General features: G+C 66.8%; 107 protein-coding genes (2 of these 107 only partly in view). 60 read left to right on the plus strand and 47 right to left on the minus strand.

All coding sequences use genetic code 11. The features are described 5' to 3' along the window. The 5 genes in view from dnaK to HB677_RS08830 are tightly spaced (at most 59 nt apart) and all read left to right on the plus strand, a layout consistent with a single transcriptional unit that may run on beyond the window. Positions 1–612, plus strand: the end of a protein-coding gene (gene dnaK / locus HB677_RS08810; RefSeq protein WP_213815328.1) for a molecular chaperone DnaK. It extends 1257 nt beyond the left edge of the window; 612 of the gene's 1869 nt are visible here — the last part of the coding sequence; its start codon lies off the left edge, out of view; its stop codon occupies positions 610–612. Between the two features lie 3 nt (positions 613–615). Continuing rightward, a complete protein-coding gene (locus tag HB677_RS08815) occupies positions 616–1269 on the plus strand; it encodes a nucleotide exchange factor GrpE (protein ID WP_307852541.1) in 654 nt (217 codons plus the stop codon). 59 nt (positions 1270–1328) lie between these two features. Further along, on the plus strand, positions 1329–2318 hold the full coding sequence (locus HB677_RS08820) for a DnaJ C-terminal domain-containing protein (protein WP_213815329.1): 990 nt from the start codon (positions 1329–1331) through the stop codon (positions 2316–2318). A 14-nt stretch (positions 2319–2332) separates the two neighbouring features. Next, positions 2333–2785 carry a heat shock protein transcriptional repressor HspR gene (locus tag HB677_RS08825; protein ID WP_213815468.1) on the plus strand — a complete coding sequence of 151 codons (453 nt, stop codon included), beginning with the start codon at positions 2333–2335 and terminating at the stop codon, positions 2783–2785. Between the two features lie 39 nt (positions 2786–2824). Then, on the plus strand, positions 2825–3973 hold the full coding sequence (locus HB677_RS08830; RefSeq protein ID WP_213815330.1) for a class I SAM-dependent methyltransferase: 1149 nt from the start codon (positions 2825–2827) through the stop codon (positions 3971–3973). 20 nt (positions 3974–3993) lie between these two features. On the opposite strand, the gene HB677_RS08835 is transcribed toward HB677_RS08830, so the two are convergent. Together HB677_RS08835 and HB677_RS08840 are read right to left on the minus strand one after the other, a co-directional pair. Further along, the gene (locus HB677_RS08835) at positions 3994–4965 is read right to left on the minus strand and encodes a bacteriorhodopsin (RefSeq protein WP_213815331.1); all 972 of its coding nucleotides are present in this window, start codon (positions 4963–4965) and stop codon (positions 3994–3996) included. Positions 4966–5020: 55 nt separating this feature from the next. Beyond that, positions 5021–5350, minus strand: coding sequence for an ATP-dependent DNA ligase (locus HB677_RS08840; protein WP_213815332.1), 330 nt, complete (start codon positions 5348–5350; stop codon positions 5021–5023). Between the two features lie 193 nt (positions 5351–5543). Here HB677_RS08840 and HB677_RS08845 point away from each other — a divergent pair, with 193 nt between their 5' ends. Further along, positions 5544–7709 (plus strand): ATP-dependent Clp protease ATP-binding subunit, encoded by a 2166-nt coding sequence (locus HB677_RS08845; RefSeq protein WP_213815333.1) that lies wholly within the window; start codon positions 5544–5546, stop codon positions 7707–7709. A gap of 233 nt (positions 7710–7942) precedes the next feature. Here HB677_RS08845 and HB677_RS08850 read toward each other — a convergent pair whose 3' ends face one another. The 3 genes from HB677_RS08850 to HB677_RS08860 all read right to left on the minus strand — a co-directional run bounded on the left by HB677_RS08850 (position 7943) and on the right by HB677_RS08860 (position 10761). Further along, positions 7943–8794 (minus strand): SDR family oxidoreductase, encoded by an 852-nt coding sequence (locus HB677_RS08850; protein ID WP_213815334.1) that lies wholly within the window; start codon positions 8792–8794, stop codon positions 7943–7945. A 113-nt stretch (positions 8795–8907) separates the two neighbouring features. Beyond that, positions 8908–9369 (minus strand): nucleoside deaminase, encoded by a 462-nt coding sequence (locus HB677_RS08855; RefSeq protein WP_213815335.1) that lies wholly within the window; start codon positions 9367–9369, stop codon positions 8908–8910. Next, on the minus strand, positions 9370–10761 hold the full coding sequence (locus HB677_RS08860) for a cytosine permease (RefSeq protein ID WP_213815336.1): 1392 nt from the start codon (positions 10759–10761) through the stop codon (positions 9370–9372). 140 nt (positions 10762–10901) lie between these two features. On the opposite strand from HB677_RS08860, the gene HB677_RS08865 reads away from it, so the two are divergent. The 12 genes from HB677_RS08865 to HB677_RS08920 all read left to right on the plus strand — a co-directional run bounded on the left by HB677_RS08865 (position 10902) and on the right by HB677_RS08920 (position 24517). After that, positions 10902–11951: a zinc-dependent alcohol dehydrogenase family protein gene (locus tag HB677_RS08865; RefSeq protein WP_213815337.1), complete on the plus strand. Its 1050-nt coding sequence runs from the start codon at positions 10902–10904 to the stop codon at positions 11949–11951. A gap of 40 nt (positions 11952–11991) precedes the next feature. Continuing rightward, positions 11992–13014 (plus strand): LacI family DNA-binding transcriptional regulator, encoded by a 1023-nt coding sequence (locus tag HB677_RS08870; protein WP_213815338.1) that lies wholly within the window; start codon positions 11992–11994, stop codon positions 13012–13014. A gap of 477 nt (positions 13015–13491) precedes the next feature. Further along, positions 13492–14655 carry a sugar ABC transporter substrate-binding protein gene (locus HB677_RS08875; protein ID WP_255546433.1) on the plus strand — a complete coding sequence of 388 codons (1164 nt, stop codon included), beginning with the start codon at positions 13492–13494 and terminating at the stop codon, positions 14653–14655. Further along, positions 14655–16250, plus strand: coding sequence for a sugar ABC transporter ATP-binding protein (locus HB677_RS08880; RefSeq protein WP_307852542.1), 1596 nt, complete (start codon positions 14655–14657; stop codon positions 16248–16250). The genes HB677_RS08875 and HB677_RS08880 overlap by 1 nt, the downstream gene beginning before the upstream one ends. Further along, positions 16247–17263 carry an ABC transporter permease gene (locus tag HB677_RS08885; RefSeq protein ID WP_213815340.1) on the plus strand — a complete coding sequence of 339 codons (1017 nt, stop codon included), beginning with the start codon at positions 16247–16249 and terminating at the stop codon, positions 17261–17263. The genes HB677_RS08880 and HB677_RS08885 overlap by 4 nt, the downstream gene beginning before the upstream one ends. Before the next feature lie 83 nt (positions 17264–17346). Further along, complete coding sequence (gene rutA / locus HB677_RS08890; RefSeq protein WP_213815341.1) at positions 17347–18432, plus strand: pyrimidine utilization protein A; 1086 nt, start codon at positions 17347–17349, stop codon at positions 18430–18432. Then, complete coding sequence (locus HB677_RS08895; protein ID WP_213815342.1) at positions 18429–19328, plus strand: carbon-nitrogen hydrolase family protein; 900 nt, start codon at positions 18429–18431, stop codon at positions 19326–19328. The genes rutA and HB677_RS08895 overlap by 4 nt, the downstream gene beginning before the upstream one ends. Continuing rightward, positions 19325–20950, plus strand: coding sequence for an amidase (locus HB677_RS08900; RefSeq protein ID WP_213815343.1), 1626 nt, complete (start codon positions 19325–19327; stop codon positions 20948–20950). The genes HB677_RS08895 and HB677_RS08900 overlap by 4 nt, the downstream gene beginning before the upstream one ends. 4 nt (positions 20951–20954) lie before the next feature. Then, positions 20955–22424: an MFS transporter gene (locus HB677_RS08905; protein ID WP_213815344.1), complete on the plus strand. Its 1470-nt coding sequence runs from the start codon at positions 20955–20957 to the stop codon at positions 22422–22424. Between the two features lie 47 nt (positions 22425–22471). Further along, on the plus strand, positions 22472–23158 hold the full coding sequence (locus tag HB677_RS08910; protein ID WP_213815345.1) for an isochorismatase family protein: 687 nt from the start codon (positions 22472–22474) through the stop codon (positions 23156–23158). Positions 23159–23388: 230 nt separating this feature from the next. After that, entirely contained in the window at positions 23389–23958 is a 570-nt protein-coding gene (locus tag HB677_RS08915) for an NADPH-dependent FMN reductase (RefSeq protein WP_213815346.1), read from the plus strand. A 1-nt stretch (position 23959) separates the two neighbouring features. Further along, entirely contained in the window at positions 23960–24517 is a 558-nt protein-coding gene (locus HB677_RS08920) for a flavin reductase family protein (protein ID WP_213815470.1), read from the plus strand. Between the two features lie 90 nt (positions 24518–24607). Here the strand turns inward: HB677_RS08920 and HB677_RS08925 are convergent, their stop codons facing one another. The 3 genes from HB677_RS08925 to HB677_RS08935 all read right to left on the minus strand — a co-directional run bounded on the left by HB677_RS08925 (position 24608) and on the right by HB677_RS08935 (position 27862). Next, on the minus strand, positions 24608–25678 hold the full coding sequence (locus tag HB677_RS08925; protein ID WP_307852543.1) for a low specificity L-threonine aldolase: 1071 nt from the start codon (positions 25676–25678) through the stop codon (positions 24608–24610). 85 nt (positions 25679–25763) lie between these two features. Beyond that, positions 25764–26411 (minus strand): SDR family NAD(P)-dependent oxidoreductase, encoded by a 648-nt coding sequence (locus HB677_RS08930; protein ID WP_213815348.1) that lies wholly within the window; start codon positions 26409–26411, stop codon positions 25764–25766. 56 nt (positions 26412–26467) lie between these two features. Then, positions 26468–27862: a DUF6421 family protein gene (locus HB677_RS08935; RefSeq protein ID WP_213815349.1), complete on the minus strand. Its 1395-nt coding sequence runs from the start codon at positions 27860–27862 to the stop codon at positions 26468–26470. Between the two features lie 277 nt (positions 27863–28139). On the opposite strand from HB677_RS08935, the gene HB677_RS08940 reads away from it, so the two are divergent. After that, positions 28140–28601 (plus strand): hypothetical protein, encoded by a 462-nt coding sequence (locus tag HB677_RS08940; RefSeq protein WP_213815350.1) that lies wholly within the window; start codon positions 28140–28142, stop codon positions 28599–28601. An 8-nt stretch (positions 28602–28609) separates the two neighbouring features. Here HB677_RS08940 and HB677_RS08945 read toward each other — a convergent pair whose 3' ends face one another. Then, positions 28610–29425, minus strand: coding sequence for an alpha/beta fold hydrolase (locus HB677_RS08945; RefSeq protein WP_213815351.1), 816 nt, complete (start codon positions 29423–29425; stop codon positions 28610–28612). Between the two features lie 151 nt (positions 29426–29576). On the opposite strand from HB677_RS08945, the gene HB677_RS08950 reads away from it, so the two are divergent. From HB677_RS08950 to HB677_RS08985, 8 genes are all read left to right on the plus strand, one after another. Beyond that, positions 29577–30602, plus strand: a complete 1026-nt coding sequence (locus HB677_RS08950; RefSeq protein WP_213815352.1) for a LacI family DNA-binding transcriptional regulator — start codon at positions 29577–29579, stop codon at positions 30600–30602. Between the two features lie 124 nt (positions 30603–30726). Beyond that, positions 30727–31965: an extracellular solute-binding protein gene (locus HB677_RS08955; protein WP_213815471.1), complete on the plus strand. Its 1239-nt coding sequence runs from the start codon at positions 30727–30729 to the stop codon at positions 31963–31965. Between the two features lie 8 nt (positions 31966–31973). Beyond that, positions 31974–32948, plus strand: a complete 975-nt coding sequence (locus HB677_RS08960; protein WP_213815353.1) for a carbohydrate ABC transporter permease — start codon at positions 31974–31976, stop codon at positions 32946–32948. Further along, positions 32948–33781 carry a carbohydrate ABC transporter permease gene (locus tag HB677_RS08965; RefSeq protein WP_213815354.1) on the plus strand — a complete coding sequence of 278 codons (834 nt, stop codon included), beginning with the start codon at positions 32948–32950 and terminating at the stop codon, positions 33779–33781. The genes HB677_RS08960 and HB677_RS08965 overlap by 1 nt, the downstream gene beginning before the upstream one ends. 8 nt (positions 33782–33789) lie before the next feature. Then, positions 33790–34860 carry a glycosidase gene (locus tag HB677_RS08970; RefSeq protein ID WP_213815355.1) on the plus strand — a complete coding sequence of 357 codons (1071 nt, stop codon included), beginning with the start codon at positions 33790–33792 and terminating at the stop codon, positions 34858–34860. A 102-nt stretch (positions 34861–34962) separates the two neighbouring features. Beyond that, positions 34963–37050: a hypothetical protein gene (locus HB677_RS08975; RefSeq protein WP_213815356.1), complete on the plus strand. Its 2088-nt coding sequence runs from the start codon at positions 34963–34965 to the stop codon at positions 37048–37050. A gap of 132 nt (positions 37051–37182) precedes the next feature. After that, entirely contained in the window at positions 37183–38103 is a 921-nt protein-coding gene (locus HB677_RS08980) for an AEC family transporter (protein ID WP_213815357.1), read from the plus strand. Positions 38104–38207: 104 nt separating this feature from the next. Further along, a complete protein-coding gene (locus tag HB677_RS08985) occupies positions 38208–38645 on the plus strand; it encodes a BLUF domain-containing protein (protein ID WP_213815358.1) in 438 nt (145 codons plus the stop codon). Here HB677_RS08985 and HB677_RS08990 read toward each other — a convergent pair. Then, positions 38642–39481, minus strand: a complete 840-nt coding sequence (locus HB677_RS08990) for an exodeoxyribonuclease III (RefSeq protein ID WP_213815359.1) — start codon at positions 39479–39481, stop codon at positions 38642–38644. The genes HB677_RS08985 and HB677_RS08990 overlap by 4 nt on opposite strands. A gap of 98 nt (positions 39482–39579) precedes the next feature. On the opposite strand from HB677_RS08990, the gene pyrE reads away from it, so the two are divergent. From pyrE to HB677_RS09005, 3 genes are all read left to right on the plus strand, one after another. After that, entirely contained in the window at positions 39580–40131 is a 552-nt protein-coding gene (gene pyrE, locus HB677_RS08995; protein ID WP_213815360.1) for an orotate phosphoribosyltransferase, read from the plus strand. Further along, a complete protein-coding gene (locus tag HB677_RS09000; RefSeq protein ID WP_213815361.1) occupies positions 40128–41252 on the plus strand; it encodes a septum formation family protein in 1125 nt (374 codons plus the stop codon). The genes pyrE and HB677_RS09000 overlap by 4 nt, the downstream gene beginning before the upstream one ends. 64 nt (positions 41253–41316) lie before the next feature. Beyond that, positions 41317–42603, plus strand: a complete 1287-nt coding sequence (locus tag HB677_RS09005) for a hypothetical protein (RefSeq protein ID WP_213815362.1) — start codon at positions 41317–41319, stop codon at positions 42601–42603. On the opposite strand, the gene HB677_RS09010 is transcribed toward HB677_RS09005, so the two are convergent. The 5 genes from HB677_RS09010 to HB677_RS09030 are packed head-to-tail and all read right to left on the minus strand — an operon-like array spanning position 42587 to position 46129. Continuing rightward, positions 42587–43213: a hypothetical protein gene (locus HB677_RS09010; RefSeq protein ID WP_213815363.1), complete on the minus strand. Its 627-nt coding sequence runs from the start codon at positions 43211–43213 to the stop codon at positions 42587–42589. The genes HB677_RS09005 and HB677_RS09010 overlap by 17 nt on opposite strands. Continuing rightward, complete coding sequence (locus HB677_RS09015; protein WP_213815364.1) at positions 43210–43812, minus strand: hypothetical protein; 603 nt, start codon at positions 43810–43812, stop codon at positions 43210–43212. The genes HB677_RS09010 and HB677_RS09015 overlap by 4 nt, the downstream gene beginning before the upstream one ends. Further along, the gene (locus HB677_RS09020) at positions 43805–44461 is read right to left on the minus strand and encodes a hypothetical protein (protein WP_213815365.1); all 657 of its coding nucleotides are present in this window, start codon (positions 44459–44461) and stop codon (positions 43805–43807) included. The genes HB677_RS09015 and HB677_RS09020 overlap by 8 nt, the downstream gene beginning before the upstream one ends. Positions 44462–44472: 11 nt before the next feature. After that, entirely contained in the window at positions 44473–45270 is a 798-nt protein-coding gene (locus HB677_RS09025) for an HAD-IIA family hydrolase (RefSeq protein ID WP_213815366.1), read from the minus strand. Continuing rightward, positions 45263–46129 (minus strand): site-specific DNA-methyltransferase, encoded by an 867-nt coding sequence (locus HB677_RS09030; protein ID WP_213815367.1) that lies wholly within the window; start codon positions 46127–46129, stop codon positions 45263–45265. Before HB677_RS09030 ends, HB677_RS09025 begins: the two co-directional genes overlap by 8 nt. Before the next feature lie 73 nt (positions 46130–46202). Between HB677_RS09030 and HB677_RS09035 the strand changes: the two genes are divergently transcribed. The 3 genes from HB677_RS09035 (at position 46203) to HB677_RS09045 (ending at position 48781) form a co-directional block, all read left to right on the plus strand. Then, a complete protein-coding gene (locus tag HB677_RS09035) occupies positions 46203–46913 on the plus strand; it encodes a TrmH family RNA methyltransferase (RefSeq protein ID WP_213815368.1) in 711 nt (236 codons plus the stop codon). Positions 46914–46940: 27 nt separating this feature from the next. Continuing rightward, positions 46941–47366: a DUF3151 domain-containing protein gene (locus HB677_RS09040; protein WP_213815369.1), complete on the plus strand. Its 426-nt coding sequence runs from the start codon at positions 46941–46943 to the stop codon at positions 47364–47366. Positions 47367–47494: 128 nt separating this feature from the next. Next, positions 47495–48781, plus strand: coding sequence for an adenylosuccinate synthase (locus HB677_RS09045; protein ID WP_213815370.1), 1287 nt, complete (start codon positions 47495–47497; stop codon positions 48779–48781). On the opposite strand, the gene HB677_RS09050 is transcribed toward HB677_RS09045, so the two are convergent. After that, the gene (locus tag HB677_RS09050) at positions 48778–49431 is read right to left on the minus strand and encodes a maleylpyruvate isomerase N-terminal domain-containing protein (protein ID WP_213815371.1); all 654 of its coding nucleotides are present in this window, start codon (positions 49429–49431) and stop codon (positions 48778–48780) included. The two genes, HB677_RS09045 and HB677_RS09050, sit on opposite strands and share 4 nt — an antisense overlap. Before the next feature lie 168 nt (positions 49432–49599). Between HB677_RS09050 and HB677_RS09055 the strand changes: the two genes are divergently transcribed. The 3 genes from HB677_RS09055 (at position 49600) to HB677_RS09065 (ending at position 55922) form a co-directional block, all read left to right on the plus strand. Then, a complete protein-coding gene (locus HB677_RS09055) occupies positions 49600–54852 on the plus strand; it encodes an ExeM/NucH family extracellular endonuclease (protein ID WP_213815372.1) in 5253 nt (1750 codons plus the stop codon). 71 nt (positions 54853–54923) lie between these two features. After that, the gene (locus tag HB677_RS09060) at positions 54924–55562 is read left to right on the plus strand and encodes a GNAT family N-acetyltransferase (protein WP_213815373.1); all 639 of its coding nucleotides are present in this window, start codon (positions 54924–54926) and stop codon (positions 55560–55562) included. A gap of 9 nt (positions 55563–55571) precedes the next feature. Beyond that, complete coding sequence (locus tag HB677_RS09065; RefSeq protein ID WP_213815374.1) at positions 55572–55922, plus strand: chorismate mutase; 351 nt, start codon at positions 55572–55574, stop codon at positions 55920–55922. 185 nt (positions 55923–56107) lie between these two features. Here HB677_RS09065 and HB677_RS09070 read toward each other — a convergent pair whose 3' ends face one another. Further along, positions 56108–57025: a LysR family transcriptional regulator gene (locus tag HB677_RS09070; RefSeq protein ID WP_213815375.1), complete on the minus strand. Its 918-nt coding sequence runs from the start codon at positions 57023–57025 to the stop codon at positions 56108–56110. Between the two features lie 72 nt (positions 57026–57097). Between HB677_RS09070 and HB677_RS09075 the strand changes: the two genes are divergently transcribed. Further along, positions 57098–58072: a DMT family transporter gene (locus HB677_RS09075; RefSeq protein WP_213815376.1), complete on the plus strand. Its 975-nt coding sequence runs from the start codon at positions 57098–57100 to the stop codon at positions 58070–58072. Positions 58073–58112: 40 nt separating this feature from the next. On the opposite strand, the gene HB677_RS09080 is transcribed toward HB677_RS09075, so the two are convergent. The 4 genes from HB677_RS09080 to HB677_RS09095 form a co-directional block, all read right to left on the minus strand. Beyond that, a complete protein-coding gene (locus tag HB677_RS09080) occupies positions 58113–59576 on the minus strand; it encodes an MFS transporter (protein WP_213815377.1) in 1464 nt (487 codons plus the stop codon). Positions 59577–59809: 233 nt separating this feature from the next. Continuing rightward, positions 59810–62134 (minus strand): phosphoribosylformylglycinamidine synthase subunit PurL, encoded by a 2325-nt coding sequence (gene purL, locus HB677_RS09085; RefSeq protein ID WP_213815378.1) that lies wholly within the window; start codon positions 62132–62134, stop codon positions 59810–59812. Between the two features lie 216 nt (positions 62135–62350). Next, positions 62351–62902 (minus strand): hypothetical protein, encoded by a 552-nt coding sequence (locus HB677_RS09090; RefSeq protein WP_213815379.1) that lies wholly within the window; start codon positions 62900–62902, stop codon positions 62351–62353. A 567-nt stretch (positions 62903–63469) separates the two neighbouring features. Further along, positions 63470–64189, minus strand: a complete 720-nt coding sequence (locus HB677_RS09095; RefSeq protein ID WP_213815380.1) for an SDR family oxidoreductase — start codon at positions 64187–64189, stop codon at positions 63470–63472. A 132-nt stretch (positions 64190–64321) separates the two neighbouring features. Here HB677_RS09095 and HB677_RS09100 point away from each other — a divergent pair, with 132 nt between their 5' ends. The 3 genes from HB677_RS09100 (at position 64322) to HB677_RS09110 (ending at position 67496) form a co-directional block, all read left to right on the plus strand. Continuing rightward, positions 64322–64753, plus strand: a complete 432-nt coding sequence (locus HB677_RS09100; protein WP_213815381.1) for a MerR family transcriptional regulator — start codon at positions 64322–64324, stop codon at positions 64751–64753. Positions 64754–64857: 104 nt separating this feature from the next. Continuing rightward, positions 64858–66066: a mechanosensitive ion channel family protein gene (locus tag HB677_RS09105; protein WP_213815382.1), complete on the plus strand. Its 1209-nt coding sequence runs from the start codon at positions 64858–64860 to the stop codon at positions 66064–66066. A 257-nt stretch (positions 66067–66323) separates the two neighbouring features. Then, positions 66324–67496: an alcohol dehydrogenase catalytic domain-containing protein gene (locus tag HB677_RS09110; RefSeq protein WP_213815472.1), complete on the plus strand. Its 1173-nt coding sequence runs from the start codon at positions 66324–66326 to the stop codon at positions 67494–67496. Positions 67497–67761: 265 nt separating this feature from the next. Here HB677_RS09110 and purQ read toward each other — a convergent pair whose 3' ends face one another. From purQ to HB677_RS09130, 4 genes are all read right to left on the minus strand, one after another. Next, on the minus strand, positions 67762–68457 hold the full coding sequence (gene purQ, locus HB677_RS09115) for a phosphoribosylformylglycinamidine synthase subunit PurQ (protein WP_213815383.1): 696 nt from the start codon (positions 68455–68457) through the stop codon (positions 67762–67764). Continuing rightward, positions 68457–68729 carry a phosphoribosylformylglycinamidine synthase subunit PurS gene (gene purS / locus HB677_RS09120; RefSeq protein WP_213815384.1) on the minus strand — a complete coding sequence of 91 codons (273 nt, stop codon included), beginning with the start codon at positions 68727–68729 and terminating at the stop codon, positions 68457–68459. The genes purQ and purS overlap by 1 nt, the downstream gene beginning before the upstream one ends. 128 nt (positions 68730–68857) lie before the next feature. Then, positions 68858–69529: a nucleoside/nucleotide kinase family protein gene (locus HB677_RS09125; RefSeq protein WP_213815385.1), complete on the minus strand. Its 672-nt coding sequence runs from the start codon at positions 69527–69529 to the stop codon at positions 68858–68860. Continuing rightward, the gene (locus HB677_RS09130) at positions 69529–70425 is read right to left on the minus strand and encodes an SGNH/GDSL hydrolase family protein (RefSeq protein WP_213815386.1); all 897 of its coding nucleotides are present in this window, start codon (positions 70423–70425) and stop codon (positions 69529–69531) included. The genes HB677_RS09125 and HB677_RS09130 overlap by 1 nt, the downstream gene beginning before the upstream one ends. Positions 70426–70544: 119 nt before the next feature. Here HB677_RS09130 and HB677_RS09135 point away from each other — a divergent pair, with 119 nt between their 5' ends. After that, positions 70545–71177: a hypothetical protein gene (locus tag HB677_RS09135; protein WP_213815387.1), complete on the plus strand. Its 633-nt coding sequence runs from the start codon at positions 70545–70547 to the stop codon at positions 71175–71177. Positions 71178–71188: 11 nt separating this feature from the next. On the opposite strand, the gene HB677_RS09140 is transcribed toward HB677_RS09135, so the two are convergent. The 5 genes from HB677_RS09140 to purD all read right to left on the minus strand — a co-directional run bounded on the left by HB677_RS09140 (position 71189) and on the right by purD (position 77205). Next, on the minus strand, positions 71189–72061 hold the full coding sequence (locus HB677_RS09140) for a VOC family protein (protein ID WP_213815388.1): 873 nt from the start codon (positions 72059–72061) through the stop codon (positions 71189–71191). Positions 72062–72121: 60 nt separating this feature from the next. Then, positions 72122–73984 (minus strand): DUF4012 domain-containing protein, encoded by a 1863-nt coding sequence (locus HB677_RS09145; RefSeq protein ID WP_213815389.1) that lies wholly within the window; start codon positions 73982–73984, stop codon positions 72122–72124. A gap of 3 nt (positions 73985–73987) precedes the next feature. Next, entirely contained in the window at positions 73988–74629 is a 642-nt protein-coding gene (locus HB677_RS09150; protein ID WP_213815390.1) for a hypothetical protein, read from the minus strand. 477 nt (positions 74630–75106) lie between these two features. Further along, entirely contained in the window at positions 75107–75967 is an 861-nt protein-coding gene (locus tag HB677_RS09155) for a phosphoribosylaminoimidazolesuccinocarboxamide synthase (protein ID WP_213815391.1), read from the minus strand. Then, positions 75967–77205 (minus strand): phosphoribosylamine--glycine ligase, encoded by a 1239-nt coding sequence (gene purD / locus HB677_RS09160; RefSeq protein ID WP_213815392.1) that lies wholly within the window; start codon positions 77203–77205, stop codon positions 75967–75969. Before purD ends, HB677_RS09155 begins: the two co-directional genes overlap by 1 nt. A 144-nt stretch (positions 77206–77349) precedes the next feature. On the opposite strand from purD, the gene HB677_RS09165 reads away from it, so the two are divergent. Together HB677_RS09165 and HB677_RS09170 are read left to right on the plus strand one after the other, a co-directional pair. After that, the gene (locus HB677_RS09165) at positions 77350–77712 is read left to right on the plus strand and encodes a sterol carrier family protein (RefSeq protein ID WP_213815393.1); all 363 of its coding nucleotides are present in this window, start codon (positions 77350–77352) and stop codon (positions 77710–77712) included. Positions 77713–77750: 38 nt separating this feature from the next. Continuing rightward, the gene (locus tag HB677_RS09170; RefSeq protein ID WP_213815394.1) at positions 77751–78152 is read left to right on the plus strand and encodes a hypothetical protein; all 402 of its coding nucleotides are present in this window, start codon (positions 77751–77753) and stop codon (positions 78150–78152) included. A 56-nt stretch (positions 78153–78208) separates the two neighbouring features. Here the strand turns inward: HB677_RS09170 and purF are convergent, their stop codons facing one another. Then, positions 78209–79669 carry an amidophosphoribosyltransferase gene (purF, locus tag HB677_RS09175; protein ID WP_213815395.1) on the minus strand — a complete coding sequence of 487 codons (1461 nt, stop codon included), beginning with the start codon at positions 79667–79669 and terminating at the stop codon, positions 78209–78211. A 121-nt stretch (positions 79670–79790) separates the two neighbouring features. Here purF and purM point away from each other — a divergent pair, with 121 nt between their 5' ends. Then, positions 79791–80885: a phosphoribosylformylglycinamidine cyclo-ligase gene (purM, locus tag HB677_RS09180; RefSeq protein WP_213815396.1), complete on the plus strand. Its 1095-nt coding sequence runs from the start codon at positions 79791–79793 to the stop codon at positions 80883–80885. Positions 80886–80981: 96 nt separating this feature from the next. Here purM and HB677_RS09185 read toward each other — a convergent pair whose 3' ends face one another. Next, positions 80982–81236, minus strand: coding sequence for a DUF3073 domain-containing protein (locus tag HB677_RS09185; protein WP_213815397.1), 255 nt, complete (start codon positions 81234–81236; stop codon positions 80982–80984). Between the two features lie 244 nt (positions 81237–81480). On the opposite strand from HB677_RS09185, the gene HB677_RS09190 reads away from it, so the two are divergent. After that, on the plus strand, positions 81481–82575 hold the full coding sequence (locus HB677_RS09190; protein WP_213815398.1) for an NAD(P)-binding domain-containing protein: 1095 nt from the start codon (positions 81481–81483) through the stop codon (positions 82573–82575). A 4-nt stretch (positions 82576–82579) separates the two neighbouring features. Here HB677_RS09190 and HB677_RS09195 read toward each other — a convergent pair whose 3' ends face one another. Beyond that, on the minus strand, positions 82580–83296 hold the full coding sequence (locus tag HB677_RS09195) for an SDR family oxidoreductase (RefSeq protein WP_213815399.1): 717 nt from the start codon (positions 83294–83296) through the stop codon (positions 82580–82582). Positions 83297–83390: 94 nt separating this feature from the next. On the opposite strand from HB677_RS09195, the gene HB677_RS09200 reads away from it, so the two are divergent. Further along, entirely contained in the window at positions 83391–84005 is a 615-nt protein-coding gene (locus HB677_RS09200; RefSeq protein ID WP_213815400.1) for a TetR/AcrR family transcriptional regulator, read from the plus strand. A gap of 36 nt (positions 84006–84041) precedes the next feature. After that, positions 84042–85757 (plus strand): AarF/ABC1/UbiB kinase family protein, encoded by a 1716-nt coding sequence (locus HB677_RS09205; RefSeq protein ID WP_213815401.1) that lies wholly within the window; start codon positions 84042–84044, stop codon positions 85755–85757. A 26-nt stretch (positions 85758–85783) separates the two neighbouring features. On the opposite strand, the gene HB677_RS09210 is transcribed toward HB677_RS09205, so the two are convergent. The 5 genes from HB677_RS09210 to HB677_RS09230 all read right to left on the minus strand — a co-directional run bounded on the left by HB677_RS09210 (position 85784) and on the right by HB677_RS09230 (position 90112). Then, on the minus strand, positions 85784–86152 hold the full coding sequence (locus HB677_RS09210) for a CrcB family protein (protein ID WP_213815402.1): 369 nt from the start codon (positions 86150–86152) through the stop codon (positions 85784–85786). Further along, the gene (locus HB677_RS09215; protein ID WP_213815403.1) at positions 86149–86568 is read right to left on the minus strand and encodes a CrcB family protein; all 420 of its coding nucleotides are present in this window, start codon (positions 86566–86568) and stop codon (positions 86149–86151) included. The genes HB677_RS09210 and HB677_RS09215 overlap by 4 nt, the downstream gene beginning before the upstream one ends. A gap of 9 nt (positions 86569–86577) precedes the next feature. Further along, positions 86578–88623, minus strand: coding sequence for an APC family permease (locus HB677_RS09220; protein WP_213815404.1), 2046 nt, complete (start codon positions 88621–88623; stop codon positions 86578–86580). A 65-nt stretch (positions 88624–88688) separates the two neighbouring features. Then, the gene (locus HB677_RS09225) at positions 88689–89315 is read right to left on the minus strand and encodes a PadR family transcriptional regulator (protein WP_213815405.1); all 627 of its coding nucleotides are present in this window, start codon (positions 89313–89315) and stop codon (positions 88689–88691) included. Continuing rightward, positions 89312–90112, minus strand: coding sequence for a DUF4097 family beta strand repeat-containing protein (locus tag HB677_RS09230; protein WP_213815406.1), 801 nt, complete (start codon positions 90110–90112; stop codon positions 89312–89314). Before HB677_RS09230 ends, HB677_RS09225 begins: the two co-directional genes overlap by 4 nt. 255 nt (positions 90113–90367) lie before the next feature. On the opposite strand from HB677_RS09230, the gene HB677_RS09235 reads away from it, so the two are divergent. Continuing rightward, a complete protein-coding gene (locus tag HB677_RS09235) occupies positions 90368–91201 on the plus strand; it encodes a DUF1266 domain-containing protein (RefSeq protein ID WP_213815407.1) in 834 nt (277 codons plus the stop codon). Positions 91202–91300: 99 nt separating this feature from the next. On the opposite strand, the gene HB677_RS09240 is transcribed toward HB677_RS09235, so the two are convergent. Further along, complete coding sequence (locus HB677_RS09240; RefSeq protein ID WP_213815408.1) at positions 91301–91792, minus strand: CarD family transcriptional regulator; 492 nt, start codon at positions 91790–91792, stop codon at positions 91301–91303. Between the two features lie 377 nt (positions 91793–92169). Between HB677_RS09240 and HB677_RS09245 the strand changes: the two genes are divergently transcribed. After that, the gene (locus HB677_RS09245) at positions 92170–92913 is read left to right on the plus strand and encodes a MerR family transcriptional regulator (protein ID WP_213815409.1); all 744 of its coding nucleotides are present in this window, start codon (positions 92170–92172) and stop codon (positions 92911–92913) included. Between the two features lie 520 nt (positions 92914–93433). On the opposite strand, the gene HB677_RS09250 is transcribed toward HB677_RS09245, so the two are convergent. After that, positions 93434–94144 (minus strand): YitT family protein, encoded by a 711-nt coding sequence (locus HB677_RS09250; protein ID WP_213815410.1) that lies wholly within the window; start codon positions 94142–94144, stop codon positions 93434–93436. Between the two features lie 62 nt (positions 94145–94206). Between HB677_RS09250 and HB677_RS09255 the strand changes: the two genes are divergently transcribed. The 4 genes from HB677_RS09255 to HB677_RS09270 all read left to right on the plus strand — a co-directional run bounded on the left by HB677_RS09255 (position 94207) and on the right by HB677_RS09270 (position 102216). Further along, a complete protein-coding gene (locus HB677_RS09255) occupies positions 94207–95637 on the plus strand; it encodes a PLP-dependent aminotransferase family protein (protein ID WP_213815411.1) in 1431 nt (476 codons plus the stop codon). Positions 95638–95817: 180 nt separating this feature from the next. Continuing rightward, positions 95818–99042 (plus strand): efflux RND transporter permease subunit, encoded by a 3225-nt coding sequence (locus HB677_RS09260; RefSeq protein ID WP_213815412.1) that lies wholly within the window; start codon positions 95818–95820, stop codon positions 99040–99042. A gap of 458 nt (positions 99043–99500) precedes the next feature. Beyond that, on the plus strand, positions 99501–101690 hold the full coding sequence (locus HB677_RS09265) for a DEAD/DEAH box helicase (protein ID WP_213815413.1): 2190 nt from the start codon (positions 99501–99503) through the stop codon (positions 101688–101690). Positions 101691–101796: 106 nt separating this feature from the next. After that, on the plus strand, positions 101797–102216 hold the full coding sequence (locus tag HB677_RS09270; RefSeq protein WP_213815414.1) for a GNAT family acetyltransferase: 420 nt from the start codon (positions 101797–101799) through the stop codon (positions 102214–102216). Here HB677_RS09270 and phoA read toward each other — a convergent pair. Next, positions 102213–103886, minus strand: a complete 1674-nt coding sequence (gene phoA / locus HB677_RS09275) for an alkaline phosphatase (protein WP_213815415.1) — start codon at positions 103884–103886, stop codon at positions 102213–102215. The genes HB677_RS09270 and phoA overlap by 4 nt on opposite strands. A gap of 276 nt (positions 103887–104162) precedes the next feature. On the opposite strand from phoA, the gene cysK reads away from it, so the two are divergent. From cysK to HB677_RS09300, 5 genes are read left to right on the plus strand one after another with little or no spacing between them, the layout of a single operon-like run. Continuing rightward, positions 104163–105101 (plus strand): cysteine synthase A, encoded by a 939-nt coding sequence (gene cysK, locus HB677_RS09280; protein ID WP_213815416.1) that lies wholly within the window; start codon positions 104163–104165, stop codon positions 105099–105101. Positions 105102–105121: 20 nt separating this feature from the next. Then, positions 105122–105721 carry a serine O-acetyltransferase EpsC gene (gene epsC, locus HB677_RS09285; RefSeq protein ID WP_213815417.1) on the plus strand — a complete coding sequence of 200 codons (600 nt, stop codon included), beginning with the start codon at positions 105122–105124 and terminating at the stop codon, positions 105719–105721. A 59-nt stretch (positions 105722–105780) separates the two neighbouring features. Beyond that, complete coding sequence (locus tag HB677_RS09290) at positions 105781–106008, plus strand: hypothetical protein (RefSeq protein WP_213815418.1); 228 nt, start codon at positions 105781–105783, stop codon at positions 106006–106008. 56 nt (positions 106009–106064) lie between these two features. Further along, the gene (gene recQ / locus HB677_RS09295; RefSeq protein ID WP_213815419.1) at positions 106065–107867 is read left to right on the plus strand and encodes a DNA helicase RecQ; all 1803 of its coding nucleotides are present in this window, start codon (positions 106065–106067) and stop codon (positions 107865–107867) included. Further along, a complete protein-coding gene (locus tag HB677_RS09300) occupies positions 107864–108439 on the plus strand; it encodes a GNAT family N-acetyltransferase (protein WP_213815420.1) in 576 nt (191 codons plus the stop codon). The genes recQ and HB677_RS09300 overlap by 4 nt, the downstream gene beginning before the upstream one ends. On the opposite strand, the gene HB677_RS09305 is transcribed toward HB677_RS09300, so the two are convergent. After that, on the minus strand, positions 108436–109416 hold the full coding sequence (locus tag HB677_RS09305; protein WP_213815421.1) for a YafY family protein: 981 nt from the start codon (positions 109414–109416) through the stop codon (positions 108436–108438). The two genes, HB677_RS09300 and HB677_RS09305, sit on opposite strands and share 4 nt — an antisense overlap. 98 nt (positions 109417–109514) lie before the next feature. Here HB677_RS09305 and HB677_RS09310 point away from each other — a divergent pair, with 98 nt between their 5' ends. Then, the gene (locus HB677_RS09310) at positions 109515–109979 is read left to right on the plus strand and encodes a VOC family protein (RefSeq protein ID WP_213815422.1); all 465 of its coding nucleotides are present in this window, start codon (positions 109515–109517) and stop codon (positions 109977–109979) included. 29 nt (positions 109980–110008) lie between these two features. Here HB677_RS09310 and HB677_RS09315 read toward each other — a convergent pair whose 3' ends face one another. Next, entirely contained in the window at positions 110009–111145 is a 1137-nt protein-coding gene (locus HB677_RS09315) for a glutamate--cysteine ligase (RefSeq protein WP_213815423.1), read from the minus strand. Between the two features lie 64 nt (positions 111146–111209). Here HB677_RS09315 and HB677_RS09320 point away from each other — a divergent pair, with 64 nt between their 5' ends. Next, on the plus strand, positions 111210–111920 hold the full coding sequence (locus tag HB677_RS09320; RefSeq protein ID WP_213815424.1) for an NUDIX domain-containing protein: 711 nt from the start codon (positions 111210–111212) through the stop codon (positions 111918–111920). A gap of 24 nt (positions 111921–111944) precedes the next feature. Here HB677_RS09320 and trxA read toward each other — a convergent pair whose 3' ends face one another. The 4 genes from trxA to HB677_RS09340 all read right to left on the minus strand — a co-directional run. Then, positions 111945–112331, minus strand: coding sequence for a thioredoxin (gene trxA, locus HB677_RS09325; RefSeq protein WP_213815425.1), 387 nt, complete (start codon positions 112329–112331; stop codon positions 111945–111947). 135 nt (positions 112332–112466) lie between these two features. Next, the gene (locus tag HB677_RS09330) at positions 112467–112859 is read right to left on the minus strand and encodes a DUF4190 domain-containing protein (protein ID WP_213815426.1); all 393 of its coding nucleotides are present in this window, start codon (positions 112857–112859) and stop codon (positions 112467–112469) included. 65 nt (positions 112860–112924) lie between these two features. After that, positions 112925–114577 carry a DHA2 family efflux MFS transporter permease subunit gene (locus tag HB677_RS09335; protein WP_307852545.1) on the minus strand — a complete coding sequence of 551 codons (1653 nt, stop codon included), beginning with the start codon at positions 114575–114577 and terminating at the stop codon, positions 112925–112927. Further along, a protein-coding gene (locus tag HB677_RS09340; RefSeq protein WP_213815427.1) for a tryptophan-rich sensory protein crosses the window boundary here: on the minus strand, positions 114574–115343 show its 3' portion. It continues 70 nt past the right edge of the window; only the last 770 of its 840 coding nucleotides appear in the window; its start codon lies off the right edge, out of view; its stop codon occupies positions 114574–114576. The genes HB677_RS09335 and HB677_RS09340 overlap by 4 nt, the downstream gene beginning before the upstream one ends.

The raw sequence follows: 115343 nt of genomic DNA on the forward strand, positions 1-115343 counted from the left end.
GGCGAGCGCGAGTTCACCCGCGACAACAAGCCGCTCGGAACGTTCGAGCTGCAGGGCATCGCACCGGCTCCCCGTGGCGTGCCGCAGGTCGAGGTCACCTTCGACATCGATGCCAACGGCATCGTGCAGGTGCACGCCCGTGACAAGGGCACCGGCAAGGAGCAGTCGATCACCATCACCGGTGGCTCGTCGCTCTCGAAGGACGACATCGAGCGCATGGTTCGTGAGGGCGAAGAGCACGCGGCCGAGGACAAGGCACGCCGCGAGGCAGCCGAGGTCCACAACAACGCCGAGCAGCTCGCGTACTCGATCGACAAGCTCATCAAGGACAACGAGGACAAGCTCCCCGAGGACGTCAAGACCGAGGTCCAGGCCGACGTCGACTCCCTCAAGAGTGCCCTTGCCGGCGATGACGCTGCCGCGGTCAAGACCGCCTTCGACAAGCTCACCGAGAGCCAGTCGAAGCTCGGCGAAGCGATCTACGCCAACCAGCAGGCATCCGACGCTGCCGCGTCCGAGGAGGCTCCCGCCGAGGAGACCCCCGCTTCGGACGAGGACATCGTTGACGCCGAGGTTGTTGACGACGAGACCACAGACGACGCGAAGAAGTAACCCGTGGCCAAGGACAAGGACAACAACAACGGTTCCGACGAGCCAGTAGTCCCGACCGAGGCAGGTGAAGGAGCGGAGGCGACGGCCTCCGCTCCCCGACCTTCCCAGGCCGAACCGCACTCGGAAGACGGTGATACTGCATCCGTGGAAACCGCCGACGACCTGATCCAGGCCGAAGGCCCCGACGTGGAAATGCTGTCGGACGAGGAGGTGGCATTCATCGAACAGGGTGAAAAAGACCTCGTCGCCGAAATGCGCAACGACATGCTGCGCGCGCAGGCGGAGCTCGTCAACTTCCGTACACGAGTGGAGCGTGATCGCGTCGCCAACCGTGAAGCGGTCATCGCCGAGGTCATCCGTTCCCTCCTGCCGGCTATCGACGACCTCGCCCGTGCCGAGAAGCACGGCGACCTCGAGGGAAGCCCCCTCGAGGTGGTTGCGAAGAAGATCCGCACCGCGTTCGACCGCTTCGGACTGCGCATCGTGGGAGAAAAGGGCGAGGCATTCGACCCCAACTTCCATGAGGCACTGGTTCAGGTTCCGTCGCCCGACGTGAAGGTGAACACCGTTGCCGACGTCATCGAGCCCGGGTATGCACTGGGTGACCGTCTGCTTCGCGCAGCCAAGGTCGCCGTGTCGGTTCCGAGCGACAGCTAAGGCGCCAGCGGTGTCAGTGAATTCAGGGCGCAGCGCCCGTGTGAGTAAGGGAGGTGCCCGTGGCTAGCCAGGATTGGTTCGATAAGGACTTTTACGCGGTTCTCGGCGTCTCCAAGAACGTCACGGACGCGGAACTGAAGAAGACCTACCGCAAGCTTGCGCGGCAGTACCACCCGGACTCCAACCCGGGAGACGCGAAGGCGGAAGCGAAGTTCAAGGAGATCAGCGAGGCCCACTCGGTGCTCGCTGATCCCGAAACGCGCAAGGAATACGACCAGATTCGCGCAATGGGCTCCGGCGCTCGCTTCACGGCGGGCGGCGGAGGCCAGCAGGGCGGATTCGAGGACGTCTTCGGCGGCATGTTCGGCGGACCCGGACAGCAGCGCAGGGGCGCACCGCCTCAGGGCAGCAGCTTCGAGGACCTCCTCGGTGGCATGTTCGGCGGCGGTGGTGGCTTCGGCCAGAGCACCGGCGGCTTCCGCGGCGCATCCGGCCCGACCAAGGGTCGCGATCTCGTCGCGACCACGGCGCTGGACTTCGTCACCGCGATCAACGGCGACACCATCACCCTGCAGCCCTCCGGCGGCAAGCCCATCAAGGTGAAGATTCCGGCCGGCGTCAGCGACGGCCAGAAGATCCGCCTCAAGGGCAAGGGTGAAGCCAGCATCGACGGCGGCGAATCCGGCGACCTCGTGCTGACGGTGACGGTGCGCAAGCACCCGGTCTTCGAGCGCGACGGACTCAACCTCCGCGTTGATGTTCCTGTGACGTTTGTCGAGGCGACGCTCGGCGCGACCATCGAGGTTCCGACCCTCGGCGGCGAGCCCGTCCGTCTGCGCGTTGCCGCTGGTACCCCCAGTGGACGCGTGCTGCGGGTCAAGGGACGCGGCGTCACGACGACAAAGGGCACCGGTGACCTTTTGGCCATGGTGCAGGTCGCCGTGCCGAGTCACCTGCCCGCGGCTGCTCAGGAAGCTCTCGAGGCATTCGCCAAGGCGATGCCGGCGGAGAACCCGCGGACAGAACTGCTCGCCAAGGCACGGGACTAATCACTATGGATGACATGGACGTCAACTTCCCCGCGTTCGCTATTGCGGTCGCGGCGGAGTTGGCGGGCATGCACCCGCAGACTCTGCGCCAGTACGACAGGCTCGGCATCGTGAGCCCCACGCGCACGGCGGGTAAGTCCCGCCGCTACTCGATGCGCAACGTCATGCAATTGCGCGAGGTGGCTCGCCTGAGCGCCGAGGGACTCAACCTCGAGGGCATCCGCCGCATTCTCGAACTGGAGAACCAGGTCGCGAATTTGTCGACCCGCGTGCGCGAACTCGAGTCGGCGCTCGCCGATGAACTCCTGACCCGGCCGGGTCGTCGCGTCTTCGCCGCCGGTACAGAAGGTGACGTGATCTCGCTGCGTGCGGGTACCCGTGCCCAGCGCAATACCGCGGTCGTCGTGTGGCGCCCGCTCTCCCGCGTGCAGTCCGGTGCGACCGCCCGGGAAATCACACGCGACTGATCTGGTGCGCACCGCGGCATACACCTGCGAAGGTTGACTGTGCCTGACTACGACCAGCCCTCCGAATCCGACCACCCGCTCGATCTGCGGCGGTGGCCCGACATCGAGGCGGATAACCTCTTCGCCGTCGACGCGGCCGACCGTCTCATCCTCGATGAGGCGGCCCCGTTCCTCGCCGGCACCGCGCCCGGCCAGGTCGTCGTCATCGGCGACAACTACGGGGCGTTGACCCTCGGGGCCATCGATCGCTTCGGCCTCGCCGACATCCGCGTCCATCAGGACCGCGCCCTCGGCGAACAGGCGCTCGACGCCAACGCCGACGCACTCGGCATCTCCGGCTACCGTCACCTCTCGCTGGACGCCGAGCTGCTCTCCGACGCGACCGTCGTGCTGCTGCGTCTTCCCCGCAGCCTCGACGCGCTCGACGAAATCGCTTCGCTCATTGCCGGGTTTGCGGATGCCTCGACCGTCGTCATCGCCGGCGGCCGCATCAAGCACCTCACGCCGGCCATGAACGACGTGCTTCTGCGCCACTTCGGACGGCTCGACGTCACCCACGCCCGGCAGAAGGCACGGGTGCTCATTGCCCGCGAGTCACGCGGCGCCGGGGCATCCATTTCGTCCTATCCGCACCGGGAGTTCCATGCCGACCTCGGCATCTGGATCTGCGCGCACGGAGGCGCCTTCGCCGGCACCAAGGTGGATATCGGCACGCGGTTCCTGCTCGAGGTGACAGACCAGATGAAGGTGGATGCCACGTCCGCGATCGACCTCGGATCGGGCACCGGTCTCATCGCCGCCGCCCTCGCGCTGCGGCGCCCGGAGATCACCGTGATCGCGACCGACCAGTCCGCCGTCGCGGTGGCGTCGACCCGCGCAACCGCGGAAGCCAACGGCGTGAGCGACCGGGTGACGGCGGTGCGCGACATCGGCCTGTCGAACCAGCCCGATGCGAGCGCTGACCTGATCCTGCTGAACCCGCCGTTCCACATCGAGGGAACCGTGCACCTGGGGGAGGCCCTGCGTCTCTTCGAGGACGCCGGTCGCGTGCTGCGCCCGGGCGGCGAACTGTGGACGGTGTTCAACTCGAACCTGGGCTACCGCAGCACGCTCTCCCGCGTTGTCGGTCCCACGCGGCAGGTCGCCCGCAACACCAAGTTCAGCGTGATGGTGTCGACGCGCGAGTAGCGCCGGGTGCGGCCCGCGGGCTATTCGGGGTCGACGCTGTTCGTCGCGCTGTCGTCCACGGCGGCGGGCGACGCCACCGAGTGGAACGTCTGCGGTTCGCGACGCTGGTGAATGGCGGCACCCTCGGCGAGGAACACCTCGCTCGGCTTGCCCGCGTCGGAAACCTTCTCCGACGAGATCCAGATGCTCTCGGCGTGGATATCGACGCCGGCCCGCACGTCTTCTGCCGTGCGCAGCTTCGCGATGCGGTGCACGAGTCCGCCAAAGCCAAGCTTGACGATGACGTCGGCGAGGCTGAGGGCCACCTGCATCGTTGTCGTCCACTGGCCGCCGAACGCGAAGATCTGCACCGTGTAGACCGCCGGGTAGATGATCCAGCCCGACAGCAGCAGGATCGTCGCGGTGCGCAGCAACTGTGCCGCGGCGGGCGTCAGCTGCGGCAGCGAGGCCCGCACGGCACGGATGAGCACGACGTTGGTGAGGATCCAGAAGACACAGCTGACGGCGCCCCAGATGATGAGCTGTCCCTGGTCTTCGCCCTCGCCGATGACCAGGCCGAGGAACCCGGCAAAAATCATGAGCAGTGCGCCCGTTGCGGCGATCACCCGGGTACGTCGCAGCCGCTCGCCGACCAGGGCGCACACGGCGAGCAGTTCGATGGTGAGCAGGGGCACGGAGACCGTCCACTCCATGTAGCGGGGGAGGAAGGTGGTGATGGATGTCGCGGTGGGAACGTAGCCCGCGTCCGTCAGCTCATATCCGAACTGAAAGTTGATGACCAGCAGCAGGTACGACAGGAAGGCGACGGTGAGCACGCCAAGGCGGGCTATCGCCGCCGTGCGGTACCGGGGCCCGACTTCGCCCATGGTCATTGTGGTGCGCACGATGCCCACGGACAGGGCGAGTGCGGCGATCACGAGGAAATACGACGTGAGGGTGTGCTGCGCCGGGGTCAGCGTTGCGGTCCATGGTGCGGAGATGGCGGAAATCACGATGCTCCTTCATTGGGGATGCCGGAGATCGCGGATGTCGCGGACGGCTGGCGCTCTAGGATCGCGGCCGAACGCCGTGCGACCCGGTTCCGGGCTCTTCGGTGAAGAGCAGCCCGGTACCACTGTTGGCGGTGAGCATGAGCGCGTCGATCCACTCACGGTTGACGGACGGTACCCGGCTGCCGAAGAACCGGTAAAACAGCGTGCTGCTCGGATCGAGCCACATGGAGCTGCGACCGCTGCCGATCTCGACGGAGTCCGTCCAGGAGAACAGGAAGCTCTCACCACGGCGGAGCTTTGCGGTGATCACGATCTGGAGGTGCAGCAGCGCCCGGTCATCAAAGCTCACGACGATGCCCGGGTTGCCGTATTGAAGAGTGCCCATGCGACCGACCCCCAGACTGATAGAACCTCACACTACGACGGAAATGGTGTGGTTGGGGCCACGGAGGCGGGCGCCTATACTCCCAGACCGAGACATCCGCCCCGCAAAAAATCCCAGCGCACGCCATGCGCGCAACTTGCGTGTGTTGTAAAATTGAGTCACACCAACTCAACTTTGCCTCAGGGAGCTCACAATGGCCAATATGCAAGGTGCACCCTCGTCTGACGAAGAGCAGAAGACGGCCCTGCAGCAGTACGGCGTCAACCTCACCGAGATCGCGCGGAGCGGAAAGCTCGACCCGGTCATCGGGCGGGACGCCGAAATTCGTCGCATCAGCCAGGTGCTGACGCGGCGCACCAAGAACAACCCGGTACTCATCGGTGAGCCCGGCGTCGGCAAGACCGCCGTCGTGGAGGGTCTCGCGCAGCGCATCGTCGCCGGTGACGTGGCCGACTCGCTGAAGAACAAGCAGCTCATCTCGCTCGACCTCGCCGCGCTAGTCGCCGGCGCCAAGTACCGCGGTGAGTTTGAAGAGCGGCTGAAGGCCGTGCTCAAGGAGATCACCGACTCCGACGGCGAGATCATCACCTTCATCGATGAGCTGCACACCCTGATGGGCGCTGGCGGCGGGGAGGGCTCCGTCGCGGCCTCCAACATGTTGAAGCCGATGCTCGCCCGCGGTGAGCTGCGGCTTATCGGTGCGACGACGCTCGACGAGTACCGCCAGTACATCGAGAAGGATGCCGCACTCGAGCGCCGGTTCCAGCAGGTGTACGTGGGGGAGCCGACCGTCGAGGACACCATCGCCATCCTGCGTGGGCTCAAGGGTCGCTACGAGGCCCACCACCAGATCACCATCGAGGACGGCGCACTGGTCGCGGCCGCTGCCCTGTCCAACCGCTACATCACCGGCCGCAAGCTGCCGGACAAGGCCATCGACCTGATCGACGAGGCCGCATCCCGCCTGCGCATGGAAATCGACTCCTCCCCGGTGGAGATCGACGAGCTGCGCCGGGCGGTCGACCGCCTCAAGCTCGAGGAGCTTGCGCTCAAGCGGGAGAAGGATGACGCGTCGAAGGCGCGTCTCCAGGCCCTGCGCGATGACCTTGCCGTGCGCAGCGCGACGCTTGCCGAGCTCCAGGGCCGGTGGGAGCAGGAGCGCGCCTCGATCAACAAGGTCGGTGAGCTGAAGAAGCGCCTCGACAACCTCGAGATGGAGTCGGAGCGCGCCCAGCGCGAGGGCAACCTCGAGAAGGCATCACGCCTGCTCTACGGGCAGATCCCCGAGGTGAAGCGTGCGCTGGCGGAGGCCGAGCAGGCGGAGCCGTTCGAGGGAACGCGCATGGTGAGCGAGCAGGTCACCTCCGAGGACATCGCCGAGGTCATCGCCGCCTGGACCGGAATCCCCGTGGGCAAGCTGCTCGCCGGTGAGACCGAGAAGCTGCTGAACCTCGAGGCCGAGCTGGGGCGTCGCCTCATCGGGCAGAAGGACGCCGTGCGCGCGGTCAGCGAGGCGGTGCGGCGCACGCGTGCAGGCATCTCCGACCCCGACCGTCCGACCGGATCGTTCATGTTCCTCGGGCCGACGGGTGTGGGTAAGACCGAGCTCGCGAAGGCGCTCGCCGAGTACCTCTTTGACGACGAGAAGGCTCTCGTGCGCATCGACATGAGTGAGTACGGCGAGAAGTTCAGCGTCTCGCGCCTCGTCGGTGCCCCTCCCGGATACATCGGCTACGAGCAGGGCGGACAGCTCACCGAAGCGGTGCGTCGTCGCCCCTACTCGGTGATCCTGCTCGACGAGGTCGAGAAGGCGCACCCCGAGGTCTTCGACGTGCTGCTGCAGGTGCTTGACGACGGGCGGCTCACGGACGGCCAGGGTCGCACCGTGGATTTCCGCAACACGATCCTCGTGCTGACGTCGAACCTCGGCAGCCAGTACCTCGTCGATCCCGAGCTCACCTGGGATCAGAAGAACGACGCCGTGCAGCAGCTCGTGCGCCAGGCGTTCAAGCCCGAGTTCCTCAACCGGCTCGATGACATCGTCATCTTCTCGCCGCTGTCGACCGGGGATCTCGCGCAGATCGTCTCGCTGTACGTCGACCGGCTCGCGAAGCGTCTCGGTGATCGCCGCCTCGAGCTCGCGGTCACGCCCGACGCCCGGGGCTGGCTCGCCGAGCGCGGCTACGACCCGATCTACGGTGCACGTCCGTTGCGGCGTCTCATGCAGCACGAGATCGACGACCGCCTCGCGCGGGCGCTGCTCGCGGGCGAGATCCGTGACGGCGACGTAGTGCGCGTGGACATCGCGCCCGACGGCAACGGCCTCACGGTGGACCGCGCCGAGATCGCCGTCGTCTAGGGTCATCCGCGCCGCATCCCGCCATCGGGAACCCGCGCGAAGCCGCAGGATCCGGTTGGATTTCCGGTTGGCGGGAGAACGCGCGGGTTTCGGCGGGAGAAGCTGGCGCGCGGCGGGAGCTATAGCTCCCGCCGCGTGCTTTTTTCTCCCGCCGGGTCGCAACGGGGTGGTTGTTTCTCCCGCCGGGCTGCGCCAGGCCGGGCCGGAACGGGGTGGAGTTTGCGGGGGTTCCGCTACTCCGGGGAGCCCTGCGCCTGGATCGAGACGGGCTGCCACTCTTCCCACAGCGCGATGCGAGCCGCGTAGTCCGCCTTCGCGGTGGCGAGCGGGGTCTCGCCGAAGAAGATGCGCAGGGGCGGGGCATCCGCATCGACGACCTGCAGGATCGCGGCACCCGTCGCCGTCGGGTCGCCCTGCACCGACTGGCGGGTGGCGCGCAGCTTGTTGGCCTTCTCGCGCAGTGCGTCGTAGGCCGGGTTGGTCTCGGATCGGAGAGCGGATGCTCCGCCCCAGTCGGTCGAGAATCCGCCGGGCTCCACGAGCGTGACGAAGATGCCGAAGTCCGCGACCTCCGCCGCGAGGGCCTGCGAGAAGCCTTCCAGCGCCCACTTGGAGGAGTTGTAGATCCCGATGTTCGGGAACGCACTGATGCCGCCGATGGACGAGACCTGGATGATGTGGCCGCTGCCCTGCGCGCGCAGGAACGGGAGTGCCGCCTGGGTCACCCACAGGGCGCCGAACACGTTCGTGTCGAACTGCGCGCGGGCCTCGGCCTCGGTGATCTCTTCGATGACGCCGAAGTGACCGTAGCCCGCGTTGTTAACGATGACGTCGAGGCGACCGAACTTCTCGTGGGCGGCGGCGACCGCGGCGAAAGATGCCTCGCGGTCGGTGACGTCCAACTGCAGGGGAAGAATCGCGTCCCCGTAGGTGGCGACGAGGTCGTCGAGGCTATCGGTGGAGCGGGCGGTCGCGGCGACCTTGTCCCCGCGGTCGAGGGCGGCGATCGCCCACTCGCGACCGAAGCCACGGGACGTGCCGGTAATGAACCAGACCTTGGAGGCGGCAGAATTCTCTGAAGACATGGGGTGGGCCTTTCTCGCTCGGGAGGGGACTCGCGAGTCGAGACATACGTCTGGCCCGGGTCATCCGGAACTGTCTAAAACCGTGCCCGGTGCCGCCCCATTCCCGTTCCGGGTTATTCCTCGCCGATGTCTTCGTTCCACAGCACGGGGTTGGCCTCGATGAAGTCGCCCATGACGCGGATCATCTCCGGGTCGTTGATGGTGATGACCTCGGTGCCGTTCTCGGCGAGCCAGTCCTGCCCGCCGAAGAAGTTCTCGGTGTCGCCGACGATCAGGCGGCCGATTCCGAACTGGCGGATGAGCCCCGAGCAGTACCAGCACGGCGACAGGGTCGTTACCATGGTGGTCTTGCGGTAGCTGCGCTGGCGCCCGGCGTTGATGAACGCGGCCGTCTCGCCGTGCACGGCGGGGTTGTCCTCCTGCACGCGCAAGTTGTGGCCGCTGCCGAGCAGCTTTCCGTGCTCGTCGAAGAGGGCTGCGCCGATCGGGATGCCTCCCTCCTCGAGTCCGAGGAGGGCTTCGTGCATCGCGACCCGGAACTTGGCGGCATCCGTGGGGTAAGACTTCTCGCTCATTTACGAGATCTTAGCCAGCGGCGCTCCCAGCGCGGGCTTGAGGATCTTGAACAGGACGAAGTACAGCACGGCCGAGATCACGAGTCCGACGACGGCGGTGAGGTCGCCGACCTCGGGCACTGCCTTCGGCACGACGCCCACGTAGAACGTCTGGTTCGAGAACAGCCACACCGAGACAACGATGCCCACGAAGAGCGAGATTGCGCCGGCGGCGTTACGGTACTTGCGCTCCTCGGTCACAAGGGCGGAGATGTCGGTGCCGCGGCGCAGGTAGCGGTCGACGAAGACGACGCCGAGCCACGGGGTGATCCAGTACGCGATGACGAGCAGGAAGTTCTCGTACTTGTGCCCGGCGTCGGCCAGGGCGCTCCAGGCGAGGAAGAACCCGATGACGCCGAAGCCGACGGCGACGATCGCGCGGCGCAGGCGGAACGGGATCTTGATGCCGACGGCGAGGAACGACATCGAGCCCGAGTAGATGTTGAGCGCGTTGGCCGCGATCGCGCCGATGGCGATGGCCAGCAGCGTGATGTCGCGGATGAAGACCGGCATGCTCGCGGTAAACGAGTTCGTCGGGTCGCTCGCGTCGAAACCGGCGATCGTTGCGGCGGCGGCACCGGCGGCCATCAGGATCGTGCAGGAGACGAAGTTGCCGAGACCCGCGGCCAGACCGATGCTGCGTTTGCTCGTGGCCTTCGGCAGGTAGCGGGTGTAGTCGGACGCGTACGGGTTCCATCCGGCGGCGTACCCGAACGCGGCACCCGCGGTGAGGGTGAACCCGGCGAAGCTGTACCCGCCACCGGCAACCGGGGCGGCGATGTTCGAGTGGATGAACACCGTGATCGTCGCGATGAGGAAGATGACGCCGAGGATGTAGCTCGCGTAGCGCTCGAAGAGCTGCACGAAGTCGTGGCCGATGTAGGCGACGGCAACCTCGAGCACCACGATGATGAGCAGCGACGGCACCAGCGGGATGCCGGTCAGGGTCTCCAGCGCGAAGGCGCCGCTGACCGAGTTGACGGCGAACCAGCCGATGCCCGCCATGACGGTGTTGAGGGCTGCCGGCAGGATGTTGCCGCGGTAGCCGAACGCGCTGCGCCCGATGACCATCTGCGCCAGTCCCTCGCGGGGACCCCAGGTGGACAGAATGCCCTGGGTCAGTCCGCCGAGCAGGTTGCCGAGGACCAGCGCGGCCATCGCCTGCCAGAAGCCGAGCCCGAAGAAGGCCACGGCGATGACGCCGACGAAGATCGTGGCGAACTCGAGGTTCGGGGATGTCCACGTATTGAAAAGGGTCCACGGCTTGCCGTGGCGCCTGTCCGCGTGAATCGGTTCGATTCCTCCGGGCTCGACCTGGGTGGGCTGCACGAGCGGGGTGTCAATGATCGCCATCTGCACAGCGTAGAACTGTGGGACGGCTGCCCCAACAGCGCGGCACGCAGGAATGTGAGCTTTTACCCAGTGTTTACATGGGCACAGCGACATCCGCCCTACCCAGAAAAGTCCGGAATACCCGCCTGTACCCTGTACGGATGCGCGCGACAGTGATCCACGGTGAACGAGATATTCGAGTCGAAGATGTTGCGGAGCCGCAGCTCTCCAGCGGTATCGACGCCATCGTGCGGGTCGTCGCGGCGTGCGTGTGCGGGTCGGATCTCTGGCCGTACCGCGGCATCACCGCCACCGCAAAGCCCCGTCGAATCGGGCACGAGTTCGTGGGAATCGTCGAGTCCGTCGGCGACGATGTCGCGCGCATCAAGGTGGGCGACTTCGTGATCGCCCCGTTCTACGACTGCGACATGACCTGCGCGAACTGCCTGAACGGCGTCAGCACGTCGTGCCTGCACGGTGGATGGTGGGGAGCGGATGACCGTGACGGCGGTTTCGCCGATGGCGGCCAGGGTGAGCGCGTGCGGGTGCCCCACGCCGATGGTTCCCTCGTGGCGACCCCGGGCATGCCCGATGATTCCCTCGTCCCCAGCCTGCTCACCCTCTCCGACGTCATGGGGACCGGGCACCACGCCGCGGTCTCGGCCGGTGTCACCGTCGGAAGCACGGTCGTGGTGGTCGGCGATGGTGCTGTTGGCCTCTGCGCGGTGCTGGCCGCGAAGCGCCTCGGGGCATCCCGTGTCGTCGCCATGTCACGGCACGCGGACCGCCAGGCCATCGCCATCCAGTTCGGTGCGACCGACATCGTCGAGGAGCGCGGGGACGCGGGAGTCGCGCGCATCAAGGAGATGTTTGACGGCATCGGCGCGGACTGCGTGCTCGAGTGCGTCGGCACCGCCGAGTCGATGGACCAGGCGATCCGCTCGACCCGTCCCGGCGGAACCGTCGGCTACGTGGGTGTGCCCAACGGCGGGTCCGAGCTGCCGATTCGCACCCTGTTCGACAACAACGTCGGCGTGAACGGCGGTGTCGCCCCGGTGCGCAACTACATCGACGAGCTGCTGCCCGAGGTGCTGTCGGGCGCGATCAACCCGGGCATCGTGTTCGACCTGCAGGTTCCCCTCGAGGAGGCCGCCGAGGCGTACGCGGCCATGGACGAGCGCCGCGCGACAAAAGTGCTGCTGCGCCCGTAAATCGCCGTTCTTCGCAGGGTGTTGCCATAGGGTGAGACCCATGGGTCCCAGTCACGCGACAAGCTACGACGTGGCTCGCGAAGCAGGGGTGTCCCAGTCGACGGTGTCCCGTGCTCTGCGCAACGATCCGCGAGTTTCCCTCGCAACCCGTGAGCGCATCCGTGAGATCGCGGACACCATTCACTATGTTCCCAACCTGGCCGCGCAGAGCCTCATCACCGGACACAGCAGGTCGATCGCCGTGTTCGTCGCCGACCTGCAAAACCCCGTCTATCCGCAGCTCGTCGACGCGGTGCAGAGCACGCTCAGCGAGCGGGGATACCGGATGCTCCTGCTGAGCGACAGCACGGAGGGCAGCCGCGAGGGCGACCTCGACGCACTGCGCGGAGGTCTCGTCGCCGGAACCCTGTTCATGCAGGCACGCGTCAACTCCACCCTCGCCGAGGATCTGCTGCAGCAGGGGCTTCCCCTCGTGGTGGTCAGCCGCGACGTGACGTCGTCGAAGGCCGAGGGGATCGACCGCTTCGTCGCCGACAGCTCCAACGGCGGCGTCATCATCGCCGACTACCTGCACGCCCTCGGCCACCGCAGGATCGCCGCCATCAGCGGTCCCGAATACATCCCCAGCATCCTGCGTCGCGACACCTCCTTTCGCACGCGTCTCGCGGAGCTGGGAAACCCGCTCGACGAGTCGCTCGTGCGCAGGGGCCCGATCGAGCACGCCACCGGCCTGACGTTCGGTACCGAACTGCTCTCCCTGCCCGATCGACCCACTGTCATCTACTGCGGAACCGACTACATCGCCTTCGGCGCGATCGACGCGGCAAACCGACTGGGGGTGCGCATCCCCGAGGACGTGCAGGTCATCGGCTACGACGACCTGGCGATGGCATCGTGGTCGATGTTCAACCTCACGACCGTGCGCCAGCCGCTGACCGAGATGGCGGTCGCGGGTACCCACCGGCTCATCGACCGCATCGAGGGCACCTACGTCGAGACGCCCGAGCGCGTCATGTTCCCGGTGAACCTCGTCGAGCGCGGAACGACGGCGCAGCTCTCCTAGCCAGCTTTTTCTCCCGCCGTGGGGTGGGCAGACGGGGCCGGCGGGAGAACCAAGCAATTGGAGGGAGCTATAGCTCCCGCCATCCGCCAGCTTCTCCCTCCGCAGCCTGGTTTTTCTCCCGCCGCGGGGGAACGGGAGGGCGGATGTCCCGGTGCGGGGCGTCGATCGTGGAGCCGGCGGTGCCGCTGCGGCGCCTTAACGCGGACGAAACAATAACGACCCAAGACCGTTACAGGGGCGCCCGTTTTCCGCCTATTCACTGCTGTACATTCGAATGCATTCGGGAAGTGCATTCGAATGCACAACGACATTCCCGGCGGTTCTCGCCGGCTCTTCCGTCGTCTTTTTGCCGTGCCCTGGGTAAGACCCGCGGGTGGCCGCAGATTTTCCGAAACGCTCGTCACCACCGCTGATCTATCGCGCTACCTGCTTCATCCCCCGCCCTGCACACCACAGCACCGCAATGAGGAGAGACACATGCACCAGAGATTCCGTCCGGTCCTGACAATGGCAGCGGTTGGCATCGCCAGCGCCCTGCTGCTGTCCGGCTGTTCCACCGAGACCACCGCGTCCGTGTCGTCGTCGACGACCGATGAGGGCGTGGCATACGCCACCGCCCAGATCGAAAAGTTCAGCGTCGACCCGGCCTTCACGCTCGACGCTCCGGCGTTCCCGCTGAAAGACATCGCCGGTAAGACAATCTTCAACATCCCCAACACGAGCGGCATCCCGTTCATCGTGACCGTGGACGAAGAGGCCAAGAAGGTCGCGGAGACGTACGGCGCCAAGTGGGTGGAGTACACCAACCAGGGAAGCCCAACCGAGCACACCGCCGGCATCGACCAGGCGATCAGCCAGAAGGCCGACGTCATCATGCTGTCGCAGGGCATCAACGGTGAGCTGCTGATCCCGGCGCTCCAGCGCGCGAAGGCCGCGGGAATCCCCGTGGTCATCACCCACACCTACGAGGACGGCGACCCCATCCCGGACACGCTCAAGGACCTCGTCGCGGCGCAGATCACCGCACCGTTCAACGAGTCGGGTCGACTCAGCGCCGACTGGGCGATCAAGCAGACCAAGGGCAAGGGAAACATCCTCCTCATCAACACCGCCGAGGTCCCCGTCGCTCAGGGCATCATCGACGCGATGAAGGACGAGATCGCCACGCACTGCCCCGACTGCACGGTCAAGGACGTCAACGTTCCGATCGCCGACTGGGCAACCAAGATCTCCACGACAGTCCAGTCCGAGATCCAGATCAACCCCGAGCTTGACTACGTGCTCCCGGTGTTCGACTCGATGTCCCTCTTCGTTGAGGCCGGCGTCACGGCTGCCGGAAAGGTCGGATCCGTCTTCACCGCGTCGTTCAACGGAACTCCCGCCGTGCTGAAGATCATGCAGGACGGCGAAGTGCTCACGATGGACGCGGGTGAGTCGATGACGTGGCTCGCCTGGGCCTCCATCGACCAGGTCGGCCGCGTGCTGACCGGATCGCCCATCATCGAGGACGGAGCAGCCCACACGCCGCTCAAGGTCATCACGAAGGACAACGTCGACGAGACCGGCACCCCGCCCGAAGCGGGCAAGGGTTACGGCGACGCGTTCGAGACCGGCTACAAGGCACTGTGGGGCCAGCCGTAGTGAATTCCCTCCTGTCGAGCGGCACTGAGGACATCGTGGATGCCACGTCCACGCCCCTGCTGCGCATTGAAAATCTGACGAAGACCTTCGGTGGCCTCGCAGCGCTCTCCAGTGTCGATCTCGACATTCTCCCCGGGCAGATCCATGGTCTGCTCGGGGAGAACGGGTCGGGAAAATCGACCCTCATCAAAGTTCTCGCCGGCTTCTACACCCCGGACCCCGGCGCCCGCGCCTGGCTGCGCGGGGAGGTGCTGGAGCTGCCCATCGCTCCCGGCTACTTCCGCCAGCTCGGCATCAGCTTTGTGCACCAGGACCTCGGCCTCGTTCCCGAGCTGAGCGTGGTGGAGAACCTCCGCCTCAGCACGATCGTCGCCGGGCATCGTCCGCTCATCAACTGGGCGAAGGAACGGGCGCTCGCGGCCGAGACGTTCGCCCGCTTCGGGCTCGACATCGACCCGCGCGAAACCGTCGACCGGCTCAACAACACGCAGCGCGCGCTCATCGCGATCTTGCGGGCTGTCAACGACCTCGGCGACACGCGCGGACTGCTCGTGCTCGACGAACCGACGGTGTTCCTGCCAAAGGAAGACACCGAGCTGCTCTTCCGTGTCGTCAAGGAACTGGTGAGCGACGGCGGCATGAGTGCGCTCCTCGTCTCCCACGACATGACCGAGGTGCTCGAGCACACCGACCGCGTGACGGTCTTGCGCGCCGGGGAGGTGCAGGCGAGCCTCGCCACCGAGGACGTGACCGCCGACCAGCTCGTGCAGTTGATCGTCGGACGCAAGCTGCGACCGAGCAAGACCGCCGCGACCGCCGCCGCCCGTGGTGCCATCGCGGCCAGCGTCGACGGACTCTCGACCGGGCAGGTCGAGAACTTCAGCTTCGACGTGTCACAGGGCGAGATCGTCGGTATCACCGGCCTCGCAGGCTCCGGATTCGAGGACGTGCTCGCCGGCATCTACGGCGCGACCCCGGTGCGGGCAGGTAGCCTGGCGCTGGACGGCACGGCCCGCGCGATCGCCGATGCAACACCCCGCACGTCCATCGCCTCCGGCATCGTCTACGTGCCCGCCGACCGCAAGGCACAGGGCGGCGTCGCCGAACTCACGGTCGAACAGAACGTCACCCTCCCGGTGCTCACGCAGTTCCGCTCCTGGTTCGGCCTCTCACCCGCCGGTCTGCACGCCCGCGGCACCGAGATCGCCGAGACCTACGACATCCGCCCCCGCAACACCGATGCGCTCTTCGGGACGCTGAGCGGCGGCAACCAGCAGAAGGCAGTCTTGGGCAAGTGGTTGCAGGATGACCCGAAACTGATCCTTCTGCAGGAACCCACACAGGGCGTGGACATCGGCGCCCGCAGCAACATCTTCGACATGCTCCGGTCGACTGCGGCCGGCGGAGTCCCCATCGTGTGCGCGTCGTCGGACTACGACCAGCTGGCCGCCGTGTGCGACCGCGTGATCGTGCTTGCCCACGGTCAGATCCACGCGGAACTCACCGGGGACGACCTCACCCACGAACTCATCGCCGCATCCGTCATCCGGAGCCTCACCGAGGTTCCCGCCGAAACCAAGGAGACGCTCTCATGACCAGCGCAACCGACACGGTCGCTCCCGCGGCCCGGCCCGTGCGGCCCGCCCGCAACCTTTGGCTGCACACCGAACGCTTCGCCCTGCTGTTCGCGTGGCTGATCGTCATCATCGGTTTCAGCATCGCCCTTCCCCACACCTTCTTCACCGTCGGCAACCTGCAGAACGTGCTGGGTTCGCAGGCCGTGCTGCTGGTGCTCGCGCTTGGCCTGCTCTTTCCGCTGACGGCGGGCGAGTTTGACCTGTCCGCCGCATCGACCCTGTCCGTGTCATCCATGACCGTGGCCGTTCTCAACGCGAAGATGGGCGTGCCCATCATTCCGAGCATCATTGCGGCGCTCGTCGTGGGAATCCTCATCGGACTGATCAACGGCATCTTCGTCGTGGTCTTCAAGATTGACTCGTTCATCGTGACGCTCGGATCGGCGACGGTGCTGCTCGGCATCGTGCAGTGGATGAGCAACTCCTCCTCGGTCACCGGGGTCGACAGCGCGCTGGTGCAGGCCACCGTCGGGTACCGCGGCATTCTGGGCATGCCCATGCAGTTCTTCTACGGGCTGATCGCCACGGCCGTCATCCTCGTGGTGCTGACCCTCACGCCCATCGGCCGCCGCCTGCTCTTCGTCGGGCGCGGGCGCCAGGTTGCCGAGCTCAGCGGCCTGAACGTCGGTCGCCTGCGCATCGGCGCGTTCACCGCGTCGGGTCTCATCGCCAGCGTCGCCGGAATCATCTACGCGGGAAGCCTGGGAGGTGCCGACCCGTCGTCCGGGCAGTCGTTCCTGCTGCCGGCCTTTGCCGCCTGCTACCTCGGGGCCACGGCCATTGTGCCCGGTCGCTTCAATGCGATTGGCACCTTCATCGCGGTGTTCTTCCTGTTCTCCGGCGTCGTCGGGCTGCAGATGCTCGGCGCCCAGAACTACGTGCAGCAGCTGTTCTACGGCGGCGCCCTGATCGTCGCCGTGGCGCTGTCGCAGGCGATCCGCCGGCAGTCCGCCCGCTCCAAGATCAGCTGACCGTCTCACCTCACCTCGCCTCACCTCCCGCACCCCTCATAACTCGCACGATCCCCACCACAACCCTCGACAAGGAGAACCCCATGGACATCGGTGTATTCATTCCGATCGGAAACAACGGCTGGCTCATTTCGAAGACCTCGCCCCAGTACAAGCCGTCCTATGACCTCAACCTCGAGGTCGTGCAGAAGGCGGAGTCCTACGGCTTCGAGTTCGCGCTGTCGATGATCAAGCTGCGCGGATTCGGTGGGGAGTCCGAATTCTGGGATTACAACCTCGAGTCGTTCACGCTGATGGCGGGTTTGGCCGCGGCCACCTCGAAGATCAAGCTCTACGCGTCCGCCGCGGTGCTTACCATGCCGCCGGCCTTCGCTGCCCGCATGGCAACGACCGTGGACTCCATCTCCCACGGCCGCTTCGGCGTCAACCTCGTCTCCGGCTGGGCCAAGGATGAGTACGCCCAGATGGACATCTGGCCCGGGGACATCCACTTCTCCCGCCGCTACCGGTACTCGGAAGAGTACGTGCGCGTCATGCAGGAGCTGTGGACCTCGGGCCAGTCCGACTTCAAGGGTGAGTTCTTCACCATGAACGACTGCCGCCTGCTGCCGATGCCGTCGACGCACATCCCGATCGTGACCGCCGGGCAGAGCCACACCGGCATCGAGTTTGCGGCAAAGTTCGCCGACTACAACTTCGTGCTGGGATCGGGTGTCAACACACCCACCGCGCACGCGGACGGCGTCTACGAACTGGTCGAGGCCGCGAAGGCGACCGGCCGCGACGTCGGCAGCTACGTGCTGTTCATGGTGATCGCGGACGAGACCGACGAGATCGCCCAGGCGAAGTGGAAGGACTACAACGACGGCATCGACATGGATGCCATCGCGTGGATGGGCTTCCAGGCGTCGAGCGACACCGGCGACGAGAAGTCGACCGCCAAGTCGATCGTTGCCCCCGAGGGTGCCGTCAACATGAACATGGGAACCATCGTCGGCTCCTACGAGACCTGCGCGCGCCTGCTCGATGAGGCGGCCGGTGTCGAGGGCACCAAGGGAATCATGCTCGTGTTCGATGACTTCATCATCGGCATGGACGACTTCGGAACGCGTATCCAGCCGCTCATGAAGTCGCGCGAGGGCGTGGTCACGGACCTGGCAGCAGTATGACCCGCGTTCCCCGCGAGCTGACGGTGGCAGTGGTGCAGTCGGGCAGCACATCGCCCGACCGTGCCACGGCGATCGCCGACCTTCTCGACCTGTTCGAGACGGCGGCAACACCGGGCGTCGACGTGGTGGTGTTTCCCGAACTGTGCACGACCCCGTACTTCGGCTCGACCAACGATGACCGGTACAAGGCGTGGGCGCAGACGATTCCCGGCCCCGACACGGACGCGTTCGCCGCGACCGCCAAGCGGCTGGGCGTCGGCGTCATCTTCGGGATGTTCGAGCTCGGCGAGGACGGCGTCGGATACAACTCCGCCGTAGTGATCGACGGAACAGGCACCATCGTGTCCGGCACCACGCTCGCGGGGGACCGCGTCTCCAGCTACCGCAAGATGTCGATCCCGAAGGGGCAGGTCGGCGTCACCGCCGTCAACGAGAAGTACTTCTTCACGCCGGGTGGCGGAACCGTCATCTTCGAGGCGTTCGGCGCGAGATTCGCCTGCCTCATCTGCTACGACAGGACCTTCCCCGAGTACTGGCTCGCGGCACGTGCCGCCGGTGCCGAGGTCGTCGTCGCCCTCGTGAGTTCCATGGGCAGCCGCGAAGCGCTCTTCGTGCAGGAGCTGCAGGTGCGTGCCATGGAAACCCAGGTCTACGTCATCGCTCCTAACCGGGGCGGTGCGGAAACCCTCGGAGAGACCACCACCGACTACTTCGGGCTCTCCTGCATCGCGACCCCCGAGGGAGAGATCGTGGCGCTCGCCGCGGCACACACCAATCCCGAGATCCTCAGCGCGACCCTCGACCTGAACCGGGTCGCCGACGTGCGCGAGTACTTCGACATCGCCCGTGACCGCCGGGGTGACGTGTTCCAGTATCTGGCGACGGCCACCGCGTGAGCGCGGCTGACGAGCAGGTGCGGCAGACCATCACCCCGCAGCTCGACCTTGCCCTCGCGGCCAGCCGCCGGCGGCCGCTACCGGCATCCCCGTCGTCGGCCGCCGACGAACCCGCCGACGCGGACCTGCTGTTTCGTGCGCTCCTCGCCGACGCCCCGGCCGCCGCTCACGACAGCGCCCCGGCGGCAACCACCACGTCAATCGCCAACCCCGCGATCGCGTCGGTCACTGAGCTTCTCGCCGCCTTCGCCGCGGGGCTGCTCACGCCCTCGGCGCTGATCGCGACCCTGCGTCCCCGCTGGTCTGCCGCTGGACCCGCGCCCGCCGCCGTGCTCGCGTCCATCCCCGGGATCGATGCCGCGGCAGCCGAGAGCGACCGACGCTGGGCCGCCGGCACGCCCCGCCCGCTCGAGGGCGTTCCGTTTGCCGTTAAGGACATCATCGATGTCGGCGGGGCGATGGTCACCTCCGGTTCCTGGCAGACCGGTGACCGCATTGCGCCGGTGGATGCCACGGTCGTCGACAGATTGCGTCAGGCGGGGGCCATCCCGGTGTTCATGTCCGCGACCACCGAATTCGCCTGCGGCGCCCCGGTCAACGGGCGCTACGGCGCTGTGCCGAACCCCTGGAACGAAGAGATGTGGACGGGTGGGTCATCCACCGGATCCGCCTCGGCTCTCGCCGCCGGTCTCGTGCCCTTCGCCCTCGGCAGCGACACCGGTGGCTCGATCCGTGTGCCCTCGGCCCTCTGCGGATTGACCGGCATCAAACCCACCTACGGTCTCGTTCCGCGCACCGGCGTCTCGTCCCTCTCGTGGACCATGGACCACATCGGTCCCATGGCCCGCTCCGCCGCCGACCTCGCGCTGCTGCTGCCGGTCATGGCCGGCCCCGACGGGGTCGACGCCACCGCGGGCGCCACCGTGCCCGATCTCGCGCCCGACCCCGCGTCCGTGGCGGGACTGCGCATCGGCGTGCCGCGCGGCTGGTTCACCGAGCGCTGTGACGCCGAGGTGCTCGCCGCCCTCGAGTCCGCGATCGCCAGCTTCACCGCCCTCGGCGCCCAGATCGTGCCCATCGAGTTCGACGACCTCGACGCGATTCACGACGAATCCTGGAACGTCTTTTACGGCGAGCTCGCCTCCAACCAGGAGGCCAACGCCGATCGCCGCGACCTCTTCGACGACGGTACAAACGCGCGGCTCGACTGCGGCTTCGTTCCGCTCGCCGTCGACTACCTGCGCGCCCTTCGCCGCCGACCGGTGGTGCAACGGGACATGCTGGAGCGAATGGATGCCTCGGGCGTCGACCTCCTCCTGACCCCGGCCGTGGGCGCCACCGCCCCGAGCCTCGCCACCCTCACCATGGACGTGGACGGCGTCAGCTACAACCTGCACGACGTCATTCCCCGCAACATGCGGATCTTCGACTACACCGGATTTCCCGCACTCGTGGCTCCCGCAGGACTCTCGTCGGACGGCATGCCCATCGGCATCCAGCTCGTCGCGCGCCCCTGGCAGGACCGCCTGTGCCTCGCGGCCGCGATGGCCTTCCAGTCCGCGACCGACCACCACCACGCGCTCCCGCCCGTGACCTCGGCATGGAGTGACTCAGATCGTTAGCGTTATGGAAAATTCACAGCAGTCCGCGCGAGTGGCGTGGAACATTCTCTTTGCCACGAGCCTCAGCGTCGTGCTCGTTTTCATCAACTCGAGCGGTCTGGCCATCGCGCTCCCGAACCTCTCCCGGGACCTCGACTCGACCGCGAGTCAGACCACGTGGGTGCTGCTCAGCTACATGCTCTCCACCACCACCCTGATCCTCGTCTTCGGTCGCGTCACCGATATCGTCGGGCGCCGCCGGTTGTACATCCTCGGCATCGTGCTCTTTATGCTGGCGACCCTCGCCTGTGGTCTGGCGACGGATGCCACGTTCCTCATCGTCATGCGGTTCGTGCAGGGCATCGGCGCCGCCGCGATCATCACGAACACCACGGCCCTGCTCACCGACGTCTTTCCCAAGCACATCCTCAGCAGCGCCCTTGGTATCAACGCCTCGATCGCCGCCGTCGGGCAGGTGCTGGGCCCGCTGCTGGGAGGCGTCGTCACCGAGCTGTTCGGCTGGCGGTGGATCTTTCTCGCCGGAATCCCGATCAGCCTGCTCGGCCTCATCTGGTCGCTGAAGCTCATCCCGCACCAGGGTCCCCAGGTGCGCGGTGAGCGCATGGACTACCCGGGGAGCGTGCTGTCCGTCCTCAGCATCGCGCTCCTGGTGATGGGGGTGTCGTGGGGCGGAAGCCTCGGCTGGGGAAGCCCGCTCGTCGTGGGAACGCTGGTCGCTGCGGTGGTGGCGCTCACCGCGTTCATCGTGCTGCAGCGGCACAAGACGCATCCGCTCATCGACATCGCCCTGTTCAAGGACCGCGTCGTCTCCTCCCTCTACATCGCGGCGTTCTTCAACTCGATCAGCAACTACGCGATCGTGCTGCTCGCGTCGCTCTACCTGCAGGGGGTGCAGGGGCTCAGCGCCATCGACGCCGGCCTGATGATTTTGCCCTCGCCGATTGGCACGATGGTGGCGGCCGCGATCGCCGGGCGCCTGGCGCGCACCGTCAACCCGCGCTGGCTTACCGCGAGCGGCATGGTGCTGATCAGCGCCGGAGCCCTGCTGTTCGCCGCGAATCTTGGCGTACACACGCCCTATATCTTCCTAGCGATCGCGCTGTTCCTCGTCGGCATCGGGGTGGGGGTCTTCATGACGCCCAACACGACGGCGCTCATGGGGCGGGTCCCGTCCACCCGGCGGGGCATCGCCAACGCGATCCGCTCGACGCTGCAGAACGCCGGCTACCTGTTCAGCACGGCCCTCGCGCTGGCCATCGCCACCGGCGGGCTGACCGCGACGCAGCAGCTCGCCGCCTACAAGGGCACCCTGTTCGGCATGAAGCCACAGGACCTCGCCGCGTTCGTGGGCGGCGTCCACTCCGCGCTCGTGCTGTTCGGGGTGCTCGCCCTCGTCGGCGCCATCGTTAGCATTGTCGGCACCCGTCCGAGCTCGCCGGGCCGTGCCGACTCGGTCGTGATGACCGACCTGTGACAGTCACCTCCGCCCCGTGACATCCGCCCCTCCCCAAAGGACCTGACATGACGACCACCGACGGAACCCCCGCCACCAGCGCCGATACGACCGACACGGGTGCCGCCGATGCCGACTACGCCGCGGCCGGGTACACCGGTGCGCTCGAACCCGGGGCCCGCCCGGCACTCATCATCGTCGACCCCGTGCGTGCCTACATCGACAAGGACTGCGGCCTGTACGCCGGGGTTGAGGAACCCGTCGAGCAGATGAAGGTCGTTGCCGACGCGGCGCGCGCGGCCGGCATCCCCGTCTTCATCACGTCGGTGACGTACGAAGCGGATGGCTCGGACGGCGGCGTCTTCTTCCGCAAGGTGGCAGCCCTGAAGGCGTACCTGCCGGGCAGCCCGTTCGGCGCGTTCATCGATGGGCTCGAGCCGCAGCCGGGCGACACCCACCTCACCAAGCAGTACCCGAGCGCCTTCTTCGGCACGTCGCTGGCGGCCAACCTCGTCTCCCGCGGCATCGATACCCTGGTGATCACCGGACTCAGCACCAGCGGCTGCGTGCGGGCCACGACGCTCGACGCGATGCAGAGCGGGTTCATCCCGATCGTGGTTTCCGACGCCGTGGGCGACCGGCTCGAATCGGTGCACAACGCCAACCTCTTCGACATCGGCATGAAGATGGGCGAGGTGTGGTCGTCGCAGCGGGTCTTCGACTACTGGAACGGCCTTGCGAAATCCCCAGAGTGATTAAACACACTCGTAATAAACGGGACTCCCACACGCAATGCATCGGGCGCATACTTTTATCAGCAACGTAAGCCGTTGCTCACCCATCTGAGACACAAAACCTCGGTGGCTAACTCATCGATTCTGGTGACGCGGCTTCGTTATGTCTGCACCGAACCTGGTGTCTCTCGTGTGGAACGCAGTGCCAGATCGTTTTGACCTAGCCGATTGGCTTTAAAGTTGGGAAAACGATGCTGAAAGTAACAATTCTCGTGGGGAATCCAAAACCCCAGTCGCGCACGCTGAAGATCGCCGAAACCCTCGTCGACAAGCTGCTTGAGCCGGGTACCTACGCCACGCAGGTCATCGACCTTGCGGAGCACTCCAGCCACATCTTCGAGTGGCCGTCTCCCGAGATGGCAGAGCTCAACCAGACCGTTGCCGACAGTGACCTGGTCGTTGTCGCGTCCCCCACCTACAAGGCGACCTACACCGGTCTGCTTAAGGGTTTCCTCGACCGTTACCCGGCCAACGGCCTGCGCGGCGTCACCGCGATCCCGCTGATGACCGGTGCCGACCTCGGGCACTCGATGGCTCCCGACGTCAACCTTCGCCCGCTCCTCGTCGAGCTCGGCGCGAGCGTTCCCAGCAAGGGCCTCTTCTTCGTCACCGGTCAGATGGACCGCATGGAAGAAATCGTCGGCGAATGGGCCGCCGAGAACGTTGCGGTGCTGCGGATGACCCAGCCGCTGACCGAGGGCATGTTTGCGCGTCATCCCGAATCCGACAGTGTCGACAGCTCGACGAAGGTCGGTGCCTGAGATGACCCTCATCGACATCAACACCGGACTCGCTTCCGCCGCTGCCGCCGGCATCACCCGACCCCTGGATCCGATCGCCTCCGACCCGGCCGAAATTCGTGCCGCGTTCGGTCGCTTCCCGTCGGGTATCGCGGCCTTGTGTGCGGACATTGACGGCGTCCCGACCGGCCTCGTCGCGACATCCTTCTCCGTCGGCGTCTCCTACGACCCGCCGCTGGTGCTCTTCTCCGTGCAGAACAGCTCGACCACGTGGCCCGTTCTGCGTGAGGCCGGACGCATCGGCGTCTCGATCCTCGGCAGCGAGCACGCGGCGATCGCCATGCAGCTCGCCTCCCGCAAGGGTGACCGGTTCGCGGGCATCGAGACCATGGGATCCGACGACGGCGCGATCTTCATCCACGGCTCGCCGCTGTGGATGGAGTGCGAGATCGTCTCGGAGACCCCCGCGGGCGACCACAAGATCGTGCTGCTCGAGGTCAAGGCGCTTCGCGTCGAAGACCAGACCGAGCCGCTGATCTACCACTCGGCAGCCTTCCGCAACCTGGCTGCCGCGAGCTAACCCTCACCCCAGTCAGCCGAACGCCCCGCCCGCACGGAGATCCGAAATATCTCCGGGCAGGCGGGGCGTTTCGCTGCGGTCTGCGGGCGGTTACGCCGGGTTCGCCAGCTCGGCGGAGATCGCCGCGACGAACCCGTCGATGTCGGACTCGGTGGTGTCGAACGCGGTCATCCAGCGCACCTCGCCCGCGGCCCGGTCCCAGTCGTAGAAGCGGAACTGTTGCTTCAGCCGGTCCGCCGACTCGTTCGCCAGCGCCGCGAACACCGCGTTGGCCTGCGTCGGTCGCGTGAAGCTCAGCCCGTGGATGCGCCCGGCCGCGATGGCCTCCTCGAGCGATCCCCGCAGGCGTGCCGCCATTGCGTTCGAGTGTGCCGCCGACCGCAGGTACAGGTCATCCTCGAGCAGCGCGAGCAGCTGCGCGCTGACGAACCGCATCTTGGAGGCGAGCTGCATGTTCAGCTTGCGCAAGAAGATCAGACCATCGGATGCCTCGGGGTTGAGCACCACGACGGCCTCGCCATACAACAGGCCGTTCTTGGTTCCGCCGAAGCTCAGTACGTCCACGCCGGCGTCCGAGGTGAAGTCGCGCAGCGGTACGCCCAGGGCCGCCGCGGCGTTGGAGATCCGGGCACCGTCCATGTGGAGGGTCATCCCGAGCTTGTGAACGTGGTCGGCAATCGCGCGCACCTCGTCGACCGTGTACAGCGTGCCGAGTTCCGTGGTCTGGGTGATGCTGACCGCGAGCGGCTGCGCGCGGTGCTCGTCGCCCCAGCCCCACGCCTCGACGTCGATGAGCTCGGGGGTGAGCTTGCCGTCGGGGGTGTCGACCGTGAGCAGCTTGAGTCCGCTGATGCGCTCGGGTGCGCCGTTCTCGTCCGTGTGGATGTGCGCGGTGCTCGTGGCGACGACAGCTCCCCAGCGCGGGAGCATGCTGGTCAGCGCCGTGACGTTCGCGCCGGTGCCGTTGAACACCGGGAAGACCTCGGTGCGGTCACCGAACAGCCCGCGCATGACCTCGCCGAGCCTGGCGGTGTAGACGTCCTCGCCGTAGGCGATCTGGTGGCCGCCGTTGGCCTCGGCAATGGCCGCGATCACTTCTGGATGCGCGCCGGCGTAGTTGTCGCTGGCGAATCCGCGGTACTGGTCGTCATGAAGTTTCACGGGAGGCGTCTTTCGTTCGGAGGTTCGGCGGTGCGTGGGCGCACAGCCCTGCTGCGGTGAGGCGCTGCGGTGCGGATGACCCGCGCTACAGCGACCGGGTGGTGAGGCGGATCCTGGCGCCGTTGAGCTCGACCACCGGGGCATCCCAGAGACCGGCGACGCGGGTCGCGAGGGTGTCGACGGAGGTGTCGTTCTCGCCGGTGCCGAGGGCACGCACCACGAAGGTGACGGCGGCTGCCGTTCCGGCCTTCGCCCATCCGGATGCCACGGAGCCGACCCACGCCTCTGCGGCGGCCTTCGCGGTGGCGTAGTTGGCGCTGCTCCAGGTGGGGGAGTCGACGCTCGTGGAGCTCACGACGGCCAGGCGACCGGCGGGAGAGGCGACGAGATCGTCACGGAAGGCGAGGGTGGTGTTGCGCAGGGTGGTGATGAGGCGTTCCTCGAGCCAGGCCCAGGTTGCGTCGTCATTTCCGGGCTTCCAGCCACCGACGAGGTGCACGAGTCCATCGATCGGGCCGACCTCGGTGCGCACCGTTTCGGCAAGGGCGAGGACCGCGGCGGGGTCGGAGAGGTCGCACACGTAGGAGGCGTCGGCCGGGACATCCGCCAGCCTGCCCGCATCGGATCCGACGGCGATGACCCGCACTCCCGTTGCCTGCAGGGCGGCGGCACACGCGTGCCCCGCCGCGCTCGACGCGCCGGCAATGAGGACGGTACGGGACGGCTCAGTCATGGCTTCTCATACTTCCAGTGTCCTCCATAGTGCGCGCCGGCGCGTCGGCAGCCCGATTACGCCGTAATCCCGCTGGTCGATTCGATGACGGTCGCCATCTTTTTCGAGAGGGCTTCGTAGAACATCGAGAGGGGGAACTCGTCGTCCATGACCGCGTCGGTGAGTCCCTTCGGCGGTCCGTCCAGCGGGAGGTCGCGCACCGCCCAGCGGGAGGCGGGGTGGGGGGTGAGCGTGGCGGACACGAGGTCGTAGGCCGCGAGCCAGTGGGCGGCCTTGGGGCGGTCGATCGACGCCCAGTAGAGGTCGTCGATCTCCTTGCCGAGAGCGATGACGACGTCCGGGATCTCGTCCCAGTCGATGGTCAGCGCGGTGTCGGTCCAGTGCAGCACGTGGTGCTGGTGCAGCCAGGCGAACAGCAGCTGTCCGCCGAGGCCGTCGTAGTTACGCACGCGACTGCCGGTGATCGCGAAGCGGAAGTTCCTGTCGAAGATCACGGCGTATTGCACGAGCTTCGCGCGATCGCGGGTGACGTCGTCTGTGTCATCCGCCCGCTCCAGGCGCACCGCCTCGCGGAACGCCGTCAGGTCACAGCGCAGTTCCTCGAGCGAGTAGAGGAAGAACGGCATGCGCTGCTTGATCATGAACGGGTCGAAGGGCAGGTCACCACGCATGTGGGTGCGGTCGTGGATGAGGTCCCACATCACGAAGGTCTCTTCGGCCAGGCGCTGGTCGTCGAGCAGGCGTGCGGCGTCCGCGGGCAGTTCTAGCCGGGTGATCTCGGCGGCGGCGCCCAGCACGCGGCGGAAGCGTGCGGCCTCGCGGTCGGCGAAGATCGCTCCCCAGGTGAAGGTGGGGATGGCGCGCATGGCGACAGATTCAGGGAACAGCACCGCGGCGTTGGTGTCGTAGCCGTCCGTGAAATCGATGAAGCGGATCGGCACGAACAGCGCGTTCGAATAGTCGCCCGCCTGCAGTTCGTCGATGAATTCGGGCCACAGCACCTCGATCAGCACGGCCTCGACGAGGCGATCGGTGCTGCCGTTCTGCGTGTACATCGGGAAGACGACCAGGTGGCGCAGGCCGTCAACGCGATCGAGCTGGGGCTGGAACGCCAGCAGGGAGTCGAGAAAGTCGGGAACGCCGAACCCTTCCGCTGCCCAGCGCCGGAAGTCGGTGGCGACTGCCTCGAGGTACGCGTCGTCGTGCGGGAACACCTCGCGGAAGTTCAGCGCCGCCGTCGCGATGGCCTCGACGTACCTGGCCGCATCGGCGTGGTGGGCAGGGTCGGGGATGCTTCCGTCTTTGATCTGCAGGGGGCGGATGTCCCGGGCCGCGTCTTTCAGCGACTGCCAGTCGTCACTCGCGGCAAGGTCGGCATTCACGGCGGAACGGTCCTCGACAACCTCGGGTTCTCCGACGATGGTGCTGGTGAATTCTGCACTGCGTGACATGGGACCTCCGATCCTTGCGATGAGTGGGGCGTACCGGGCGAGACGCGGGACGTGATGGTGCGTCGGAGCACCACCGCTGAGGGGTGATGCAACGAATCCGCGCTTGCATCGAGCCTAATGATGGATCTTCGGCGTTTGGTTGCACTGGGCGCCGGAAAGCTGCGCTACCCGACCCGTGCGCGCAGCTTCTCCTCCACCGGAGACGATACGGCCGAGTTGTCCACAGAGGGCGGCCCTCGGCACCCGCGCTGTCGGCGGCGAGGAAGAGGGTCGTCCCATGACAACGACACGGAACTCAGAACTCACCATTGCCCGACTGCTCGATGACTTCTTCGCGGAGGTTGCCGAGGGCGCACGACCGACCACGGTGCGGCGTCTTGCCACCGTGCGAATGCACCTGGAGGCGTATCTCGACGAGCACGCCTGGCACGTGCTCACCTCGCGGCAACTCGCGATCCTGCGCGCTGAACAGCAGCACAATCCCGTCGGGGCATTTGCCCGCACCATGGGCGCCGAAGACCTCTTCTTCGCCTTCTCCTGCTACCTGAGACCGGAATACCGGCTGCGCAACGTCGTGGATGCGCGCTGCCAGGTGCGGGTGATCGGTCAGCTCACCCAGTGGCTGTATGCCCGCGGACTGCTGGCCAACTGGCGCGATATGGCGTGCATCGCACTCGATATCGAGTGTGCGCTGCGCGAGGCCCGTCGCAGCCTCGCCACCGCGGCCGCCCAGCCGTGAGGCCCGGTCTACAGGCCGTGTGTGCCGAGCCAGTCCAGGAGCACGCGTTCGAATTCGTTCGCCTGCTCGACGCTCGGCAGGTGGGCGGCATTCGGGAAACGGCAGCCGTCGGCGTGCGGGATGGTGGTGACGAGGTACTCGTACTGCAGCAGCGCCGGAGTGATGTCGAAGTCACCCACCATGACGAGGGTGGGAACCTCGATGTCGCTGACGCGTCCGTATGCCGACGGCTCCAGTCCGATCGGAATCGGCTGCTCGGCGATGTGGGAGATGTTGATCGCGTTCAGCTCGTAGGCGGTCGCGACGAACGCCGGGTCGAGATCCTCCTCGCGGCGTTCCGGGCCGAAATCCCAGAGCGCGGCCTCGAGCCGATTCTGGCGGATCCAGTCGCCGGCCTCCCATGCCGCGTCGACTTCATCGAAGAGCTCGTCCTCACGATCGGTGAGTTCGACCTCGGGGAACCCGCTGGGCCCGGAGCCGATCACTACGAGTCCGAGCACCCGCCCGGGCGAATCGAGGGTGAGGTCAATGGCGATCCCGCCGCCGCGCGAGCAGCCAATCACCGTTGCCTTGTGCACACCGACGTGATCGAGCACCGCGAGGGCGTCCGCCCGGTTGGAGAACTCGATGTTCTGCGACTCCGTGAGGCCGAACCCGCGCATGTCCAGTCGCACCACGAAGTGGTCCGATGCCAGGGCGGCGATCTGCGGATCCCACATGCGCAGCGACGCGATGCCCGCGTGGATGAGCAGCAGGCAGGGGCTGTCGGCGGCACCATCGGTCTCGTAGTAGAGCGAGGCGCCTTCGACGTCGAGGTAGGGCATGCTCCGAGATTACCGACCGAGCGTCTAGGCCGCACCGACGAATTTCGTGAGGGCTTGTTCTTTTCACAATCACGGCGTACGGTGACTAAACCGGTTCAGACGACCCCGAACGGGGGCGGCCCCGGCCCGACGACTCGATGAGGAGAACGCGATGATGAGCGAGCGCCCCACGATCGCCGACGTCGCCCGGGTCGCCGGAGTCAGCAAGGGGCTGGTGTCCTTCGCCCTCAACGACAAGCCGGGCGTCTCCGTCGAAACCCGGCAGCGCATCCTCTCTGTGGCCAGCGAGCTGGGCTGGAAGCCGAGCATGCGGGCCCGGTCGCTGAGCTCTCGCCGCGCGTACGCGGTGGGCCTCGTCATCGCCCGCGACCCCGGCATCATCGCCGCCGATCCCTTCTTCCCCGCCCTGATCGCGGGCATCGAAATTGCCCTGGCTCCCGCCGGGCAGGTGCTGGTGCTCAGCATGGTCGCCGATGAGGAAGCGGAAATCGCGAGCTACCGCCAACTCGTCGAGAACGACCGCGTCGACGGGGTGATCCTCACCGACCTCCGAACGAATGACGCCCGCATCGCGCTCGCTGTCGAGCTGGGGCTTTCCGCCGTGACCCTCGGTCACCCGGACATCCCCTCGCCGTTTCCTGCCGTGACCGTTGACGATGCCGCGGGCATCCGGGCTGCCGTCGCCCACCTTGTAGCGCTCGGCCACACCCGCATCGCCCACGTCGGCGGACCGTCGCGCATGCTGCACGGCAGCCGTCGGCGGAACTCGTTCCTCGCCGCGCTCGCCGAAGCGGGACTCTCCGGCGAGCTCGCCATCGAGACCGACTTCAGTTCCGCCGACGGTGCCCGCGTGACCGCGGACCTGCTCGCGCTGGCGGAGCCGCCCACGGCAATCGTCTACTCCAATGACCCGATGGCTATCGCGGGCATGAGCGTCGCCCAGCGGGCCGGCTTCTCGATTCCGCAGGATCTCTCGGTAACCGGCTTTGACGGTAGCGACCTCGGCAACTTCACCAACCCGTCGCTCACCTCGGTGTCCACGCAGGTGCAGGAGTGGGGGCGTGCCGCCACGGATGCTCTCCTGCGCGTGATCGCCGGGGAGGACGTCGTCGACGTCGAGCTGGCGCCGGCGCAGCTCGTGCCCCGCGAATCCAGCGCCGGGCCGCCCCGAACTTAATTTTCCGAACCCAACACCCCCGACGGCAGAGCTGCCGCCGTTCAGTTATACAAAGGAGTCAACTGTGCGAAGAAGAACAGTACGAACACGGACCGTGATCGGGGCGGCGCTGCTGGCCACCGCGATGGTCGGCCTCACCGCCTGCGGCAGTGGCGGATCCACGAGCGGTAACGCCTCGGCCAAGGGTCCGATCACGATCTGGTACTCGAACAACGAGCAGGAAGTGGCCTGGGGTAAGCAGATGGTTGCCGCCTGGAACGCCGCGAACCCCGACGAGCAGGTCAAGGGTCAGGAGATCCCGGCCGGCAAGAGCAGCGAAGAAGTCATCGGAGCCGCGATTGCCGCGGGTAATGCCCCGTGCCTGATCTACAACACTGCCCCCTCGGCGGTCGGCCAGTTCGAGAAGCAGGGCGGTCTCGTCGACCTGTCGAAGATTGACGGAGGTGCAGCGTACATCGAAGCGCGCAGCGGCGATGTGTCGAAGCAGTACCAGAACGCCGATGGCGACTACTTCCAGATGCCCTGGAAGTCGAACCCGGTGGTCATTTTCTACAACAAGGACCTGTTCAAGAAGGCGGGCCTCGACCCGGAGAACCCGAAACTGTCGACCTACGCCGACTTCCTCGCGACCTCCAAGACCCTCGTCGACAAGGGTGTCGCGCCCAACGCGATTCTCCCCGCTCCGACCAGTGAGTTCTTCCAGTCGCAGTTCGACTTCTACCCGCTGTACGCGGCGCAGACGGGCGGATCGCAGATCGTCGAAGACAACAAGGCAACCTTCGCCGACCAGGACGGCTACGACGTGGCCGACTTCTGGGCGACGATGTACAAGGACAAGCTCGCCGGCCAGGAAAAGTACACCGGTGATGCGTTCGCCGATGGACAGGCCGCCATGGCGATCGTCGGTCCGTGGGCAGTCTCCATCTACAAGGACGTGAACTGGGGATCCGTTCCCGTTCCGACGAAGGACGGAACGAGCGCTGCCGACACCTGGACGTTCAGCGATGCCAAGAACATCGGGCTCTACTCCGCGTGCAAGAACCAGGGCACTGCGTGGGACGTCCTGAAGTTCTCGACCAGCGAGGAGCAGGATGGCAAGCTCCTTGAGCTGACCGGTCAGATGCCCCTCCGCACCGACCTGCAGACCACCTACGCCGACTACTTCACGGCCAACCCCGCCTACAAGGCGTTCGGTGACCAGGCCTCCCGCACCGTCGAGGTGCCGCCGGGACCGAACACGGTCGAGATGCTGCAGACCTTCCGTGACGCCTGGTCCAAGTCGGTGATCTTCGGCAAGGAAGACGTGCACAAGGCCCTGGACGACGCGGCCGCCAAGATCGACACGATCGCGAAGCAGCCGTAGGTCATCCGATGACTGACGTCATTGCCGCGCCGGAGGCCAACGTGCCTCCGGCCGGCTCCCCGCCCCGGGCGTCGGGAACGGGTTCCGGCCCCAGCAAGCGGCGCAAGCGCCGCCTGTTGGGTAAGAACCCCCTCGGCCTCCTGTTCAGCGCGCCGTACCTTGTCTTCGTGATCGCGGTCTTCGCCGTGCCCCTGGTGTACTCGGTGTACATCGCGTTTCACGACTACTTCTTCTCGGCGCCCGGTGCCGTCGTTGACCGCCCGTTCGTCGGGCTGGACAACTTCGTCACCGCGCTCACCGATCCCGCGGTCATCCGCTCGTTTGGCAACGTCGGCATTTTCCTGCTGATCAACGTGCCGCTCACGGTGGTGCTGTCGATCGGGCTGGCGACGGCGCTTAACCGGGTCGTGCACTTCCGCACCTTCCTGCGGGTGAGTTACTACGTGCCGTACGTCACGGCGTCGGTCGCCGTGGTGGGCGTCTGGCTGTTCCTCTTCAATGGGAGCGGCCTGGTCAACCAGATTCTCGGCCCGCTGGCGCCGGACCCGTCGTGGCTCGTCAACTCCACGTGGGCGATGCCGACCATTGCCATCTTCGTCACCTGGAAGCAGCTCGGGTTCTACATCCTGCTGTATCTGGCGGCGCTGCAGGCGGTGCCCAAGGAGCTCTACGAATCCGCCTCCACGGATGGGGCGGGCGCGATGCGCAGCTTCTTCTCGGTCACGGTGCCGGGTGTGCGGCCAGCCACGGTGCTGGTGCTGCTCGTCTCCACGGTCACGGGAGCGAACCTGTTCACCGAGCCCTACCTGCTCACGGGAGGTGGCGGCCCCGACGGGGCATCCGCTTCACCGGTCTTGATCATGTACCAGCGGGGCCTGCAACAGGGTCAGCCGGACGTCGCGGCGGCCATCGGCATCATCCTGGTGGTTCTGGTGCTGATCATCGCCTTACTGCAAAACCGCTTCGCGGGGGAGAGAGACTGATGTCCAGATTCCAGACAGCGCTGCGCGGTGTCGTGTTGGCGGTGGGAGCCCTCGTGTTCCTGTTCCCGTTCTATTACATGATCATCGGGTCATTGCAGGCAAAGCCCGACCCGACGGTGGCGGGAGCGTTTCCCAACCCCGCCAACCTGACCGGCGAAAACTATGTGCAGATCAACGACCGCATCAACCTCTTCCAGGGGCTGCTGAACTCCGGCATTTTCACCGGCGGTGTGCTGATCGGCACGATGATCTTTGGGTTGCTCGTCGGGTACGCCCTGGCTCAGCTGCAGTGGAGGGGACGCGGGGTCACATTTGCCCTCGCGCTGCTCGTGCAGGTCGTGCCCTTCCAGCTGCTCATCATCCCGCTGTATGTGCTCATCGCACGCGACTACGGGCTGGCGGACAACTACCTCGGCATGATCCTTCCGTTCTTCATCAACTCGACGGCGGTGATCATCTTCCGGCAGTACTTCCTGCAGGTGCCGAAGGAGCTGTTTGAGGCGGCCCGCATCGACGGTGCGAGCGAGCTGAGGCTGCTGTGGAAGATCGCCATCCCCCTGGTACGCCCGGCCATCATCACGGTCGTGCTGCTCACCTTCATCGGACCGTGGAACGAGTTCCTCTGGCCCTTCCTCATCACCAAGGATGCGTCCCTGCAACCGCTGGCCGTGTCCCTCGCCAACTACATCTCCAATGTGGCCGCCACGGCGTCGAATCCCTTCGGGGCGACGCTGGCGGGAGCTGCCGTGCTGGCTGCGCCCGTCGTCGTCCTCTTCATCGTGTTCCAGCGCTACTTCATCTCCACAGACATCGGTTCCGGTGTGAAAGGTTGACCATGACAATGACAACTCGAACTGCTTTTCCCTACGCCCTCACGCGCGCGGGAGTGATCATGACACCGGAAGACGGCAACGCACTCGAAGCCGAGGGGGTGCTGAATCCCGCTACCGGCCACAATGCCGACGGCACGCTCTACCTGCTGCCCCGCATGGTGGCGACGGGCAATGTGAGCCGGGTGGGCCTTGCCCGCGTGGTGATCGAGAACGGTATCCCCATCGGAGTCAAGCGTGAAGGAATCGTGCTCGAGCCCGACCGGGGCTGGGAACGGGGAGCAAACAACTCGGGCGTCGAGGACCCGCGGGTGACGTTCATCCCGCAGCTGGGCCTTCACGTCATGACGTACGTGGCGTACGGCCCACTCGGCCCGCGCACGGCCATCGCGACCTCCGTTGACCTGCGCGAATGGACCCGCCTCGGCCCGGCGCTCTTCGACTACGACGATGCCCTCGACATGGACCTGAACCTCTTCCACAACAAAGACACCGTCTTCTTCCCGGAGCCGATCACGGCCCCCGACGGCGTGGAGAGCTTCGCCGTGCTGCACCGTCCGATGTGGGACCTGGGCGAGATTCGCCCGGGCGAGGGCATTCGTGTTCCAGCGGGGGTGGATGACGTGCGCCAGAGCATCTGGATCAGCTACATTCCCGTCGCCGAAGTGGTCGCCGACATCCGTGCCCTGGTGCGGTGGGGCCAGCACACGCTGCTCGCCGCACCGGAAGCACCGTTCGAGGAGGTCAAGATCGGGGGTGGACCTCCTCCCGTCCGCGTCGACGAGGGATGGCTCGTGCTGTACCACGGCGTCACCGGCGTCATCAACAACGCTTTCGCACAGCAGCAGAACGTGAACTATTCCGCGGGCGGCATGATTCTCGATGCGCTTGACCCCCGGGTCATCCTGTCGCGGACTTCCGAGCCGCTGCTGGCGGCGGAAACCGAGGACGAACGCAGTGGGATCGTGCCGAACGTCGTGTTCCCGACGGCGATCGAGGAGATCGATGGCCAGAAGTATGTCTTCTACGGCATGGCCGACTCGAAGATCGGGGTCGCGCGGCTCGACCGCGCAGCTTCCTAACCGCCCGGGCTGGATCGCGAGTCACCGCGACCCAGCCCGGCATCGCGCCCGTCACCGGGCGCACGCACGAAGATTTGTCCGCTTATGTGAAAGGACCGTTCAATGAAGAACAGAACCCGCCGCGGAATCGCCGTCCTGGCGTCCGCGGTACTCGTGGCAGGGGTGACCGCAACGGCGGCCCCGGCCTTCGCCTCCGTCTCGCAGTCGGTGCCGGCCGCCGCGGCATCCGCCCGCCTCACCAACCTGGCGCACCTCGACTTCCTGCTGGACACGGCGACCCCGGCCGCCCTGCCCGACCACACCACGTACAAGCTCGACACCGCACCCGCCATCACGATGCCGTGGACGTATGCGGATGCGCGGGACGGCGGCACGTTTGCCCGGGTGGGCGGAGGGCCGCTGGATCCGGCGACCGGACACTGGGGCCAGGGGTCGTACAACGTCGACGACATCGCGCGCGCTGCCGTCGTCTACCTGCGGGACTGGAAGCAGACGGGCTCGGCCGCGAGCAAGCAGAAGGCCTACGAGCTGCTGCGTTCGGTCGCGTACTTCCAGACGACCACTGGCCCCAACGCCGGCAACGTCGTGCTGTGGATGCAGCCCGACGGAACGCTCAACCCGAGTCCTGTGCCGGTCGAGCTGCCGAACCCCTCCGACAGCGGTGACAGCTACTGGCTGGCCCGTTCGATCTGGGCGTTCGGTGAGGGATACGCAGCCTTTCAGAAGCAGGATCCGGCCTTCGCGTCGTTCCTGCAGCAGCGCCTGCAGCTGGGAGTGACCGCCCTGAACCGCGAGTCGCTGAGTAAATACGGAAAATGGAATATAGCCGACGGAACCCGGGTTCCGGCGTGGCTGATCGTCGATGGGGCGGATGCCTCGGCCGAGGCTGTGCTCGGACTCTCCGCCTACTCCGCGGCTGTCCCCCGGGACACGCAGGCACGCACCGCGTTGTCCGAGCTGTCCGAAGGCATCGCCGCGATGAGCTCGGGTGCAACCCAGAGCTGGCCGTACGGAGCGATTCTGCCGTGGGCGCAGTCGCGGTCAATGTGGCACGCGTGGTCGTCGCAGATGCCGGCGGCTCTCGCCGAGGCATCCACCGTCCTGAAGAAGAAGTCACTGCTCGCTCCGGCCGTAACCGACTCAGTCAGTTTCACGACGACTCTGTTGACGTCGGGTGGCCCGGACAACGCCTGGTACCCGACACCCATCGACACCACGCAGATCGCCTATGGCGTTGACTCCCGCCTGCAGTCGCTGCTCGCGGTGGCGGATGTCGGCAGGCTACCGGGTCTTCGCCAGGTGGCGGCCGTTGCGGCCAGCTGGTACTTCGGGGCCAACAAGTCGGGTGAACCTGTCTATAACCCGGCAACCGGGGTGACCTTCGACGGGGTGCAGGCCGATGGCACCGTGAACCACAACAGCGGTGCAGAATCCACCATCCACGGATTGCTGTCGATGCTCGCGCTCGATGCCCACCCCGACGTGAAGGCGGCGGCGCAGGCAACCACCCACATCACCACCACCGACGGAATTCGCGTCGTCGAGGCCGAATCGGCGGCGCCGACCACCGGCACCGTCGTGACGCCGGCTTCGGCGTGGACGGGTGAGTCGCAGTACAGCGGCGGGGCGTACCTCGCGCTGACGGCCGGGCAGAGCGCCACCATCGCTCTTGGCGCCACCGACCAGTCCGTTGCCCGGCTCGTGGAGCCCGTGGTGTTCCAGCCCGAGGTGGTGCGCGGTTCCGGAACTGCCGCGACGTCTCGCTGGAGCATCTGGCCGAATGCGGCTGGCCCGGCGACGCTGGGATCCCTCCGTCACGCGGTCGGCGCGCAGGGCATCACCGAGGTGCCCGGTGCTCTCCTGCCGCAGTCGCTGCGGCGCCCGGTGCCGGCAGGCGCAACGTCGGTCACCGTCGTGGGCACGGCAGGCACCGTCAACCTCGACGCACTGATCGTGCGTCCCGTGGTGTCCAGGCTCGTGCTGACCGGCGCCGCAGGCGCCACGACCGAGCTTGTGCACTCGGCGGCAACCACGCGCACGAGGACGGTCGTGGGGACGGCCGGCACCCGCTCCGTGGTGCGCAGTTACGACTCGCACGGAAAGCTCGTGCAGACGAAGAGCGTCGCGCGCGCGACATCCATCACCCTTCAGGCCGGCGGATTTGCTGTGCTGACGGGCGCAACGCGGTAAATTCTTCCTCGCAGCCACGAAGGGCCCGGGCCAACCACAGAGGGGTGTCCGGGCCTTTCGTGCGTGTGGAGCGCCGACCTCCCGGAGTTCGTTCGATTTCGGGGGACGGCGCGGGTGCCTCACACTGGGCGTATGGGTGGGGTGCTGACGGGATTCGGGATCATCGGTGCGATCATCCTCATCGGCTACATCGTGGGGCGCACCGGCATCCTCGGCGAGCACCAGAGATTTGTGCTCAGCCGTCTCGTGTTCTTCGTGCTCTCCCCGTGCCTGCTGTTCACGGTTCTCGCCGACGCGGATGTGCACACCCTCTTCTCGAAGACCCTCGCCGTCTCATCCATCGCGGCGATCCTCTCCTGCCTGATCTTCGCCGCGGTCGCGATCTTCGTCTGGCGTCGCCCGGCGGGAGACGTCGTCATCGGCTCCGCTGCCTCTGGCTACGTCAACGCGAACAACATCGGAATCCCGGTCGCGGTCTATCTGCTGGGCGACCCTGCGCTGTCCGCACCGGTGGTGCTGTTGCAGCTTCTCGTTCTCGCCCCGGTCATTCTGACGATTCTGGATGTCACGACCACGGGCACCGCGTCGCTTGGCCGTATCCTCCTCCAGCCCGTCAAGAACCCCCTCATCATCGGGTCTGCTTTGGGAGTGCTGCTGTCGGTCACCAACATTCACCTGCCCGCACCGGTGATGGAGCCGTTCCGCCTGATCGGGGCGGCGTCGGTTCCCGTCGTGCTGATCTCATTCGGGATGTCCCTGCACGGACAGAAGCTGCTCGAGGCCGGAAGCAACCGCCGCGACGTGATCCTCGCCTCGGTGATCAAGCTCGTGGTGATGCCGGTGATCGCGTGGTTCTTTGGTCACTTCGTCTTCGGGCTGGAGGGCACGCCGCTGTTTGCCGTCGTGATGCTCGCGGCACTGCCATCCGCTCAAAACGTGCTCAATTACGCCCAGCGCTACGACCGCGGAGAGACGCTCGCCCGGGATACCGTGCTCGTCACCACCGTCGGGTCTGTACCCGTGTTGATGCTGGCCGCGGTGCTGCTGCACTGACGTCGAGGCGTGCCGGGCGTCGTGAGTGTTTGAGCACCGTGTGGTTCGCAACCGAGCCCCCGGCGGCGATAATCGTGGGTGAACACAATCCAACAGGAGGACGCGTGTTATCGATCGCGTACGTGAGCGCCGCTACCAACCCGATGTCCGACGAGGACGTCGCGGCGATCCTGACGCAGGCGCGTGCCAATAACTCCAGCCGCGGGCTGACCGGGTCGTTGCTGTACCGCCGGGGCAGGTTCATCCAGATCCTCGAAGGACCCGACGACGAGGTGCGCGCCCGTTTCGCGGTGATTGCCGCCGACCCGCGTCACCGCAACGTGCAGACGGTGAGCGAGAAATTCATCGCGGAGCGCCAGTTTCCGGAGTGGACGATGGGTTTCCGTCCGCTCGGCGACAGCTCGGTGAAGCAGCTCGACGGGTTCGAGGACTACTTCGATGCCCGCACCGGGAGCGCGCGGCTCCGGTACGCCGACAACGAGGCTCAGCAGTTTCTCGAGTGGCTCGGCGAGTACTGGTTCCCGCCCGAGTACAGCGTCTAGAAGATCATCGGGCGGTCGTCGTCATCCTCGGTCGCAACATCGAGGTCGACGACAACGGGAACGTGGTCGCTCGGCGCCTCGCCCTTGCGCTCGTTGCGGTGGATCGTGGCGCCGGTGACCGAGTCCGCGAAGGACTGGCTTCCCAGGATGAAGTCGATGCGCACACCCTCGTTGCGGGGGAAGCGCAGCTGCTTGTAGTCCCAGTAGGTGTAGCCGGTCGGGATGAACGGACGAACGGTGTCGACGAGCCCGATGTCGGCGAACGAGGCGAAGGCGGCGCGCTCCTCGGGCGAGACATGGGTGGACTGCCCGACGACGATCGTCGGGTCGCCGTTGTCCTCGTCGGTCGGGATGACGTTGAAGTCACCCATCAGGGCGATCGGACCATTGTTGTTCGCCAGTGACCAGGCCTGCGTGGCATCCCGCAGCTTGGCCAGCCAGTCGAGCTTGTAGATCAAGTGTGGGTCTTCGAGGCTGCGACCGTTGGGAATGTACAGCGACCACAGCCGCAGGCCCGCGACCGTCACGCCGAGCGCGCGTGCCTCGAGCGGCTGGTCGGGACCCTCTGCTCCCTTGAGAAAGCCGGGCTGACCGGCGAAATTTGTTTCGACGTCTTCCATGGGGATGCGGCTGGCGAAAGCCACACCGTTCCACTGGTTGAGTCCGTGCGCGATGATCTCGTAGCCCGCGGCCTCGAACGCTTCGGTCGGGAACTGCACGGGCTTGCACTTGATCTCCTGCATGGCGAGAACGTCGATGTCCTCGCGCTCGAGCCAGTCGACAACCCGTCCGACGCGGGCACGGATCGAGTTCACATTCCAGGTGGCAACACGCATGCCTCCACGCTAGTTGGTGGGGGATCATGCTGCGGGATGCCACGGCCGCAGGCAGCCCCAATGTTGGGCTCACCAGCACGATCAGTATTCTGGTCTGTGTGAACAATGCCAAGCAGCAGCTGATCGATGCCATTTCCGCCAACGCGGTCTTCCACGGGGACTTCACTCTCACCAGTGGAAAGAAGGCAACCTATTACATCGACCTTCGCAAGGTCAGCCTCGACTACCGTGTTGCTCCCCTCATCGGCCAGGTGATGGTCGACCTCATCGCGGAGGTTCCCGACGTCTTCGCCGTGGGCGGCCTCACGATGGGCGCCGACCCCATTGCCACCGCGGTCATGCACCAGGCCGCCGCCGTCGGCAAGGGATACCACGCGTTCGTGGTGCGCAAGGAGCCGAAGGACCACGGCCGTGGCCGTCAGGTCGAGGGCCCCGAGCTCGAGGGCAAGCGTGTCATCGTGCTGGAGGACACCTCCACCACCGGCGGATCGCCGCTTGCCGCCATCGAAGCACTCAAGAAGGTCGGCGCCGACGTCGTGGGTGTCGCCGTGGTCGTCGACCGCAACACCGGTGCGAAGGAAGTCATCGAAGCGGCCGGCTATCCCTACTACTACGCAATCGGATTGAAGGATCTGGGCCTCGAGCAGTGAGTGACGGGGCCGCCGACAACGAGAACGAACACCGCGACCACGGTGATTCGGCGGCCAAGCACGCCTCTGCCCCGGAGAGCGCCGACGTGCAGCACGATGACGCTCCTCCCACGGAGGCGATGTCGCTAGAGGACATCGCCGCGGCATCCGGAGTGTTGTCGAGCCCAGAGCCGCCGCCCCTGGTGGAGCCGCCGACGCGGCCGCCGCTGGCGCGCGCGATGCCCGCGGTCGACCTCACCACCCAGCCCATGACCCAGCAGGACCTCGAGGATGCGGCGGAACCCCCCGAGGAGGGCCCCGCCACCCAGCCGATGTCGCGCCGTGAACTCGCCGAATCCCTCAGCGCCGAGGAAGCGACCGAGGTCATGCGCCGGCCGCCGATTCCGCAGCCTGTCGCCAAGAAGCCCGTCGGGGAGAACACGTCGGCCATCGATTCGCTCTTCGGCGAGGGGCACTTCGTCGAGTACGAGGACCAGAGCCTGCTGCCCAGCATCGCGCCGCTCGTCGCCCCGCTGCGTGAACCGAAGAAGATTCTCCAGACGCCGCCCGGCGGTGGCCTCAGCCACTCGCAGAAGGTCCTGCTCTGGGTCGCCGGAGTGCTGGTCGCGGTTCTCGCGATCATCGCCCTGTTCCTGCTCGGCACCCGCATCGGCCAGCGGGCCGAGGTGGCGGCACCGACGCCCACTCCGACCAGCACCCCGACGCCGACCGCCGCCCCCGCCGACGGAGCACCGGCCGTCGCCCCGGGCATCTACGGCTGGCAGGCGCTCGCCGGGGGCGAATGCCTGCAACCCTTCACCTCCGTCTGGGCCGAGACGTTCACCGTTGTCGACTGCACCACGGATCACACGGGCCAGCTGATCGCCCGGGGACAGCTACCGGATGCCTCGGGCGCCGCGTATCCCGGAGCACCCGCGCTACAGGCCTCCATCGCCAAGACCTGCTCGACCCCGACGGTTCTCAATTTCGAGGCGCTGCAGACGGTGGCGGACACCCAGGTGACGGCGAGCTTCCCGCCCACCGAGGAATCCTGGAACTCGGGCGACCGCTGGTACTACTGCTTCGTCTCCCGCAAGGGCGGCGGGCTGCTCCCCGGCGACCTGAAGGTGGCGGCCGGGTAACACAGTCGCGTCGCGCCGCCGCCGATTCCCGCCACGGATATCGCCCGTGCCCTACGCTGAGCCTGTGTTCTCCATTGTGATGTCGACTCTCAGACTGGCCGCATCGCGGTGGCCGGTGCTGTTGGCCTGGTATCTCGCCGGATGGCTCGCGCGATTCGTCATCATCGAACTGGCCGCGACCGTGGGAACGACGAACGCGCTCCTCGCGTTCTTGATCATGCCGCTCGCCATCCTCGCGAGGCTCGCGAGCTTCATCGCGATGTTCCTCGCGTTGCGGGGAGGCATGCCTGCATTCACCGCCCTCGCCGCAACCGGCGGCGACAGCGTCGACCGCACCGACGGCGGGGCAGGTGCGTCGCGGACGGGTGTATCCGACCTGTTCCTGGCGAGCATCCTGCCGTTCTTCGCGTTTTACGCGGCCTGGCAGTTCATGCAGGAAGACACCCTGCGCTACGCCGCATCGGCGCTCGAGAAGATCAACTGGTTCAGCAACGTCGACACCTCCGGCGGGGTGTTGTCCCTTCAGCTGACATGGGGATCCGGAGCCGCCATCGTCGCGGCCTTCATCGGGCGATTCCTGCTGAAGCGATATGGCCCGCGCCTGCCGCGGTGGACGGTCATCGTCTCCGTCTACCTCGAAGCCGTCTGGGTGTACCTCACCCTGTTCCTGATCAATGCCTATCTGAGTCGCTTCAACAACTGGGTCGATTCCCGGGCTGCCGTGCATTGGGCAGCGGATGCCAGGGCCGCCGTTGACGGAATCTTCGCGCCACTCGGACAGCTCTGGGACGGCGTGGCATGGGTCATCGGCGAAGCAGGTGGTCTCATTTTGCTGCCCGTCGCGTGGCTGGCCCTCGCCGGAATCGTCTACGGTCGCGCGTTGGACAGTGCCCCCATCGGCCTTCGCATACCGAGCAACCGCTACGTCGAGAGGGCACGCGCCGGTTACGCGCGAGTGCCCTCGGTGATCGCCCGGAGGGTCGGTGACGTGGGGTCCGACTTCATCGGTCGCTGGAAACCGCTCGCGAACGCGCTGACCCTGATCTGGCGGGCCGGCGTCGTGCCGATGGGCATCTTTGTGCTCGCCTACACGGTGCTGCAGGCCGCCAGCGGCTGGATCTCCTTTGGCGCCATTCGACTGATCGGTGCCCATGACCTGGTCATGTGGTGGGGCAATGTCGACAACGCGCTGGGATTCGTCATCGACGTGGCGCTTGAGCCGATTCGGATCTGCCTCATCGCGGCGGCCTACGATTTCACCCTGCGTCGCCTGGCCGAACGCCGGGTGGCTGCCGAGTTGGTCGCCGAGGTGCGCCCGACCGACGGCGTGGGCGCTATCGCGGAAGCGTAAGGCGCAGGTAGTCGGGGAACTCGCTGACCACGGCGATGCTGAGGGCGAGATCGGAGTCGCTTCCGGCAGTGGGTGGAACAACGAATTCGGCCGTGAACGAGTACGGCCCCGACTCCTCCGAGTCGCAGCCCACATTGTCGGGCCCATTACCGGCGAGACTGATCGCCCCGCTGGTCACCGTCGACCAGCTCCGGTCCTCCCCGGTGCCGTGAAAGTCTTCCAGCCGCACCGTGCACATGGGCGAATTGTCGTCGCCGGAGAGCCCGTGGGGAGTCACATCGACCGTGACCGACACCAGGTCGGTTCCGGGCGGGAGGGCGCGGTCGGCTCCTTCGGAGCTTGACGCGGCTACGCGCGTCGTGGAGACGATGCGCCAGCCCGTGTCGGCGAAGTCCACTGTCTTCGACGTGCTGAGATCGACCGGACGACTGGGGCGCTGATCGAAGTAGCTCAGCCACTGCTGCGCAAAGGTGATGGCGAGCGTCGCGGGTAGCAACACCACAACGACCAGGAGGGCAATGCGGTTACGCCGCCACCACGATCGTGGCGCCGGCGGCGTGGCCACTGTCGCGGGCGTGGGCGCTGCGGTCTGCCCGGATGGCTGCGTCATTTGGTGCCCCAGGTGGGAAATTCCGTGGTGATGGTGGGTTGGATGTCGAGGCTCGACAGGTCGACGGGAAACACGAGAAGGGAGTCTGCTCGCGGGTCGGAATCGATCGCGAGTTCCAGCTGCGCCGTCGCGGCTGCTGCGCCGGTGAGCACGTCACGGGGAAGTTCGAACATCAGCGGTCCGGACCTCGCAATGCCGGTGGCGAGTCCTCCGACCGCCACCGTCGCGTCGCCCGGGCGGGTCGACGCGCTGAAGGTCACGTCTCCCGCCCGCAGAACGGCGGTGCCCAATGGCGCCGACTCATCGTCGACGACGGCCTGCGCCGAAATCTCTGCAACCACCCAGACTCCCGGAGTGGTGCCCTTCCAGCCGTTTCCGGCGGTGACCGAGGTGGCGGCTTCGATCGAGTGCACAGTGGCCGTGATGTTGCGTCCGGTCGCGGCTGTGTCCATGATGCCCGCCACCGTGATCGGCGACTGCTGCATCGCGGCATCCGGCGTCGAATGCGACACGACCGCGGCCACCGCGAGGATGGCGGCGAGCAGCGCGCCGTTGCCCACGTGGCGCAGGCGGGAACCGCGTGTAGCCGAATCAGCCATCGGTGTTCGCCCCCGCTCCGACGTCGCCGAGGGTGAGGGTGAGCGTCGCAGCGGTGACCGGATCGCCGTACAGCGGGCCGAAGGTAAGTTTGCCCTGTCCGACCACCACGCGGTCCAGGAGGTCGATGTGCGCAACGTCGCCGGCGGAGACCGCCTCGGTCGGCACCTGCCACATGAACGCGAGCGTCACCGGCACGCCGGGCTGTACGACGACCTCCTGGCTGCCGTCGTCGACCACCGCAATAGCAAATGGTGGTGCGCCGTCGACAACGCCGGGTGTGTCCGACAGCGCGATGGCGTCGGCCTCCGTTGTGCTGAGACGGCGTGGCTCGTTCGTGGTGTTCTCCACCGTGGCGGTCACGACGAGCAGCCGGTTTCCGGAGTCGGGGATGATGTACTGCTCGGGGAAACCATCGATGAGCAACGCCCGCTCGACGGTGATCGTCAGCTCGGATCCCGCGTGTGCGGCGCCGACCTCGACCACCGGTACGGCCGCGACGGGGGAGTCGTTCAGGCCGCCGAGTAGTGCGGAGATGGCGAGGAGGATCGCCGCGATGCCGGTGATGAGCCACTTGGTCGGCAGACGGTCGAAGCCCGAGCGCGCATGCTTACGCCAGCCGGTCGGTGTGGGAGGAGGCGTCGACGTCACCGGCGTGGGGGCTACAGCTCGGACTCGACGGGCTCGGTCTCGAGCAGGTCGGCGACCGAGTTGAGCACCTCGTCGGGCCGGAATGGGTAGCGCTCCAGTTCTGCCTGGTCGCTGATGCCGGTGAGCACGAGCACTGTGTGCAGGCCGGCCTCGATGCCGGCGATGATGTCGGTGTCCATGCGGTCACCGATCATGCCGGTGTTCTCAGAGTGTGCGCCGATCTTGTTCATCGCCGAGCGGAACATCATCGGGTTCGGCTTGCCCACGATGTAGGGCTCCTTGCCGGTGGCCTTGGTGATCAGGGCGGCGATGGCGCCGGTGGCGGGCATCGGGCCGTCGGCGCTCGGGCCGGTGGCGTCGGGGTTCGTCGCGATGAAGCGGGCGCCGCTGCCGATCAGGCGAATGGCCTTCGTGATCGCCTCGAACGAGTAATTGCGGGTTTCCCCCACCACCACGTAGTCGGGGTTGCTCTCGGTCATGATGAAGCCCGCCTCGTGCAGGGCCGTGGTCAGGCCCGCTTCTCCGATGACGAAGGCGCTGCCGCCGGGCATCTGTGACTTGAGGAAGTCGGCGGTGGCGAGGGCCGAGGTCCAGATGGACTCCTCGGGAACCTCGAGGCCCGACGCACGCAGACGCGCGCTCAGGTCACGCGGGGTGAAGATCGAGTTGTTCGTGAGCACGAGGTACGGCTTGCCCTCGTCGCGCCACTGCTGCAGAAGTTCGGCCGCTCCGGGAACCGGGTGGTTTTCGTGGACGAGCACCCCGTCCATGTCGGTAAGCCAGCATTCGATTTCGCCGCGTTTACTCATGCGGCAATAGTACCGAGCGCACCTGCTCACCCAACCGTCGCGTCATGACCGAGATTGCGTCGGGATTCTGGTCGATGACGACGAAGCGCCTGCCGAGGCTGCCGGCGACAGCGCCGGTGGTGCCGCTGCCGGCGAAGAAGTCGAGCACCCAGTCATCCGCTGCGCTCGATGCCTGAATGATGCGCCGCAAAATGCCCTCGGGCTTCTGTGTGGCGTACCCGGTCTTCTCGCGGCCCGTGGGGGAAACGATGGTGTGCCACCAGACGTCGGTAGGCAGCTTGCCCCGGGCGACCTTCTCGGGGGTGACCAGTCCGGGAGCCATGTAGGGCTCGCGGTCGACCTCCTCGTTGTTGAAGTAGTACCCGGTGGGATTCTTCACATAGACGAGGATCGTGTCGTGCTTGGCGGGCCAGCGGCTCTGCGACTTGGCGCCGTAGTCGTAGGCCCAGATGATCTCGTTGAGAAAGTTCTCGCGGCCGAACAACGCGTCGAGCACGACCTTGGCGTAGTGAACCTCGCGGTAGTCGAGGTGCAGGTAGAGGGTGCCGGCGTCGTCGAGCAGGCGCCAGGCCTCTTCGAGCCGCGGCTCCAGAAACTCCCAGTAGTCGGCGAACGCATCGTCATACGAGTAGAGGAGTCCCTTGACCGACTCGTAGGTGTTGCCCTTGAAGCCCTTGCGGGTGCCCTCCGCCGAGCGTTTCGTCGTCATTGCCTGGCGGCTCTGCACGCGCCCGGTGTTGAACGGCGGGTCGATGTAGATGAGGCGGAACGATTCGTCCGGCAGCTGCGCGAGCGCGTCGAGGTTGTTCGCCTCGACGAGCAGGTTGGGTCCGTCGGGCGCCCAGCCCAGCTCAGTCATGGTCCCCAGATTAACAGTGTTGGTGGATGACCCTGCACCGCAGCCACCCCGCCGGTGAGCTAGCGTCGACTGCGTGACTGACCTGCCGAATGACACCGCGCCCGGGACGGCTGCCGCCGACGAGCCGGGCGACCCCGGGTCATCCGCCCCTCGTCCCGGCGACAGCACACACGAACTCTCCACCTACGGCGTCGGACCGTGGCCGGGGGAGTTACCCACCGACGCCCGCTACGACCCCGACCTGCTGGCGCGCGGTGACACCCGCAACGTGATCGACCGGTACCGCTACTGGTCGATGGACGCGATCGTCGCCGACCTCGACGAGCATCGCCATCCGTTCTCGGTTGCCATCGAGAACTGGCAGCACGACATGAACATCGGGTCTATCGTGCGCACCGCCAACGCGTTCGCAGCGGACACCGTGCACATCATCGGACGCCGCCGCTGGAACAAGCGCGGCGCAATGGTGACCGATCGCTACCAGCACGTGATGAACCACCCCACCGTCGCCGACTTTGCCGCGTGGGCGAAGAGCGAGGGGCTGCCGATCATCGCGATCGACAACGTTCCCGGCAGCGTGATCATCGAGACGTACGACTTTCCCGAGCGGTGCGTGCTGCTGTTCGGCCAGGAGGGGCCAGGCCTGTCGGAAGAGGCCATCGCCGCGGCCGACGTCATCGTCGAGATCAGCCAGTTCGGGTCGACCCGCAGCATGAACGCCTCTGCCGCCGCCGCGGTCGCCATGCACAACTGGATCCTGCAGCACGCGTTCCCGCGACGCTGATCCTGCCCCTGCGGGTAGCGTTGCTGCATGACCACGAACCTGCTCGGCATGCCAGAAACCCGTCTTCCCGCGGAGCCCGAGGTGCTCGCCTCGATCGCGAACCCGGAGCTCGATGCATCCGACGTCGTTATCGGACATCCGACGTCCTCGCTCGCCTGGGCGCTGCTGGCGGATGACGCGTGGTCGAAGGGCAAGACGCTCGAGTCCTACGCCTTCGCGCGGGTCGGGTACCACCGGGGTCTCGACGCCCTGCGCAAGGGCGGTTGGAAGGGCCAGGGCCCCGTGCCGTGGTCGCACGAACCCAACCGCGGAGTGCTGCGTGCCCTCTACGCGTTGCGTCGCGCGGCCGACGCGATCGGCGAGGAGTCCGAGGTTGAACGCCTCGACGCGTTCCTGCGCGATGCCGACCCCACGGTCGACCGCATCATCGAAGACGAGAACATGACGTTCTGAGGCTCACCACGTGAGATTGGGGCATCTCGCCGGGCGGATCGCGCTTAGCACAGGCGCCCGTCCGTGTGGTCGGGGTCACACTGAGCAATAGAATGGGGTGTAATCCCGTTTTATCGAGAGGATCCCCCGTGCCTGCAATTGTCATCATCGGCGCCCAATGGGGCGACGAGGGTAAGGGCAAGGCAACCGACCTGCTCGGAAGCCGCATCGACTACGTCGTCAAGTTCAACGGCGGTAACAACGCCGGTCACACGGTCGTCATCGGCGACGAGAAGTACGCGCTGCACCTGCTGCCGTCCGGCATTCTGACCGACGGAGTCATCCCCGTCATCGCCAACGGCGTCGTCATCGACATCGAGGTTCTCTTCGAAGAACTCGACGCGTTGATTGCGCGCGGGGTGGATGTCTCGAAGCTCGTCGTCAGCGCGAACGCCCACGTCATCACCCAGTACCACCGCACCCTCGACAAGGTGACGGAGCGCTTCCTCGGCAAGCGCCAGATCGGTACAACCGGTCGCGGCATCGGACCCTCGTACGCGGACAAGATCAACCGCGTGGGCATCCGCATCCAGGACATCTTCGACGAGAACATCCTCCGCCAGAAGGTCGAGGGTGCCCTGCACTCGAAGAATCAGCTGCTGGTCAAGCTGTACAACCGTCGTGCCATCACCGTCGATGAGATCGTCGATGACCTCACCAGCTACGCCGAGCGCCTGCGCCCGATGGTCACCGACACCGGCCTGCTGCTCAACCAGGCACTCGACGCCGGCAAGACCGTGCTGTTTGAGGGTGGGCAGGCCACCATGCTCGACGTCGACCACGGAACCTACCCGTTCGTCACCTCGTCCAACTCGACGTCGGGCGGAGCATCGACCGGTTCCGGCATCGGGCCCAACCGCATCGAGCGCGTCATCGGCATCGTTAAGGCGTACACCACGCGCGTCGGCGCCGGCCCCTTCCCGACCGAGCTCGATGACGAGTGGGGCGAGTACCTGCGCGCCCAGGGCCACGAGTACGGCACCACAACGGGTCGCCCGCGGCGCACCGGTTGGTATGACGCACCGATCGCGCGCTACTCGGCGCGCATCAACGGTGTCACCGACTTCGTGATGACCAAGCTCGACGTGCTCTCCGGTCTCGAGAAGATCCCTGTCTGCGTCGCGTACGACGTCGACGGCGTGCGGGTCGAGGAGGTGCCGGTGTCGCAGTCGGACTTCCACCACGCGATCCCGATCTACGAAGATTTCCCGGGCTGGTCGGAAGACATCACCGGCGCGCGCACGTTCGAGGATCTGCCGAAGAACGCGCAAGAGTACGTGCTTGCCATCGAGGCGATGAGCGGTGCACGGATCTCCGCGATCGGTGTTGGTCCCGGACGCGACGAGATCGTCGTGCGCCACGACCTTCTCGGCTAGAGAATCGTAAAGTCTGCCGGAAGCGGACCGCGGCCGGTCAGGGCGAGCAACAGGTCCGGACCGGCGCCGCGCAGCACGGCGACCTCGGCGGCGAGCTGAGTCATTTCGACGAGCAACGAATCGGGGATCGACGCGTCGACGCCCGCGGCCCGCGCGATGTCGATGCTGTGCACCACCAGCTCGAAGGTGCGGGTGCGCAGATACTCGTCGAGGGGGATGGTGACTGCCCCCACGGTAACGACGGGGTTATCGGCGTGTAAACGCAGGGCCATCGCGGTGCGGTCGAGTTCGCGCTGAATCGTCGCGGCCGGGTCATCACCGAGCGCTGCGCCGGCCTCGAATCCCCGCTGCGCCACCGCATCGTTGTCGGTGTACGCGGTGAATATCGCCGGGTAATACGCGGCCGCAGACGTCACCGTCGGTTCCTCCACGACGGGCGGGTGGGCCAGCGCTTCGGCGTATGCGCCGGGATCCACGACGATCGCCGACAGGTAGGTGTTGACGGTCGTGATGGCCCGTGAGGTGTGTCCCACGAGGTCCCGGACCGTCCATACTCCCAGTCCCGGCTTCGCCCACGCCTCCGCGGGGATGCGCTCGACGAGCGCGACGAGTCCGGAGGCGGCGAGTTCGAAACTTGAGGATTTGGTCACGCCCCCATCGTGGCATGCAGTTCTGCGCTGACGCCCCCGTTTTCACAATGTACCCCGGAAGGGGGTGGAACGTATGGTTTCCTTATGTTCACCATCCCGATGCCGAACCGCAACGTACGCGCGCTGGGATGAGAAGGATCACCATTTCAGACACCTAGGGGCTATTTGATGAGCAATTCGCAGCGGACACGATCGAAGGCCGGCCTCGCCGGCATCTTGGGGGTGGCGCTGGCAATCGCTCCACTCGGCATGCTGCCGGCCCAGGCCAATACCGCCGGCACCGGCGTGGTCATCAATGAAATTCACCCGTACGGCGGAACCGGCGGCACCACGTACTCGCGTTTCGTTGAGCTCTACAACCCGACAGATGCCGCCATCAGCCTCGAGTCGATGTCGCTGCAGTACCGCCCCGCCGCGGGAATCGTGAACCCCACGTCAACCTTCAAGTTGAGCGGGTCGATCGCGCCCAAGGGGCACTTCCTCGTGTCCGGTACCGGAGCCACAGGCTCGACGCTCCCGACTCCCGATCTCGCCACCACCCTCGCCGCTGGCGGCGCTGGGGGCACGCTCTTCCTCGCCAACCAGATCGCTCCGCTTACCGCTCCCGCAGCCGGCGGCGTGGTGACCGACCCCGCCATCCTTGATGAGGTTGGCTGGGGCACCTCCAACACCTACGAGACCAAGGCCGTCACCGGCGGTTCGGTGACCTTGTCGTACGCCCGAACCTCGGGCACCGACACCGACGACAACTCCGCGGATTTCACCGCCGTTGCGCCGACACCGCAGAACGCGGCATCCGACGCTCCTCCAACGTCCACGCCGACAGCAACGCCGACCGGCACTGCCACGCCGACGGAAAGCCCGACTCCGACAGTCACGCCGTCGAGCACCCCGACCCCGTCGGCGACGCCCACGAGCACCCCGACGGCCGCACCGACCGTGACCATCGCCGCCATCCAGGGCACGACCGACACGAGTCCGCTCGCCGGAACGACGGTGGTCACGCGCGGTATCGTCACCGCGAGCTACCCCACCGGCGGCTTCAGTGGCTACACGATCCAGACGCCCGGCACCGGTGGTGCCGTCAACCTGACGACGCACACCGCCTCTGACGGACTGTTCGTCTTCTCGTCCGCCACCGTTGGCGCTGCCACGATCGGCGACTACGTCGAGGTCACGGGCGCCGTCAGCGAGTACCAGGGATTGACCGAGCTGTCGGTGGCCGCCGGCGGACTGAAGGTTCTCACCGACACCGCCGCAGCAGTCACCCCCGTCTCGACGGAGATTCCGCTCGCCGCCGCGCAGCGCGAGAGCCTCGAGAGCATGGTGGTGAAGCCGACGTCGGCGTTCACCATCACTGACAACTACGACACCAACTACTACGGCTCGATCGTCCTCAACCCCGGAACGCGCCCGCTCAACACCCCCACGGCAGTGGTCGAACCGGGTAGCGCGGCCATCGCGCTCGCGGCGGCCAACGTCGCCCGCGTCATCACGCTCGACGACGGCTCCTCGCTCAACTTCAACTCGACCGCCAACAAGGGCACCCCGCTTCCGTACCTGTCGACCACCAACCCGGTTCGTATCGGCGCCGCGGTCACGTTCACGAAGCCCGTGATTCTCGACTACCGCTTCTCCGGCTGGACCTTCCAGCCCACGCAGCAGCTCACCACCGCCAATGCGGCGACGGTGCAGCCCGCCACCTTCGCCAACACTCGCACCGCCAAGCCCGACGACGTGGGCGGCGACGTCACCCTCGCCTCGTTCAACGTGCTGAACTACTTCACCACCACCGGCGACACCCTCACCGGGTGCAGCTACTACACCGACCGCGCGGGCAACCCGATCACCGTCAACACGGGCTGCGATGCCCGTGGTGCTGCCAACGCGACGAGCCTCGCGCGCCAGCAGGCCAAGATCGTCGCCGCGATCAACGGTCTCGGCGCCGACGTCGTCTCCCTCGAAGAGATCGAGAACTCGGCCCGCTTCGGCAAGCCGCGCGACACCGCCCTCGCGGCTCTCGTCGATGCCCTCAACGCGGCGGCGGGTGAGGGAACGTGGAACTACGTGGCCTCCCCGGCGACGCTCCCGGCGGCACAGGAAGACGTGATTCGCACGGCGTACATTTACAAGCCCGCCGTGGTAAAGACCGTCGGTGCCTCGGTCATCCTCGATGACCCTGCCTTCGTCAACGCGCGCGCCCCGCTCGCCCAGGAATTCGAGCTGGCAACGGGCACCGCGGACTCCACGTTCCTCGCGATCGTCAACCACTTCAAGTCGAAGGGGTCGGGCGAGGGGGATGACGCGGACAAGGGCGACGGCCAGGGTGCTTCCAACCTCTCCCGCGTCAACCAGGCCAAGGCGCTCGTGAAGTTCGCCGACACCCTCAAGGCGGAGCGCGGCACCGACCGCGTGCTGCTCGGCGGCGACTTCAACGCCTACCTCAAGGAAGACCCGATCGACGTGCTCACCGCCGCCGGTTACGTCGACCTCGGCAGCCAGACGGGCAAGCAGACCTACGCCTTCGACGGTGCGGTCGGATCTCTCGACCACATCTTCGCGTCGGCCGGAGCCGCCGGCAACGTGCACGACGTCGACGTCTGGAACATCAACTCCGTCGAGTCGATCGCGCTCGAGTACAGCCGGTACAACTACAACGCGCTTGACCTCTACAAGGCCGACGCGTACCGCTCGTCCGACCACGACCCGATTTTGGTGGGTCTGGAGTTTGGAACCCCGGCAACCGTCGACCTCAACCTGCTCAACATCAATGACTTCCACGGACGCATCGACGAGAACACCGTCAAGTTCGCGGGAACCATCGAGAGCCTGAAGCGGGCCGGAGGGGAGAACAACACCCTCTTCCTCTCGGATGGCGACAATATCGGGGCATCCGTCTTCGCCTCATCCTCACAGCAGGACGAACCGACGATCGACGTGCTGAACACCCTGGGGCTGAAGGCGTCTGCCGTCGGCAACCACGAGTTCGATCAGGGCCTCGATGACCTCACCGGTCGCGTCGAGGACAACGCCGACTGGAGCTACCTCGGGGCGAACGTCTACAAGAAGGGCACCACAGAACCGGCGCTCGACGAGTACGACATCTTCACGGTCAAGGGCGTCCGCGTTGCGGTCATTGGGGCGGTGACGCAGGAGACTCCGTCCCTGGTGTCGCCCGGTGGAATCGCGACCCTCGACTTCGGTGACCCCGTCGTCGCGGTCAACCGAGTGGTGACGCAGCTGAAGGCCGCGAACCTCGCGGACGTCTTCATCGCCGAGTACCACGAGGGTGCGAGCGCCGGCACGCCGGAGAAGGCAACGCTGGAGCAGGAACTCGCTCTCAACAACGCCTTCACAAACATCGTTACCAAGACCTCCGCCGATGTTGACGCCATCTTCACCGGGCACACGCACAAGCAGTACGCGTGGGACGCCCAGGTTCCGGGAGCCGCGGCGGGCGTCACTCGCCCGGTGCTGCAGACCGGTAACTACGGCGAGAACATTGGCCAAATCGTCCTCACGGTCGACACCGCCACGAAGGACGTGACGAAGTACACCGCGAAGAACGTGGCGCGCCTCACCACGGCCGACGATGCGCTCATCGCCGACTATCCGCGGGTCGCCCAGGTCGACACGATCACCAAGGCGGCCCTGGCCGCGGCGGCGATTATCGGCAACAAGCCGGTTGGCTCAATCACGAAGGACATCACGCGGGCATCAACCAGCGCGACGGCGGTGTCCGAGGATCGTGGCGCCGAGTCATCCCTCGGAAATCTCGTTGCCGACTCGCTCGTCTCGACCCTCAGCTCTGAGGCCCTGGGCAGCGCCGAAATCGGCGTCGTCAACCCGGGTGGTCTGCGTGCAGACCTCACCTACAAGGGATCCTCGGTCGGCGAGGGCGATGGCGTGGTCACCTATGCCGAGGCCAACGCGGTGCTGCCGTTCGTGAACAACCTGTGGACCACGACGCTCACGGGCGCCCAGTTCAAGAAGGTGCTCGAGCAGCAGTGGCAGACAAACGCCGACGGCACGGTGCCGTCGCGTCCGTTCCTCAACCTGGGCCTCTCCAAGAACGTGACCTACACCTACGACGCGACAAAGCCGCAGGACAGCCACATCACGAGCATCTCGGTCGACGGCAAGCCGATCGACCCGGCCAAGACCTACCGGGTGGGGTCGTTCAGCTTCCTCCTGCAGGGTGGCGACAACTTCCGGGAGTTCGCGAACGGCACGAACACGCGCGACTCGGGTCTCATCGACCGTGACGCGTGGATCAGCTACATCACCGCCAAGAGCCCGATCAGCCCGTCGTTCGATCGTCGGGGAGTTCAGGTGACGGATGTCCCGACCGCCGCACTCGTGCCGGGAAGTCTCGCCTCGGTGAAGTTGTCGAAGCTCGACCTGACGTCGCTCGGAAGCCCGGCCAACACGCTGGTCACGGCGAGCTTCGAGGGAAGCACCGCCGCCCCGACGACCTCGGTTGTCACGGCGGGAGCCTCGACCGTCTCGTTCGTGGTGCCCACCGGGCTTCCGGAGTCGGCGACCCTCGTGATTGTCGCCAAGGAGTCGAACACCACGGTGCGCGTGCCCCTAACGATCGCGCCCGTCGCCCCGGCTCCCGTGATCACCGGAACCACTCCGGTGATCGCCGGAGTCACGCAGGTGGGCCGCACGCTCACCGCCGTCGCCGGTGAGTGGACGCCCGCAGGGGTAACGCTCTCCTACCAGTGGATGCGGAACGGCAGCCCGATCGCGAAGGCGACGAGCAACCGCTACATGCCCGTGACGGCGGATGGCGGTACGGCGATCACGGTGCAGGTGACCGGCACGCTGGCCGGTTCCGAGCCGCTGGTGAAGACCAGTGAGGCCGTGGTGATCACGCGGCTGTTCGAGGTGATCCCGATTCCGACCCTCACCGGTTCCCACAACGTCGGGGCCATCCTGACGGCGCATCCCGGCACGTGGAAGCCCTCCGGCGCGACGCTCACCTACCAGTGGACGCGCAACGGAGTCGCCATCCCGAAGCAGACGGTGTCGATGTATCGCACGACACCGGAAGACATCGGTCAGGTCATCCGTGTCACCGTCACCGGATCGAAGGAGGGCTACCTCACGCAGGCGCGCACCAGCGCCGGCGTACAGGTGCTGCAGCTGTTCACCGCAACGCCGGCTCCGAAGATCGCCGGAGTGGCGAAGGTGGGCCGCACTCTCAACGCGGTCGTCACGCGCTGGACGCCGTCCGCCGGGGTCAGCTACCACTACCAGTGGAAGCGCAACGGCGCATCGATCGCCGGGGCAACCGGCGCCCGCTACAAGCTCACGACGAAGGACAAGGGCAAGTCCATCACCCTGGTCGTGACGGGAACGAAGACGAACTATATCCCCGCCGCGAAATCGAGCGCGCGGGTGGTCGTCAAGTAACTGCATAGAGAGATGAGAGTGGCGGATGTCTCGGCATCCGCCACTTTCGTGTTCGCTGGCATCATGGTCACATGAGCGCAATTCGACCTGTCTACGGTGATCTCGAGGGGCGGTTCATCCGCCTGTCCCCACTGCACCGGGAGGAGTTGCCCGAACTGTACGCGGCCATTGGGCATCCGATCGTGTTCGCGGGTGGGTTCGGCGGCGGCAGTGCCGGATACCGCGACAACGTGGATGACTTCGTGGAGTGGGCGCTCGGGTACTTCGCGTGGGACGTCAGCAACGTGTACGGCGTGCGGGTGTCCGGCGGGCCACACGACGGTCAGCTGGTGGGCACCTCGACGCTGGGTGATTTCGAGCTCGCGTTCGAGCACACCCACGTCGGCTGGACCGCCTACGATCCGCGGGTGTGGGGCACCCAGGTGAACGCGGAGGCCAAGCTGCTGATGCTCACCCACGCGTTCGAGTCGGGGTTCGGGCGCGTGAAGATCCAGGCCGACGTGATCAACGAGCGGTCGCGGGCGGCCATCGCTGGTATCGGCGCGACCTTCGAGGGCATCGTGCGGCGGGACAGGCCGAGGGCGGATGGCTCGTGGCGCGACAGCGCGGTGTTCTCGATCATCGACGAGGACTGGCCCCGCGTGCGCGCTGGTCTTCTCGCGCGACTTGAGCCCTTCGGCGACCAGCCGGTGCACTTCCGTACCCGGTAGATTCGAACCATGGATTTGACCGACGGCGCGCTCGGAGCGCAGGACAACGAACTGATCGACGAGCTTCTCGACATTCGTCAGAGCATCGACAACATTGACGCCGCCCTCGTGCACCTGCTCGCGGAGCGGTTCAAGTTCACCCAGCGCGTCGGCAGGCTCAAGGCTGCCGGCGGGCTTCCGGCGTCGGACCCCGAGCGCGAGCGCGTGCAGATCCAGCGCCTGCGCAGCCTGGCGGAGGAGTCGCACCTCGACCCCGCGTTCGCGGAGAAGTTCCTCGGATTCATCGTCGCCGAGGTCATCCACCATCACGAGCAGATCGCCAGCAACACGGCCGCGATCACCACGACGCCCGACGCATAGTCGCTGTCGGGGCATCCGCTCGCCGCTTCTTCCAGAAGAGGACTACTGAGCGACAACGTGACCCAGAGTCCGCAGCTGAGTGCAATTGCGCAGAACTTCCTCATCTGGCGAAAAGGGCGGGGCCTCAGCGCGCTGCTGACGCCAGGCTTGGAGTGCACTGTGGTGGCGGGCCTGGAGCGCTCTGACTAGGCGGCGGGCCGGTCGTGGATGAGGCCGGTCGCGATGGCCCTGATGTGTGACAGGACGGTCGCGACGGTGGCGCGCTCGAGTGTTTCGGGTCGGGCAAGGCAGTCGATGTAACGACCGAGGCCGGGCGACGAGAGCGGGCGGAGCACCAGCTCCGGGTGGTCGCGCAAGTCGGTCGTGTACCGCGGCATCAGGGCAACACTGCCGCTCGCGGAGATGACGGCGGCGGCGAGGGCGAAGTCATTGATCCGGTGGATGATCCGGGCCTCGCTGCCACCGATGCCGGCAATCACGGTGATGGCTTGCTCGAGCGGGAATCCCTCGTGCACCGCCACCCACTCCGCATCGCGAAGGTCGGCCGGTTCGACCGAGGATTGCGCCGCCAGGGGATGGTCGCGGCGGACGGCGATATCCAGGGGCTCGAACAGCAGCGGTTCGACGCGCACGGACGTCGGCCACGGCGGGCTGCCGACCAGGCGATGCGCGAGGACGAGGTCGTGATCGGGCGTGAGGGACGGGAACGCCTCCTGGGCCACGTCGAAGTCGGTCAGTCGCACCTGCGGCTGGTCGCGCCCGGCTGTTGCGGCGATCAGTGGGCCGAAGAGCGCGAGACCTGCGCTGTGGAAGGCCGCGACCGATACGGCGCCGGAGAGGTCGCCCTGAAAACTCGCCACCGCCTGGCCCGCGCGCTCGAGCGCCACCTCGACGTCGATGGCTGCTGCGGCGAGAGCCCGCCCGGCGTCGGTGAGGGCGGTGCGGCGTCCGCTCTTGAACGTCAACGGCGCGGGCGACTGGCGTTGCAGGGCGCTGATCTGCTGGGAGACCGATGACGGCGTGACGTGCAGAGCCGCGGCGACGGCGGCAATGCTGCCCCGATCGCCCAACTCCCTCAACGCGCGAAGCTGACCCTGTTCCATAAGTTCAAACTAAACCATGCGTCACAAAACTGCTGTCTTGTCTAAATGCCGAGCACGCCCGACGATGGGGGAGTGACCACACTCCTGACCAGATTCCGCGTCGATATCCTTCTGCTTCTTGTCGCCGCGTCGTGGGGGTCGACCTACCTCGTTGCCAAGGAGCTGGTGACCCCGAATTCCGGGGTCGCGCTCCTTGCCGTCCGCATGGTGCTCGCCGCGGTGGTCATGGGCGCGATCGTGGGCGCTCGCCGTAACCGCGTGACCGCCGCCGAGCTGCGGGTCGGTGTAGTGCTGGGAACCCTGCTGGCCGCAGTCTTCGCGTTCGAAACGTTCGGCATCGCGCACACCTCCGCGACCAACGCCGGGCTCATCATCAGCCTGACCATCGTGTTCACGCCGATCCTCGACTCCGTCGTCTCCGGTCGTCGGCTGCCGGGCCGATTCTTTGTCGCCGCGCTGATCGCGGTGATCGGAGTGGCCCTGCTCGCGGGCAACGGCGCCCTCCGTCCGCCCGGTCTCGGCGATCTGCTCGTGCTCGTCGCGGCCGTCATTCGCGCCGTCCATGTCACCACGATGCACAGGCTGACGGCCGGTAAGCCGATGGACTCGCTGCACCTCACCACGGTGCAGCTGGCCACCTGCGCGGCACTATTCTCCGTGGCATCCACTGTTTCCGGCGACTCAATCCCGCACTTTCTGTCGCGTCTCGACCCGGGGCGCGGGACGCTCTTTCTCTACCTCGTGCTGGTCTGTACGGTGTTCGCGTTCTTCGTGCAGACCTGGGCGGTGCGACGCACGTCGCCGTCGAGGGTCAGCCTGCTGCTCGGAACCGAGCCCATCTGGGCAGCTGTCATCGGGGTAGCCATTGCCCATGACAGCGTCACCGCCGCGGGGTTCTGCGGTATCGCCCTGATCCTCGCCGGCACGGCGTGGGGTCGCTCGATCGAGCAGCGTCATCGGCTCGCGGCTCTCGCGGCTCTCGTGGCTCTCGCGGACGACGCATCCGACCGGTCAGGTCACCACCCGGTCGCGGTGCCCGGGGAGTAGGGCGCCCTCGTCCGACAGTGCCGAACGAGGGCCGCCGTGCTTACTGGCCCGGCTGCGTCGGGATGCTGGATGTCTCGTACCGCGGCTCATGACGCGGAAGGAAGAACCCGAACACGGCGCCGGCGGCTCCGATGATGGCGCCCAGGACGAAGATCAGGTGGAACGCGCCCCCGGTGGGGATCACGATTCCGCCCGTGCTCGTGACACTGGACGCGAGGATGACCCCGGCCAGCGTCGCCGCGATGGTGGAGCCGAGCGTGCGCATGACCGAGTTCAGGCCGTTGGCTGCCGCGGTCTCTGACGCGGGAACTGCGCGCATGATGAGCGTCGGCATGGCGGCGTAGGCAAATCCCACGCCGAAGCCCACGAGGGTGGCGATGAGCACGATGTGCCAGATCTCGTGATCGAGGAACAGCGCGAGGATGTAGGCGACAGAGATGATCGAGCTGCCGAGGATCAGGCTGGTGCGGGGCCCTCGGGTGGCCGAGAGCTTCGCGGCGGTCGGGGAGAGGAAGAACATCACCAGTCCGCTGGGCATCAGGCAGAGGCTCGCCACGATGAGGGAAACGCCGAGTCCGACTCCCGTGACGGTCGGGGCCTCGAGCAGCACCGGCAGGGTTGCCGCGGTGATGAAGAATCCGAAGCCGACGCAGATCGAGGCGAGGTTGGTCAGCAGCACCGGGCGGCGGGCAGCGACCCTCAGGTCAACGAGCGGGTTGGAGGTGCGCAGCTCGAAGAAACCCCAGATCAGCAGCACCACGACACCGCCGATGGCGAGCACGAGGGTTCCCGGCGAGGTCCATCCCCACTCGTGACCCTTCGAGAGTGCGAGCAGCAGGCCCACCAGGCCAATCGCAAAACCCACGGCGCCGACGTAGTCGAAGCTGCCCCCGGTGCGCAGTGTGCTCACGGGGATGATGGTCAGCACCGCGACGAATGCGACGACCGTCAGCAGGGCCGCGAGCCAGAACAGAAAATGAAAGTCGAGGTTCTGCGCGATGACGGCCGAGACGGGCAGGCCGACGGCCCCACCGACACCCAGCGTCGCGCTCACCAGCGCAATGGCGCCGCCGAGGTTCTTCGGGTGAATGATGTCGCGCAGAATGCTGATACCGATCGCGATGGCGCCGAGCCCGATGCCCTGCAGCACGCGGCCGGCGATCATCGGGATAACGGTGTTCGAGAGCGCGGCTACGATAGAGCCGGCGAGCATGAGGCCAATGAGCAGCAACAGGATGCGGCGCTTGCCGTACATGTCGCCCAGGCGTCCGCTGATCGGCGTCGTGATGGCGGCGGCCAGCAGCGTGGATGTCAACACCCACGAGGCATCCGCCGACGTCGTATTCAACAGGGCGGGCAGCTGCGGCACGATCGGGGTCACGAGGGTCTGCATGAACGCGGCGATCAGGCCGGTGAAGGCGAGCGTCGAGATCATCACCCGGTCGCTGGGCTTGCGCGTCAGGCGCTTGCGTTCGGGGTGCGGATCTTCAGGTACAGAGGTCATGCGGCGGAGCCTTTCGGGGTGCAGAACGCCACGACACTGGGACGAAAGGGGGGAGTTCAAAGCAGTCACGGTCAACGACTCGTACGGGAGCCGGACAGCTGCGGAGGACTCTCCCACTCTAAGGCCGCGGACCCTCGAAAGTTGCACGCGCTGCACATATTGCGCAGAAATGAAGAACCCGGCACGCCGCATCCGAGAAGTGGATGCCTCGTGCCGGGCTCTCGACGTGGGTGCTACTGGCCGATGACCGCGCCAAACCGCTCGCTCATCGTCGCGCGGTGCGTGCCGCGCAGCTCATCGAGCGAGATGGTGAACAGGTCCTGGATCTCGAGCGCCGGCGTCTGCGCGTCGGTGACTCCGATGCGCAGGACGGGGTATCCGCGGCCCTCGCACAGCCCCTGGAACTTGACGTCTTCCTCGCGCGGGACGCTGACGATCACGCGGCCGGTCGACTCGCTGAACAGTGCTGTCGCGGCGTCCACGCCGTCACGTTCCATGATCTCGCCGAGCCAGATGCGGGCTCCGACGCCGAAGCGCATCGTGGCCTCGGCCAGCGACTGCGCGAGCCCGCCGTCGGCAAGGTCGTGGGCGCTGGCGATGAGGCTTTGCTCGCTGCCGGCCGCGATGAGCGACGCGAGGCGCTGCTCGGCGCCGAGGTCGACGGCCGGGGGACGGCCGCCGAGGTGGTCGTGGATGACTCCTGCCCAGGCCGAGCCGTCCAGCTCGAGCTTGGTCGTGCCGAGGAGGTAGATGTTGTCGCCCTCGTCCTGCCAGCCGGACGGGATGCGCTTGGCAACGTCGTCCATCACGCCGAGCACGGCGATGACGGGGGTCGGGTGGATCGGCACATCGCCGGTCTGGTTGTAGAAGCTGACGTTACCGCCCGTGACGGGGATCTCCAGCTCGAGGCATCCGTCGCTCAAGGCCTCGACGGTCTTGCTGAACTGCCACATGACCTCCGGGTTCTCGGGGGAGCCGAAGTTGAGGCAGTCGCTGACGGCGACCGGGGTCGCTCCCGTGACGGCGACGTTGCGGAAGGCCTCCGCGAGGGCGAGCTGCGCGCCGACGTAGGGGTCGAGCTGGCAGTAGCGTCCGTTGGCGTCGGTGGCGACGGCGAAACCGAGACCGGACTCCTCGTCGACGCGGACCATGCCGCCGTCGTCGGGGAAGCTCAGGGCGGTGTTGCCCATGACGTAGGTGTCGTACTGATTGGTGATCCAGCTCTTGTCGCTGAGGTTGGCGCTGCCGAGAAGGCGAAGGGCCTGCTCGCGCAGGGCCGCGCCCTCGGTCGGGCGCACGAACTTGGAGGCGGAATCGGCCTGCAGCGCTTCGATCCAGGTGGGGTAGCTGACCGGACGGTCGTAGACCGGGCCGTCGATCGCGACGGTGCGCGGCTCGACATTGACGATCTCTTCGCCGTACCAGTTGATGATGAGGCGGCCGGTATCGGTCACTTCGCCGAGCACGCTGGTCTCGACATCCCACTTCTTGACGACGGCGAGGAAGCCGTCGAGCTTCTCGGGAGTCACGATCGCCATCATGCGCTCCTGGCTCTCGGACATCAGGATCTCTTCGGCCGTCAGGCTCGGGTCGCGCAGCAGCACCTTGGACAGCTCGATGAACATTCCACCGTCACCGTTCGAGGCGAGCTCGCTCGTCGCGCAGCTGATGCCGGCGGCGCCCAGGTCCTGGATGCCCTCGACGAGGTCCTGCGCGAACAGCTCGAGGCAGCACTCGATGAGCACCTTCTCGGCGAACGGGTCGCCGACCTGAACCGCGGGGCGCTTGGTCGGGCCGCCTGCAGAGAAGGAGTCGGAGGCAAGAATGGATGCCCCGCCGATACCGTCTCCGCCGGTGCGGGCCCCGAACAACACGACCTTGTTGCCCACGCCGCGGGCATTGGCCAGGTGCAGGTCTTCGTGGCGAAGCACGCCCACGGCGAGTGCGTTCACGAGCGGGTTGGCCTGGTAGACCGAGTCGAAGTAGGTCTCACCGCCGATGTTCGGCAGCCCAAGGCAGTTGGCGTAGAAGCTGATGCCGCTGGTGACGCCGTGCACGACACGGGCGGTGTCGGGGTGGTCGATGTCGCCGAAGCGCAGGGCGTCCATGACGGCGACCGGGCGAGCGCCCATCGAGATGATGTCGCGCACGATGCCGCCGACGCCGGTGGCTGCGCCCTGGAACGGCTCGATGTAGCTGGGGTGGTTGTGTGACTCGATCTTGAAAGTGACGGCCCAGCCTTCACCGACGTCCACGACGCCCGCGTTCTCGCCCATGCCCACCATGAGGTTCTTCTTCATCTTGGGCGAAACCTTCTGGCCGAACTGGCGCAGGTAGTTCTTGCTCGACTTGTACGAGCAATGTTCGCTCCACATCACGGAGTACATCGCCAACTCACCGCTGGTGGGGCGGCGCCCGAGGATCTCGCGGATGCTCGCGTACTCATCTGCCTTCAGACCCAGAGCGCCGTAGGGCTGCTCCCGATCCGGCGTTGCCTGAGCGTTTGCGACGGTGTCGGGCGCAGCTGTGCTGGCCCCAAGACTGGTGGGGGTACTCACGAGGGAGAGGGCTCCTGTATCGAGGGTGTGCCGGAAGCCCCAATTCTAGTCGAGTGCGCTCCCGGCGGTACGGGATGGCCCATCGTGCCCATTCGGCGCAAAACCCACGACGCGGCCCGCGCGCGCGTTGCCTGCCGTCCGCATCCATCGAAGGAGCAAAGATGGTCTGCATCTCACCGGATCAACGACCATCTGCGCTCCTTCGGTGCAATTTCGTCAACCGGGCCACCCACCGCGGCGTAGTGCTCGCGTGACCCTTGCCACCACGTCATCGGGAGCGCCAAAGAGAGCTGCCTTTCTGACCCGCACCGTGCTCCACCCCTCCTCATTGAAGCGTTCGATGCGCGTGATGTCCTTGTTGTACTGGAACGCATTCGTGCGATGGTGGTCGCCGTCGTACTCAATCAACGTGCGCCAGAGCCTGTAGACCAGATCGCCCCGCCCCAGCAACCTTCCGTTGGCATCCCGAATCTCGACGTTTATTTCCGGCTCCGGCAGGCCGGCGCGAACCAGTAGCAAACGCACCAGGGTCTCTGGTCGCGATTCAGATCCTTGGCGGAGCATTCGCAGCGCGGCATCCGCATCCCGGGTACCCCGCACATGCGACGATGCCACGGCTTGCGCGAGTGCTTCGATGCTGGTGTGGGGCCTGAGGTCGTGGGGGTCGAGAACGACAGGGTCGAGGATGAGATGGTCTCCGGCGACCACAAGTTCGTCGAGCGGAAGGGAACTCGCCATGCTGAGCCATGTTGTCGGTGCGTCGCTCACCGGCAATCCAAACCTCCACGTGATTCGGGCGAGGTGCGGTTCAATTCGGTGGCCAACAACCCCCGCCCTCCGAGGGGCTCCGGACTGATGGGGGCCAGTGACGTGGAGCGGTTCCGTGGGGCCCGATCGAGTGGGGAGCGGGCAACCCCAGAGGCGGGCGGCCGTCACATGACTGAAAAACTGCCCCGGCTTGAGGAGCGGCAGGTAGGCGCGGCAACGGTCGACGATCAGGGCCAGTTCGGTCGGCTGTGCTGCCGGTGGGCGCATTTGGGGTGACGGGGGAACGCGCAGGCCGTAAAACGGCCGACCGAATTTCGGGTTGCGAAGTTGGCCTCGGGTGATGCCGGCGCCAATGGCGTCACCAACGGTGAAGGGAACAGCACGGAACTCCGGGGGCAATCGATCACGAGGAGACATCTGGCTAGCGTGCAGCGAGTACCGGACGCGCTGCCGCACCTGTACACAGGCATGCCGAGGATGCATCGAAGGAGCAGAGATGGTCGCTGTGGCAAGACCATGGCGACCATCTTTGCTCCTTCGATCGAGCGGAGCGCGTCAGTCGGCTGGCTAGCCGAGCAGCTGCGCCATCTTGGCGTAGAACTCTGCGGGGTCTCCGGCGAGGGAGGCCTTCACCATTGCCGTCCAGTCGTCGACGATCACTTCGATCGAGCCGGTGGCAAGGCCGTCAAATGACAGACGCGGGACGTCGCGAGGGTCGATCTTGGGCCCGTCGTACCCGGCGGTGAGGTCGGTGTCCGCGGCGCCGAGCAGCACACCCTGCACGAGCGTGCCCTGGCCAGCGAGCTCGCCGCGCACGCCATTGGTCATGTTCCACTCGGCCGCCTTTGCCGCGGCGTAGGAACCCCCGGTAGAAGTCGAGAACCACGACAGCGCTGACAGCACGTTGACGATCGCTCCGCCGCCGTTGGTGGCGAGGATCGGCGCGAACTCGCGAATGACGCCGAGCGTTCCCCAGAAGTGGGTGTCCATCTCGCGGTGGATCTCTGCGAGATCGCCGGTAATGAGGGAGGCGCCCGTCGAGATGCCCGCGTTGTTCACGAGCAGGGTCACGTCCTGGGCAGCCGCGGCTGCCGCCGTCACCGACGCCGGGTCGACGAGATCGAGCCGCAGCGGCACCACGCGGCTGTCTTCGAATGCGAGCTCCTCGGGGCGACGCGACGTGGCGTAGACCTTGCTCGCCCCGCGATCGAGCAGCTCAAGGACGAACTGACGGCCGATGCCGCGGTTGGCTCCGGTGACGAGGGCGATCTGGTCGGTGACGATCATGTGTTCAGGCTTTCTGTAGTCGTTCTGTGTGGGCTGCCGGGCGCGGGCGCACCGGCGAGGGCTACGCTAAACGTTGACGTTGACGTTAAGGTCAAGTCGTAAGCGAAACTGCAAAGAGAAGGAGTCCGTCTGATGCGGATTGGCGATGTGGCGCGGCAGGCCGGAGTGAGCACCAGGGCCCTCCGCTACTACGAGGAGCAGGGCCTGCTGTCCCCGGAGCGCACCGCCAGCGACCAGCGCACCTACGCCGAGTCCGCGGTCGAGCGTGTGCGGCTGATCCAGCAGTTCTTCACCGCCGGGCTGTCCAGCCGCACGATCCTGCAGCTGCTGCCGTGTATCGAGAGCGCAACGGCGTCGCCCGAAGTGTTCGAGGTGCTGGCCGCCGAGCGCGACCGGATCAGCGCCGCGATGGCTGACCTCGAGGCGGCACGTGGAGCACTCGACCACATGATCCACATCGTCAGCCATCCGACGCCGGAACACTGCCCCGCGCTGCGCACGACCCCGTGGGGTCCGTACGACGCGGTGGCGGAGGCCGGTGCTGCTGCTGTGAGCCAGCGATGAATCCCCTTGCCGGTTGCCGCAAAGTGACGCGCGCGCCACGGGCGAGTTTGGGCGCGGAGTCATCCGCCACCTAGCCTTGAAGCACGCCGATGGGATGGGGCCTCATGTTCGAGTGGAAGTCATGGCTTGGGTTGGCGGTCGCGGTCGCGATCGCTGTTGTCGCCGCGCTGATCGTCATCGCGTTTATCGCGCTGATCGTGCGGGGTGCGGCCCGCCGCCGCGAGTGGCCCGGTGCGCTCGCCAGCGGTGCCCGCCACCCGTTCCGGCTGCTGATCGTGCTGATCGCCGCGTGGAGCGCAGTCACCGCGACCCTTCCCGATGAGGAGTGGCGCGCGGGCCTCAACCACACCTTCCTCATCGCCGTCATCGCGACGGCAGGGTGGCTTGCCGCCCGGCTGATCGCCTTCGCGGCAGGACTCGGGATGGCGCGCTACCGCACCGACATCCCCGACAACAAGGTCGCCCGCCGCATGCAGACCCAGCTCGCGCTGGTGCGTCGGCTGGGTGTCGTCATCGTCGCGGTGCTCACCTTTGGATCAATCCTGCTGACGTTCCCGGGTGTGCAGGCGCTCGGCACGAGCCTGCTTGCCTCGGCCGGCCTCGTCAGTATCGTGGCCGGTCTCGCCGCCCAGTCCACCCTTGCGAACGTCTTCGCCGGGGTGCAGCTGGCCTTCAGCGACGCAATCCGCGTTGACGACGTCGTCATCGCCCAGGGCGAGTGGGGCCGCATCGAAGAGATCACGCTGACCTACGTCGTCGTGCACATCTGGGATGACCGCCGCATGGTGCTCCCCTCCACGTACTTCACGACCACGCCCTTTGAGAACTGGACGCGCAACAGCAGCGAGCTCCTCGGCTCGGTCGAGCTCGACCTCGACTGGCGCGTCAGCCCGGTCGCCATGCGCCAGGAACTCGCGGACATCCTCACCCGCACCACCATCTGGGACGGCCGCGCCTCTGTGCTGCAGGTCACCGACGCCGTCGGCGGCTTCGTGCGCGTGCGCATCCTCGTGACCGCGATCGACGCACCCACGCTGTTCGACCTGCGCTGCTTCGTGCGCGAAGAGATGATCGAGTGGATCCAGTCGCAAGACGAGGCCGCAATCCCGCGCACCCGCGTGCAGACGGTCACCGAGAGCCCGCGTCCCAAGCAGAAGGTCAAGGAACAGGCCGCGCACACCGACCAGATCGGCCTGTTCACGGGCACCGCCGAGGCAGAAGAGCGCGCCAACCAGTTCACGCAGGCGATCCCGATCATCACCCAGTCGATGCCCATCATTGAAGTGGATGACCCGCCCGCTGCAAAACCGTAGGCGGGCGCACCCCGCCTCGCCCCACCCAGCCCACCCCAGGCACCGCCCGCCTCGCGCCGACCCACCCTGGCACCGCCCGCCAGCCCAGCCCTCCGCCCCAGCGCACGACCGACACCCCCCGTTTACCGCGAGTTCAGTGACGTGGACTTAGCTAAACCGTTAACCGGACGGTGCGACCGGTGACAACGTCGGCGTGGATTTGATCGGGGGAGCAGAGGCGCGTTCTCAATTGGATCCCGCCGACGGGACTCGTGACCATGCCTAGGCGGGCGACCCTGCCCCACCCCGGGCAGTTCGAATTCACCCCTCCGGCCTTTGCCATGGCGTGGCCCGGCACCGGCCGCGCACACGAACTCGTCGCCATCCCCCACGTGAAGCTTGAAACCGGGGACGTCCTCGTCGCCATCGAGCTGGCCGCCATCTGCGGGTCGGACGTGCGCACCACCGCCGGCCATCGCGTCCCGCCCGCGCCCGCTCCGTCGGTGCTCGGCCACGAACGCATCGGCCGCGTCGTCGCGATCGGCGGCGGAGCCCGCGTGAAAGCCGTCGATGGCCGCCCGGTCGAGATCGGTTCCCGCGTCGCATGGTCGGCCATCGCCCCCTGCGGCAAGTGCTACCGCTGCAAGGCAGGTCTCAGCTCCACGTGCCTGACCCTCAAAGAATATGGACATGAGCGGATGGCCCGGGGCTGGGAGCTCTCGGGAGCCTTCGCCTCCCATTCCCACGTCCTCGCCGGTACCGGCATCGTGTTGCTCGGAGACGAGCTGCCTGCCGCCGTGGCCGTTCCCGTGTCCTGTGCGACCGCGACAGTGGTGGCCGCGCTCGAGGCGGCACAGAAGACCGTGTCCCTCGCCGGGGCGACCGTGGTGATCACGGGCGCGGGCGTCCGCGGGCTCACGGCTACCGCCATGGCGACGGACGCCGGTGCCCGGGTCGTCGTGAGTGACCCCGACCCCGAGCGTCGTGCCCTCGCCCTGAGCTTCGGTGCCGTTGCGGTCGCGGACCCGCTCGCGACATCCGCTTCCCGCTACAGCCTGGCGAGCGTGTTGCGGTCCCTGGGCGTGCAACGGTCGCGGGTGACGATCGGGCTGGAGATGTCGGGAGCGAACCTGGCCGTGCGTCCGCTCGTGGATGCGGTGGATGTCGGGGGCGTTGTGGTGCTCGCGGGTGCGCAGAAGTCCGGGGCGGAGAAGGCGGCGGCCGAGGTCAGCATCGACCCGCGGCGGATCGTGTCGGGGCTACTCACGGTGACGGGCGTGCACAACTACTCCCCGCGGCATCTGCAGGCAGCGGTCGACTATCTGCAGGGCGCGTGGCAGCGCTGGCCCTTCGCGGGCCTGGTCGGCGAGGTGCTCCCGTTGCTGAGCGTCGACGAAGCGATCGAGCTCGCGGCGATGGGCAGCGCGCCCCGCATCGGTATCGCGCCGTAGGGGTCGCGCCCCCCCCCGGTCGGCAGCGCCCCGGGGCCGCGCCCAAGCGTCGCGCCGCCCGGGAGAACCCATCCGGGCCCCTTCGGCGGGGTTATGGCGCCGCGGTACGCCATTCCTCCTCGAAGGAGCACAAATGGTTGTGATCCGGCGCGCGAGACAACCATTTCTGCGCCTTCGATGCTCTTATGTCAAGAGATGCCGGCTGGCGGGACTGTGCTCGGCGGAATCCCGCCTGTCCAGAGCCCCGCGAGGCACGGAATTACGCCTACGCGGTAACGAAGGAGCGGATGACGCTGGTGAAGAAGCCCAGCCCGTCGGTGCCGGATGCCATCGCGGCAGCGGTGTCGGGGCCAAAGCCCTCCTCGACCGCGTGCTCGGGGTGGGGCATGAGGCCGACCACGTTACCGGCGGAGTTGGAGACACCCGCGATGTCGTTCATCGAGCCGTTGGGGTTGATGTCCACGTAGCGGAACACGACCTGGCCCTCGCCCTCGACGCGGGCGATGGTCTCCGCGTCTGCGACGTAGCGGCCGTCGGCGTTCTTCAGCGGGATGATGATCTCGGCGCCGGTGGAGTACTCGTTGGTCCAGGCGGTCGACGCGTTCTCGACGCGCAGCTTCTGGTCACGGCGGATGAACTGCTGGTGCGCGTTCCGCGTGTGGGCGCCCGGGACGAGGCGCGCCTCGGCGAGCATCTGGAATCCGTTGCAGATGCCAAGTACCGGAACACCCTTGTTGGCAGCGTCGATGACCTCGGCCATGATCGGGGCGTGGCTGGCAATGGCGCCGGCCCGCAGGTAGTCGCCGTAGCTGAAACCACCGGGAAGGATGACGGCGTCAACACCCTGCAGGTCGTGGTCGCCGTGCCAGAGGGCAACGGGAGTCGCACCGGCAACACGCACGGCACGCTGGGCATCGCGATCGTCGAGCGATCCCGGGAAGGTGATGACTCCGACGCGCATTACGCGGACACTGCCTCGACGGCGACACCGTCGACGGTGATCTCGACGACGTCCTCGATGACCGAGTTGGAGAACATGTCCTCGGCGAGCTCGCGGATCTCGGCGATCGTGCTGGCGTCAACCGTGCCATCGACGACGACCTCGAAGCGCTTGCCGATGCGGACGGAGGAGAACTGGGACTTACCGAGACGCGCGAGTGCGCCGCCTACGGCCTTGCCCTGCGGGTCGAGCAGTTCAGCCTTGGGCATGATCTCGACGACGATTGTAGGCACGAAATACTCCAAAAAATTTGGCAGTCGGTGGATGCGGCCAGTCTACCTGAGCGGCAGTATCCCCCGCCGGGTCGCTGTAGCCCGGTCCGCGGGTGATCGCGGCCGCCGCGATTGCCGCCCCGGCCGGGTCAGTGCAACAGGCGGATGACGTGGTCCGCGCTCGCCGCGGTGCCCTCGATCAGCCGCGCGTTGGCCTCGTCTGGTCCGAGCGACCACTCCAGCGCGGCATCCGGAGTCTTTCCATACCTGACATGCCGCTCGATGAGACGCTGCTGCCGAATCGCGGGGTCGACATCCACGTAAAAGGTGACGTCGAGGTGGGGCGCGACGTACTCCCAGCCGTCGGTATCGAGCAGCAGGTAGTTGCCCTCCACGACGACGATGGGCGTGGCGGCATCGATCGCGATGGCGTCGGGCACTGCCTCCTCGATGGTTCGGTCGAAGCCCGGGGCCAGCACGCGGTCGGCGGGAGCGCCCGTCGCGGTGCCTCCGTCGGAGCTGGCTCCGGATTCCCACCCCGCCAGCGCCGTGAGCACCCGCAGAAAGCCGGGCACATCGAACGTGTCGGGCGCCCCCATGCGCTCGCGCCTGCCCAGCTCGACGAGGCGCGCCTGCGGCAGGTGAAAGCCATCCATCGGAAGCAGCGTGGCGATCGGTCCCAGACGCTCGACCACGAGGGCGGCGACGGTCGACTTGCCCGCGCCGGGAGGTCCGACGATGCCAACGATGGTGCGCGAAGCGGATGCCCCGGCCGTCGCGATCACGTCGGCAACTTCTTCGACCGTGGACAGTGTGGTCATCACGCCACCGCCCCATCATCGGCGGGGGTGCCCAGTGTCGTGGCGGCCCCGGGGGTCCCGTGCGCTGCGGGAGTGGCGGCCGCTGCGGGCGCCGTAGTCGCGGCCGGCTGGGCCGCTGCGGTCGCCGTGGTCGCGGCCGGCGGGATGATCCCCGCGTCTTCGAGGGCGAAGTGCGCCCAGTCGCGGTATCCGCTGGAGCTGGGGTGGAACCGGTCGCTGGCGAAGAACCCCGCTGTGTAGGGAGGCGGAGGTGGGGACATCCGCACCCCCGGTTCCTGCTCGACCACAGCGCGGGCGGCGTTCTCGAGCGACATCGAGTGCAGGTAGAGCGTGCGGCGCAGCGGGTCGGGCAGCGCCTCGAAGCGGAAGAACGCGGGCAGGCTCGACACGAGAATCGTCGCGGTCGGACTGGCGGCGCGCAGGCGGCGCAGGATGGTGCGGATGTCCCGGCGGAAGGCACCCCGCGTGCGCAGCCCGAGCGCATCGTTGGCCCCGATGCTCAGGAAGATGAAGTCGTATCGGTCCAGGGTGGCCGGACCAATGAAACGGTGAGCGATGTCCCACGACGTGGCGCCGTTCTCGCCGATCGCCCGCCAGGTGTACGGGCGACCGCTGTCGGCGGTGAGCGCGCGGGCGAGGTGGCCGGGGAGCGCGTCATCCTGGGTGTCGGCGCCCACGCCGGCGGCCGTCGAATCGCCGAGCACGAGGATCCGCAGCGGGGTGACCTTGCTCGAGGCCGGAGCGTCGGTGGCGGATGCGCCGGTCCACGGCTGCGCCGCGTCAGGCAGGCGGGGGATGACCCTGCGCATTCGCCGCGCCTGTGCGAGCAATACCGGCGCCTGCAGGGCCGCGACCACGAGGCTCCACCGTGGGTCGATCGTCGGCGCATCACTCATGCAGTGGAGTTTATCGAGCCGGTGTTCCGTTCACGCAGCTATTCCTGTCCTCGAGAAGTCATGGAGGAAGAGAGCGACCAGCCGGGATAGGGTGACGTTTATTCACGGATGGGGGATCCATGGCTCGACGTTCACGGCTGGTTCTGACATTGACCCTTTCGGTCATCGGACTCGGCGTCGTTGCGGCGTCGGTCGTGGCGGTCGTCGCGAACCAGCCCCCGCTCGCGCGGGGCGAGAACGGCCTCGTCGTGCCTCGTGCCGACCGCGGCGATGCGGCGGATATCGCGGCGCTGCGGGCTTCCGTCCCCGCCATGCTCGCCGTCGAGACGTCAATGGGACGCACCGACGTGGCGCTCTCGCACGAAAGCCAGCAGGCACAGTACGACTACGCGGTCTCGCCCGAGGGACAGCGCGAGCGGCGGAAGTTGCTCGCCACCGTTGCCACGCCCCGGTTTGTCGCCAGCGACAGTCTCGAGTGGGATGCGGGCATGGCTGACAACAGGCCGGGTGGCACGTTTACCGATTGGACGTCCAACCGCTTCGAGGCCACGAGATGGGATGGCGTCGTCGTTGACGGTGACACCGCCACCGTCGTGGTGGTCGGCAAGAACTGGTTCTATGACGACGACCGTGGTGGATGGACATCCACGCCCAGGTCGCAGGATGTGATCACGCTCGTGCGGGATCCCTCGGCGGAATACGGCTGGCTCATCGACGCCCGTTCCAGTGCGGACGTCGACAGCCCCGCCTAGCCGCCAACGGGTCAGGAGGCTGTTGTCACCCGGATCAGGTTCGCCCACGGGTCATCGAAGGCAACGGTCTGACCATCGTCGCGCGTGCTGACGCCGAAGTGGGACATCCGCTCGGTCAACGCTCCCAGGTCGTCCGCGGAGGGCACGACGATGTCGACCTGTCCGAGGCCGAGGGTGCGCTGGCGGCGGCCGGCACCGCGGCTGTTCCACACGTTCATTGCCATGTGGTGGTGATACTTGCCGGCGCTGACGAACAGCGCCTGTCCCGGAATCTCGATCGTCGACTCGAAGCCGAGGCGGTCGATGTAGAACTCGCGGGCGCTGGCGGTGTCGCCGACGGAGAGGTGCACGTGACCGACGACGGCGCCACCGTCGACCGGGTTGGCGATGAGTTCCTCGGTGATGTTGTCCTGGATGAACTGGTTGGGGTCGAGGTAGATGGTGGCCATCTCGATGACGCCGTGGGTCCAGCTCCACAGCGAGCGGTCACGGTCCCAGTAGAGCTCGACGCCGTTGCCCTCGGGGTCGTTGAAGTAGAAAGCCTTGCTCACGAGGTGGTCGGCGCTGCCGGTGAAGCTGCCGGGGTACTGCCGCGCTACCGAGTAGAGAACTGCCGCGAGTGCGCGCTCGGAGTCGAACAGGATGGCGGTGTGGAACAACCCGGCCTGACCTGGAGCGGCGTGCTTCAGCTCCGGCGCGTACTCGAGGATCATCACGGTCGTGGCGCCGCGCCCGAGCGTGGTGCTTCCCGCGCCCTCGGAGAGCACCTGCAGTCCCACCGCGTCGCGGTAGTACTTCGTCATGGCGTCGAGGTCGGCCACCAGTAGCGTGACCGGACCCATGGCCGTGTCGGCAGCGAGCAGGTTCTCGGAATTCGTGTTCATGGTTGTCCCAACAACTAAAACACCGAGTCTAATTCCCCGGCGGGCCTTCTGGCCAGAGATTCATTCGACCGGGCAGGGCGCGACCGTGGCCGCTGTCACCTTGGGGTCGTTGAGCAGCGGGGACAGCAGCACCGTGGGGGTGCCGGTCATCGCCTTGCCGGTAGACGGCTCGACCGACGGTTCCAGCCACTTGACCGTGAAGACGCGGGTCTGACCGGGTGCCATTTCGACCGGTTCGAGAACGAGAACGCGATCACGTTCGACGGCCTCGGTGGCCGACTCGAGCTCGCCGTCGAGCGCCAGCCCGTTCTCCTCCGCGCCGACGGGAAGGTAGACGCTGAGGTATTCGCGGTTCGAGCCGACGGCGCGGGGCACTCCGTCGAGGTTCTGGTCTCCCCGGGGCGTGACGTAGATCGGCAGTCCCGCGGGCGCGGAGTTCGTCAGCGTGACGGTGAGGGTGGCATTGCGGGCAGGAGCGCCTCCGGAATCGGTAGCGCCGCAGCTCTGCAGGGCGTAATCCACGGTGGTGTGGAGGTACGCCTCGAGCTTGTTGCCACCGCCGTTGTTGATGGCCACGACCGCGGTCGGGCCGAACGTGGTGGGAACGATGCCCCCGACATCCGCTTTCACAATGAGTTTTTCATCGTCGGCGTTGCTCGACCACATCAGCATGCGGTCGGTGGTGGTGCTGGAGAACGCCGACGTCACCATCGATGAGAAGTTCAGCTTGCCCGTGCTGATGCGCGTAAACACCTGGCCGATGAGTTCGCTGACGACGGCGTCCTTTTCGGCGACATCGGGGAAGGCGGCGTAAATGTCTTTGGACAGGAACGACTCCGCGTTCTGTGGTGTCACCTCGTAGCCGCGCACGGTGATGGCGCCGGTCGCGGCGATGAGGGTCTGCACGACGCCCTGGCCGATGGTCACGACACCGTCGATGGTCTGGCCGGTGAGCTTCTTCCAGCCGTTCTGCGCGAGCTGGCCGGTGTACGGGAAGTGGGCGGACGTGTTCATGTCGAGCCACTGGGTGGCGTCGTTTCCCCAGAAGTTGACGAATTCCTCGGGGAGTCCGGTCTGTGGCACCGGGTCGTTGGCCGCCAGCACGTCGTTGCTGCCGACCTTGTGCATCACGAGCTTGCCCCGGTCGGTGGTGAGGGAGGCCCAGGCGCTGATGAGTCCGCCGGTGCCGCGGGCCTCACTGAGGTTCTGGAAGATCACGAGCCAGTCGCGCTGGCCGGACTCGCCGAGGAGGATCGGCAGGGCGCGAACGATGGGCGAGAACTTGGACAGCCCGGCGCTGGCCGCGGTCAGGCCGGTGTCCAGCTTGGCCACGGCATCGCCCAGTTGACTGACCAGGCCGGAGCGGTCGATGCCGGCGATTGTCTTCTGTCCTGCGTCGAGCGCGTCGGACAGGGAGGTGACACCGTCGGCGAGGGACGCAACGGCGGTGATATCGATGCGTCCGTCGGTGCCGACGAGGCCCGATTCGAGCTTCGGGAGTACGGCGACCAGCGGGGCCGCGGCGGACGAGATGTTCGCGGCCGTGCGGGAGACGGAGGTCAGCGCCGATACGTCGTCGCCGAGAAGGGGGAGAGCGGATGCCGCGGCGAGCATGGGGTCTCCGGCGGCGGAGGCAGAGTCACTCGCAAGCCGGTCGATTTCGCGCAGATCCGCGGCAACGGCGGAGATGTCACCGGCGCGGGCGTGGGCGCCCACCGAATCGGCGAGGCTGACTATCTTCTGCAGGGGGGCGGCGACCGCGTAGCCGCGAGCGCCGGTGTAGACGATGAGTACGGCGACCACAACGATCGCGATGATCCAGGCGCGACGATGCCGGTGGCGCGGCTTCTGGCCGCTATCGGGGGAAAGAAGAGGGACGGCGTCGGAGTCCGACGGCCGTCCCTCTGTGGCGCTTGAGGTCAAGAGTTACTTGAAGGTGACCTGCGTGGCGTTGCTGACTGCTCCGCTGAACTGCGCGTCACCGGTGATGATGCGTACCGCGTAGGTGCCCTTGCCGAGCTTGAACGAGTACGAGTACTTGCCATTGGACTCGGTGCGGATGGTCTTGATCGTCTGGTACGCCGTCTTGGCCGTGCGAACCTGAACCTTCACGACGACGAAGCCGGTCGACCGGGGAGCGGTCACGGCTGCACCGGTGATGGTGGCCTTCGCGTTCTTCTTCACGGTCGAGGCGGTGGCCTTGGCGGAGAGGCCGGCGACGATCTTGCCGACGGTGATCTCGGTGACGAGCGTCCTGTCGGTCTCGACGCCGCTCCGGATGCGGGCGGCGAGTGTGTACTCACCGGCGAGTCCCGGGGCGCGGAACGTGGCGGTCTTGCCACCAACACCGTTGGCGACGACGCGGCCGTCGACGGCGTACTGCACGATGGCGCCGGACTGCACGTTGTTCAGCTTGACGGGAACGACACTGGAGGCGACGAGGCCGGTGGTCTTGACGCTGATGACGGGGTCAATGCCGACCGGGTACGCCGAGGCTGCGGTTGCGGCACCGAGAACGAGGGCAGCGCCCGCGACCGTAGCGGTGATGATTGTGGTGAGCTTCTTCAACTCGACTCCCTTGATGTTGTGACCTGCGCCCTCACGAATTGGAGCTCGCAGGACAAAACGAAAATGATGCGTCCGTCAGGACGGACTCCCACCAGTGATGGGACGGAGTGTGCACGGCTAACAGGTGTCGTGATGCCCCCACCAGAGAGTAGCCGGTCGGGGGTCATACTCCGCGACATATTTCAGGAAAAGGCTACGCAATCTCGCGATTTAACCTGGCCGTCACAAACTATGACACGCGGCGTAACAAATGTACCCCGATGGGCAGCGTTGCTGACTCCACCTCGCGTTGAGAGGGCGCACGCAAAGGGCCCCGACCGCAGTGCGATCGGGGCCCTCCCCGGTGAATTACGAACGGTGGATAGCCATTCGGGTTAGCGTCTCCACCATCCATAAGAAGATTCGGCGTGGGCCCGAAATCGGATTGGGAGATTTACTACCGGATTATGGAAATCACCGTGATTGCCACAGTGCGGCTCAGGACGTGAGTCGCGCGATCAGTTCTCCGTAGCGCGCAGCGGTCTGCGCGACGATGTCGGCCGGAAGCTCGGGAGGGGTTCCCGTCTTGTCCCAGTTCGCCGACAGCCAGTTCCGCACGATCTGCTTGTCGAAGCTCGCGGTGCGGTCGCCCGACGCGTAGACGGCGGCATCCCAGTAGCGGCTGCTGTCGGAGGTGAGTACTTCGTCTCCGAGAGTGAGCGTGCCCGCATCATCCCCGAACTCGAACTTGGTGTCCGCGAGGATGACGCCGCGCGCCTCGGCGATGTCGGAGGCCTGCGTGAAAATCCGAAGGGAGGCATCGCGCAGGGCGACGGCGATGTCTTCTCCCACGATCTCGACAGTTCGCTCGAACGAGATGTTCTCGTCGTGCTCACCGAGAGGAGCCTTCCATGCAGGGGTAAAAATGGGTTGCGGCAAGCGATCACCGTCGGCGAGACCGGCCGGCAGCGCGATGCCGCACACGCTCTGGGTTGCCTGGTATTCGAGCCATCCGCTTCCCGACAGGTAGCCGCGAACGACACACTCGATCGGGTACATGTCGAGCGTCTTGACCAGCATCGACCGGGCGGCGACCGAGGCGGGAACAGCGGATGCCTCGGCGGCGGTCGCCAGATGGTTCGGCGTATCCGCGAGCTGGCCAAACCACCAGACGCTCAACGACGTGAGAAGTTCGCCCTTGCCCGGGATCGGCGGCTCGAGCAGGTGGTCATAGGCGCTGACGCGGTCGCTGGCGACCATGAGAACCCTGTCGGGGTGCTCGGGGCTGCGGTACAGGTCGCGCACCTTGCCGGAATAGACGTGGTCCCATCCGGGAAGGTCGACGTGATCGATGGCCATTACGCGACCCGCTCGGCGATGTCGGTGCGGTAGTGACTGCCCTCGAGGTGAATGTGCTCGAGTGCGGCGTACGCCTTGACCCGTGCCGCGGCGAACGTGTCACCAAGGGCGACCACGCTCAGAACGCGTCCGCCGGTGGCGATGAATCCGCCGTCGGCGTTGGCGGTCGCGGCGTGGGCGACGGTGACATCCCGGACGGCGTCGAGACCGGTGATGGGGCGACCGGTAATCGGATTCTCGGGGTAGCCCTCGCTGGCGAGGACCACCGTGACGGCGACCTCATCGGAGAACTTCGGGTACGGCTGCGATCCCAGCCCGCCGGTCGCGGCGGCGTAGAGCAGGCCGCTGAGTGGGGTGACGAGGCGGGGAAGAACGACCTGCGTCTCGGGGTCACCGAAGCGCGCATTGAACTCGATGACGCGGATGCCGCGGGAAGTCAGGATGAGTCCGCAGTAGAGGAGCCCGATGAAGGGCTTCTGCTCGGCCGCGAGCTGGCGGATCGTGGGAAGCGCGATGGTGTCGATGACCTCGTCGACGAAGCCCTCCGGGAGCCACGGCAGCGGCGAGTAGGCGCCCATGCCTCCGGTGTTGGGGCCCTCGTCGCGATCGTAGGCACGCTTGTAGTCCTGTGCGGGAGACAGCGGAACCACGTTGTGTCCGTCGCTGAGCAGGAACAGCGACACCTCCTGGCCGGCGAGGAACTCCTCCACCAGCACGCTGCCGTGCTGCAGCCAGTACTCGGCGTGCTCGAGAGCGGCCATGCGGTCGGGGGTGACGAGAACGCCCTTGCCGGCCGCCAGGCCGTCGGCCTTGACGACGTAGGGGGCACCGTACTCGTCGATGGCGGTCTCGGCCTCGACGAGTGTGCCGGCGCGGGTGGCGCGACCGGTGGGCACGCCCGCTTCGTCCATGATCCGCTTGGCGAAGGTCTTGCTTCCCTCGAGGGCAGCGGCAGCCTTGCTCGGGCCGAACACCGCGATGCCGCGCGTGCGTAGCTTGTCGGCGACCCCGGCGACGAGCGGGGCTTCCGGCCCAATGATCACCAGTTCGATCTCGTTGTCGATCGCGTATCCCGCGACGACATTGCCGTTGGTCGGGTCGAGCGCGACGACGGGCACGGCCGCAGCGATGCCGGCATTGCCGGGTGCCGCCGTGATCTCGTGGCCGGCGTTTTCGCTCAGCAGGGACGTGATGATGGCGTGCTCGCGAGCACCGGAGCCGAGAACAAGAATTCGCACCTGCATAGGTTAGCGGCGCGGGATGCGCAGCGGCGCTGAAACCTTCACCGGCGACGGCACGCCGGCCGCCGAGCGAAGACCAGCCCGGCGGCGGCGACGCGACGGTCCGACCGGCGGCCCCGTGCGACGGTCTACCGTTGACTCATGGCACGCGCACGGATCGCAGACGACGTTGGCTCCTCGAGTGTTCGCGCGGCGCTGGCCGGCGGCGCCGACCGGGAGACCACGGCGATGGCCGTGCGGTACACCCTGCAGCTGCTCGCCGAGAAGGCGGAGGGCAACACCGTCGAGGTACGCGTTCCTCCGTTCGGTGCGGTCCAGGCCATCGAGGGACCCCGCCACACGCGCGGCACTCCGCCCAATGTGGTGGAGATGGATGCCACGACCTGGCTGGCCATCGCGACAGGCTCCGCGCGCTGGGCAGACGCGCTCGCCGCGGGCTCGATCGCCGCGTCCGGGCAGCGGGCGGACCTCACCGACCACCTGCCGATCTTCGTGCCGCGCTAGCAGAACCTGCCCAGTCTCCACGGTGGGAGAATAGGGGCGTGAGCAACACCGAAGAGCAGAACGAGAACGTCCGTATTCGGCGTGCCCCCAAGATCCCCGTCTTCATCATCATGGGCGGAGGTATCGGCGCGATCGTCGCGTTCATCCTGACGGCGTCACAGCCCATCGATCCCGAGATCGGCTTCGGCCCCCTGTTCGGCTACTTCGCCCTCTACGGCATCACCGGCGGCGTGCTTCTCGGAGCCGTCGTCGCCCTCCTGCTCGACTGGGCATCGTCCCGCCGCGCCCGCACGGTGTCGGCAACTGTCGTCACTACCCCCGCGGTCGAGCTGCCGGATGACCCGGCCGCCAGCTACACGGAGCCGGAGGCATACACCGCGCCCGAGGCATCCGCCCCCGATCCCGACGGTACCGCAGGCGAAACGCGCCCCGGCGACTGATCGTCCGAAACCGGACGTGCGACTGGGCGTCTGGCCGTGCGAAACGGGACGAGCGACTAGCTGAGCTGGTTGGCCTCGACCCAGGCGAGGTACTCCGGCGTGACGGTGCCCGTGACGTAGTCGCCCGTGAAGCAGCTCATCTCGAGGGCGGTGACGTTCGAGCCCTCGATGATGGCCGCCTGCATGTCGGCGACTTCCTGGTAGATCATGTGGTCGGCGCCGAGCTCGAGGGCGATCTCGGGGATCTTGCGTCCGTGCGCGATGAGCTCGCGACGGGACGGCATGTTGATGCCGTAGACGTGCGGGTAGCGGACGGGCGGAGCCGACGACGAGAAGGTCACCTTGTTGGCGCCGGCCTCGCGGGCCATCTGCACGATTTCCTTCGACGTGGTGCCGCGCACGATCGAGTCATCCACGATCAAAATGTTCTTGCCCTTGAACTCGCTGCCCATGGCGTTGAGCTTCTGCTTGACCGACTTCTTGCGCTCGGCCTGGCCGGGCATGATGAACGTGCGGCCGACGTAGCGGTTCTTGTAGAAGCCCTCGCGGTATTCGACGCCGAGCTTCTGCGCGACCTGCATCGCTGCGGGGCGGGCGGAGTCCGGGATCGGCATGACGACGTCGATGTCACCCATCGGGGCGTACTTGGCGATGGTGTCGGCCAGGCGGTCACCGAGGCGCAGGCGCGCTTCGTAGACGGAAATGCCGTTCATGACCGAGTCGGGCCGGGCGAGGTAGACGTACTCGAAGGAGCACGGGATGAGCCGGGGGTTGGCAGCACACTGGCGTGAGAACATCTCGCCGTTGCTGGCGATGAAGATCGCTTCGCCGGGAGCGACGTCGCGGACGACCTCGTAGCCGCCGTGCTCCAGCACAAGGGATTCGGAGGCGACGACCCACTCTTCTCCGACGAGGCCCTGGGCGCGACGGCCGAGGATCAGCGGGCGGATGCCGAAGGGGTCGCGGAAGGCGAGCATTCCCTGGCCGGCGATCAGCGCGATGGCGGCGTAGGAACCCTCGACGCGCTCGTGCACGCGGGAGATGGCGGCGAAGATCTGGTCGGGATCGAGGTCCGTTGTGCCGGAGACCTGCTGCTGCAGTTCGTGCGCGAGAACGTTGACCAGGAGCTCGGTGTCGCTGGAGGTGTTGAGGTGGCGGCGGTCGACGTGGAAGAGCTCCTGCGTCAGCTCGCGGGTGTTGGTCAGGTTGCCGTTGTGCACGAGCACGATGCCGTAGGGCGCGTTCACGTAGAAGGGCTGGGCCTCTTCCTCGTTCTCGGCATTGCCCTTGGTGGCGTAGCGCACGTGACCAAGACCCATGGTGCCGAGCAGCGATCGCATGTCGCGGGTGCGGTACGCCTCGCGCACCTGGCCCTTGGCCTTCTGGATGTGGAACGTGTCGCCGTCGGCCGTTGCGATACCGGTCGAGTCCTGTCCGCGGTGCTGCAGAAGGGACAGGCTGTCATACACCTGTTGGTTGACGGGGAGAGAGGAGACAATACCGACGATGCCGCACATGCGTTTGTGGGGTTCCTGACGCTAGAGAAACAAACCTCGGTCAGTCTACGGTGGCGGGTGCCGACCCCGCTTGCGTGGGGGCTCCTCCCAGCTACTCAGATATTCGGGCAGACTTGACCCCATGAGCAACAGCTACCGTGAGGCCGGCGTCGATACCGCGGCCGGAGATCTTGCCGTCGAACTGATGAAGTCGGCGGTTGCGAAGACGCACGGCCCGCTGGTGGTTGGAGGAGTGGGCGGATTTGCCGGCCTCTTCGACGTCTCGGCTCTCAAGGACTACGACCACCCGCTGCTGGCCACCTCGACCGACGGTGTCGGCACCAAGGTCGCGATCGCGCAGGCGCTCGACAAGCACGACACCATCGGCCAGGACCTCGTGGGCATGGTCGTCGACGACATCATCGTGGTGGGCGCCCGTCCGCTGTTCATGACCGACTACATCGCCTGCGGCCGGGTTGTGCCCGACCGCATCGCCACCATCGTGCGGGGTATCGCCGAGGCGTGCACCGCCACGGGAACCGCCCTGGTCGGCGGAGAGACGGCGGAGCACCCGGGACTCCTCGGGCCCGACGACTACGACGTCGCCGGCGCCGCGGTCGGCGTGGTGGAGGCAGGCCTCACGCTGGGTGCGGAGCGGGTGCAGCACGGCGACGTGGTGCTGGCGCTCGAGTCATCCGGATTCCACAGCAACGGCTATTCGCTCGTGCGCAGCATTCTTCGCAAGTCCAACACCGGCTTCAGCGACCGCTCGGAGGAGCTGGGCGGGGTCGTCGGCGAGATCCTTCTCGAGCCGACGCGGCTGTACACGAAGCCGCTGGTTGCCGTGCTCGACGAGATTCCCGGAGCGCTGCACGCGCTCAGCCACGTGACCGGTGGCGGAATGGCCGCCAACCTCGCGCGCGTGCTTCCCGTCGGATCCTGGGTCGAGGTCGACCGGGCTTCGTGGTCGCCAAACGCCGTCTTCCGCGTGCTCGCCTCGCTGGGTGGGCTCAACCTCGGTGAGACCGAGGGAACCTGGAACCTGGGCGTCGGCATGTTCGCCGTCGTCGATGCGGCCACCGCAGCCGCGGTCACGACGCTGCTCGAGTCCCACGGCATCCGCACCTGGGTCGCCGGGCACGTGTCCATGGACATCCGCGACCTCGACGGTTTCGACCAGGGCGCCAAGGGTGTCAACGGCGGAGCCGTGCGCCTCGTGGGAAGTTTCGCGAACTAGCGCACGCGAGCCCCGGCGGCGATGGTCGCCGGGCACGCCAGACAACGGTGACGTTACGGGTGGATGACCCGTGCCGCCGTCACCGGGGTGAGAAAGCTATGCGCTCTTCGACGACTCGTCGGAGTCGTATTCGCTGGAGTCGTACTGACCGACGACGTATTCATCGTCCTTGTCGTCATCGTCGAGGTATTCCGACCACTTGTCGATCTCGGGAGAGACAGGAGAAACCGGCGCAACGGGCGTGCCGCTGTGCAGCTCGTTAGCGAGAGCTCCGTAGTTGGTGTCCGGGCTGAAGTACTTGAGGTCCCGGGCGACCTTCGTGTGCTTTGCCTTTTGACGGCCGCGCCCCATGCGTGACCCCCTCATGTAGAAAATACGAGTTTTGACAGGTGAAAATCTAGCGATCACTTTATCACGCAAGCCTGAGGTCTCGAGTGCAATGCCTCAAGCGACGGTGGAGTGGGGACGTGCGGTGAATCCCGCGATGATCAGAGTTACAAACTACGCCCAAAATGACGTGTTCAATACCGTTTTCGAATACTGAGCGAAGCACATTTTCAGGCACCGTTAATACTCTTGCGACTAACGTTGTCGGGTGACGACATCCGGGACTGATACTTCCGTCGTTGTCATCGGCGCAGGGCAAGCCGGATTATCCGTCTCGTTCTATCTCAAACGCCTCGGCCTTGAGCCGGGAAACGACTTCGTCGTGCTCGACCGAGGGCCCGGAACCGGCGGCGCATGGCAGCACCGATGGGACGCCCTCCGATTGGGCTCGGCCCACCGCGTCGCCGATCTGCCGGGCATGGATGCGCTTGGGCTGAGCTTCGAGACCGCCGATCGCACGCTCGCAGCGCGTGATGTGGTGGCCGATTACTACGCGCAGTACGAGACCTTCTATGACCTGAAAGTGGTGCGCCCCGCGTCGGTTACCGATATCCAGAACGCCGGTGCCGACCTCGTGGTCAATGTGTGGGACCCAGAGGGAGACCAGCAGGTCACCACCTCCATCGTCGTGAATGCGACGGGCACCTGGGGGTCCCCATTTGTTCCCTGGTACCCGGGCAGGAACGATTTTCTCGGGCGCCAGATCCACACCTCCGACTACGTGTCGGCAGAAGAACTCGCGGGCAAGAACGTCGTGGTGGTCGGCGGGGGAACCTCGGCCATTGGGTTCTTGCTCGAGCTCGAGTCATCCGCCGCGTCCCTCACCTGGGTCAGCCGGAGCCCCATCGTCTATCTCGACGACACCGAACTGAACATCGAGGCAGCTGTTGCCGCAGTCGCGATGGCGGACGAGGCGGCGCGCGCGGGCAAGGCGCTGCCCAGCATTGTGAGCGGAACGGGAGTCGCCCGCACCCGCCGCATCCAGGCAGGCATCGATCGCGGGTTGTTGGTCGCCAAGCCCATGTTCTCCGCGATCGAACCGACCGGCGTGCGGTGGGCGGATGGCACGTTCCAGGAGGCAGACGTCATCCTGTGGGCCACGGGCTTCCGGCCCGAACTCCGTCACCTCGCGTCGCTCAAGCTGCGCGAGAAGGCGGGCGGCATAACCGTCGCTGGCGGCACGTCGTGGCGCGACCCCCGGATCTTCTTCGCCGGCTACGGTCCGCAGGCGAGCACCATTGGGGCAAACCGTGCCGGCCGTACCATCGCGCGGCAGGTCGTCGCGGCCCTCAGCCGCCGCTGACCGGTCAGGCCTGGGCAGTCGGTCGCACGACGATCTCGCCCACATCCACGGTGGCGGGCTGGCCGATGGCGTATCCGATGGCGTGGGCAATGGCCGACGCCGGGATGCCAATCGCGGTCGCCGCCGACGGCAGCCCCGTTCCGGTCGAGCCCGGCGTCAGCGTCATACCCGGCGTCACGATCGTGACCCTCAGGTCGGGCCCGGCCTCCTGGCGCAGACCTTCGGAGATCGCGCGCACCGCCATCTTTGTTCCCGAGTAGACCGACATGGTGGGCACCACCTTCAGGGCGGCGGTCGAGGCGGTGTTGACGAAGTGTCCCGACTTCTGCGCGCGGAACAGGGGCAGCGCGGCAGCGATCCCGTTCAGCACGCCCTTGATGTTGACGTCGATCATGGCGTCCCAGTCGTCGACCTTCAGCTCATCGAGCGCGGAAATGGGCATGACCCCGGCGTTGCTCACCAGCACGTCGAGACGGCCAAACGTCTCGACCGCGAGGTCCACCAGCCTGGCGAGATCCTCCCGCCTGCGCACGTCGATCGCGGCGTAGACGGACTCACCACCGGCGTCGCGGATGCGGCCGGCGAGCGACTCGAGTCGCTCGGTGCTGCGGGCACCCAGCACGACCTTCGCTCCCTGTTCGGCGAGGTGGAGCGCTGTCGCTTCCCCGATTCCGCTGCTCGCGCCGGTGATGGCGATGACCTTGTTCTGAATTCCTGACATGACTGACGTGCTCCTCTAGACTGACTAAGCGGACATATATCCGTTCAGCAGCGACCGTATCGGACATATGTCCGTTAAGCAACGAGGAGAGCGGATGTCACGCGCCGAGCCGACCCCGCAGCCGCGCGCTCCCGTGCGGCGCGCCGACGCGGAACTCAATCGCGTGCGCATCCTCGACGCGGCCCGGGCCGCCCTCGCCATCTCGGGAGAGGCGACGATGCAGTCGATTGCCCGCTCCGCCGGAATTGGGCAGGGGACGATCTACCGTCACTTCCCGACGCGGGAATCGCTCGTGCTCGCCGTGCACCGCAACGACGTGGCGGAGTTGGTCGCGGCCGCGCCTTCGCTGCTGGCGGAGCATCCGCCCCTCATCGCGCTGCGCCTGTGGTTCGACAAGCTCGCCGAATACGGCCGGATCAAGCAGGGCCTAGCCGGCGCACTGCACTCGGTGATGCGGCAGCAGCTTTCCGACGAGGGATACGACTCGACGACCGGCGCGATCGCGCTCTTGTTGGACGCGGGCAAGGCGACCGGCCAGATCCGGAGCGACATCGACGAGGAGGAGGTGCTGCTGCTCGTGGGGTTTCTCTGGCGGATCAACAACGATGCCGATCGCGAAGCGAGGTCCCGCCACCTTCTCGATCTGGTGATGGACAGCATTCGCACGGTTGGTTCGGCCGGGCAAGCGCAGGAGAACGTCAGCGGGTAAGCGCAGACTGGACCCATCGAGGAGAAAGTTGACAACGTGGACGTCCCGACGGGCACCGCTGTGCCGCAGCTGACCATGGCCGATGTTCTGAACCGGCCGACGAACGGATCCATGCTGTCGCAGGGGCGTCGTTTCGGTGAGCTGTTGAGGATCGCCCGCAAGAACGGGCTGCTGCCGTTCCGCAAACTCGACTTCACCACGGACCCGGCAGGCGCATCGCGGCGGGCAGTGCAGGCCGATGGTTTGCGTCGCGCGCTCGAGGAAGCTGGGGGCGCCTTCGTCAAGGTGGGGCAGCTCTTCTCCACCCGCACCGACGTGCTGCCGCCCGAATTCGTCACGGCTCTGTCCCTCCTGCAGCAGAGCGTGCAGCCCGCGCCGTGGGATGCGGTCGAGGAGATGCTCGAGAAGGAGTACGGCGCACCGCTCGCCAGCGTGTTCGCCGATTTCGACCGTGAGCCCATCGCCGCGGCATCCATCGGCCAGGTGCACCGGGCCACTTTGATCGCCGGCACTCCGGTCGCCGTCAAGGTGCAGCGACCCGGGATCCTCCCGGAGGTGCGCCGCGACGTCGCCATCATGCTCCGGGTCGCCGGCTTCGTGCACCGCACGGTCCCGCAGGCGCGGGTGATCGGCATCAAGGCGATCGCTGAGCAGTACGCGGCCGACCTGATGCGCCAGCTCGACTTCCGCCTGGAGGCGCTCAACCTGTCGGCGATGCGGGCCATGCAGGTGCGCGGCCCCCGCGCGGACGAGCTGCGGCTTCCCGATCTGTTCGGCTCCCTCTCGACCGACCGGGTGCTGGTCATGGAGTTCCTGGAGGGCGAAACCCTGAGCGCGTGGAACGAGAAGCCGCGCGACGAACGCCCCGATGCGAGCGACGCCATGCGTGTTGTGCTGCGGGCGTTCCTGCGGCAGATCGTCTTCGACGGCATCTATCACGCCGACCTCCACCCCGGAAACATCATGCTGCTGACCGACGGCCAGCCAGCCCTTGTGGACTTCGGATCCGTCGGGCGGCTTGACCTGCAGCTGCGGGAGACCGTGCAGGAACTGCTGATCGCCTACCTGCAGAACGACACCCAGCTCATCGCCGATGGACTGCTCACCCTGTCGCCGCTGCGGGATGGCGCGGACGAGAGCGCATTCCGCCGCGAGATGAGCAACTTCGTCACCTACGAACTCGGCCCCGGTGCCCGCGTCAGCGTTGACACCGTCGACGCCGTCGTGGTCATTCTCACCAACTACGGGATGACCGTGCCCGCCGAGTTCATCGCGGCCGCCCGCGCCTTCGCGATCCTCGAGGGCACCCTCCGCACCACGCTCCCCGGGTTCGATCTGCTCGAGGAGGCGCGCGCGCTCGCGGGCGACCAGATCCGTGACCAGATGACGCCGGACAACATCCGCGGCATCCTCACCACCGAGGTCCTGGCGCTGCTGCCCAGCGTGCGTCGCCTCCCGCGCCGCATCGACCAGGTGGGGCTCGCCCTCGAGACGGGCAAGCTCAACGTCAACGTGAGGCTGCTCGCCGACCGGCGCGACCGCCGCCTGCTCATGGGGTTTGTGCGGCAGGCGCTGCTGGTGGTCGTGGGTGTTGTCGCCGGAGTGCTGTCGCTCGGCTACCTGACCACGGCGGCTTCCGCCAATCCCGGTCCGATCAGCACTGTCGCCGCGGGTGTCGTGCTGGGCATCGGGGCGCTCGTGCTCCTGGCGGCCGCCCTCGTCGATTCGATCGTGACGCGCGTCCGCAAATAGCGGGCATGGCGGTCAGGCAGTGGCGGTCAGGCGGTGACGATCAGGTAGGCGGATGTCGCGGCCGCCAGCCCCACGAAGAGGTTGAGGCTCACGCTGACCAGTGCGGTGCGCCACCGCCGGTCCTTGATCAGCTGCAGTGTTTCCACGCTCCACGTACTGAACGTCGTCAGCCCGCCGGCGACCCCGCCGAGGATCACCAGGCGAAGCTCCGGGTTGATCTGGCCGGTCGCCGTCATCCCGACCACCGCGCCACCGATCGCAGAGCCGATGACATTGACGACGAACACGCCCCATTGCATGTTCTTGTACCGGCCGAAGAACAGGGTCACACCGTAGCGCGCCATGGACGCCAGTCCGCCGGCCACCATGGTGGCCAGGTACACCCAGACGGTCACTCGTCGGTCTCCAGCGGCATCGCGCGCACCGAGGCGCGCCCGAGTGCTCCGCCAGCCGCGACGCCCGCCGTGGCGGCACCGAAGCCCAGCAGCAACGAGAGCACGAGGTAGAGCGCGGCCAGGCCGACCTCGTTGCCGTCGGTGAGGGTCACGAGCGACGCGATGACGGCGGAGAACGTGGTGAAACCACCGATGATGCCCGTGCGCACACCCGCGCGCAGCCACGACGATGGCCAGCGGAAGTCGCGGGCGACCAGCAGACCGAGTGCAAACGAACCCACGATGTTGATCAGCAGGGTCGACCACGGGAACGTCGTATCCGTGTGCGGGATCAGCGCATCGAGTCCGATGCGCGCTCCGGTGCCGAGGGCGCCGCCGAGAAATACCGCGCCGAAGCGCTTCGGTGCATCACCCACCCCGCGGCGCTACTTGCGCGTCACGCTGGAATTGCGCGACGCAACTTTGGCGGCCGGGGGCATCGCCTTGCGGGCAACGGGCCTCGTGGGCTCGCCGCGGCGGTCCTGTCCCGGAATCGGGCGGGACCGGCGGCCGTAAATGAGCTGCGAGGAGTCGAGCAGCCACGGCACGAGCGCGAGCACGACACCGTGCACGAGCATCAATTTGTGGCGGATGCGCCGGGCCTTGTGGTTATGCAGCAAGTGCTCCCACCAGTGACCAACGATGAACTGCGGTGTGTAGACCGTTACGACCTCGGAGCCGTGGGCTTCGCGACGACCCTTGATGTACTTGATCAGCGGGACGCTGATTTCCCGGTACGGGGATTGCACGAAGGTGAGCGGAATCTGGATGTTCTGCTCTTTCCACTGCTCCTGCAGGCGGGCGGTCTCGGCATCATCGATCGAGACGTGTACGGCCTCGATGCTCTCGTGGCGGGCGGCGATCGCGTAGTCGAGGGCCTTGAGCACTGGCTTCTGCATGCGCCCGACGAGCACGATCGCGTGGTCGCCCGTCGCACCGAAGGTCGTGGTGGGGTCGGCCTCGATTTCCTTGTCGACGTCGCGGTAGTAGCGGTTCACGCCGAGCATCAGCACGTAGAGGATCGGCATGATCACGAACACCAGCCACGCTCCGTGGGTGAACTTGGTGATCGTGACGACGATGAGAACGACGGCCGTCATGAGGGCGCCGGCGGCGTTGATGATGAGGCCGCGCCAGACAGCGCCGGGGTTGCTGCAGCCCTCCTTGAGCATCTTCCACCAGTGGCGCACCATGCCGGTCTGCCCGAGGGTGAAGGAGACGAACACCCCGATGATGTAGAGCTGGATGAGGGATGTCACGCTCGCGCGGTACACGATGAGGATGATCACCGCGAGCAGCGCCAGTACCAGCACGCCGTTCGAGTAGATGAGACGGTCGCCGCGGGTCTGGAGGGACTTGGGCGCGTACTTGTCCTTGGCCAGCACCGACCCCAGAAGCGGGAAGCCGTTGAACGCGGTGTTGGCGGCGAGCAACAGGACCGCGGCGGTCGTCGCCTGGATCACGAAGAACGGCAGCGAGTTGTTGCCGAACACCGACGAGGCGATCTGCGCGATGAGGGATCGCTGCGGCGCGGTGGCACAGCCCGTCCAGCCGACCAGGCTGCAGGCGTGTTCCGCGTAATGCACGCCTGACACCAGGGCGACGAAGACGAGGCCGGCGAACAGCACGATGGCGATTCCGCCCATGTAGACGAGCGTCTTCTGCGCGTTCTTGACCTTGGGGTAGCGGAAGGCGGGAACGCCATTCGAGATCGCTTCGACGCCCGTGAGGGCGGAGCATCCGCTCGAAAATGCTCGCAAGAGCAACAGGACGAACGCGGCCTGCGAGAGGGATTCGCCGTTGACGGAGTACTGCGCGGACTCGGCAACCGGCGGGTGGCCGGCGATCGTGCGCACGATGGCGACCACGATCATGATGAAGACGCTGCCGATGAAGATGTAGGTCGGGAAAGCGAAGGCCTTGCTGGACTCGCGCACGCCCCGCAGGTTCACCGCCGCAAGCAGGATGACGAAGAAGACGGCGAGTTCGACGCGGAAGTCGTCGAGCTGCGGGATCGCGGAGATGATGTTGTCCACGCCCGAGGCCACCGAGACGGCGACGGTCATGATGTAGTCGACGAGCAGGGCGGAGGCGACGACGAGGCCGGCCTTCTCGCCCAGGTTCTTGTGCGCGACCTCGTAGTCGCCACCGCCGCTCGGGTAGGCCTTGATCAGCTGGCGGTAGGAGGCAACAACGACAACGAGGAGCACGATCACCGCTGCGGCGACCCACGGCGCGAAGCTCAGGAACGCGAGCCCGCCGAGCAGCAGGATCATCAATAGTTCCTGCGGCGCATACGCCACGGAGGAGAGAGGGTCACTCGCGAAAAGCGGGAGGGCGAGGTGCTTAGGCAGCAGCTGGCCTTCGAGCTTTTCCGAGGCGAGTGGTTCACCGATAAACCACCGCTTGGGGGACCGGACTTCGTTAGTCACGAGGGGCGAGCCTACTCCTCGCGGGGCGCGAGTCAAGCTGGCGCCTTAATGAACGGTGGATGAATCTATTCCCGGGTAGTTCTGAGGGAGGAGATAACCGCCGCCCGCACCTGCTCAAGACCCTCTCTCAGCACCGTTACTGTCTCCTCCGGCAGCACGCCACTGACGACCTGGCCACGCAGGTCCGCACGGATCTGGTGACGGAAGTCGCTCAGCACCATCTCTGCGCTCTGCAGGTGCTCGCGGCTCTCGACGCGCGCCGACTTGGTGTCGTCGGTGTGCGTGGTCCAGCCGGTCGACTCGGACCGGGCGTCCCGCGCAGCGGAGGCGAGATCGGCGCGCAGGGTTTTCATCGCCGAGTTCACCGAGGTGCGCACCTCGTTCGCCAGGCGGCGCACGGAGTCGGTCACCTCGTTCTCGATCCCATCGAGCTCCCCGGCCCGGGCGGCAAGCTCCTCGCGCCCCGCATCGGTGATCTCGTAGACGGTCTTGCGGCCGTCCGTGGTTTTGGTGACGAGGCCGTCTTCCTCGAGCTTGGCGAGCCGCGGGTAGATCGTGCCCGCGCTCGGAACATAGGTGCCGCCGAAGCGGTCACCGAGTGCCTGGATCAGTTCGTACCCGTGCCGCGGGGACTCGGCGAGCAGGCTGAGCAGGTAGAGCCGGAGGTGGCCGTGGCCAAAGACGGGGGTCATGCGTTCACCGCGTGAAGGACGGAGATGTTGCCGCTGACGGTGTTGGCCTTGAAGTCGAGCCACTTCTCCTCGAGGGTCCCGTACTTTCCGCTATAGCTGCCGTGGATCCCCTTGATCTCGGAGTTGTCCAGCTGCAGTCGACCGCTGACCGTGTTGATGCGGTACTGCGCGGCGACGCCGGGAGCGAGGCGCGCGGTGATGCTGCCACTGACCGTGCTGACCCGTGCCTCGTCGGGCGTTCCGGCCAGGTCGAGGAAGACCTCGCCGCTGACGCCCTCGGACGTGAAGACCGACACCTCGCCCGAGGCGGTGATGTCCCCACTGACCGTGTGAGCGTAGATCTTGCCGGTGTGGTTGCGCACGGAAATCTCGCCGCTCACGGCGTTGAGCCGCAGCGCACCCGTCATGTTGTCGACGACGAGCGGGCCGGTCACGGTGCTGATGTTCGCGTCCTCGGTCAGGCCGCTGATCAGGGCCGACGCGCTGACCACGCCGAAGCGCAGCGCGACGTCGTGCGGAACCATGATGCTGATGTCGGCGCGGGCAGTGCCGGAGAACGACTTGAAGACATCAATGAAGTTGTCCCAGCGCAGCTGGGGGTGGTCGATCTCGAGCGTGTCGCCGTCGACACTGACCTTGAGATCCCGTCCGCTGACGGAGTGCACCTCGACACGTGCGCCGGGTTCGTCGTGCCCGACGATGTCGACCTGGCCGGCAACGAGAGACACCTTGAGGTGACGGATGAGGCCGATGTCGATGACCTTCGGGCCATCGAGCAGCCACTTTTCCTGAGCCATTGCTGTTCCCTTTCGATAAATATGTGGTGGATGACCCGAGCCGCTCACTCGCGATATATCGCGTCATCTGCAACTCACGATATATCGCGTGTATCGCGTGCGCAAGTGGGTGTGCGCGAATTTTTCTGAGAGGTGGCCCGCACCCCCCAAACTGGTGAGTTTGGTGATTCCTGTGTCGAATGAGTCGCCGGTGCCGTCATATTGGAGAGATCGTTCGGGCGGCACCGCGGCCCGAACGTGGCTTCTGGGGGAAGTGTGACGTTACTGACGATCGGTCTCGGGGTTGCCTGCGTGCTCTTCGTGACGTGGCTCGCCATCGTTGAGCTACGCGCAACCCGACGTCGGCCGGCGCCGCGCGCGATCCTCCAGCACCCCTCCGAGCCCACCGAGGGCATTGCCGCCCGGTCGGTTGCCCTCGCCGCCCTGCAACTGGATTCCACCGACATCCCATGGAACGACTTCGGCGGAACCGCCATCACCGCGGAGGCACTCCTCGATGCCCGTGTCACCTGGGGGCTGACGGATGCGCGCCGCTGGAACGAGTACTTCGAGCAACTGATGAGTGCCGCGCGCTTCGATCCCCGGGTGACGCAGTTGTTCGCGGAACGAGCTCGACTGACCGCGAAGGCACGCCTGTCCGAGTCGCACTGGGCGCGGGTCGCGCAGGGGGACCGTTCGACCGGCGGGCTGGACGCGCACAGGATCATCCACAACGTCCACCGCTGGGAAGCCGAGATCGCCCGTCACGATACGGCGCGCAACATCCCGGGATCGTGGGTGGTCACGTCCCTCCGCGGCTACGACCTCGGCGAGGCGGCGGCGACCGCGGTGTGGGGCGTAGCGCTCGGCTACGTGACGCGGGAGGAATCGGCGCTCATGCTCGCGCGGGTGGACCTGGAGGCGCGCGCGGTGTTCTCCTGCTGGGAAGACTTCGGCCGCAGCTTCATCATCGGGCGGTGTGTGGTGCTGTCCCGCTCGATGGCGGGGGATACGGCGGAGGCCGACGCCGAGGTGGTGCACCTCATGAGGTCGTACACGGTCGCGCTCGATGAGCACACCGCCGGACCGTGGACGCGGCTTGCCTGGTAGTCACCGCGGTTAGTCAGCGCTGGTCGTTAACGCAGACGAGGCCCGGCTATCGGTGATCGCGGGGCCTCGTCTGGCTGACGGAAAACCGTCGGTGGTGAATTACGCGGAGACGCTCATCAGAACTTCTTCGAGAACGACGGATGCCTCTTCGTCCGTTACCTGCTGCGCAAGTGCCAGCTCGGAGACGAGAATCTGGCGGGCCTTGATCAGCAGGTGCTTCTCGGCCGCGGAGACTCCGGTGTCCTGGTCGCGGCGCCAGAGGTCGCGGACGACCTCGCCGATACGGTTCAGGCTGCCGGAGGCCATCTTCTCCTGGTTGGACTTGTAGCGACGTGACCAGTTGCCCGGCTCCTCGACGAGGTCGCTGCGCAGCACGTCGAAGACGGCCTCGACGCCAGCGGCATCGATGACATCGCGAACGCCAACGAGGTCCACGTTGTCGATGGGGAGTTCAATCACGAGCGGGCTGGTGTGCACGTTCAGAGTGATGTACTTCTTGTCGACACCCTTGATAGTGCGCGTCTTGACTGCGGTGATCGTGACGGCACCGTGGTGCGGGTAGACGAGAGTTTCCCCTACTTCGAAAATCATTTGTGTCCTCTGTGTTCTTCGGTCCCGGCCAAAACCGGGTGATCTCGCGGTGGGTGTTAGATAAGAAACGTGGCGGAACTGCACGCCAACGGGTGTTACCCGATCGCCCCAACCGGCGTGTGTTCTTTGCCGTGCGGCGACGGAAGTATCCCGGCGATCTGGTGGCGGGCTCTGAACGCCTGCGGATCAATCCGGATGTGAGTCGTCTGGTTCGTGGCTGTGGGAGCTAAGGGTCCCTTATACACACGTTCCATTAGACAATTGTACCATTTCTCGAATCTTTGTCCGAAAAAGGTTTACGCCTCCACCGAACGGACGCTTGACCTTGACGCAGCGTCAACCTTTACCGTGATTTCTGAGACGGAAGGGAGCGACGGATGGACTGGGCGATTCACGACATCGCGCGATTGCGCACGCTGCGCCACTACGGCCAGATCGGTTTGCTCGAGCCCAGCAGCATCGGCAGCAACGGCTACCGCCGCTACGACGAGCGCGCGCTAACGCGGCTGCAGAGGATTCTGCTGCTGCGCGAACTGGGACTCGGCCTGCCCGCCATCGCCGAGCTGCTCGATGGGCAGCGCGACGACGCGCGTGCGTTGCTGGCTCACCTGCACTGGTTGCAGCAGGAGAAGCTCCGGCTCGACCGGCTCATTAACAGCGTCGAAACCACGATTCTCAAGATGGAAGGAGGTGAACAACTGATGGCAGAAGAGATGTTTGACGGCTTCGATCACACCGTCCACCGCGCCGAGGTCGAAGAGCGCTGGGGTGCCGAGGCGTACGCCCGCGGCGACAGCTGGTGGCGTTCGATGACGGCGGAGGAACGGGACGAGTGGATGACCCGGCAGAAGCAGCTCGCGGCGGACTGGGCCGCGGCCGCGGCATCCGGTATCCCGTCCGACGGTGACGCCGCACAGGCGCTGGCCGCGCGGCACTTCGCGTGGCTGGCCGGGATTCCGGGGACGCCGCGGTCCGCGGCCGGCGGTCCCACGAAGGAGTACTTCGTCGGCCTGGGCGAGATGTACGCGACGGACGACCGCTTCGCTGCGAACTACGGCGGCGCCGACGCGGCCCGCTTCGTGCGCGACGCGATGGCGCACTACGCGGGCCTGCACCTGTAGGTGCCCCGATCCCGTGGCACCCGCTGCATCGAAGGAGCAGAGATGGTCGTCCGCGGCCCGTTGTGACAACCATCTGTGCTCCTTCGCTGAGAAAGCGGGCTGCCCGGTCGTGCTCGGGGCCCGTCGTGCCCCGCCAGGTGCCCGATCCCGCCCCGGTGCTCATCGAAAGGGTAGAAACGTGTCGCGTCGAGCCTCAGCACCTCACGTTTTTACCCTTTCGGTGGCGGCGGGGCGACAGCGGGGGTCAGGTGGGCCATGTGGAGTGGGTTTGGCCCGCAGGTAGGTCATGAGCGCGAGTAGGCCCGCTGGGGTGGCATCCACCGCGTCGAAGGAGCAGAGATGGTCGTCCGCGGCCGGTCGAAACAACCATCTGTGCTCCTTCGATGAGGAAGCCAGGGCTACGGGGCGCGGTTCGGCTACAGGGCGCGCGTCGGGATGCGGCGGTAGTCGTCGCGGGCGATGGCGGCGGCCGTGGCGAGGGTCGACCAGGCGGCAACCGCGGCTATGGAGATGAGGAGGGTCATGACAGCACCTCCTTTCCGGCGGGAGCGGGGTCGGCGGTGATCAGGAGTGCGGGGGCGGATGCCTCGGCGCCCTGCTGTGCCGCGGCCGCAACCTTGGCGCGACCGGGGCGCGGCACCACCCGGGCCGAGAGCAGGGGAAGCGTCACCCCGACCATCGGGCCGATGAGGAGGGCGAACGCCAGGGTGCCGAGACCCACGTCCCCACCGAGAAGCCAGCCCACGAAGACGACGGTCACCTCGATGGACGTGCGGGCGATGCAGGTCTTTACTCCCCAGCGGCGCGTGATTCCGAGCATGAGGCCGTCACGCGGGCCGGGGCCGAAGTGCGCTCCGACGTAGAGGCCGGTGGCCACGGCCAGCAGCGCGAGACCGCCGGCGAAGAGCAGCACCTGAAACGCGGGGGTGCTCTGGACGGGGATGAGCGCAAGACCCACGTCGGCACTGGTTCCAATGCCGAGCACATTGAGCACGGTTCCGATGCCCGGCTTCTGGCGGAGGGGGATCCACAGCAGCAACACGACGGCGCCGGTGATGTTCGTGACCACGCCGAACTCCAGGCCGGTGTGCGCGGCGATGCCCTGGGTGAGCACCTCCCACGGGCCGACACCAACGCCGGCGCGCACCATCATGGCGATGGCAATTCCGTAGAGGAACAGTCCCACGACCAATTGGGTGAAGCGAAGGGCCACATTGAGCGAGTACGTCATGACTAGTATCCAATTACCGGATTGGCTTGGTGGCAAGATGCCAATTCGTCTAAAGTGGACTCATGAGTTCCCTCTCGGCACGCGCATTGGCCACCATGCTCGATGGCTGGCGGTCCGTGGCATCCGCCCCCGCCTATATGGCGCTGGCCGACCGCGTGCGGCTGCTGATCCTCGACGGACGTATTTCGCTCGGCATGCGGGTGCCGGCGGAGCGAGACCTCGCGGCGCAGCTGGGCGTGAGCCGCACGACGGTGACGGCGGCGTACACCGAGCTGCGCGAGGCGGGTTATCTCGACAGCGTGCGGGGTTCCGGCAGCGTCGCCCGGCTGCCCGTGCAGCGCGCGCCGATGATCGAGCCCCTCGGAAACGAGCTGCTCGACTTCAGCATCGCGTCGCTTCCGGCCTTGCCCGCGGTGGTGGGCGCGGCGCAGCGTGCGGCCCAGCTGCTGCCGGCGTACCTGGGCAGCGCTGGCTTCGACCGGGTCGGGCTCCCCGTGCTGCGGCAGGCGATCGCCGACCGCTACTCGGCGCGCGGGCTGCCCACGACCCCCGACCAGATCATGGTCACGCTGGGTGCCCAGCACGCGATCGCACTGCTTGCACGCACCCTGCTCTCGCGGGGCGACCGCGCCCTCGTCGAGTCGCCGAGCTACCCCCACGCCTTCGAGGCGCTGCGCAACGCGGGCGCCCGGCTCGTTCCGGTGGCCGTCACGAGCGCCGAGGGGTGGGACACCCAGGGCTTCGAGCAGTCCATCGCGCGTACCAGCCCGTCGATCGGCTACCTCATGCCCGACTTCCACAACCCGACGGGCGCGTCCATGACGCCCGAGTTCCGCGAGAGGGCCCTCGCGCTCGCCGAACGCCACGGCACGGCCCTCATCGCCGACGAGACCATGGCCGACCTCGCGATCGACGAGATGGATCCCGTGCTGCCCTTCGCCGCGTACGGCCCGGAGGGCAACGCCGCCATCCTCGTCGGCTCGGTCGGAAAGACCGTGTGGGGCGGGCTGCGCGTCGGGTGGGTCAGGGCCAGGCCCCGGGTCATCCAGCAGCTCGTTCGTGCACGGGCGGAGGGTGACCTCGGCACTCCCGCCCTCGAGCAGCTGATCGTTGCCGACCTGCTCGGTGACTACGACTCGCTGCTGGCGATTCGGCGGACGCAGTTGCGACAGGGACGCGACCGGATGGCCCGGCTGCTGGCCGACCGCCTGCCCGAGTGGTCCGTGCCCTACGTCACCGGAGGAGTCACGACCTGGGTCAACATCGGCGTGCCGGTCAGCTCGCAGCTTGCACTTGCCGCCCGGGGCGAGGGCCTGCAGATCGCCGCCGGACCGCGATTTGGCATGGATGGCGCGTTCGAGCGATTCCTGCGGATCCCGCTGGGGCACACCGAGGCCGAACAGATTCGCGGTGTGGATGCCCTCGCGAACGCCTGGGCGTCGGTGGGCCGGTACTCGGTGGCGGAGAGCGATCTGCTCGCCGAGGTCGTCTAGGCGCACCCCTCCAGCACTGCTGGCCCGGCGAATTGTCAGAAAACCGGTAGCTATCTAATCCCGTCGGAGTATGCGCTGGCACAGAACCCGCTGAGATAATTCTGAGGTTGCACGCTGGCGTGCGCGTTACTCCGTGTGCCGGCACCCCGGCCACGCGGCGCATCCACAAGGGAGAACCCCGTGCACTTTCTGTCCGTATTCAGCTTGCGTAACCGAGCGCTCATCGCGCTGGTCACCATCGTGGTGGGCATCTTCGGCGGTGTCGCCCTTGTCTCGCTGAAGCAGGAGCTGATCCCCTCGATCAGCCTCCCCCAGATCGTCATCGCGACGAGCTACCCGGGCGCCTCGCCCGAGGTCGTCAACGAAGATGTCAGTACTCCGATCGAGACCGCGATCCAGGGTGTTGCCGGGCTCGACACGACGAGCGCCACCTCGACGGCCAACACCTCGGTGGTGTCGGCATCGTTCGTCTTCGGCACGGACATCACGACCGCCGAGCAGAAGGTGCAGCTCGCGATCAACCGGATCAACAGCACGCTTCCCTCGGGCGTCACCCCGCAGGTTGTCACCGGAAGCCTCGATGACCTCCCCGTCATCCAGATCGCCGTCACCAGCGATCTCAGTGCGAACGAGCTCTCCGCGCAGCTCTCGGGCAGCACCATCACCGACATCCAGGGCATCGACGGTGTGCGCGAAGCGGCGCTGCTCGGTACGACCGGCCAGCGCGTCGTCATCACCCCGAACAAGACCAAGCTCACCGATAAGGGCCTGACGGTCCAGAGCATCCGCGACGCCCTGAGCGCCAACGGCTCCCTCCTGCCGGCCGGCAGCATCACCGAAGACGGCTCCACCCTCGTCGTCCAGGCCGGTGACCGCATCACCTCCACCGACGACATCGGCGCCATCCCGCTGCTGGGCAGCACCACGGGCAGCGCCAGCAGTGCCACGGGAACGTCGACCGGCACGTCGGCACTCGGCTCCGGGACATCCGCTGTCCCCACCACTCCCGTCACCAGCCTGCCCATCGTGACCCTCTCGGACGTCGCCTCGGTAAAGATCGAGGATGACCCGGTCACCGGCATCTCGCGCGTCGACGGCAAGCCCGCCCTGACCATCGCCGTCACGAAGACCCCCGCCGGCAACACCGTCGCGGTGTCGAAGGACGTCAACGCGATGCTCCCGGACCTCGAGAAGTCCCTCGGCAACAACACGAAGTTCACCGTCGTGTTCGACCAGGCGCCGTTCATCCAGCAGTCGATCGACAGCCTCGCCACCGAGGGCCTGCTCGGCCTCGCGTTCGCGGTCGTCATCATCCTGCTGTTCTTGCTGTCGATCCGGTCGACGCTGGTCACCGCGATCTCGATCCCCGTCTCGGTGCTCATCACCTTCATCGGGATGCAGGCCTCCGGGTACTCGCTCAACATCATCACCCTGGGCGCTCTGACGATCGCCATTGGACGAGTGGTGGATGACTCGATCGTCGTTATCGAGAACATCAAGCGTCACCTCACCCTCGGCGAGACGAAACTCGCGGCCATCACCACCGCCGTGCGCGAGGTTGCCGGCGCCGTCACCGCGTCGACCGTCACGACCGTCGCGGTGTTCCTGCCGCTGGCACTCGTCGGTGGGGTCACCGGTGAGCTGTTCCGTCCGTTCGCCCTGACGGTGACCATCGCGCTCGCATCGTCGCTGTTCGTGGCGCTGACGATCGTGCCCGTGCTCGCGTACTGGTTCCTCAAGTCCCCGAAGGACGCGGTCGTGCCGCTGAACGCCGACGGCACCGTCGCGACCGCGGACGAGGTCGATGAGCTCGAGAAGCCCACGCGACTGCAGCGCGGCTACCTGCCGGTCATCCGCTGGACGCTGAAGCGCCCGGTCATTACGATCCTCATCGCCGTGCTGGTGTTGTTCGGAACGGGCGCGCTGATTCCCGGCCTCAAGACGAACTTCATCGGCGACAGCGGGCAGAACACGCTGACCGTCAGCCAGACCCTTCCGCTGGGTACAAGCCTCGACGCGCAGGACGCGGCGGCCACGAAGGTGGAGAAGGTACTGCTCGACATCGACGGTGTCGAGACCGTGCAGACGTCCATCGGCTCGAACGGTGGCTCGCTCGCCGCGGCGTTCGGTGGCGGCGGAGGCATCTCGTTCTCCCTCACCACGGACCCCGACGTGGACCAGGTGGCGCTGCAGTCGACCGTGCGCGACAAGGTCTCCACCATCACGGGCGCCGGCGACGTCACGCTTGCCGGGTCGTCCTCCGGGTTCGCGTCATCGACCATCGACATCGACATCACCGCGAACGGCGACGCCGACCTGCGTGATGCCGCCAACGCCATCGACGCCGCGGTCTCCAAGCTCGACGTGACCGCATCGACGACGAACAACCTGTCCAGTGAGCAGCCCTACATCGCGGTGGAGGTCGACCGCGACAAGGCCGCGAAGAAGGGCATGTCGGAGATGGCAGTGGGAGGGATCGTCGTTGACGCGATGAACCCGTCCGCGACCGGCTCGGTCGTAATCGACGAGAAGACGCTGTCGATCTACATCGACAACTCGTCGGCGCCGACCACGATCGCCGAGCTGAAGAACTTCACGATTCCGACCCCGCTTGGCAACGTGAAGCTCAGCAGCATCGCCACGGTGGCCGACGTCAACGGACCCGCCAGCATCACGACCATCAAGGGCCAGCGCAGCGCGACCGTGAGCGTCACCCCGAAGAGCGACGACGTGGGAACCGCCTCCGCGGCCGTCACGACCGCGGTCAACAAGGTGAAGCTGCCTGCCAGCGCCACGGCCGAACTCGGTGGTGTGACCTCGCAGCAGGGTGATGCGTTCGGCCAGCTCGGGCTCGCGCTGCTGATCGCCATCCTGATCGTCTACATCGTGATGGTGGCCACGTTCCGCAGCCTCCGCCAGCCGTTGCTGCTGCTCGTGTCGGTTCCGTTCGCCGCAACGGGTGCGATCATCCTGCAGCTCATCTCCGGAATCCCGCTGGGTGTGCCGTCGCTGATCGGTGTGCTGATGCTCATCGGAATCGTCGTCACCAACGCGATCGTGCTCGTCGACCTCGTGAACCAGTACAGAACGCGCGGCCTCAAGGTCGGGGACGCGATCATCCACGGTGCGTCGAGGAGGCTCCGCCCGATTCTCATGACGGCGCTCGCCACGATCTTCGCGCTCGTTCCGATGGCGCTCGGACTCACCGGTCACGGTGGCTTCATCTCGCAGCCGCTCGCCATTGTCGTGATCGGTGGGCTCGTGTCATCCACCGTCCTGACGCTCGTCGTGCTGCCGGTGCTCTACTACCTCGTAGAGGGCGCCAAGGAGCGTCGCATCGACCGCCGCGAGGCCAAGCTGCAGGAGCACCACCACGCGCACCGCGCCGACGTGGCCGCGGAGTAGCCCGCCCACCCCTAACGCGCCGCGAGTTGCGGCATATGCACCGCGCCGAGCAGTCCGGGAGTGCATTTGCCGCAACTGGGGCGCGTTTTGTGCGTCCCGGCGCTGCGAGTCGCGGCAAACGCACCGTCGCGGGCGCCTGGGCGTGCGTTTGCCGCAACTGGGCGCCGGCGTGAGTCTGCCAGGGCGGAGAGCGGATGGCGCGGGGCGGCCCCATTTGGCGGATGCTCTCGCCTTTCGGGGGAAAGTGGAGTAACGTATCGAGGTCGGCTCAAGACAGCGCGGTATCCCCGCGTAAGGGTTTGTAAGTCTTAGGGGCCGGATTGCCAGCTACTCCGCTGGCATGAACACACGATTGTATGTGTCGGCCCCGGTCAAAGATCGCCCCGGGTTCAGTAGTGCTGCAGTGCTCTTGTAACTGCGTGCATTCTCATGCACTGATTTATAACCCGGAAAGAACTATGTCTGAATACAACAAATCTGCTCCCAAGCGAACCGGCGGCCCTGCTGCTGGCGGCAAGGGTGCGGGACGCACTCCCGGATACCGTGGAGATCGTTCGACCGACTCGGGCGCTCCCAAGCAGCGCTGGAACTCTTCCGACCGCGCCGTAACCACGGGTGACCGCAAGCCGTTCCGCGGCCGCGACTCCGATGGTGGACGCCCCGCAACCAACGACCGCCGCCCCAACTGGGAGCCGCGCGAAAAGCCCGCCTACCAGCCGCGTGGCGAGCGTCCCTCCTACGGTGACCGCCCCGCGCGCACCGAGCGTCCGGCATACGGCGACCGCGGTGCAGCACGCACCGAGCGTCCCTCGTATGGCGACCGTCCGGCCCGTCCCGCGTACGGTGACCGCAACGACCGTGGTGCCGAGCGCACCGAGCGTCCCGCGTACGGTGACCGCGCACAGCGCAGCGAGCGTCCCTCCTACGGCGACCGTCCCGCACGCCCCGCGTACGGTGACCGCAACGACCGTGGTGCCGAGCGCACCGAGCGTCCCGCATACGGTGACCGCGCAGCACGCACCGAGCGTCCCTCCTACGGTGACCGCCCGGCCCGCACGGACCGTCCGGCCACGAACGACCGCCAGGAGCGTACGCCGTACGCCGAGCGCGCCCAGCGCACCGAGCGTCCGTCCTACGGCGACCGCGGTGCCCGCACCGAGCGCCCCGCCTACGGTGACCGCAACGACCGCGCTCCCCGCACGGACCGCCCGTCGTACGACCGCCCCTCCTACAACAACGACCGCCCGGCTCGCACCGAGCGCCCGTCGTACGACCGTGCCGGTTCGGGTGACCGTGACCGCGCACCGCGTCGCGACTTCAACTCGGAGCGCCCCGCGCGTCGTGACTTCAACTCCCCGCGCCCCGAGCGTCGCAGCAGCGACCTCTACCCGAGCCGCGAGGCTGGCCAGTCCTTCACCCCGCAGGATGACGTCGTTCTCGAGCGTCTCGAGGCCGAAGCCATTCAGGCCGTCGACGTCGAGGGTGTCACCTTCGGTGACCTCGGACTTGGCGCCAACATCGTTCGCCAGCTCGGCGAAATGGGAGCCCCGAGCCCCTTCCCGATCCAGGCAGCGACCATCCCGGACGTTCTGGCAGGCAAGGACGTTCTCGGACGCGGCAAGACCGGCTCCGGCAAGACCATCGCTTTCGGTGCGCCCCTCGTTGAGCGCCTGATGGAGAACAATGGTGGCAAGGACCGTCAGGTGGGCCGCAAGCCCCGCGCCCTTATCCTCGCCCCGACCCGCGAGCTCGCGCTGCAGATCGACCGCACCGTGCAGCCCATCGCGCGCAGCGTTGGACTCTTCACCACGCAGATCTACGGCGGAGTTCCCCAGTACAAGCAGGTTTCCGCGCTCCAGCGTGGCGTCGACATCATCGTCGGAACCCCCGGTCGCATCGAGGACCTCATCGAACAGGGCAAGCTCGACCTCAGCAATGTCGTCGTCACCGTCCTCGACGAGGCCGACCACATGTGCGACCTCGGCTTCCTCGAGCCGGTGCAGCGCATCCTCAAGGAGACCAAGGCCGACAGCCAGCGCCTCCTCTTCTCCGCAACTCTCGACAAGGGTGTCGCCACCCTCGTCAAGCAGTTCCTCAAGAACCCCGCGGTTCACGAGGTTGCCGGTGAAGACCAGGCTTCTTCGACGATCGATCACCGCGTTCTGCTCATCGAGCAGCGCGACAAGACCCGCATCATCGAGGAGCTCGCATCGGGCACCAACGGCAAGACCCTGGTCTTCGCCCGCACCCGTGCGTTCGCCGAGCAGCTCGCCGACCAGCTGGAAGACGCCGGCATCGGCGCCACCAGCCTCCACGGAGACCTGAACCAGTCGCGCCGTACGCGTAACCTGCAGCTGCTCACCAGCGGCCGGGTCAACGTCATGGTCGCGACGGACGTTGCCGCACGAGGCATCCACGTCGATGACATCACGCTCGTCATCCAGGCCGACGCGCCCGACGAGTACAAGACCTACCTGCACCGCTCCGGCCGCACCGGCCGCGCGGGCAAGGAGGGCACCGTCGTGACCCTGATCAGCAAGGCGCGTCGTCGCCGCATGGACGAGCTCCTCGACCGTGCCGAGATCAAGGCCACCGTGCAGAACGCTGCTCCCGGCGACGCCGTGCTCGCGCAGCTCGCAGCCCTGTAACTCGCAGCTGAAGCTAACCGCCAACGGCGCTCACCCCTGAGGGTGGGCGCCGTTGGTCGTTAACGTCCGTCGCGTCGTAGCGTGCCGGGTGCGCAAGGATGAGTGGATGATCCTGCGCACGTTTTCCGAATCCGACACCGAACCCGTCGTGCAGTTGTGGCGTGATGCCGGGCTGGTGCGTGCGTGGAACGACCCGCACAAGGACATCGCGCGGAAGCTGACGACGCAGCCGGAACTCTTTCTCGTCGGTGAGGACGACGGGGTCGTGATGGCCTCCGTCATGATCGGTTTCGATGGACATCGTGGCTGGGTGTACTACCTGGCCGTGGCATCCACCCATCGCGGTCAGGGGCACGGGCGCACGCTCATGAATCGTGCCGAGGAACTGTTGACCGAGCGCGGCTGTCCCAAACTCAGCCTGATGGTGCGCGCGGGCAACGAGTCGGTGCTGTCGTTCTACGCGTCCCTCGGGTACACCGAAGACGTGGTCGTGAACCTCGGCAAGCGACTGATCCCCGACATCTAGCGGACGGTGAACTTCACCGAGACCGCCTTACCGCTCTGGGCGCCGGTCACGGTGACCGAGTAGCGCCCGGGCGTTGTGGGTGCCGTGAAGGTGAACCGCGCGGAGCCGTTGATGACGTCCGACGACCCGAGCGCCGTCGTGCCTATGGAGCCGAGCACCTGGCGGTCGCCGGCGAAACGGCTGGCCGACACCGTGACCGTTGCGCCCGCCGACACGACCGCGTGGTCAACGGCGGCACGCGCGTGGCTGCTGAGCCTCGCCGTGTCACGGTTCAGCGCGAGCGAGTTGGCGATCGTGTAGAAGTTGTCGGTCTGGTCGGTCAGCCCGACGACATTCGCCGCTCCGGGGCCGTAGCCCGCAATGCGCACCTGGGTGCCGGTGTGCTGCTGCGATGCGCCCGCCGCCGCGGTGCCGTACGACACCTTCATGACGGTGCCGTCGGCCGTCGTCAGCGCGGTGCTGAGCGCGGTCGGCGGAGTGCTGTCCACGATCTGGCTGGAGTGTCCGTGGTCGGCCGTGACGAGAACGAGGGTGTTGCCGTCCTTCTTGGCGAACGCGAGGGCCGCCTGCACCGCCTCGTCGAAGTCGACCGTCTCACCAATCTGACCGCAGGCATCGGCCGCGTGGTCCTGCTTGTCGATGCTCGCGCCCTCGACCTGCAGGAAGAATCCCTTGGCGTTCTTCTTCGTGGGCTTCAGCAGCGAGATGGCCTTGGTCGTCAGCGACTTCAGCGACAGGTCGGTCGTGAGACGGTTCGGGTTTGCCGTGCAGGTGACGGGCGCGGCATCCGCCCCGCCCACTGTCGCTACCGTCGGCGCGTACCGTGTCGGGAAGTTGCCGGGAGTGAAGAGGCCGAGGACGGGGGATGACTGGTTCGCCGCGTTCACGGACGCGAGACCAGCCGCGTCCTGAACCACCTGGTAGCCGCGGTCCGTTGCCTGCTCGAACAGTGTCTTGCCCGCCCAGTCGCCGGCCTTGGCGGTCTGCAGGAAGGATGTCTGGCCGCCGCCGAGCGTGACGTCCGGTCGCGTGTTCAGCAATTGCTCGCTGATGGATCCAAGGCCTCCGGCCGCGAGGGCATCCGCGCCACAGGACGCCGTGTCCGGGCCGTAGCAGCTGCGGGCTGCCACGTGCGCGACCTGAACGGCGGGCGTGGCATCCTGAATTTCCGCCGTACTGACATCACCCGTCTTGAGCCCGTTAGCCTTGGCGATCTCGAGCAGGGTCTGGTGTGGCGTGCCGTCAATGTCGACCGAGATCGCATTGTCGTAGGTCTTGATGCCGGTGGCCCAGGCCGTTCCCGTCGCGGCCGAGTCCGGGACGTAGTCGGGCTTGCCCTTGTTCACCCCGTCCTTGTAGATCGAGTACGTCGTGTAGTCGCCGGTGAGGGGCAGGGCATCGATGCCGGGAAGTCGACCGGCGGCGCCGTACTGGTAGTTGCGGGCGACGGTGATCTCGGAGTCACCCATTCCGTCGCCAATGAGCAGGATGACGTTCTTTGCCGGCGCCGAAACGATGGATTTCTTGACCGCTGCGGTGCGGTCAGCGTGCGGGTCGAGGGAGCCGTGCGCGACGGCGACGGCGGGCACAACGAGCGTGGCCGCGGTGAGGAGGGCGGCGCCGGCGATGATGCCTGTGCGCCTCCCCGAAGTCGAACTGCGGGGTGTCATTTTCATCAGTAGTACTCCCGAATGCAGAGGTAGAAAGGTTGAGTGACCGTGTGGGCACGTAATCCACCCCAACTCCGTCAGTGAAACGGAGAGTGAACAGAAGGTTGCGAATCGGTGTCGACTGGCCCCCGAATGGGTGTCAAGGCCGCCCGGTATGACGAAAGATGACAGCTGTATGGAGCTACATACGGTTGTATGTACTAGTAACGACTCACGGCAGAAGTGCCTAATCTGACCTTGCCCCTCTCGCCGAGGAGCCCAAAGAATCGAGTGCCCGTGTCCAGCCACATCTACAACGACATCACCGAGGTCTTCGGAAAGACGCCTCTCGTGCGCCTCAACTCCGTCGCGAAGGGACTTGGCGCCACCGTGCTGGCCAAGCTCGAGTTCTACAATCCCTCCGCGAGCGTCAAGGACCGCCTCGGGATTGCGATCGTGGATGCCGCGGAAGCGTCGGGCGAGCTGGGGCCCGGCGGCACCATCGTCGAGGGCACCAGCGGTAACACCGGCATCGCGCTCGCGATGGTCGGTGCGGCCCGCGGCTACAAGGTCATCCTCACGATGCCCGAGAGCATGAGCAAGGAGCGCCGCATGCTCCTGCGCGCGTACGGCGCAGAACTGGTGCTGACGCCGGGCCCGCTCGGCATGAAGGGTGCGGTCGAGGCCGCCGCCGAGATCGTCGCCAACACCCCTGGCGCCATCCTCGCCAAGCAGTTTGCCAATGAGGCAAACCCTGCCATCCACTACGCGACCACCGGCCCCGAGGTCTGGGAAGACACCGACGGCGCTGTCGACATCTTGGTTGCTGGCATCGGCACGGGCGGAACGATCACGGGTGCGGGCAACTACCTCAAGGAGAAGAAGCCCGAGATTCAGATCGTTGCCGTCGAACCGGAAGAATCCGCCATCCTGAACGGCGGAGCCCCCGGACCCCACAAGATCCAGGGCATCGGCGCAAACTTCGTTCCCGAGATCCTCGACCGCGATGTGTACAGCGAAGTCATCGACATCAACATCACGCAGTCGGTCGCGATGGCTCGCCGTCTCGCCGCCGAAGAGGGAATCCTCGCCGGCATCTCGTCGGGCGCAACGGTCGAGGCCGCGCTGCAGCTGGCCGCCCGCCCCGAGAACGCGGGCAAGACGATCGTCGTTGTTGTCGCAAGCTTCGGCGAGCGGTACCTGTCGACGGTTCTCTACGAAGACCTCGTCGACTAGGACTGGATTTCCCGAACACCGTGGCACCTCAGGCAGCAACCCAGGGCGTCTTCGCGCGCCTGCGTGAAGACATCGCGACCGCGCGCCGCCGTGACCCCGCGGCCCGATCCAACGCGGAGGTGCTGCTGGGGTACTCCGGGTTGCACGCCATCTGGGGATACCGCCTCGCACACGGGCTGTGGGAGCGGCGCGCGTTTCTGCGCGCCCGCCTGCTCTCACAGTTCGTGCGCTTCCTCACCGGCGTAGAGATCCACCCGGGCGCGACCATTGGCCGCCGCTTCTTCATCGACCACGGCATGGGCGTCGTCATCGGTGAAACCGCCGAGATCGCCGATGACGTGATGCTGTACCACGGCGTCACCCTCGGCGGCCGGAGCATGGCCCACGTCAAACGCCACCCCACGCTCGGCGAGCACGTGGTCGTCGGCACCGGCGCGACCATCCTCGGCCCGATCACCGTCGGGGCGCACTCGGTGGTGGGTGCCCAGGCGGTCGTGCTGCACGATGCGCCCGAGCGCTCGATCCTTACGGGCATCCCCGCGGTCGCGCGGCCCCGCTCCGGGTCATCCGTTCCCGTCGACGCTGCCTTCTATACAGACGCCGCGATCTACTACATCTAGCGTGCATTGTTGGCGTCAAGCCCCCGTGCGGGACGCCGTCCATGCGGTGAAATTGGGAGGTGGCCCGTCCGAACAACTACCTCTCGATTCCCGCGGCGGCGAAGCGTGTGAAAAAGTCGAAGCGCACCATCGAGGCGTGGATTCACGAGGGTCGCAACAGCAAGCGGCTCCCCGCCGTGTACTTTCTCGACGTGCCGTACGTGGACGAGAAGGTCCTCCTCGCCTTCGCCGAAATGCCCGACATGGCGGATGACCCGGGCGGCGACTCCTCCCCAGCGAAGAAGTAGCCCGGGTTCGGTGCACAGGCGGCACCGGGTCGGTGGTCTCTCGTAAACTCGAGGCCATGACACCAGCGCTTTCCGTCCTCGAGAAAACGTTTGGCTACGATGCGTTCCGCGGTGACCAGGCCGAGATCATCGAGACGCTCATCGAGGGTGGAGACGCCCTCGTTCTGATGCCCACCGGTGGCGGCAAGTCTCTCTGCTACCAGATCCCCTCCCTCGTGCGGCCGGGAACGGGTGTGGTGATCTCCCCGCTCATCGCCCTGATGCAAGACCAGGTCGACGCGCTCACCGCGGTCGGTGTGCGGGCCGGTTTCCTCAACTCCACCCAAGACGCCGCCGAGCGCCGCCGGGTCGAAGACGCCTACGTCAACGGCGAGCTCGACATGCTCTACCTCGCGCCCGAGCGCCTGCGTATCTCGTCGACCGCCGAGCTGCTCGACCGCGGCACCATCGCCCTGTTCGCGATCGACGAGGCGCACTGCGTGTCCCAGTGGGGCCACGACTTCCGTCCCGACTACCTGCAGCTGTCGATGCTGCACGAGCGCTGGCCCACGGTTCCCCGCATCGCGCTCACGGCAACGGCGACCGAGCTCACGCACCACGAGATCACCAACCGACTCGACCTCAGCAACGCCCGGCACTTCGTGTCGAGCTTCGACCGTCCCAACATCCAGTACCGCATCGAGCCGAAGAACCAGCCGCTGCAGCAGCTTCTGTCGCTCATCCGCACCGAGCACTCCGGCGATGCGGGCATCGTTTACTGCCTGTCCCGCGCCTCGGTCGAGAAGACCGCCCAGTTCCTCGTCGAGCAGGGCATCACCGCGCTCCCGTATCACGCGGGACTCGACGCGGCAGTGCGCTCCCGCAATCAGTCCCGGTTCCTGCGCGAAGACGGCATCGTCATGGTCGCCACGATCGCGTTCGGCATGGGCATCGACAAACCCGATGTGCGCTTTGTTGCCCACCTCGACCTCCCCAAGAGCGTGGAGGGTTATTACCAGGAGACCGGTCGCGCCGGCCGCGACGGCCTCCCGTCGACCGCCTGGCTCGCCTACGGTCTGCAAGACGTCGTGCAGCAGCGCCGCATGATCGACCAGAGCGAGGGTGACCGTGCCCACCGCCAGCGCCTCGGGCAACACCTCGACGCCATGCTGGCCCTCTGCGAGACGCTGCAGTGCCGCCGCGTGCAGCTGCTCGCCTACTTTGGCGAAGAGTCCCAGCCCTGCGGCAACTGCGACACCTGCCTCAGCCCGCCCGTCGGCTGGGACGGCACCGTTCCCGCCCAGAAGCTGCTCTCCACCGTCGTGCGTCTGCAGCGCGAACGCAACCAGCGCTTTGGTGCCGGCCAGCTCATCGATATTCTTCTCGGCAAGCGCACCCCGCGCGTGATCGAGCAGGGCCACGACACCATCAGCACCTTCGGCCTCGGCGCAGATCTCAGCGAGCAAGAGTGGCGCGGCGTTGTGCGTCAGCTTCTCGCCCAGGGACTCCTCGCCGTGCACGGCGATGGCTACGGCACCCTCGTCATCACCGACGCCAGTGCCGCCGTGCTGGCCGGTGCCCGCCCCGTCATGCTGCGCCGTGAGCCCGAGCGTGCGGCGAAGGCGACCAAACGATCGGCCGTCGCGAGCGAATTGCCGGGTGAGGCCGTTGGCCTGTTCGAGAAGCTGCGCGAGTGGCGTGCCGGTGCTGCGCGAGAGCAATCCGTTCCCGCCTACATCATTTTTGGGGATGCCACGCTCCGAGGCATCGCGCTCAGCCGACCCGGATCCCTCGCCGAGCTTGCCGGCATCAGCGGCGTCGGAGAGAAGAAGCTCGAGATGTATGGCGAGCAGCTGCTCGAGGTGGTCAGCGCAGCGTGACCGAGCCCGCGGCCCGTCGGCTCACCGGCGTCACACCGGTCACGACGGATCGCCTTGTTCTTCGCCAGTGGACGGACGCCGACCGCGCTCCCTTCGCCGCCCTGAATGCGGACCCCGAGGTGATGCGACACTTTCCCGCACCCCTGACGACCGCCGAGTCCGACGCGGCGGTCGACCGCTTCTCCGCCCGGATTACCGACAACGGCTGGGGCCTCTGGGCGGTCGAGCACGATGGCACCTTCATCGGGTTCACCGGACTCTCGGTGCCCCCCTTCGAGGCCCCGTTCACCCCGGCAGTTGAGGTGGGCTGGCGTTTCGCCCGCCGGGCGTGGGGACACGGATTCGCGACCGAGGCCGCCCGCGCCGCCGCCGCGGTGGGCTTCGGCGAGCTGGGTCTTGCCGAGATCGTCTCCTTCACAACGGTCGGCAACGAGCGCTCCCGCGCCGTGATGCGCAGGCTCGGGATGACCCACGACAGCCGTGATGACTTCGAACACCCGAACCTCCCGCCGGGGCATCCGCTTCGCCCGCACGTTCTGTACCGGTTGTCGGCACCCACCGCACGGAACTAGCGGGACGCCGTCGCCGCGTTGCGGGCGGCGAGCTGCGCGAACGCGGCGGTGAGTTCCGCGGGCTCGACCACGTCGATGTCCGTGTCGAAGCGGCCGAGGGCCGCGGCCAGGGCCACCCATGACCAGGATCCGACCGTGTATCTGCAGCGGTCGGGTCCCAGATCCTCGGCGATGCCATCGCCTGCGAACGGGCGCACGGCACCGGCGGGGAGGTGCAGGATGACGGTGCCGGTGCAGGGCCAGGTGTTGTCGCGATCCGACCCCTTGAACCGGGCCGAGACAAACTCCTGCGCGCCACCGCCGGGCACCACCCGGGGCGTGAAGCGCGGCCCGGTCGGAGTGCGCGGGGCAATGCGGTCCGCGCGAAAGATGCGCCAATCGTCGCGGGTGAGATCCCAGGCGACAAGGTACCAGCGGCCCTGGGACGTGACGAGATGGTGCGGCTCGACACGATGAGCCGGTCGGGGCGGGGAGTCGTCCGCGGTGGGGACGCCGCCGGCGTAGTCGAACCGGAGTACCTCCCGGGCGCGGATGGCGGCAGACACGGCAATGAGCACGTCCGGCGAGACGGAGGGGGCCAAGCCGTCGCCGGGGCGCGGGACGGCGGTGAACTCGAGGCCGGTGAGGCGGTGGCGCAGTCGTGAGGGCATGACCTGCCGCACAGTGGTCAGCGCACGGAGGGCCGCTTCTCCGATGCCCACGCCCGTGACGGTCGCCGACTGCAGTGCGATGGCGAGGGCAATCACCTGCTCGTCATCGAAGAGCAGGGGTGGCAGGTCGCTGCCGGCATCAAGGCGGTAGCCGCCATCCGGTCCCATCGTCGCCTGAATGCTGTAGCCCATCTCGCGCAGCCGCTCGACGTCCCGCCGCACCGTGCGGTGGCTGATCTCCAGCCGCTCGGCGAGCAGCGCTCCCGGCCAGTCGCGCCGCGTCTGCAACAGCGACAGCAGATTGAGGAGACGTGTCGTTGTGGTCATTTCCCCATCGTAATTTCAGTAGAGGACCGAAACTGTCCTAGACGGCTGTGAGAGTGGATGGTGTCGGGACGAGCCCGGCACGATCACTAGGAGCAGACATGAGCATCGTCACCACCACCCACGTCAACTTCCACGGCGACGCCCGCGACGCCCTTGTGTTCTACCGGTCCGTCTTCGGCGGCGAGGTCACCATCGCGACGTACGGCGACTTCGGCATGCCCGCGGATGCTCCCGGCGCCGACGGCGTCGTTTTCGGACAGGTGGAGAGCGCCAACGGCTTTCGGGTAATGGCCTACGACATTCCCGGCCAGGGCGGCGGAACGGTGGATGCCCCGGGCTCGACCCATCGCGAGAATGGCGTCACCCTCACCACCCAGCCGTTCTTCGTCGCCGTGCGCGGAGAGACCCTCGACGAGGTGCAGGCCTACTGGTCGACGCTGTCCGTCGGCGCGTCCATCGTCGAACCGCTCGCCGCCTCCGCGTGGAGCGAGGGGTTCGGCATGCTCACCGACAGCTTCGGAGTGACCTGGATCCTCGACGTCGCGGCGGCGCACGCGGAGTGACCCGGGCGGGACTGCGGCGCGAAGTGTGATCAGGCGGTTATCGTGTCGCGTGCGGCCGTGGCGATCACGTCGGTGCTCGATCCGGCGGGACCCATGGCGGTCCGCTGTCGTCGGGCGCCCGATCCGCGCCGAAGGGTCGTTCGCAGGGCGTTCTGTACGAACCGCTCCTCCTCGCCCGAGCTGAAACTGCCGCGCACGTGGGCGAAGAGCGCGTCGACGGCCACGACCGCCGGCACGGGCCGTCCGGTCTCGGGATGCAGGAGAGCGCCATCGAGACCGGACTTGCTCGCCCGCCAGGACGCGAGCCGGAGAAGGGACGTGGAAACGGGGTTGGGAGGCATCCCGATCGACCATTCGTCGACCGCGGTTTCAACAAGGGCGCGGGTGATGACCGCAAGCAGCGCGGCATCCGCGGGGTGCAGGCAGACGTCGGCAATCCGCACCTCAACGGTGGGAGCGTGCCGGGACAGCCGGGCGTCGAAGTAAACCATCCCGGCGTCGAGGGACACATCCGTCGCGAGGATGTCGTCGATCTGGCGGTGATAGTCCGAGGCCGAGCCGAAGAGATCGTAGGGGCCCGCGGATGGCCAGCGACCCCACGCCTGATAGCGATAGCTCGCGAACCCGGTGTCCGTTCCCTGCCAATAGGGCGAGTTGGTGCTGATCGCGAGGAGCACGGGCAACCACGGGCGAATGCGGTCAAGGGCTGCCACGCCTTCCTCGTCGGATTGCACCGAGACGTGCACGTGGAATCCGCAGGTCAGCTGCTCGTCCATCGTGAGCCCGAAGCGGTCGTGCATCAGCTGGTAGCGGGGTGAGGCCACCAGATGCGGAACGCACGGGAGCGGAGCGGTGGCGACGGCGACCGCCCGGGCTCCCACCTCCCGTGCGGCGGAGTCGGCAGTTCTCCGGCCGTGGAGAATCGCGGCGAGCAACTCGTCGAACGTCTCCAGAGGCGGACTGATGGCCTCGATCTGCTCGTGCTTCGCCTCGAATTCGAGCACAGCTCCGGCAGTGCTTTCCGCCCCGCCATCGATGGCATCCAGAATCAGACCGGCGACGGGAACGGGGCTCATTGTCGTGGCATCGACGAGCAGTAGCTCTTCCTCAACGCCGATGGTGCGGAGACGCCGCCGTGCGGCCGTCGCGGTTGTCTGCAGTGACATGCTTCAAGATAGCCACATTTCCGCGAAAGTGGGATAAAAATCAGGCTCCGCTACGGTGGAACCCGTGAACGCATTTGTCGAGGATGACTCTGTACCAACCGCCCCGTCGGACGCCGGCCAGCCCGGGGTCGATGTTCCCGATCATCGCGGTAGGACAGGCCTAAATCGGGTGGGACGCGATCTGACCCTCAACGACGGGGTGCGCGTGACCAACGTCGAGCTGATCGGTAACGGCTGGCACGTGCTGCGCCGCACCACCTTCGATTTCCGGCACAGCGACGGGCACTGGAGCACGGAGCAGCGGGAGACCTACGACCGCGGGCACGGCGCCACGATCCTGCTGTACGACACCGCCCGGTCGACCGTACTGCTGTCCCGGCAGTTCCGCTTCCCCGTCTATGTCGATGGCACGAATGACGGAATGCTCATCGAGACGGCGGCGGGACTTCTCGACGATGACGACCCCGAGACCGCCATCAGGCGCGAGGCCAGCGAGGAACTCGGCGTGACCGTGGGCGAGATCGAGCACGTGTTCAATGTCTTCATGAGCCCGGGCTCGGTGACCGAGCGGCTGCACTTCTACGCGGCGCCCTACGCGGACGCGAGCCGCACGAGCGCTGGCGGAGGGCTTGCCGACGAGGGTGAGGACATCGAGGTGCTGGAACTCGACTTCGCCGAGACCCTCGACATGATCGATGACGGCCGCATCCGGGATGCGAAGACCATCATGCTGCTGCAGTGGGCAGCGCTGCGCGGACCGTTCCGCGCGCGCTGACCCGCCGCTGGCGAGGTGCTGGCGCTACTCGACCGGAGCGGCCGCGGCGGCTTCGCGCTGCGCGGCGATGTCCTTGTGCACTTGCTCCATGTCGAGGCCGCGGACGGCGTCGATGACCTGGTTGAGGGCCGGGGCGGGGAGGGCGCCGGGCTGCGAGAAGACGAGCACGCCGTCACGGAATGCCATGAGGGTGGGGATCGACGTGATGCCGGCGGCACCCGCGAGCGCCTGCTGGTCTTCGGTGTCGATCTTGCCGAACGTGATGTCGGGGTTCTCGTTGCTGGCGGTCTCGTAGATCGGTCCGAACTGCTTGCACGGACCGCACCAGTCCGCCCAGAAGTCGACGAGCACGATGCCCGAGTCGAGGACGGTCTTTTCGAAGTCGGTTTCGGTCAAAGTCACGGTAGCCATGACCCAAGCCTAAAACGTGGAACCCCGCTCCCGCTGGGATGCGGCACGGGGACTCACTGGTTTTCGCTGGCGGCGTAGGGGAGTAGCCGGCCCCAGTAGTGCGGGATTAAACCCCAGACGATGTAGGCGGCGCGGCTACCGGCAGGTGTAGGTGAAACCGTTTTCGTTCCACTGTCCCTGGCCGAGCGCATCGCAGAACTCGCTCATGTGGTTGACGGCGTAGATCGCGAAGATGATCAGCAGCACCGAGGCGATCGCGATCAACACGATGAGGACGCTCGACACGATGATGCCCGCGAGTGCCGGACCGTTCTCGACGCCCGCCCGCTTCGACTGGTTGCGGGCGATGATGCTGAGCACGAGCCCCACGAGGGGGAAGATCACCGACAGCACGAGGCCGACGATTCCCATGGTCTGGCCCACCGGGGCGGGAGTGGCGTCGTAGGTCTGTGGCGGAGTGGGAGGAGGCGGCTGCGGGGCTCCGGTGTATGGCTGGGGCGGAGGCTGCTGCGGCTGTTCGTCGGTCATCGAATTCTCCTTGGGTTCAGCGAAGAAGCGAGTCATTCCACCGTACGACTCGTGACCGCCGCCCGCTACGGTGCCGGAGAGGGTGGGGAAGCGCATGACCCGGGCGTTGCGTGTGCCGCCGGCGCGACGTCATCCTCGGGCCGGCCCCCACCCTCGAGCCGCAGTGTCGCCAGGAACCCCAGGGCGAGGAAGCCTGCCGCGGCGAAGGCGCTGAACCGGGTGGCTTCGCTGAACGCCTGGCGCGCGTCATCCGCTGCCTGTGTCGATTGTTTTTCGAGCGCGGGGATGGCGGAGCCGGCGCTGTCGACAACGGCGTCCACGATCTGGGTGCGGGTGGCGACGGGGACGCCCTGCTCCTCGAGGCGGGCGTCGAGCTGGCCGCCGAGGGTGCTGAACAGGATGGTGCCGAGCACGGCGATGCCGAGGGCGGACCCGATCTGGCGCGCGGTGCTCTGGGTTCCGGAGCCCTGCCCGCTCTGGTCGACGGGGACGTCTTTGAGGACGACGCCGGTCAGCTGCGCGGTCGCGAGACCCACGCCGAAGCCATAGACAAACAGGGCGCCCACGATCGCGTACCAGGGGGTGCCCGTCGAGATGACGAGTCCCACGATGACCAGGCCGACGATCTCGGCGCCGATGCCGACGCGCACCACCGTGACGGCGGAGAAACGCCCGCCGAACGCGCCGGCGAAGCCACTGGCCACGAAGGAGCCGATGGCGAGGCCCAGCAGCACGTACCCGGTGTGGAGGGCGTCATAGCCCAGCACGTTCTGCAGCCAGAGCGGGAGGGAGAGGATGATGCCGAACTCGCCGAGGGAGACGATCATGGCGGCGATGTTGCCGTTGCGGAACGATGCGATGCGGAACAACGCGAACGCGAACAGGGTGCTCTTGCCGAGGCGCTGGCGACGGAGGCCCCAGGCAATGAAGGCCGTCGCGCCCACGATCGTGACGGCAAAGGCGAGGGGGATGGGAGAGAGGTCGAACGGCCATTCCCAGTCGCCGAAGCTGAGGCCGTCGCTGGCGAGCCACCAGCCGTAGGTGCGTCCCTCGATGAGGCCGAACACCAGCGAGGCGCAGGTGATGACCGACAAGATCGCGCCGACGACGTCGATGCGCCGGGCGTCCCTCTCGCGCGACTCTGCGACGAAGGCGAACAGGCCGATCACGATGATGATGCCCAGTGGAACGTTGATGCCGAACGCCCACCGCCAGGAGAAGTCGGTGGTGAGCCATCCGCCGAGGAGCGGGCCGACCGCGGCCATTCCGCCGATGGTCGAGCCCCAGATCGCGAACGCGATACCGCGCTCCTTGCCCCGGAAGGTGGCGTTGATGATCGACAGCGTGGTGGGAAGGATCATGGCGCCACCGAAACCCTGCAGCACGCGTGCGCCGATGAGGGCGCCTCCGCTCTCGGAGAGCCCGGCGAGGACGGATGCCAGTGCGAAGACGACGACTCCGGTGAGAAGCAGTCGCCTCCGTCCAAACCTGTCCGCGAGGGTTCCGAAGACCAGAAGGAGAGCCGCGAAGACCAGCGTGTAGCTCTCCTGCACCCACTGCACCTGGGTGGAAGTTATCCCCAGATCATCGACGATCGACGGGATTGCCACATTGATGATTGTTGAGTCGACGATGATGAGTGCCACCGCGACGCTGATGAAGACGAGCCCGAACCAGCGGGCGCGGGGGTTTGCTGTCAGGCGTGCTGCCGCGCTCACGCGCCGGCTCCGGCGGTGCCCGATGCGGTGCCGCGCGATCGAGCGCGCGCGTCGGCGGTGCGGGAGGCACGGCCTCGGGTCAGGCGCAGCAACAGCGTCACCGCGAGCACCACCACGACCATGACGATCGCGGTGACGGCGGCGGGTACCGAGACGAGGGAGCCGGCGAGGCGGCCGACGGCGAGCCAGGCGAGACCCCAGCAGAGGGAGACGGTCGGGGCGAGGCGTCCGGTGCCGTAGACGGCCAGGAGCACACCGATGCCGCCCGCGATGAGGACGACAACGACGGCCCATACATCCGCGTCGATCCCGAAGCCGGTGAAGCCAACATCGGTGAGCAAGGCTGCCACGTTTGCGGCGGTCGCGACACAGACCCAGCCGAGATACAGGCCGACCGTGCCATCCGTCACGATGGTTTCGACGATGGTGCGCGGCGGCGTCGCGAGGCAGAGCCGGAACGCCCAGACGAGCACCACGAGCAGCAGCGCGATCACGGGCACGCTGAGGGCGAGCTGGTCGAACTGAATGCTGAGGATCCACGCGGCGTTGAGGATGAGGGACGCCGCGATGGGGTATCCGAGGCGCCGCTGGCGTGGATCGGTGCGCTGCGCGGGCAGCAGCTGCCAGATGGCGTAGGCGATCAGGCCGAGGTAGATGACCGACCAGATGGAGAAGGCGGGACCGGCCGGAGCGATGGGGGTCGCGTTCGCGCCGAGGGCTCCGCCCGCGGCATCCTGAATCGGGGTTCCGCCGGCGGCTCCCGAGC

The organism is Glaciihabitans sp. dw_435 (genome assembly GCF_018449675.1).
Lineage (GTDB): Bacteria > Actinomycetota > Actinomycetes > Actinomycetales > Microbacteriaceae > Glaciihabitans.

Bases quoted from the DNA above. Each gene is read 5' to 3' on its own strand.
- HB677_RS08825 (WP_213815468.1), top strand. From the start codon at position 2,333: ATGGACGTCAACTTCCCCGCGTTCGCTATTGCGGTCGCGGCGGAGTTG.
- HB677_RS08840 (WP_213815332.1), bottom strand. From the start codon at position 5,350: ATGGGCACTCTTCAATACGGCAACCCGGGCATCGTCGTGAGCTTTGAT.
- HB677_RS08845 (WP_213815333.1), top strand. From the start codon at position 5,544: ATGGCCAATATGCAAGGTGCACCCTCGTCTGACGAAGAGCAGAAGACG.
- HB677_RS08850 (WP_213815334.1), bottom strand. From the start codon at position 8,794: ATGTCTTCAGAGAATTCTGCCGCCTCCAAGGTCTGGTTCATTACCGGC.
- HB677_RS08855 (WP_213815335.1), bottom strand. From the start codon at position 9,369: ATGAGCGAGAAGTCTTACCCCACGGATGCCGCCAAGTTCCGGGTCGCG.
- HB677_RS08860 (WP_213815336.1), bottom strand. From the start codon at position 10,761: ATGGCGATCATTGACACCCCGCTCGTGCAGCCCACCCAGGTCGAGCCC.
- HB677_RS08865 (WP_213815337.1), top strand. From the start codon at position 10,902: ATGCGCGCGACAGTGATCCACGGTGAACGAGATATTCGAGTCGAAGAT.
- HB677_RS08870 (WP_213815338.1), top strand. From the start codon at position 11,992: ATGGGTCCCAGTCACGCGACAAGCTACGACGTGGCTCGCGAAGCAGGG.
- HB677_RS08875 (WP_255546433.1), top strand. From the start codon at position 13,492: ATGCACCAGAGATTCCGTCCGGTCCTGACAATGGCAGCGGTTGGCATC.
- HB677_RS08885 (WP_213815340.1), top strand. From the start codon at position 16,247: ATGACCAGCGCAACCGACACGGTCGCTCCCGCGGCCCGGCCCGTGCGG.
- rutA (WP_213815341.1), top strand. From the start codon at position 17,347: ATGGACATCGGTGTATTCATTCCGATCGGAAACAACGGCTGGCTCATT.
- HB677_RS08895 (WP_213815342.1), top strand. From the start codon at position 18,429: ATGACCCGCGTTCCCCGCGAGCTGACGGTGGCAGTGGTGCAGTCGGGC.
- HB677_RS08905 (WP_213815344.1), top strand. From the start codon at position 20,955: ATGGAAAATTCACAGCAGTCCGCGCGAGTGGCGTGGAACATTCTCTTT.
- HB677_RS08910 (WP_213815345.1), top strand. From the start codon at position 22,472: ATGACGACCACCGACGGAACCCCCGCCACCAGCGCCGATACGACCGAC.
- HB677_RS08915 (WP_213815346.1), top strand. From the start codon at position 23,389: ATGCTGAAAGTAACAATTCTCGTGGGGAATCCAAAACCCCAGTCGCGC.
- HB677_RS08920 (WP_213815470.1), top strand. From the start codon at position 23,960: ATGACCCTCATCGACATCAACACCGGACTCGCTTCCGCCGCTGCCGCC.
- HB677_RS08930 (WP_213815348.1), bottom strand. From the start codon at position 26,411: ATGACTGAGCCGTCCCGTACCGTCCTCATTGCCGGCGCGTCGAGCGCG.
- HB677_RS08935 (WP_213815349.1), bottom strand. From the start codon at position 27,862: ATGTCACGCAGTGCAGAATTCACCAGCACCATCGTCGGAGAACCCGAG.
- HB677_RS08940 (WP_213815350.1), top strand. From the start codon at position 28,140: ATGACAACGACACGGAACTCAGAACTCACCATTGCCCGACTGCTCGAT.
- HB677_RS08945 (WP_213815351.1), bottom strand. From the start codon at position 29,425: ATGCCCTACCTCGACGTCGAAGGCGCCTCGCTCTACTACGAGACCGAT.
- HB677_RS08950 (WP_213815352.1), top strand. From the start codon at position 29,577: ATGATGAGCGAGCGCCCCACGATCGCCGACGTCGCCCGGGTCGCCGGA.
- HB677_RS08955 (WP_213815471.1), top strand. From the start codon at position 30,727: ATGGTCGGCCTCACCGCCTGCGGCAGTGGCGGATCCACGAGCGGTAAC.
- HB677_RS08960 (WP_213815353.1), top strand. From the start codon at position 31,974: ATGACTGACGTCATTGCCGCGCCGGAGGCCAACGTGCCTCCGGCCGGC.
- HB677_RS08965 (WP_213815354.1), top strand. From the start codon at position 32,948: ATGTCCAGATTCCAGACAGCGCTGCGCGGTGTCGTGTTGGCGGTGGGA.
- HB677_RS08970 (WP_213815355.1), top strand. From the start codon at position 33,790: ATGACAACTCGAACTGCTTTTCCCTACGCCCTCACGCGCGCGGGAGTG.
- HB677_RS08975 (WP_213815356.1), top strand. From the start codon at position 34,963: ATGAAGAACAGAACCCGCCGCGGAATCGCCGTCCTGGCGTCCGCGGTA.
- HB677_RS08980 (WP_213815357.1), top strand. From the start codon at position 37,183: ATGGGTGGGGTGCTGACGGGATTCGGGATCATCGGTGCGATCATCCTC.
- HB677_RS08990 (WP_213815359.1), bottom strand. From the start codon at position 39,481: ATGCGTGTTGCCACCTGGAATGTGAACTCGATCCGTGCCCGCGTCGGA.
- HB677_RS09010 (WP_213815363.1), bottom strand. From the start codon at position 43,213: ATGACGCAGCCATCCGGGCAGACCGCAGCGCCCACGCCCGCGACAGTG.
- HB677_RS09015 (WP_213815364.1), bottom strand. From the start codon at position 43,812: ATGGCTGATTCGGCTACACGCGGTTCCCGCCTGCGCCACGTGGGCAAC.
- HB677_RS09025 (WP_213815366.1), bottom strand. From the start codon at position 45,270: ATGAGTAAACGCGGCGAAATCGAATGCTGGCTTACCGACATGGACGGG.
- HB677_RS09030 (WP_213815367.1), bottom strand. From the start codon at position 46,129: ATGACTGAGCTGGGCTGGGCGCCCGACGGACCCAACCTGCTCGTCGAG.
- HB677_RS09040 (WP_213815369.1), top strand. From the start codon at position 46,941: ATGACCACGAACCTGCTCGGCATGCCAGAAACCCGTCTTCCCGCGGAG.
- HB677_RS09055 (WP_213815372.1), top strand. From the start codon at position 49,600: ATGAGCAATTCGCAGCGGACACGATCGAAGGCCGGCCTCGCCGGCATC.
- HB677_RS09060 (WP_213815373.1), top strand. From the start codon at position 54,924: ATGAGCGCAATTCGACCTGTCTACGGTGATCTCGAGGGGCGGTTCATC.
- HB677_RS09065 (WP_213815374.1), top strand. From the start codon at position 55,572: ATGGATTTGACCGACGGCGCGCTCGGAGCGCAGGACAACGAACTGATC.
- HB677_RS09070 (WP_213815375.1), bottom strand. From the start codon at position 57,025: ATGGAACAGGGTCAGCTTCGCGCGTTGAGGGAGTTGGGCGATCGGGGC.
- HB677_RS09080 (WP_213815377.1), bottom strand. From the start codon at position 59,576: ATGACCTCTGTACCTGAAGATCCGCACCCCGAACGCAAGCGCCTGACG.
- HB677_RS09095 (WP_213815380.1), bottom strand. From the start codon at position 64,189: ATGATCGTCACCGACCAGATCGCCCTCGTCACCGGAGCCAACCGCGGC.
- HB677_RS09100 (WP_213815381.1), top strand. From the start codon at position 64,322: ATGCGGATTGGCGATGTGGCGCGGCAGGCCGGAGTGAGCACCAGGGCC.
- HB677_RS09105 (WP_213815382.1), top strand. From the start codon at position 64,858: ATGTTCGAGTGGAAGTCATGGCTTGGGTTGGCGGTCGCGGTCGCGATC.
- HB677_RS09110 (WP_213815472.1), top strand. From the start codon at position 66,324: ATGCCTAGGCGGGCGACCCTGCCCCACCCCGGGCAGTTCGAATTCACC.
- purQ (WP_213815383.1), bottom strand. From the start codon at position 68,457: ATGCGCGTCGGAGTCATCACCTTCCCGGGATCGCTCGACGATCGCGAT.
- HB677_RS09125 (WP_213815385.1), bottom strand. From the start codon at position 69,529: ATGACCACACTGTCCACGGTCGAAGAAGTTGCCGACGTGATCGCGACG.
- HB677_RS09130 (WP_213815386.1), bottom strand. From the start codon at position 70,425: ATGAGTGATGCGCCGACGATCGACCCACGGTGGAGCCTCGTGGTCGCG.
- HB677_RS09135 (WP_213815387.1), top strand. From the start codon at position 70,545: ATGGCTCGACGTTCACGGCTGGTTCTGACATTGACCCTTTCGGTCATC.
- HB677_RS09140 (WP_213815388.1), bottom strand. From the start codon at position 72,061: ATGAACACGAATTCCGAGAACCTGCTCGCTGCCGACACGGCCATGGGT.
- HB677_RS09155 (WP_213815391.1), bottom strand. From the start codon at position 75,967: ATGGCCATCGATCACGTCGACCTTCCCGGATGGGACCACGTCTATTCC.
- HB677_RS09165 (WP_213815393.1), top strand. From the start codon at position 77,350: ATGGCACGCGCACGGATCGCAGACGACGTTGGCTCCTCGAGTGTTCGC.
- purF (WP_213815395.1), bottom strand. From the start codon at position 79,669: ATGTGCGGCATCGTCGGTATTGTCTCCTCTCTCCCCGTCAACCAACAG.
- purM (WP_213815396.1), top strand. From the start codon at position 79,791: ATGAGCAACAGCTACCGTGAGGCCGGCGTCGATACCGCGGCCGGAGAT.
- HB677_RS09185 (WP_213815397.1), bottom strand. From the start codon at position 81,236: ATGGGGCGCGGCCGTCAAAAGGCAAAGCACACGAAGGTCGCCCGGGAC.
- HB677_RS09195 (WP_213815399.1), bottom strand. From the start codon at position 83,296: ATGTCAGGAATTCAGAACAAGGTCATCGCCATCACCGGCGCGAGCAGC.
- HB677_RS09200 (WP_213815400.1), top strand. From the start codon at position 83,391: ATGTCACGCGCCGAGCCGACCCCGCAGCCGCGCGCTCCCGTGCGGCGC.
- HB677_RS09225 (WP_213815405.1), bottom strand. From the start codon at position 89,315: ATGACCCCCGTCTTTGGCCACGGCCACCTCCGGCTCTACCTGCTCAGC.
- HB677_RS09230 (WP_213815406.1), bottom strand. From the start codon at position 90,112: ATGGCTCAGGAAAAGTGGCTGCTCGATGGCCCGAAGGTCATCGACATC.
- HB677_RS09240 (WP_213815408.1), bottom strand. From the start codon at position 91,792: ATGATTTTCGAAGTAGGGGAAACTCTCGTCTACCCGCACCACGGTGCC.
- HB677_RS09245 (WP_213815409.1), top strand. From the start codon at position 92,170: ATGGACTGGGCGATTCACGACATCGCGCGATTGCGCACGCTGCGCCAC.
- HB677_RS09250 (WP_213815410.1), bottom strand. From the start codon at position 94,144: ATGACGTACTCGCTCAATGTGGCCCTTCGCTTCACCCAATTGGTCGTG.
- HB677_RS09255 (WP_213815411.1), top strand. From the start codon at position 94,207: ATGAGTTCCCTCTCGGCACGCGCATTGGCCACCATGCTCGATGGCTGG.
- HB677_RS09265 (WP_213815413.1), top strand. From the start codon at position 99,501: ATGTCTGAATACAACAAATCTGCTCCCAAGCGAACCGGCGGCCCTGCT.
- HB677_RS09270 (WP_213815414.1), top strand. From the start codon at position 101,797: ATGATCCTGCGCACGTTTTCCGAATCCGACACCGAACCCGTCGTGCAG.
- phoA (WP_213815415.1), bottom strand. From the start codon at position 103,886: ATGACACCCCGCAGTTCGACTTCGGGGAGGCGCACAGGCATCATCGCC.
- recQ (WP_213815419.1), top strand. From the start codon at position 106,065: ATGACACCAGCGCTTTCCGTCCTCGAGAAAACGTTTGGCTACGATGCG.
- HB677_RS09305 (WP_213815421.1), bottom strand. From the start codon at position 109,416: ATGACCACAACGACACGTCTCCTCAATCTGCTGTCGCTGTTGCAGACG.
- HB677_RS09310 (WP_213815422.1), top strand. From the start codon at position 109,515: ATGAGCATCGTCACCACCACCCACGTCAACTTCCACGGCGACGCCCGC.
- HB677_RS09315 (WP_213815423.1), bottom strand. From the start codon at position 111,145: ATGTCACTGCAGACAACCGCGACGGCCGCACGGCGGCGTCTCCGCACC.
- trxA (WP_213815425.1), bottom strand. From the start codon at position 112,331: ATGGCTACCGTGACTTTGACCGAAACCGACTTCGAAAAGACCGTCCTC.
- HB677_RS09330 (WP_213815426.1), bottom strand. From the start codon at position 112,859: ATGACCGACGAACAGCCGCAGCAGCCTCCGCCCCAGCCATACACCGGA.